This is a genomic window from Geminocystis sp. M7585_C2015_104, assembly GCA_015295805.1.
Classification (GTDB): domain Bacteria; phylum Cyanobacteriota; class Cyanobacteriia; order Cyanobacteriales; family Cyanobacteriaceae; genus DVEF01.
Genome location: DVEF01000041.1, coordinates 1 through 112735, shown reverse-complemented (window position 1 = coordinate 112735; position 112735 = coordinate 1). Strand labels below are relative to the sequence as shown.

The window sequence follows — 112735 nt, the reverse complement described above, 5'->3', positions numbered from 1 at the left end:
ACACTTATACTTTAACAATTATTGGAGGGGGAAAATCAGGTGAGAAGAAGGGCAAACAAGCCGCAGAGGGCAATACCATCGAATACGCCCGCCCCGCCGATACTGAGGACACCGGGAGTCATACGTTCTATTTCAGGCAGGTGTAACAAATCAGCACCGATAAGAGTGCCCAAGACGCCCCCGGCAAAGGCAATGGGGGGTGCCCCCTCGCCACCAGTTAACAGGAGGGATACCATAGCGGCGGTGAGAGGTGCTACCAATGCATTCATTTGTATCCCTATCCCAGGCACTATTTGAGCGGAATAATAGCTGACAAAGGTGACGATAGCAGTGGTAAAAAGGATGAATAGGGGGTTGGCACGGGTAAACTGGTAGATAGCCAGCAGGGTAGGGATTAGGCCGCCGCCTACATTGAGGGCTACAATGGTTTTTTGTTCAATCTGCCTCAGGGGAATACCCCAAAACCGGGCTAGCCAGAGGTCGATAAAATCGGGCATTAGGGCTATCTGGGATACCCTTTCATAGAGGGGTATATTGATTGTGCTACCCAGAATTACAGACATAAAAAGAAAAAAAGCCACCGCGGGGGAAAAGCCCAGTTTGGCCACTGCTATCTCCACTACATCCAGGGCAATAGCTATCCAGAAGAAGGGCAAAAGGAGGATAAAAATCAGAAACAGTAAGACAGTGACGGGAAGATAAATCATTTTTAACGAAGTTAACGGCTCTAGAAAATAATAACTGGGGGGCTCAGAGGCTTATGTTGACTATGTTTTGACGGGGATCGAAGTTTTGGAATTTTTGTAGTTTTTCGTAGTATTCCCTTTCCATGGGGGAGAGGTTTTTGGGGGTGACGATTTTCACCCTAACCAGTAGGTCGGTGCGATCGCCCTTAGGATTCCGCCAACCCTTACCACGGAGACGCAACAGTTGTCCGGAGTCGACGCCGGCTGGGATAGTCATTTTCACCTTGCCGTCGGGGGTGGGCACGTCGATGGTGGCGCCAAGCACCGCCTCTGTTGGGGTTATAGGGATTTCACAGGTGAGGTTATCACCGTCGAATTTGAAGAAGGGGTGAGGCTGTAATTCGATGGTAAGGTATAAATCTCCCCTTTCGCCAGTGAAGGGATTGAGTCGTCCTTTACCTCTGAGGCGGATACGACTACCAGGTTTAGCGCCAGGTGGAATTCTGACGGTGACGGTTTCCGAACCTATTTGTAAACGTTTTTGAGTACCCCTAAAAGCCTCGGAGAAGCTTAGGGAGATGCTAGCCTCTGCATCTTGGGGGGTAGTTTCAGTGAAGGTAGAGAAAGGATCACCGCCACCGAATTCTACATATTCTCGAAAGCCTCCTGGGCCACTGGTACGATAGGTATATACTCGCCTTCCCCTACCGCCGGCGAAACGACCCAGTAACTCGTTGATGAAGTCATCAAAACTGGTATAGCCACTGAAGTCGAAGTCGAAGTTGCCAAATCCTACCCCCTGACCTCTTTCCGCCTGTTGCCAATACTGGCCAAACTGGTCGTATTTGCGACGTTTTTCCGGATCAGACAAAACCTCATGGGCTTCGTTGATCTCCTTGAATTTTCTTTCTGCCTCCTTGTCTCCCGGATTGAGGTCAGGATGGTACTTCCGGGCTAGACGACGGTATGCCTTTTTGATTTCCTCCGTGGTGGCGTTTTTACTTACACCTAGAATTTCATAATAGTCTTTGAAGTCAGTACCCATGCCCATTGTCACTACCTCCAATCGCCAAACAATCCCCCTTGAGGGCAAAGGCCCCTAGCAATATGGTCACCCCTACTGCCATGGATTGACAAGTACGCCTTTCTTCACCCCATTACCGGGAATTGACTAATGCCCCCAAAACCCCCCACCACTGACTAATCAGACTTACGTTTGGAATAAGTCCCATTCTCGTCCCGCTCAAAAAGGCTTTTTATCCTTTCCCAAGCCTTAAATAGGGCCTTGGTGATGTCATTGGACTGTTGGAGGGACTGGTTGTAGGTCTGGAGGAATTCACTCTGAGCCTCTTCAGAGAGGTCTGCCCTCATTTCTGGGGAAATCTGTTCATTGCTAGTGAGGGTCCCCTCTGGTTGACGGGGTATTTGCATGTCGGTGACGGCCACTTCCTCGCCACCGGCAGCTTGTAGTAAGAGGAAGATTTCACCGTATTTCTCCGCTGGCACCTCTACCACCAAGAGGAACTCTCCTGCTTGAACACGGGTTTGATAGATGGCCGCCTTATCCTGAGGCATGCCCAGGGAGATTAAGGCCGAGCCCAAGCCTGCGCCTAGGGCCCCATATAGAGCGCCACTGGTAGCCCCCAGTAAGGCTGCTGCCAATGGTCCTGCGGCCACCACAGCACCGATGAAGGGGATAAACAGTACTCCCACCCCCGTCAACAGACTTAAAAGGGAGCCGAAGAGGGAGCCGTAGATGGCGCCGCTGGTAAGGCCATCCAGGATAACGTCTTTTTTGGTCAAAAAGCCAGTAATACGGGACTGGGATTGGAAATTACGACCAATAATGGAGATATTCTCCTTGGGCACTCCTCGATTCAAGAGGCGCCTGATGGCATCTTCTAGCTTTTTCTCCTCCTTAAAGGTGGCAGAGACGCATTTTTCTGGCGGTTTAGCGTAGGGGGATGTCATAGTTTATTACTCCTAATTAGCTACATAAATAGAGGTGGGAATAGGGGGGGAATTTTTCATCCTCTCTCCTACCACCTCCAGGGATTATTCAAACAAGAGGATGTACCTCGTCTAGGAATCAAACCACGTTAATTTTGACTACTTTGTGTTTTTCTTCCTCCGCTTTGGGGAGAGTTAATTTGAGGATACCATTCTTGTACTCTGCTTGTACTTTGTCAGTTTGAATGCGAGTGGAGAGAGGAATTACTCTTTGGAATTTGCCATAACGGAATTCAGTGCGAGTTACACCTTTTTCTTCACTTCTGGTTTCCTCTCTTCTTTCCCCACTAATGCTTACGGAGTCTGCGGACACTTCTACATTCAAGTCTTTGGGATCAATGCCGGGAATTTCTAATTTCAGGTGGAAAGCATCCCCAGTTTCTTCCAATTCCGCGGCGGGAACAAAGGACATTCTGTCCACTGGTTCTCTTAGAGTGGGCATTAGTTCATCAAATAAACGGTCCATTTGACGTCTTACCATTTCAATTTCCCGGAAAGGGTCCCAACGTACCAATGCCATATGGTTACCTCCTCTTCTTAATCTTTTTTTCATCTTATAAAAATGGTCAAACTTGTGAAAATCAGGTAACTGGAGAAAACCCCAAATCTTGGCGTTCTCCTCTTACCTGACACCTTCATTGTACAATTGTTTCTGGGAGTGTGAAGTTCGGTATTCGAGAAATTTAAAGTTCGTATATCCGTATTTTTCTATTTCCTTTTAACTGAAATTGCGGGGGGATCGCCAAGTGATGCCCCCCGATAAGCATAAATTAAAAAATATAAAGGGAGGATGCCACCGGGAAGGAGGATGATATAATAGTAGAAAAAAAAATAGTTAGGGAGTGAATGACTGAAGGGAGACTAGAACTAGAAAAACGCCCAAAAGTAGATAGCAAGGAATTGGCTTTGGCTATTGCCGCTGCAGGAGACGAGCGCAAGGCAGAAGATATTGTCCTGTTGAATGTGGAAAAACTATCTTATGTGACGGACTATTTCGTGATAATGACGGGTTTTTCCCAACCGCAGTTGAAGGCAATATCTAACTCCATTGAAACAAAAATAGAGGAAAAATTCCGGCTAACACCACTGCGGATTGAGGGGAAAAATGAGGGTAACTGGATTCTCCATGACTATGGGGATGTAATTGTCCATATTTTCCTGCCGGAAGTAAGAAGATACTACAACCTGGAAGCCTTTTGGGGAGGGGCAGAAAGGGTTATATATACTCCTCAGTTCCAGTTGACTTAAATGTGGCCGTATAGATAGGGGATTTATGAGTGAACAACCCACCAGGACTTGTCCGGTGCCCCAGGAACAATTGCCTATTAATGAATACCAGGAGTTGAAACAGTCTTGGTTTTTCAGTTGGGCGAGTTTGCCATGGGGGCCATTTATAAGGAAACTATTATGGGTATGGGGAGGTAGTCTATTAATTTGTGCCCCCATTGCCGCCGCCAGTTTTACTCCCTCTCGGCAAACCCTGAGTTTTCTGGTGGCAAGTAGCCTAGGGGGTTGTCTATTTGTGGCCTTTGTCTTGATTCGTCTATACCTGGGATGGCGTTATGTAGGAGATCGCCTAGTAAAAAGCTTCATAGTCTACGAGGAATCTAGCTGGTATGACGGCCAGGTGTGGGAAAAGCCCGTAGAATTGCACTACCGGGATAAACTAGTATTCCAGCACCAGGTGTTGCCCTTGCTGAAAAAACTTGAAAGGGCAGGAATAGCCCTTTCCTCACTGATGCTTTTACTGGCAGTTACCCTGGTTCCATTTATTTGTTTACACAAATAATACAGAGAGAATGGCAAATCGGGGAAAATTGAGATAGGATGTTAATACCCCTGGGCACCAACTGGTGGAGGACAACAGTCGACTGGGGAGTCTGGAAGACGAGTGGTGTCGGGGAAAGAGGAGCACACTATAATTAAGAGGCGTCAGCGCAGCTATGGCAACAAGTACAGTTACTCACAATCCCGAAAGGGAAAAGGCACTAAATTTGGTACTAAGCCAAATAGAGAGGAATTTTGGCAAGGGCTCTATTATGCGTTTGGGGGATGCCACAAAAATGAAGGTGGAAACCATCCCCAGTGGCGCCCTGACTCTAGATTTGGCCATGGGTGGCGGCTATCCTAAGGGCAGGATTATCGAAATCTATGGCCCAGAAAGTTCCGGGAAAACTACCCTTGCCCTACATGCCATCGCCGAAGTGCAGAAAAGTGGAGGCGTTGCCGCTTTCGTGGATGCAGAACATGCATTAGATCCGGCCTATGCTGCTGCCTTGGGGGTAGATGTGGACAATTTGCTGGTGGCACAACCAGATCATGGGGAAGCCGCCCTAGAAATCGTAGACCAGCTAGTTCGTAGTGCAGCTGTAGACATAGTTGTAGTAGATTCAGTAGCGGCCCTGGTGCCTCGGGCAGAAATTGAGGGGGAAATGAGTGACAATCAGGTTGGATTACAGGCCCGTTTGATGAGTAAAGCGTTGCGGAAAATTGCCGGCAACATAGGTAAATCCGGGGCAACGGTCATCTTCCTCAACCAATTACGTCAAAAAATTGGTGTCAGCTATGGTAACCCAGAAGTAACTACAGGGGGCACTGCCCTGAAATTCTACGCTTCTGTAAGACTAGATATTCGTCGTGTTCAAACCCTTAAAAGGGGCACTGACGGAGAATACGGGATAAGGGCCAAGGTAAAGGTTGCTAAAAATAAGGTAGCCCCCCCTTTCCGGGTGGCAGAATTTGATATTATCTTCGGTTCGGGTATATCCAGGGTGGGTTGTCTTTTGGACCTGGCAGAAAAAACTGGTATAATCACTCGCAGGGGAACATGGTATAGCTACGAAGGGGAAAACATCGCTCAGGGCAGAGACAATGCTGTTAAGTACCTAGAAGACAATCCCGACATCGCAGAGGCTATTGAAAAAAAAGTCAAAGCCGAGTTGGAAATCAAAAACGTCAGTCTCACCAGCACCACCTCCACTGAGGAAGAAGTAGAAATGGCCGATGGCATCTTCCCTATGGAGGAATAAGCAGGGGCTAATATAAATCACAAGTCCCTTGCCCCTTGAGGGTTTCTGATTGATGGGTGTTTGTAGTCATAAACTCCTACACCCCGCCTCCTCTTCCCTTTTTCTCATCCTATTTATTAGTAAATTTTCTCAAGTAAATGGAAGGCGGGCGCACCCCTGGTAGTCTCTTCATCTACCCCCGCCCCCACATGCCTAACCCCCTCAGAGAAGGAAGGATTGTACTAACTCTACATCTTTAGGGCTACCCAGAATAACAGGAGTCCGCTGGTGCAGACTTTTTGGTACTATGTCTAGTATATTCTCTCGCCCATTGGTGGCCTTGCCCCCAGCCTGTTCAATTATAAAAGCAAGAGGGGCTACTTCGTACAAGAGTCTGAGTTTCCCCTCTGGTTTATCTGTGCTGCCGGGGTACAAAAATACGCCCCCTTGGGTGAGAATGCGATGGACATCTGCCACCAAAGCACCAGTGTAACGCCCTGTATAGCCTTCGTGACGGTGGACATAACGGATATAATTACGGTATCCCTCATCCCAGTGCCAGAAATTCCCCTCGTTAACACTGTACACTGAACCATGTTCGGGGATACGGATATTTTCCTCTGCCAGAATAAACTCCCCTAAACTAGGATCTAAAAGGAAGGAGTGTACCCCTCTGCCCATGGTATATACCAACACAGTAGCCGGGCCATAGAGGATATACCCCGCTGCTACCTGTTTCCTCCCATCCTGTAACAAGTCTTCTGCCTTGCCGTCTAAGTCTTCCCCTTCTTGTTGTCTGATGGAGAAAATTGAGCCTACATTTAGATTTATATCCACGTTGGAAGAGCCGTCAATGGGGTCGTACAATAGGGTGTAACGTCCAATGGGGCAATTTTCCGGTATATAAAACGGTTTTTCCATCTCCTCTGAGGCTAGTCTACATACTAGACCACTATGTTTGAAAACAGATATAAACACTTCGTTGGCATAAACGTCCATTTTCTTCACCAACTCCCCTTGGATGTTACTCTCCCCCGTAAACCCCAAGACATTGTCCATCAAGCCGGCACGACTAAGACGACGGGCGATTAGTTTTCCCGCTAAGCCTATCCGGCCCATTATAGCACTCAGGTCCTGGGCTTCACCGGAATAGTTGTTTAATTGTTGGAGAATGTGACGGGACAGGGTGGTACAATCCCTGTCGAGGGAGTACTTGGGAATTACAATAGTGTCCATGGGGCATTCTTGTCCGTAACTACTTTTTCATTTTAGCGAGCCCCCTGGCAAAATTGCCCTTTCATTAGTTAACCTTTTAAACCGGGGGTATAATTACTCTTAGCTGTAATTGTTTGTTTTCCCCCACTCAATGGATTCTGTTTTTGAGCCTGAAATTATTAACACCGCCAAAGTTCTTAAATTTGAGCGTCTCTTGGGGTTGAAATTCAAATACAACAATTTCTCTTTTCACTCCCCCCAAGACGTTAAAAGTTCCACCACTGTTGAGGTCTTTTTTCACTACACTTCTGCCAAAGAAATTGGAGGCATTGAAACAAATTTTTCTTACCATATATCTGAGTCGTTTTTGACTTTCTATGGTTGGCAAAAAGCTCCTGATATTGTTAAAATATGTAGTAAAAAAGAGCTAGAATCCCTAGAGGGATTAAACCAGGAAAAGGAATTAAAAGAGATTTTCGATTATAACTGGCTAAAGTCACTTCTGATCTGCCCTATCTTTAACGCAAGAAACCCCGAAATTTCCAGGCCTATTACTCTGGGTTTATTGGTGGTAGAAAATAAGCATAACAGACGTTGGCAAGCAGCAGAAACAGAAGTAGTTAAGTGGATGGCAAAACAAATTGCCACTGCCATGATTAATCAACAAACTTTGGCGAAGGTACAGTCTTTGGTACAGGAAAGAACATCCCAACTACAGGTGAGTCTAGAGGTGCAGGCCAAGTTAGGACAAAAACTGCGCAAATATGTGGAGGAATTAAGGAAAGCTAATCAGATGAAGGAGCAATTTATTGCCAGTCTAAGTGATGCTTTAAAGACGCCCCTGGCCAATATGAAGATGGGCATTAAGATGCTAAAACTGATAAACAAAGAGGAAAGAATAGCTAATTATTTAGAAATTTTGGCCAAAGAATGCGATAAAGAAATTGCCCTAGTGGAAAATCTACTTAACCTTCAAAATCTGCGGGAGAATAAACTTACGATTTATGCCCAAAAAATATCCTGGGAGGAGTTACTGCAAAATCTGGCCAATAACTTCAGGGAAAATTTGCAGGAAAAGCAGCTGGAATTAGTGCAAATTATAAGGCAAAAGCATATATATAGTGATTTTAATATTCTGGAATCAATCCTCAAGGAATTGTTACAAAATGCTATTAAATTTTCTGAGGAGAAAACAAAGATATTCTTAGAAATATTACCAGAAGAATCGTCAACAGTTATTAGGATAACCAACTGTGGTAGTGAAATATCTCAGAAGGAACAAGAGCGATTATTTACGCCCTTTTACCAGGGGGAAAGGGTCGCAAATGTAACCAATAGTGGTACAGGGCTGGGACTAGCATTAGTGAAGTTGTGGGTGGATAATTTAAATGGGGCTATTACAGTTTCCAGTGTGCCGAAAGTGGAAAGTGGTTGCTATCAGAACACCTTTACCATTACTCTTCCCAATGTAGGAAAGGAATGAGAGGATTTAGTCACAAAAATAACCAAAGGGATGAATATTCTCTCTTGGGGCGACAGTGGGAGGTTGCCAAGGCTGTTTTGCAGTTCATATTGCTACTGTCATGGGATTTTATAAGGGGAAAAAATGGCAAGTTGCAGAGGCGGATAAGGGCAAGATGGTTGGTGGCAAAACTGGTGGAATTAGGACCCACCTTTATCAAAATTGGACAGGTTTTATCCACCAGGCCAGATTTAATACCCCTAGAATACGTGGAGGAATTGGCTAATCTACAGGATAGGGTACCACCATTTTTGTCAGAAGAAGCCATAAGAATTATTGAGGAAGAATTAGGCAAGAAAATAGAGGAAATTTTTGAATTCTTTGAAAGGGTGCCCCTAGCGGCAGCTAGTTTGGGACAGGTGCATCGTGCTAAGTTAAAAAATGGGAAACTAGTGGTGGTGAAAGTCCAAAGAAGAAACCTGGATAAACTGTTTGAGGTAGACTTTAAGGCCTTAGAGAATATTATATGGATTGCCAACCTCATTATACCCGGTTTTAGGAGATACGAAATAGACCTAATTGCCAAGGATTTTTTTGAAATTCTTAGCCGGGAGATAGACTACATAAAAGAGGGAGAAAATGCGGAAAGATTTAGTTACAATTTTCGGGACAATCCGAGGGTGGTAGTGCCAAAAGTGTATTGGGAATACACCACAAAGAGAGTCATAACTATGGAGTATTTGCCGGGGATAAAAATAGATGACAGGGAGGCATTAATAGAAAAAAATATACCAATAAAACCACTGATAGAGTTGGGGGTTTGCACCTACCTGAAACAACTATTAGAAGATGGCTTTTTTCAGTCAGATCCCCATCCTGGTAACATGGCTGTAAGAGAAGATGGTGCAATCATATTTTATGATTTTGGGGCGATGGCAGAGGTGAATGTCTTAGCAAAGGAACAGATGGTACAAACATTTTTTGCTATTTTACAAAAAGACACAGACAGGGTGTTAGAGGCCCTAATCCAGATGGGGTTAATTAAACCGGTGGGTGACATGACGGCGGTGAGGCGACTGATTAGTTTTTTGTTGAATCGGTTTTTAGACAAGCCATTGGATGTGAATGCCTTTAAGGAAATTAGTGCAGAAATATATCAAATGTTTGAAAAACAACCCTTTCGTCTGCCACCCCAGTTGACGTTTGTTATCAAAGCCTTAACCACACTAGATGGCATTGCCCGTACTTTAGATTCCAATTATAGCCTACTGGCGGCCAGTCAACCCTTTGTAAGGAATCTAACTCGCTCTAACAGTTCTGGTAATATTCTAGTAGTGTTTGCTAGGGAGGGCAAGAAGCTATTACAACAACAATTGCAAAAACCCCCTCGTTGGGAGAGAGCGTTTAATGAATTCCAGAAGCGTTTAGGGGAGGGGGAATTACAAATCCGGTGTCGCTCGTTAGAGGAGGAGAGAATTGCTAAAAGTATATATTTGGCGGTGAAAACTCTAATCTATGCCTGTATTACGGGGTTTTCCTTCCTCAACGGGATTCTCCTAGCCTCTACAACACACCAAAGCTGGAGTTTAGTTTTTTTTTGCCTGGGGGGATTATTTGCCTTTTTGTTGATAAATTCTCTGGTGAAGATGAGTATGATGGAAAGATTTTTCTAACAGCCTCTGGTAATAGCCTCTGGGGGTAAGGAGGCGAGATGGAAGTAGATAACACAAAAAAACACAAAGGCGGAGAAATACCTTTGTGTGTGGTGAATCATTCAAGTATAGAGATTATTTTCTAAACATTTGAAGCATCCTCTGGGTAACGAGGAAGCCGCCGGAGATATTAATAGTGCCCACAAAGACGGCAATGGCGCCGAGGATGGTGGTGGGGGAGGTGACATTTCCAGAAAGTTGTAACATGCCGCCGATAATAATAATCCCACTGATGGCGTTAGTGACACTCATCAAGGGAGTATGGAGTGCGGGAGTAACATTCCAAATCACTTGCCAACCGAGGAAGATGGACAAGACGAAGACGGTAAGATGAGACATGAAAGATTCTGGGGCAGTTAAACCGACACCCAGCAGGGCCAAACCCGCCAAAATCATCCAAACCAGGCTATTGCTGCGTTTTTTCTCCTGGTGTTTTTCCAGGGAGACTACTTTAGGAGTTGTGGAGGATGTGGTGATGGGGGTTGGTTGAGGTACTTTTGGCGGTGGGAAGGTGATTTCCCCCTGATAGACTACCAAGGCGCCGCGGATTACCTCATCCTCCATGTCAATATGGAAGTTGTCGTTGCCTCCCATATCTTTTAGAAGATGCCAGAGGTTAGTGCCATATAGCTGACTGGCTTGACTTGCCATGCGGCTGGGCAAATCGGTGAGGCCTATAATAGTTACACCATTGTACTGATATATTTCACCGGGTTTTGTAACCTCGCAGTTACCCCCTTGTTCAGCAGCCAAGTCTACAATTACCGAGCCTGGGCGCATACTACGCACCATTTCTTCAGTGATGAGTCGGGGGGCTGGCTTGCCAGGGATGAGAGCGGTGGTGATAATAATATCAACCTCTTTAGCTTGTTGGGCGAATAGGGCCATTTCTGCGCGGATAAACTCCTCACTCATGGGTTTGGCATAACCGCCCTCGCCGCTGCCGTCTTCTGGGAAGTCCAATTCCAAAAATTCCCCCCCTAGACTTTCTACCTCTTCTTTTACCACCTTTCTGGTATCAAAGGCGCGAACAATAGCGCCCAAGCCTTTAGCGGTGGCGATAGCGGCCAAACCAGCTACTCCTGCCCCAATTACCAAAACCTTAGCAGGAGGTACTTTTCCAGCAGCGGTGATTTGGCCAGTGAAGAATCTACCGAAGTGGTTTGCCGCCTCGATAACTGCGCGATAACCGGCGATATTAGCCATGCTAGAGAGGGCATCCATTTTTTGTGCCCTACTGATGCGGGGAATGGTGTCCATGGCTAATACGGTGACCTGCTTTTCTTTCAACCGTTGTAGTAATTCCGGGTTTTGGGAGGGGTAGATAAAGCCGATGAGGGTTTTACCAGGGCTTAACAGGTTTACTTCTTCCGGTTGTGGCGGACGCACTTTTAGGATTATATCTGCTTCTTGCCACAATTGTTCCCTACTGTGGACAATCTTACATCCCACTTCCTCGTAGAGACGGTCGTCAAAATCAGCGTTTTCCCCGGCTTTTGTCTCCACCAAGACGGTAAAGCCCAGTTTTTGCAACTTGGCTGCGGTATCCGGGGTAGCGGCTACCCTACGCTCATTGGGGTATATTTCCTTGGGGATGCCTATTTTGAGGGATTTGCTGACGGTTTTTGTTTCTGCTTTTTCCGTTACAGTAGCAGTCATTTTTTGTTAACAGTCCTCACCTATTTTTTTTCATTCTATTGTGCATAATAGAATTCCTGTTGCCTGTGGGGTTTGGATTTAAACTTCTCTTAGTATTTCCCCCTGCTTTTTTTACATTTCTTAAAAACTGATAGTTTTACTGGCAAATAGATGGTGTTTTCTGATACTAATTGGGGAAGGAAAATGTCAAAGAATTTATAATCGTAGCCAAGAGAGAGGGTAAAGAGAAAATGTTACCGGTATTCGTGTATGGCACCCTGAAACCAGGTGGGGTGTATTATAGAGTATACTGTCAGGGGAGAACTAAAGCTGAACATAAATCCTGGACAAAGGGGAAACTGTATCATCTGCCTTTTGGTTATCCGGCCATGACGATGGAGGAAGGGGGAGGGGGTAAGGTATATGGTTATTTGTTGTACTTTGTCCATGGGGAGAGGGAGTTAAAAAATCTGGACTTGTTGGAGGGGTATACAGGCATAAAAAATTCTCCCCTCAACGAGTATGAAAGGGAGAAGGTGATGGCCTATGATGAGGAAATTCAAGAGTGGCAGTTAGCCTGGTGTTATGTAATGAAACCGGAAAAGGTGCTGTCTTTAAAGGGAGTATTTATCCCGTCTGGCTGGTGGTAGCATGTGGGTCAAACAGTTGTCTTAAGGCGGGTTTAATCACTTTACCCATGGGATTGCGGGGGAAGTGGGAGACAACCACCATCCGGGTGGGAATTTTGTATACGGCTAGTCTTTCTTTTGCCCAAACCCTAAGTTTTTCCAGGGTGAGCTGTTTATCCTCTGTTATAATTGCCACACAGACTCTTTCGCCCCACTCGGCGTCTGGCACAGCTACAACGGCACAGTCTACAATAGAGGGATGGGTGCGCAAAACTTCTTCGATTTCTAGGGCGGATACCTTGTAACCCCCGGTTTTGATGATGTCTGTGGAGATTCTGCCGAGGATACGATAATTGCCATTTTCCCTAACAGCCAAATCTCCCGTGCGAAACCAGCCATCTTGGAAGGCTTGGCGGGTGGCCTCTGGATTTGCCCAATACTGGGAAAAAACGGTGTCACCCCTCACTTGTATTTCGCCAGCGACGTTATCTTCTTGGATTACCACCCCATTTTCATCCACCAATCGCACTTCTACTCCCGGCAAAGCAGTGCCCACATAACCAGCTAGACGTTTGCCATGGAGGGGATTAGATAAAGCCATGCCTATTTCCGTCATGCCGTAACGCTCGAGGAGAAAATGGCCGGAGATTTCCTGCCACTTTTGTAGTACAGAGACCGGCAAGGGTGCTGAGCCCGACACCATCAGACGCATGGATTTGCAACCGTCTGACAGTCTGCCGCGGGTTGAGGCGTCTGCCTGTTGCCAGTAGTTTATCAGTTTGACATAAATAGTGGGCACTGCCATGAAGAGGGTATAATTTTTCTGGGCTATCAGATGCCAAACGGTTTCCGCCTCAAATTTGGGCAACAGATGACATGTGGCACCACTGTATAGGGCACAGGTGAGGGCGTTTACTATCCCATGGATATGGTGCAGTGGTAGTACATGTAAAATACGGTCACTACTAGTCCACTCCCAGGCGGTGACAAGACTGTTTACCTGGGCGAGAAGACTTTTGAAGGTATGTAAAACGCCCTTGGGTTTGCCAGTAGTGCCGCTGGTATACAGGATAAGGGCGCCTCTATTGTCGTCAAGGAGGGGGAGAGGAGAGGGGGTAATGACTTGGGATATTTCCGTGGTGGAGAGGAAACGTAACCCCTTACGGCTAGCTAAATCTCGACAGGGGCTTTCAAAGGGGGGGGAGGAGACGAGGATTGACACCTGGGCGTTATCGATGACGTATTCCCATTCTGGCAGGGGATGGGATGGACAAAGGGGCACTGCGATACCGCCACTGCGCCATATGCCCCATTGTACTGCCACGTGGGTAAAACCGGAGGGGACAACATAGGCCACCCGTTGGCAGTTTAAATCCTTTTCCCCCTGTAACAGAAGGGTTGCTACCTGGTGGGAGGCGTCTAGCAAGTCTCGGTAGCTAAAAACCCCCTCTTGGGCAATGATGGCGGTTTTATCACCATAGGTTTGGGCGTTGGTTATTAGGGAGAGACTCATGGCAACCTCCTTCGGTGGGGGGCCGGGGGAGGAGTGATTAGAATAGATTTAAGTCGGTGACGGCGCCTAGACTACTAGAGGATACTAGTTTGGCGTATTTTGCTAAGACTCCACGGCGATAACGGGGTTGTGGTGGCTTCCAGTTTTGCCGACGACGGTTTAACTCCTCCTCGGAAACGTTTAACTGTAATAAGCGACGGTAGGCATCGATGGTAATACTATCACCTTCTTGTACTAGGGCGATAGTGCCACCCACAGCAGCTTCTGGTGCCACGTGTCCTACTACCATCCCATAAGTCCCACCGGAGAAACGACCGTCGGTGATCAATCCTACCTTGTCTCCCAAACCGGCACCAATGATGGCAGAAGTGGGAGCTAACATTTCCCTCATGCCGGGACCTCCCACTGGTCCTTCGTATCGTATTACAATCACATCTCCAGCTTGGATTTTGCCGGCCAGGATGGCCGCCAAACACTCCTCCTCGGAGTCAAATACTCTTGCGGGGCCAGTGATTACGGGATTTTTGACACCACTGATTTTGGCCACAGCCCCTTCCGTGGCAAGATTTCCCTTGAGGATAGCTATGTGTCCCTCCTTGTATACAGGATTATCCCACGGACGGATGACATCCTGATTTGCTGGGGGGGAGGGAGGCACATCCTCCAACACCTCGGCAATGGTTTTCCCGGTGATGGTAAGGGCATCCCCGTGAATTAGACCCTGTTGTAGTAGTATTTTCATCACCTGGGGTATACCACCGGCTTTGTGTAAGTCCACTGTAACATAGCGTCCTGAGGGCTTAAGGTCACACAACACGGGCACCTTTTGTCTAATGGTTTCAAAGTCGTCTATGGTGAGGGGTACTCCCATTGTATTAGCAATAGCTAACAGGTGTAACACAGCGTTAGTGGAGCCGCCGACGGCCATGATGACAGCAATGGCATTCTCAAAAGCCTTACGGGTGAGGATGTCACTGGGGCGAATTTGTTTGCGGATGGCTTCTACTAGAACACGAGCGGATTCAGCTGTACTATCGATTTTTTCCTGATCTTCTGCAGCCATAGTGGAGGAATAGGGCAAACTCATGCCCATGGCTTCAAAGGCGGAGGACATGGTATTAGCAGTATACATGCCACCACAAGAGCCAGCACCAGGACAAGCGTGTTTTTCGATCTCCCGCAGTTCGGTTTCGTCGATTTTACCGGCACTGTACTCTCCTACCGCTTCAAAGGCACTTACAATGGTTAAATCCCTTCCCTTGTAGTGGCCAGGTTTGATGGTGCCTCCATAGACAAAGATGGCGGGGATATTCATTCGGGCGATGGCAATCATGGCGCCAGGCATATTCTTGTCACAGCCGCCAATGGCAATTACCCCATCCATACTTTGGGCGTTACAGGCAGTTTCTATGGCATCAGCAATCACCTCTCTTGATACCAGGGAGTATTTCATCCCCTCCGTGCCCATGGAGATACCATCGCTTACAGTTATAGTTCCGAACATTTGTGGCATTGCCCCGGCTTCCCGCAATACGGATTCTGCCGTCTTGGCCAAGTCATTCAACCCCATGTTACAGGGAGTAATGGTGCTGTAGCCGTTGGCTATACCGACGATGGGCTTTTGAAAGTCCTCATCCCCAAAACCCACCGCCCTCAACATAGCACGATTGGGAGTCCTTTCTACCCCCTGGGTTATGACTTTGCTTCTCCAATTGTCGCTCATTTTTTCCTTTCTTCCTTCTGTTGGGGTTTACAATTACAGGCTCGTATTGGCGCGATATAAGTCTATTTTCTCATGTCGTTTTGCAAATATAAAATATTGTGGACTGTAAATAGGGGAGAGGGGGATGAGGCGAAAAGGGCGGGACTATGAGCACAAGTACTTTTTAAGTCCAGATTACCAGAGAATCAGGCGGGAATTGATTGGCAGTGTAGTTATCCTCGCCGGGTTGTTTATTACTGGTACCATTTGGTTTTGGTTGGTGGACAAGTGGCCCTTTTTGGATGCCGCCTACATGACCATGATCACCTTGTCTACAGTGGGTTTCGGGGAAATTCGTCCTCTCAAACCCCATTCCCGCCTGTTTACCATGGTATTAATTGTAGCCGGTGTAGTTACCATTGGCTACATGGTAAACCGATTTACGGAGGCAATTATTCAGGGTTATTTTCAGGAAGGTATACGTCTGAGACAAAAAAGGAAAGTGATAGACAAACTGAGTGGACATTATATTGTCTGTGGTTTTGGCAGAATGGGGACAGTAGTAGCCCAGGAATTTGCCGCTGAGGGTATTCCCTTCATCGTCATCGATTCTGAGAAAGAAGAGGTGGAGAGGGCCACTCAAATGGGCTATCTTGCCATTCAGGGGGATGCCACCCTGGATGAATATCTCCTGTTGGCCAGGATTGACACTGCTGCCTGTATTATTGCTGCCCTCTCCTCTGATGCCGATAACCTGTACACTGTTATTTCTGCTAAAACCCTTAATCCTAATATTAGGGCAATAGCCCGTGCCAGTACCGAGGAGGCGGTTAAGAAACTCCAAAGGGCTGGAGCCGATGCAGTCGTATCTCCTTATATTACAGGGGGAAAGAGACTGGCTGCTGCCGCCCTACGCCCCCAGGTGATGGATTTTGTGGATGGGATTATAAGTGGCACAGAAAAATCCTTTTACCTGGAGGAATTCCGTCTGCAGGAGGACGATTGTCCTTTTATAGGTCAAAGCCTCATGGAGGCGGGGCTGAGGGCTAAAACCGGGGCTTTAGTGGTGGCCATTCGTCGCCGCAATGGCATCTTGATTGCTGGCCCTACTGGTGGTACCATTCTAGAAGCCGGGGATACCCTTATTTGTATGGGCACTGCCGAACAACTGAGGGCTCTCAATCAACTTTTGAGTACTGGTGTATCCATCTATACTCCGGCTTTCCCCAGGATACCCAGGAAAAAAGACATACCGGCGTCGGAAAGTTAATCATCCATTTGCCAGGGTTGGGTGAGATTGTCTTCATCAAGGATTTTTCTTGGTTTGACTATCACCACCACCTGTCCATGAATTTTCTGGCTGGGGGAAGACAGCCATTGTAACTGTAAGTCTCCTTCTTTTCCCTCTACTAGGAAATAACGATTAATATCCCACTGGGTGACAGCCAAGTCTACCACCACCAACAACTCTTCTGATTCGTTTTTTACACTTCCGGGCAAGTCTTTTCCCCGACAGAATATGACCACTGGTTTTTCTGCCTTTAGTATTGCCTGCCAACTGGGGATTGTTACCACCCGGCTGTTGGTTTCCACTTCTACTACCCCAAAGGGCCCTTTTGGTTTTAAATGGGTTATATTTTTGAGTACCTCGGCTTGTAGGGGGAGTCTTCCCACTACTGGTAAAATACAGGGCAACTCTTCATCACTCTCAAGACGATATATGGGCAACAGTGGCGGCGAAGGGGTTTTAGGGGTGACTACATTCAATTCCGTTAGAAGAGTTTCGATTTTCTGTCTAGCAGCTTCGGTGTGGGCAAATTTCAACCCCTCGGCAATCAGACGCGCCTTTTCCCCCACCTCTTTCTTCTGACGCGCCATTTTCCAGTATTGGTAGGCCACTGCGTCGCCGGGATGGAAACTAAAACCCGCCGGTGGTTGGCTGAGACGGGAGAATTCTTTTACCGCCTTGGCTACCTCCTTGGCGGCATCTACATCCAGTTTTTTCTCGTAAATCAAACGGGCAGCGGCTAATCGCTCTTGTAGATTTAAAATCCTTAGTTCATAAAGTATATCACTGCGGGGGCCCCGATAATACTCCAGCAATGTCTCTTCTGCCTCTGCCTTTACCAGACTGTCGTATACCTTGCTGGCAACCATCACCAGATTTTGATGGCTGCTTTGGAATCCTGTCTTCTCAAAAATCTCTTCTTCTGTCATGCCATTGTCTTGTAGGGTTTGGCAGGCTTTCCCCCAATCTACCCAACATCCTTCTTTGTGTTTGAGCGTCTCAATTATTTTTTGTTTTTCTTCTTCTGTTAAATTCTTTTCCTGCTTGCCCTTTTCCTGCTTGATATCTGCCATGGTTTATCGTCTAATTCCCCTTCTACTCTGCCCTCCATTTTACCAGAATGTTCATCCAAAGTTAAAAAGCCAATTTAGCCACAGGGGCATTATTTGCTATCATTTTTTATCAGAGAAGCTATTATACGTAAAAAAAAACATAATGAGGCCTGGGCGCAGGTTTTTGGCGTGTTTGCAATGGAAGGAAAAGCCATTTTAAGGGAACAACAAAAAGATTTTATTTCTCGTCTCAAGAGGGGTAACCTTTTGCCCTACAAGGAAAAGTATGTTTTCGGCGAATATGTAACCATTTCTCGGGATGCCATTGCCTCCATTGTGGATTCCCTGGAAATTTTGAAAGCCGATGATGATTCATTTTCTTCATCCACTGTAGCTCAAAATATCTTCAAAAATCGCATTGCCAGACACGCAATTTCTCTTGTTTATGGAGACTTGCTTGTAGAGGTAAATCCCGATAAAAACATAGTCAATGATTATCTTGTTTTAGCCTTGAGGGAGAGTCGTCGTTTTCGCATCATTGTCAAGATATGTACTGGGAATATTTCGGATACAAAGTGGGTTTTTTATGCTGATGATTTAGGTCAAAACCAAATGGTTTTCTGTTTATATTCGCCCGACAATATTTCCCTAGATGCCCAGCATATTACTGTTGTTTTTGCAGGGTTTAACTGTTCCGAATACCTGCTATATGGCAGGGAGACATTTCCCCTGTCCTTGTCCGTGAATGACCTTTTGTACGCAGGGGGATTGAGACCCTATTTATCATCAATGTTGCTGGAGACTAATGACTATCTAGAGAGGGCAAACTTTTGTAACTCGAAAGGAGATTACAGGGGAGCGGTTTACTGTTACAATAAGATTCTGGAAAGCCACAGTCGGGACTATAAAACCTATTTGCTAAGGGCTATTGCCTATTGGCGACTGGGGGAGGAGAAGAAGGCTTTAGAGGATTTGGACAGGGCAATTGAACTAAATCCTAACTATGAATTAGCATATCACTGGCGAGGATTTGTAAAGTACAATCTCAAGGATTATCAGGGGGCTATAGTTGATTTCTCCGAAGAAATAAGGGTAAATCCCATGTCGGCGTATGCCTATTATAGGAGGGCTTTGGCCTATGAAAAAGCCAAGAATTTGTTAAAAGCTTTTGAGGATTATCTCCAAGTAATAAGACTGAATAGAAATCTTTATCAGGCTTTTTATAACTGTGGCAATGTCCGCTACGAATTGGGAGATAAAGAAGGGGCATTGGCAGACTACCAACAGGCATTGAAACTGAACCCTTCCTTGGCAAAGGCTTATTACAATATCGGAAAAGTTTACAGGGATTTAGGAGACAATGAAAGGGCAGTAGCCAACTATCAAAAAGCCATAGAATTGCTGCCTTCCTATGCAAAAGCTCACTACAATTTGGCACTAATTTATATGGAAAGGGGAGAATATAGAATGGCATTACACTACTACGAAAAAGCCTGCGAATTCGCCCCTGATTTAGTCCAAGCAAAACACAACAAAAAACTATTATTAGAATACCTGGAAGCAGGAGAAAAAAATAATGTTATCCCCCTCCGAGAATACAAAGTGAGAAAGGAAAAAGAGGAAAAAGTGGCAGAAAAAGGGGAAAAAGTGGAAGAAAAAGAGAAAAAACCCAAGGAGCAGGACTTCCCCACGGATCCATGGGACACCAGAAACTAAACCCTATAAACTGACCCCTAATAGGAAGATTGTTTTCTCTTTTCCGGATAAAGACTAAAAATTCCCTCGGTAGTGGCTTGACAAATACCCCTTTCGGTGATAAAACCCGTAATCAAACGAGCAGGGGTAACATCAAAACCATAGTTGGCGGCTGGGGAGAAGGGGGGTGTAATTAAAACTTCTCGGATTATACCATCATCACATAAACCCCTTACGTACTTTACCTCTCGCGGGTCCCGCTGTTCAATGGGTATTTGGGTAATACCGTCAGCAATATCCCAATCGAAGGCGGAATAGGGAAGGGCCACATAAAAGGGGATATTATTGTCCTTGGCGGCAAGGGCCTTTAGATAAGTGCCTATTTTGTTTGCCACATCCCCTGTGTATGTAGCCCTATCACACCCTGTAATTACTAGATCTACCATGCCATGTTGCATCAGGTGGCCGCCGGTATTATCGGGTATTACGGTATGAGGAACCCCCTGTTGCCCTAACTCCCAGGCGGTGAGGCTAGCGCCCTGGTTTCTGGGACGGGTTTCATCCACCCAAACATGCACTTTTATGCCCTGGTTGTGGGCTTGGTAGATGGGGGCGGTGGCTGTACCATAGTCCACACACCCTAACCAGCCAGCATTACAGTGGGTTAGGATATTAACCGTGTCACCTCCCTTTCTCTGGCTAATTCCCTCAATGAGTTTAACACCGTGTTGCCCTATACGACGACAACAGTCCACATCCTCTTCCGCTATGTCTTTGGCCACCATCAGGGTGGTTTCCCTTATAGCCTCTATGTTATTGCCTAAAGGAGCGATAGCTTGTAACTGCCGATTTACCGCCCAAGACAGGGTAACGGCGGTAGGGCGAGTGGCCTTCAGGAGGGTAGCCGCTTCTTGCAAGAAAGACTGTACTTGGGTAATCCCCTTCTTCTGTGCCTCTACACTGGCAATATACATGCCAAAGGCTGCCGTAGCCCCTATCACCCCCGCACCCCTCACATGCATTTCCTGGATAGCTACACACACCTCTTCTAGGGTGGTCAAGTCTTCAATGACAAACTGATGGGGTAGATACCGTTGGTCTATTACTTGTATTGTAGTGTCGTCCTCGGGTTTCAGCCAGATGGTGCGGTAGTGTTCCCCATAAACTAACATTCTACCTCTCCCCCCATAAAAAAAAATGGGCGTAGCCCGGCTCGAACGGGCGACCTCATCGATGTCAACGATGCACTCTAACCAGCTGAGCTATACGCCCCTGCACCCTTCTATTATATCACCCGGGAGGGGAAAAGGCAATACCGGGGGTAAAAATGGAGGGAAAGTTGGCTGGGTGGGAGCTACTATCTGTTAGAATATCAAGAAAAAACTAAGGTTCAGTGGACGGTCTTTGAGTCAATCACTAGAGATTCCCAAAATCGACACCTTGGCACAGGAGTTGGCGGCTATTCAACAGACTGGCGGGAAGAAAATAGCTATTCTCGGTTCCCGTCATGTGCCAATCACTCATCAGTACTTGATCGAGATGATGAGTTATGCTCTTGTATTACAGGGTAACAGGATCATCACTTCTGGCGCCTCTGGCACGAATGCTGCCGCCATCCGAGGAGCCATGCGCGCCGACCCCAACATGCTTACTGTTATTTTACCTCAGAGTCTGTCTCGCCAGCCAAGGGAATCCCAAGAGCAACTAAAACAGGTAATTCACCTAGTGGAAAACCCGCAAAACGATCATCTTTCCCTTGGCGAGGCTAGTGCTATTTGTAATCGAGAGATTATTTCCCGTTGTCAGCAGCTGATTTGTTTTGCCTTTCATGACAGTCATACCCTCTTGCAGACTTGTAAAGAAGCTGACGAACAACGGAAAGTAGTCACTCGATTTTTTTTCGATTAGGGGGATTTTTGAATAATAATAAACTGGGGTTTTTCATCCCCCTATCAACCACAACAACTCCTCCTCGTTTATGATTTTTATTCCCATTTTTTTCGCTTTTTCCAACTTTGAACCTGGTTTTTCTCCTACTACTAAAAAATCTACCTTACTGCTAATACTGCTATTGACTTTGCCCCCGTGTTTTTCTATAATAGTCCTGGCTTCTTCCCTCGTCATGCTCGGGAGAGTGCCGGTGATGACGAACACTTTCCCCGCCAATTTTTGCTCTTTTGCCTCCACTTTTTCCTCCAGTTGAAGTCTAAGGCCAATATTTTTCAGTTCGTCGATTAGCCGTCTGTTTTGTTCTATTCTAAACCAAGACACCAGGGAGGAGGCTATCTCTTCGCCGATGCCGTCAATGGCCATTAAATCTTCAGTGGATGCCTTCATTAAACTGTCAATATCCTTAAAGGTTTCGGCTATAATTTTGGCATTTACTGCCCCTATATGACGAATTCCTAAACCGTATAATACCCTAGGAAAAGGTTGCTTTTTACTGTTATTAATTGCCCGAATAAGGTTATCTGCGGATTTCTTGCCCATTTTGTCCAGAGGCAATAATTTTGCGGGGGTAAGATAGTACAAATCGGGAATAGACTTTACTAACCCAGTTTCCATCAAGGCAACAACAGTCTTCTCCCCCAATCCGGTTATGTCCATGGCATCCCTACTGGCCCAATGTATCAGACTCCCTCTGAGGATTGCTGGACAAGAATTGTTGAGGCAACGGGTTATGGCGTCGCTTTCTCGGTGGAGGGGAGAGTTACATTCCGGACATTTTTCTGGTGTTAAGAAGGGTTGGGTGTGGCTAGGGCGTAATTCTTTGATTACCCTTACTACTTCTGGTATTATTTCCCCAGCCTTGCGAATGACAACAGTATCCCCCATTCTAACATCTAATTCTTGCACATGTTGGGCATTATGTAAAGTGGCTTTTTGGACAGTGGTGCCTGCCAGGAAAACCGGTTCCATGATGGCTATGGGGGTGACTACGCCAGTGCGTCCCACACTTAGGACAATATCTTTTATTTTGGTTACAGCCTCTTCTGCCGGAAACTTATAGGCAATGGCGCCACGGGGGAATTTTTGGGTAAAACCCAGTTGTTTTTGTAGGTTTAATGAGTTAATTTTTATTACCACTCCGTCGGTGGTGTAGGGAAGTTCATTACGTCTTTTTTCCCAGGATTCTAGATAGGATTTTACTGCCTCCAAATTGGGGCAAACTTGGTAATTTTCATTTACTAGGAATCCTATCTGTTTGAGGTATTCTAAAGTCTCTGATTGGGTAGCTAGTATATTATTTTCTTCCGGTAAAATGTGGGCGGCATAGGCAAAAAATTTTAGTCTCCTTTGGCTTACTATTTTTGGGTCGAGTTGCCGAATTGTGCCGGCGGCAGCATTGCGAGGGTTGGCGAAGGGAGATTCACCCTTTTCTTTTTTTTCTTGGTTAATTCTTTCAAATTCTTCTAGGGGTAAAAATACTTCTCCTCTTACTTCTAAAACCGGTGGTGGGGATTCGGTGTGGAGTCGCAGGGGGATGGTTTTAATTGTTTTTATGTTGGCAGTTATATCCTCTCCTGTTATTCCGTCTCCTCTGGTTAATCCTCTTACCAAAACTCCATTTTCGTAGGTGAGGGCTACAGCCACACCGTCAATTTTCAACTCACATACGTACTCGAATTCCGGTATGGTGTCTAACTGTCTTTGCCAGCGGGTTTCCCACTGTTTTAACTGTTGGAAATTAAAGGCATTTTCTAGGCTATACATGGGGATTCTGTGGGGGATGGGAGTAAATTGACTACTAGGCTTCTCTCCCACCCTTTGAGTAGGGCTATCAGAGGTTATTAAGGAGGGATATTGTGTTTCCAGTTCCTGTAATTCCCGGTATAATTGGTCGTATACTGCATCCTCCATTATTGGCTTGTCTAAGACATAATATGCGTAACTGGCCTCTTGAATTTTTTTCCTCAGATTTTTTACCCTTTCAACAACTTCTTCAGGGATTGAATTTAAGGTGTTCATAGTAGACACTATGGTTGCAATTTCTCACTGGGCAGAGAAGAATCGCCTTGCTGTACTTTTCTGGAGCCTCTTCTCACTAGGGATAGGTTAAATTCTAGCTTAGTTGTGTCATTATTTGAAGTACTAGTGGCTGCAATTGCTCTAACGGATTCTAATAAAACTGGTGCATCTCCCGGTAAATTTTCGAGTATATGAGGGTTGATTTTGGAAAGCAAATGACGAGTTTTTTCCAAGTCTAGATAAAAGTAACCGTAGTTATTCTTGGTGAGGGATTGTGTTGTTATCTTAAAGTTAGAATCCTGCATAATAGAATTATTATTTCTGGAGGGAATGTTTGAGGAATCTAACCCTCTGCCAAGGGAGAATAGCAAACTGTTATTATCCAACCAGGTGTGGGAAAGAATAGTCCTTTTAGACAAATTCCAATCGGTTATATTGAGATTTTTTTCTTTTCGGTTTTCCAGGAGGATAAAGGGATTAAGTTTTGCCCTCTCCTCTAGGAGAGCAAGGGTATTCTCTGCTTGTGGTTTATTGGAGGTTTTTATTAACAACAATCCCTGCAAATTGTCTAGGAGAGAATTTTTACTGTTGTCATAAGCTATTGCCAGGGCAAATTCTCCATCCAGCCAACTAAAAATGTCTTTGTTTAAATCCAGATTGTACTCCTGATTAGCTAACAATTCTAGTTGGACAAGCAACTCATCTAAGTCGGGGATGGTTTCCCTTTTTTTCTGGAAAAAGTCCCATGAGTTTTTTAAGTTTCCCCCAGTTATAACGAGTATAGCAGAATTAGGTATGTTAGCTAACACATCTGGCGAGACTGGTTTGGGGTAGAAGTCATTGTAAATTCCTCTATCATGTTGAACAGTTAATGTGGCCTTTATGCCATGATTTTCGACTTTTAAATCGGCAGCTACTGTCTTAATTCTGAGTAGAATATCCTGAAGAGATGTATCAAGTTGCTGTTGGTTTGGTTGAAGTTTTTGAAGAGTATCAACCAAAGTACTGCCATATTGGGGAAAGTAGACGTGAACCAGTGATTGACTATAGTCTTGGGGAGATTTATCTGAATATTTTTTGGCGAGATTATTGCCGTTTTGATAGGCTGATATAACTGATTCTACAGTTTTTTGTTCATCTCCCAAGACAAGATAGTTGTCAAAAGTTGCCACATAGACATCTCTCCCCTCTCTTAGTTTTAGACGGCATATGTCGATTTTATCATACCTATTGCAGGGGGGTTTTTCGGGCATTTGTTTCTGGTAGTTGCGGAAGAAAAGATAGGCGCGCAACTTGTTTTTGATACCACCAATTACGGCAATGTCGATATTATCTTTTGTATTAGGAGAGGGGAAAACGGCAAGGGAGACTCCCCCCAGCCAAGGGAGAATATCTTTTCTTAAATCTAGGTTATTTTGTGGGTTTCCGAGACTGTCTTTGAGTAGGTTATCAATGGCGTTAGTGAAGACAGTGCTAAGGGAAACAGAGGCATTGCCGAATTGGGATAATTTTTGCCACCCCCTGGATGAGGTGGAAATAAAGACGGTAGTATAGGCTGATTCAGGCACTAGTTTAGCACTGGAGAGAGGGGTTAATTGCTCTCCCATTATAAATTTACGTCCAAAATAATAAGTAACACCAGAGACTACAATCCCCAGGGAGAAGAAAGTAAAAAAAACAAGGAGACTGTTGGCTTTACGGGGGGGTGAGGGGGAAGACTTCATAATGAAATGAATGGACATTCACCTCAGACTCTATTTTATTTTAGCTAACCTGTATTGACTGCAACTATTTGATTCATTCTGGGTGTGATTGAATTTTCCTTCTCTAACACCTGATAGTAGGGAGAATATTGGGTATTGTTTATTTTGAGTTATTTCGGGAGGTTTGCCGACTTTATCACGAGATTCTGCCTTGTTATATACTAGATTAGTGCCGAAGAATATTGGGATAATAAAGATGGTTGATAATCATAAAAATTGGTGGCAAAAAATAACAGACGCCACCCGGAGGGCAGTGGAGTTAAAGGCTATCAATTCCATTCCATGTAACCGGAGAATTATAGAAGAAAATGGCATTGCTTTTGTGGTGAGGGTGGTAGATAATTTGGCCAAAAAGGAGGAGGCTAAGAAAAAACAAAAGGAGGAGGAGAAGAAAAATCCCAATTTCAATCCCTTTTTGCCCTATGATAAGAATTTATATGTGGGGGATGTGGGGGAAAGACATGTGGCTATATTAAACAAGTTTAATGTGGTGAATCATCATGTTTTGATTGTAACTAGGGAGTTTGAATCTCAGTGGGAATTATTGACAGAGTCGGATTTTGTGGCCCTCTGGACAATTTTAGGGGAGGTTAGAGGGTTAGGGTTTTATAACGGTGGCAGACTGTCCGGGGCGTCTCAACCTCATAAACACCTGCAGTTCATACCGGAATTTTCTGATGAAAATTTAAGCAACATACCCATTGACAGGCTGGTGCTATCTTACCAAGGAAAACGGGGTTTATTTACCATTGATGAACTAAGTTTTGTACATAAAATTGCCTTTTTTCCCCAAGAAGAGCTCAACAATTCGCCGGGGGTAATGGGAAGGATTAGTTATGAATATTATCGCAGCATGTTGGAGGATTTGTCAATAGAAGTAAGAGGCAAGGTGCCGAGAAAAGACTACAATTTGTTAGTGACTCAGGATTGGATGATGTTAGTGCCAAGGAGAAAGGAGAAATTTAAGTCAATATCCGTTAACTCTTTGGGATTTGCCGGGAATTTGTTAGTAAAAAATGAAGAACAATTGGCAACGGTGGAGAAACATAAGCCTTTGAAAATATTGGCGAAGGTGGGGGTAGAAAAAGAGGAGTGGAAGGAGGAAATACAAGAGAGGGACTAGACCTTAGTAGCCCTATTTTTGCTCATTTTTTCGCCTTCTCTTTGACTTTTACCACGCCAAATTAATCGAATAGGAGTGCCATGGAAACCAAGATTTTCACGGAATTGGCCCTCAAGATAGCGACGGTAATTCTCATCAAAACGGTCAGGGTCGTTTACAAATAGGGCAATAGTGGGGGGTTGGGTAGCCACCTGGGTGCCATAGTAGATTTTACCCTGCTTGCCTTGTCGATTAGTGGGGGGTGTACGCCATCGGACTGCTTCTTGAATAACATCATTAATTACAGAGGTGCTAGCCCGTTGTTTATGCCCTTCGGCGGCGGCGTCTACCAAGTCCAAAATTTTCTCGACGCGTTTGCCGGTGAGGGCGGAGACGAAAATGCGATGGGCCCAATCCATGAAGTAGAGACGGGTGGCAATGGCCTGGTCATACTGATATATGGTATAAGAGTCCTTATTGGGCACGGCATCCCACTTGTTGACTACGATGACACAGGCTTTCCCCTCGTCAATGATTCTACCGGCCAGTTTCTGATCCTGGTCTGTAACACCTTCTAACACATCGATAACCAGCAGTACCACATCAGCGCGACGGATGGCTTTGAAGGCGCGGTTGATGCCAAAAAACTCTGCGCCATATTCTACGTTTTTCTTGCGACGGATGCCGGCGGTGTCGATTATACGGTACACCTTGCCGTTTCTCTCTACTAGGGTGTCAATAGCGTCTCTGGTGGTGCCAGGAATGGGGCTGACAATGGCCCTTTTCTCACCGGTTAGGGCATTTAACAGACTGGACTTACCGACATTGGGACGTCCTATAATAGCCACCTTGGTTTCTTCTACCTCTGGTAACTCATCTACGGGGGGGAGATACTTGACTACAGCGTCTAAAAGTTCCCCAGTGCCGTTACCATGGATAGCAGAGATAGGTATTGGTTCACCCAGGCCCAAATTCCAGAATTCTGCCGCCTGGAGGGCTCCCTGTCTCTCTGACTCACATTTGTTTACAGCAACAACTACAGGAACGGGCTGATGACGCAACCAGTCGGCGATTTCCATGTCACCGGGGGTAAGCCCCATTTGTCCATCTACCACAAAAATTGCCACACTTGCTTCCCTTAGTGCCAAGAAGGCTTGTTCTCGAATTAGGGGTAAAAATTCGGTATCATCGTCAAATACGAGTCCACCGGTGTCTACTACTTGGAATTCTCGATCTTGCCAAAAGGCACGTCTATAGGTACGATCTCTAGTAATGCCAGGCTCATCGAAAACGATGGACTCCCTTTCCCCACAGAGACGATTAACAAGGGCAGACTTTCCCACATTGGGCCTGCCGATTACAGCTACTACTGGAAGCATAGGGGTGACAAGGAATATGACTAAGAGCAGGTATAATATTATACCCCAACACCCCCTTTGGGGGCTGTAACAAGTGTGATATTTAAGCTACAAGATTAGGACCTAAGGGGAAAATTTGAGAAGATTACGCCAGCCTCTTATATGATTGCCTTCGCGGAAGATAATAGACTTGCCCAATCCCAGTGTTTCTAGGGCTGTCATTAGGATGGGGGTATTTTCCTTTACCCTCTCTAATTCTAGGGGACAGTGTTGGAAGTCCAGACAGACAGCAGTGTTGTTATTCCAGGTTTCCCGATAAACTTTACAGCTGGGAGGTATAATGGGGGCAAGAAGCCGAAAACGTCTCAACGCCTCCTGCTCCAAGTCTCTACTGCTGCTTCTGGAGACGGCATCTGATGCGGACATGGTTTTGACATACCCTGAGGCTTCTACCTCTAGGCTAACACTATTTTCTCGGACTGGACTTTTAATTTTTATTACTGCCTCTTAGAAACCCCTTTGTTTTCAAATAGGCTTATTTTCTTATACACTAGATCCTGAAAGGAGTGTAGTAGATTTACAAGAGGTGTAGGAAGTTGGAAAACCGCAAGGAGAAAATCTTAGTAGTAGATGACGAGGCTAGCATCCGTCGGATTCTAGAAACCCGTCTTTCCATGATTGGTTATGACGTGGTAACTGCTGCCGACGGAGAGGAGGCGTTAGAGGTTTTCCGCAAAACCCAACCGGATTTGGTGGTGCTGGATGTGATGATGCCCAAACTGGATGGTTATGGGGTATGTCAGGAGTTGCGGAAGGAGTCTGACATTCCCATAATCATGCTGACCGCCTTGGGGGATGTAGCTGATCGTATTACAGGCCTGGAACTGGGTGCCGACGACTATGTGGTTAAGCCCTTCTCCCCCAAGGAATTAGAGGCTCGGATTCGTTCGGTTTTGCGGCGGGTGGACAAGTCTAACAATGCTGGCATCCCTAGTTCTGGTGTTATCTGTATTAATTCTATTAAAATTGACACTAACAAAAGACAGGTTTATAAAGGAGATCAACGTATCCGCCTTACCGGCATGGAGTTTAGCCTCCTGGAGTTGCTGGTAAGTCGCTCTGGTGAGCCTTTCTCCCGGGCTGAAATACTACAAGAGGTATGGGGTTATACTCCAGAAAGACATGTGGATACGCGGGTAGTGGATGTGCATATATCCCGTCTGCGGGCAAAACTGGAGGATGATCCTAGTAACCCGGAATTGATCCTCACCGCAAGGGGCACCGGTTATCTCTTCCAACGTATTACAGAACCGGGGGAGAAGAAAAATAAGGAGAAATAGGCTGTATTATAATGTTTTATAAGAGCTCGGACCACCCCTGTCACTAAGGGGAAACGGCTTGTTGGCTATGGGCTATGGCAGGAAAAAAAGATAATCAGTGGGTTGGAAATTTTCCCCTAGTGGCGGGAGTAGTGGGGGGAGTCGCCCTTTTGCTCAATCGTCTGACTACTCCCTATGTATCTGACTCTCAGGCGCGCTCAGATGCGTTAGGGATTATACTGTCTGCGGCTTTGCTGGTTACCGCGATTTTGCTGCGTCAAATCAACCCGACTCCCCCCGAAAGTGTTGTCTTGGAAGGAGAGGAGGGGTTTTTCTTAGCACCGGATTTGCCAGGGGCAGTAAAAACTGATTTGGCGTGGGCCAGTCATCTTATCCTCAGCAATACTGTTACCAAGTCCGTGGTAGTATACTATCGGGGGAGGACTCTTCTAAGACGGGGGATTCTGGGAAAGGCAGAAACCGTCAAGGAGGGGAGTATCCTCAAACGGGTGATGGAAAGCCAAAAGCCAGTTTATCTGGTAGACTTGAAACACTACCCAGGGAAAATTGAGTTTGACTATCTTCCCCCTAACATCCAGGGTTTAATATGTCTTCCCCTGACAAAGGAAGGGGTTTTTATCGTGGCTACCAATATCCCCCGCAGTTACACCAAACAAGATGAAAGGTGGATTGAAGGCATTTGTGAAAGGGTAGCACTGACCTTACAGTCTGCTTTGTCTCAGTCTTGATTTTGTCCGGCTGTTGATTATTTTCTGTCTAGGCATATGATAGGGTTTGGCATATAATGTCATTGCTGCCTCCTCATAACCAAGTCATGTTTAGGTTTTTTCGTGTTTCTGTAGGTTACACACTCCTTTCTGGCATTGCCGGTGGCTTCCTGTTGGCCCTGTTTTGGCAACCCCTTGTCTTCTCCAAAGCTGCTACTGGAGTTGGCGAGGGGGCAGTCAAAGATAATATGAACGTATTTCAGGCTTTCTCCCTGGGAATGGTGCAGGGGTTGACAGAATTCATACCTATTAGCAGCACTGCCCATCTGAAGGTTATTCCGGTAGCGTTAGGCTGGGGTGACCCTGGTGTCACCTTTAGTGCTATTATCCAACTAGGTAGTATCGTAGCCGTCCTTTGGTATTTTTGGGAAGATTTAACTGGAGTAGTAGAAGGTGTTATAAGTTCTGTAAGACGAAGAGATTACGGGTCCCTGGAGTTTAAAATGGGTGTGGGGATTGTGGTGGGGACCGTCCCTATTATAATAGGGGGCTTGCTGCTGAAGTTGTTTGTAAAGGACTTAGACAATTCTGTATTCCGCAGCATGACTACCATTGCCCTTGCCTCCCTCCTGATGGCTAGTCTTTTGGCTTTGGCAGAAAAATTCGCCCGCCCTAAACGCACTTGGGAAAGTTTATCGGTGTGGGATGGGATTCTAATCGGCTTGGCGCAAACTCTTGCTTTAATCCCCGGTGTCTCTCGCTCTGGAGCCACAATTACGGCTGCACTATTTCTGAATCTACAAAGAAGCACTGCCGCCCGTTTTTCCTTCCTCCTGGGCATCCCCGCCATCACCTTGGCCGGAGTGGTGGAATTGAAGGAGGTTTTTAGTACGAGTTTCCCCACCCATCAGATTTTCCCCCTATCGGTTGCCCTTCTCTCCTCTGCCATATTTTCCTATCTTTCTATTGCTTGGTTAATCCGTTACCTCCAAAGGCAAAGCACCTGGATTTTTGTCTGGTATCGTTTCGCCTTCGGTATTGCTATCCTGGTGGCTATTGCCCTTAAACGGGTTTAGACAGGTAAAAACACAAACAAATTTAAACTTTTTTAAACTTTTTTAAGCTCTCCCCTAGGCTTATGATTATAAACCCCTACTGCCTCCAGCCGAAATTAAACATAATTCAATGGTACACTAAGTGCTAGTATTTGTTCTCAGGTGAGACCCAATCATAGCGAAACTCACACTGATTTGATTATAAAAAAATTCTATGACTAGTTCTGCTTCTGATTTTAACAACCAACTACATCCCCTCATAGGGCAACTGGCTAATATCATTGTCAAAACCTGGAAGGAATATCTGTCTCTGTCTCCCTATGAGTTGCCAGAGGGACTGGGTTATGTGGAAGGAAAATTAGAAGGGGAAAAGTTAACCATCCAAAATCGCTGTTACCATACCCCCCAATTCCGTAAAATGCACCTGGAATTGGCCAAAGTGGGCAAGAGTCTGGATATTCTCCACTGTGTGATGTTTCCCCGGGCTGATTATCCCCTTCCCATGTTTGGTTGTGATATAGTGGCAGGGAAGGCGGGGATTAGTGCGGCAATAGTGGATTTGTCTCCCACAACCCCCGATAAAAGCCTCCCCATTGAATATCAACGAGAATTATCCCAGTTGACACCTCTCCAATTTAGGGATGTCAGACAATTGCCCCCCTGGGGTGATATTTTCTCCCCCTATTGTCTGTTTGTCCGCCCCAGTTGTCCAGAAGAAGAAGAATCATTCCTCCATCGAGTTCAAGATTTTCTGACAATCCACTGTCGAATTGCCATTAAGTCTACCCCTGTCTCCTCCTCGGAAAGACTTATATATCTGGAGGGGCAAAAAAATTATTGTCTCCAACAACAACAAAATGATAAAACCCGTCGTGTCTTGGAAAAAGCCTTTGGTGCGGAATGGGCCGAAAAATATATGACTAATGTCTTATTCGATGTTCCAGTAGCGGCTAATGAATGATTAGTTATGATCTTAAACTGAACCAATAAAACCCCTTCATGGCCATTTATGCCCCTATCGACACTCATTCTGGCTGCTCTGGGTCTCGGCATTGTAGTAGGATATATTCTAAACAGCTACTTTCCCAGTCAAATCCCCGGGATAGAGAAATACTTCCTTCAACCGGCAGGGGATTCCTTTCTGCGTTTGATCCAATTCTTGGTAGTGCCCCTGGTTTTCTCTTCCTTGATTGTAGGCTTCTCTAAAGTCCAAAATGCCTCCCAGCTGGCGCGTTATACCCTCAAACTGTTAATAAGTTATGCCGTCACCACCATCATTGCCCTGACTATTGGTATAGTAACCGCTTTGGTGTTACAACCGGGTAAGGGGATAACGGATTTAGATTTACCCCATCCCCAGGCAATCACCTCCTCTCAACCTTCTATCATCGACTGGCTACTCAAGATTATCCCCACTAATCCTCTGGCGGCATTGACGGAGGGGAATCTTTTACAAGTCATATTCTCCGCGGCAGTGTTTGCCATTGCTATCCCCCTGGCTGGAGAAAAGTCTCGTCCCTTTGTAGACCTAATGGATAGTCTGTATGCCCTCAGCGAAAGGGCTCTCTTTTTGATCCTGTATTACGCCCCCGTTGGAGTTTTTGCCCTAATCGCCTCGGTGATTGCTACCCAGGGCATTGACATCCTCTTCCAACTGCTGCTTTATGTTTTTGGGCTACTTTTGGCCAGTCTTCTGATGGTGGGGGTGTATATACTGATCCTACTGGCAATGGGAGAAAAACCCCTCAAACTATTACACGCCATGACACAGTCTCTTATTCTAGCCTTTAGTACCGCCAGCTCCAATGCTGTTTTGCCTGTCTTGATGGACAACATACAAAAAAAATACGGAATACCCCAAGAAATAGCCTCTTTTGCCATTCCCCTGGGCACTGCCTTAAAACGAGATGGCTCTGCTATTTTACAGGGCTTCAATGCCCTCTTCATCGCCCAAATCTATCATATCCCCATCACCTTCCCCCTCCTCACTTCTATTGCCGTCAGTAGCTTTTTTGTATCCTTTAGTACCCCGGGAGTACCGGGTTCGGCACTAATCACTATGGCTACTGTATTGTCGGCGGCAGGTTTACCAGTAGAGGGAATTGCTATTGTAGCCGGAGTTGACCGTCTTACAGATGGGTTTAAAACCGTCATCAATGTCATTGGTAATGCCGCCAACGCCCTTATCCTCTCTCGTTGGGAGACAAAAAAATACTCCCCCGGAGGGGAATAAGGAGGGCCATGGAAAAAATCTACACCTTATAAATGGGCAAACCAGCTGATTAACCCCTGTTTGGTGATTAACTCAAAGCCAATCAGGGAGACAAACCCAATCATCGCTAAACGGCCATTCAACAATTCGGCATACTTGTTAAAACCAAACTGCTGGGTGGAATCTACATACATCCTCGGTTCGATGGCGTAGTTATTCAAACGGCCCTTGTCTTCGGTTACGTAACTATTCCTATTCATGATTGCTTTTATTTCCTCTATGAGTCCTCTATGTTAACAATTATAACAATAAGTTAAGATTTTTAACAAGGGATTGACAAAAAATAATCGGAAAAGATAAGACGCGGCTGTATAAAATAATACAATAATGTTATTGTGTCCAGCTCCAGGTCAAAAGACAGAGAAATTTTAGAAAGATGTTTCCGTAGCCTCCGGCGAAAAAGCAGGGAGTGGGAGGTGGAGGAAAATCTAGTAATACCCCTGTTGCGGGAAATTTTGGGGTACAATGAACGGGACTGGCAAAAACAGTTTAGGGTCGGACAAACACGTACAGATTTTTATGTACATCCCAGAAGTGCCTTCAGTGTCCATCCCCCCTATTTGATTATAGAGGTGAAGGCCACCAGTGAGAAAATCAGCAGCTTCTCTTGGCAGTTACAGCAATACCTGAAAACCAGTGGGGCACTTTTTGGCCTACTCACCAACGGCTATGATTTCCAAATTTTTTTCAACTATTCTGGCAATGTTGTCCCCATCTTAGAATGTTCTCAGACGCAACTGTTGCAACGGGATTGCCTTCATCAATTCAAAACGCTTCTCTGGAAAAGGAGTGCTATAAAGGTTATAAATGCTCTTTCCCAGGGAAAACTAACAGTTGGCCAGCTGGTGGGGGCAATATCTAGGATTATAGGGCGGGATGTTTCGTTATTACTACAAGAACCAGCTTCTCTCGTCAAAGAAAATGAGAATGGGAGGAAGTCCATGATTATTACGGTATTTAACCACAAGGGTGGTGTGGGGAAAACCACTCTCACCATCAATTTGGGGGCAGCCTTGAGTCAACTTGGCTACAGGGTGTTACTTATTGACATTGATGCCCAAGCCAATCTTACTATGGGTTTGGGCCTAGATCCTCTGGAAGACGTGGAGGAAAAGGGATACAAGGATATTGTCGATTTACTGCTCAATCCCAAAGTCACCCTCTCCCAGGTGATTATTCATAAGAAGTGGCATAATACCAGTTTAGACTTAGTGCCTTCTCATATCCGTCTTAGTGACAAGGAGCCCGACTTAATCAGAACATTTGATATTGATAGAGTGCTACAGAAAAAAATAGGGAATAACCACGACTACGATTTTATTTTCATAGATGCCCCGCCCTCCTTCGGCAAAGTCAACAGTATTGCCCTCATGGCAGCTGATGGGGTTTTGATTCCCACCCAGCTTTCCCCCTACCCCATTAGGGCTATTGAATATGTTATTAACAGAATCAAGGAAGTACAAAGTTATAGGGGGGATGATTTAGTTTTTTTAGGGGTTGCCGTTAGCATGTATGACCAACGTTCCACCGTTTTTAATACAAACATGAAAAATAGAGTACTAGATGTGCTAAAAAAGTCTGAATTCAGAGAGCCAAATAACTTATTGTTTCCAGAGGACACATGGATTCCCCGACTAAATGTGGTGTCTCTTTCTGCCGAAAAGGGATGTCCTATTTTTGAATATAAACCTACGGCGGGCGAAGAGTCTTCCTTAGAGTCGGCCATGGGAGGATATTTGGCTTTAGCTAAACATGTCCGGAAAATTTCACAAGGTATTAGGGGATAATTATGGATGAAAGGGAAGCAAGAATCAGAGAAATATTGGCCATTAAACCTATAAATTACGGGGAAGTATTCACCTGTCATATTGCCATACCGGATAGAGTGGATATAACTGGAGAAAGAAGGGCAATTTTAGAGAAGAGTTTGAAACAACACGGCAGCAACTTGTTGCCTCTAATTTTGCGGCGCACTGACAAGTATGGCCAAGACTTTGAATATGAAATATTATATGGTGAGGACATAGCCTTTGTAGCTAAAAAACTAGAAATTGAAAGACTTTGGGCCTGGGTTTTTGATTTGAATGACCAGCAAGCTAATGCGGTAAGAGAGGAGTTTTTACAACTAGTTTCTCATCAAACTACCACCGAGGAGAACAGAAAGATACCCCCTGAATCTCCAGAATTAGATGAGAGGGAAGTCCCAGATGAGCCTACTAATTTACCAGAGTCTTTTGCCAAATTTAAGGGTAATATAAGAGCAGAGATGAAACAATTCAGAACAGAGTTAAGAAGTTGGCTGACACAATTAGTTTCCGAGATAAAGTACTCTTTGAGAGATTTGAAACAGGAAATATTATCGGAAATAAAAGCAGAAATCAGAGGTCAATTAGGGCGCGTCCCAACCCAACCACAGCCATCTCCAATTCCTACTACACAACCGACACTACAAGAAGAAGAAGAAGAATTTACACAGAAAAGTCTAGAAAGAAAAACAGTAGAACAGTTGAGAAAATTAGCAGAGAAACTGAAAATAAAAGGACGTTCCCAGATGAGAAAACCACAATTAATTGAAGCAATATTGTCAAAGTCAAAAGGAATTTAGGGTTTTATGATTACAAAGCCCCATGGGAATGGGGGAGTAGGATATGGAGTAGGGGGAGGTATTAGTCTTCGATAACCCTTCTACCTTCTAAGGCTTTGGCGAGGGTGATTTCATCTGCATATTCCAAATCGCCGCCTATGGGTAAACCAAAGGCAATCCTGGTGACTTTGGTGAAGGGTTTAAGGAGTTTGGCAATATACAGGGTGGTGGTTTCCCCTTCCACTGTGGGGTTGATTGCCAAAATCACCTCGGCGGTTTTCTCCTGGTTGACTCGTTGTATTAGTTGTTTTATGTGTAGTTGTTCCGGCCCTATCCCATCCATGGGGGATATTACCCCACCCAATACATGATACAACCCCTGGTACTCTCTGGTTTTCTCTATGGCTATAACATCCTTGGAATCTGCCACAACACAAATAGTGGTCTGATCTCTGTTAGGATTACGACAAATTTCACAGATAGTATCAGAAGTAAGATGAAAACAGCGTTGACAGAAGCCGATTTTTCGTTTGGCATTGAGGATAGCCTCTGCTAGACTTTCTACCTCTTTTTCTGGACGTTTGATGATATGCAATGCCAGTCTTTGGGCATTTTTAGGGCCAATGCCTGGTAACCTTTGCAATTGTTCGATTAGTCTTGCCAGCGGTGGTGTGTAAATGGCTTTTCTCCTTTACTACTCTACTACAGACAATTGTCCAATTAAGATCCTAACACTGTTTTTATTTCCCGGGGACAAGTCTGACTTTCAGCCTGGTTATGCCATGCCTGCTATTGCTTAAGGGTTTCAGGGATATTTTCTAGGAAGAAACACTCCCACACCAAACGAGGTTGTACATATCTAAACAGGAGTTTTTTCACCTTCTCTAGACTGTGAATTATCTCTGGTTTTCTCTCTTTTTCCCAATAGACAGACTGTAAATAATCTGCTAGCCATATTTGTGTGTCTAATTCTAGCTCATTGCTAATCCGTTTTGCTATCAGAAATGCATCGACAACTTTATCGGGTAACTTAAGAATTTTAGATATTAAATCCTGAGGGATATTCCTTAGCTTTTGCCAGTCAGAAATGGCTTTACCTGGGGCCCCTTCCGCCAGTTGAATCAGGTGGGGATATTCCAAAATTTCCGGATAATGGGCTCGGCATAACACGTATTTTAAATCCTCCTCACTGAGGCGAAAAAAAGGCACAATTTGACAGCGGGAAACTAGGGTGGGAAGTAGAGAATTAGTGTTGTTAGCAATTAGAATTAAAGTAGCATTTCCGGGCTCCTCCAAGGTTTTTAAAAGGGCATTGCCAGCAGCCTCGGCCATATAATCTGCCCCCTCAATTACCACCACACTTCTCTCACTTTCCAAAGGCGGACGACTCAAAAAATCAACAATACTACGTATTTGTTCAATACGGATTTGTGGTGTTGTTTTTCTCTTTAAACCCCTTTCTTCTGCCTGTTTGGCCGTCAGTAACTCCCCTTTGTCGTTGTAAGTTGGTTCAACCCATAAAAAATCGGGATGGTTGCCATTATATAGCCTTTGACAGGCTCGTTGATAGTCTTGTTGGGGGGAAATTAATAACATCTCTGCAAAACACCTAGCCGCCAAAGCCTTCCCTACCCCTGAAGGGCCCACAAATAAATAAGCAGGGGCAATACGATTTGTGGCTACTGCCCTTTCTAGCAACTCCACCGCTAGGCTTTGGCCCACTAACTTAGCCAAGGGTCTCATAATATCATATTCCAGGACAACAAAACAATCTCCCTATGATAAGGTGATAGTGGGAACAGAACAACTGTTGGAGAGTATACTAATCATGTCTAGTGGAACTAAATTATATGAGGGCAAGGCGAAAATTGTCTATGCCACGGATAGAGAAAATGAATACCTAACCTACTACAAAGACGATGCCACGGCTTTCAATGCTCAAAAACGGGGCACCATTTTAGGCAAAGGGGAGGTAAACTGTACCATTTGTTCGGCTTTGATGCAATGGTTGGAAACTAAGGGCATTCCCACTCATTTTATCGCTCAGGTTTCTCCAAGAGAAATGCTGGTAAAGGGGGTGAGAATAATACCCCTAGAGGTGGTAGTCAGAAATATTGCCGCCGGGAGTCTGTGTAAACAAACCGGCTTGCCTTGGGGGTATCAGTTGCCTTTCCCCCTAGTGGAATTCTACCTGAAAAATGATGATTTGGGAGACCCCCTCTTGACAGAGGAGAGATTACAAGTACTTAACATAGTATCGCCATCACAGCTGCGGCAAATTAAAGAATACGCCTTGAAGATAAATAAGCATTTACAAGAGTTTTTCCGGGGTTGTAACATAATCCTAGTGGACTTTAAATTAGAGTTTGGCCTAGATTCTAACAGCCAGCTCATTCTGGCAGATGAAATAAGTCCAGATACTTGTCGTCTATGGGATGCCTTGGAACAAGATACCCAAAAAAGAGTCCTAGATAAGGATCGTTTTCGTCAAGACTTGGGAGACATTGAAGCCGCCTATCAACGAGTGCGGGAAAGAGTCTTGGCCCAAATTGAAAAACTGAAGAACAGCTAGTATATTTAGGAACACTAATGAGAATTGGGTGTGTGGCAGTGAATCGGGAAAAGAATCCATTTTTGTCCGCTTTTGCGCTTATTAAAGGTGAAAAAGCCAACAGAAAGACACTAATTGGCGGTTTATCTTGGCAAAAATCTCTGAACCTTACTGTGATACCCCTGTACGTGGGATTGACTACCCCTCCCCCCGTTTTGGCTAATCCCCCAGTAAATTCATTTAAGTTAAATACTGATAGGGTAATGGCTCAAACCACTCCCGGAGGGCCAGAGAATACGCAGGAGACTACGCAACCCCCTGGTGAGGAAGCAAGAGTCCTAGTGGCGGAAGTGGTGGTGGAGGGGGTAGAAGGAGAATTACAGGACTTGGTGTATAATACAATACAAACCCGGCCTGGCCGCCCTACCACCCGTTCTCGACTACAGGAAGATGTGAACGCTATTTTTGCCACCGGTTTCTTTCGTAATGTAAAAGTAACACCGGAGGACACACCCTTGGGGGTGAGAATAACCTACCAAGTACAGCCTAATCCGGTATTGAGTAGGGTGGAAATCAAGACGCTGCCGGAGAAACCCCAACCTCGTGCCCCCCTTTTGCCCTCAGAAGTAGTACAGCGGGCGTTTCGGGAGCAATACGGGAAGATCATAAATTTCAAGGAATTACAAAACGCCATCACCGAGTTGAACAAGTGGTATACCGATAACGGATATGACCTGGCCCAGGTGATAGGGGCGCCTCAGGTGCAGGAAGACGGGGTGGTAACTCTGATGGTGGCGGAAGGGGAAATTGCCCAGATAAAAGTCCGTTTCTTCAATGCTGACCAGGAGGAGGTAAAGGGCAAAACCAGGGATTTTATTGTCACTAGAGAGATGAGGTTAAAACCTGGGGACATTTTCAACAGACGCACAGCACAGGAGGACTTACAACGAATTTACGGCTTAGGGATTTTTAAGGATGTCAGAATCTCCTTCGATGTGGCGCCGGATCCCTCCCAGGTAATTATGAATGTAGACATAGTGGAGACAGGTACTGGCTCTTTGGCGGCTGGTGCCGGGATTAGCTCGGTGAGTGGTTTTTTTGGCACCATTAGCTATCAGGAGCGAAACTTAGGGGGCAACAATCAAACCCTGGGTGCCGAGTTTCAGGTAGGGGAAAGGGAGTTGCTATTCGACTTGAGTTTTGAAAACCCCTGGATTGCGGGCGATCCCTATCGGACTTCCCTTACAGCCAATCTCTTCCGTCGTCGCACCATTTCCCTAGTGTTTGACGGCACGGAAACAGAATCCATCCGCACAGAGTTACAAGAAGACAGGCCCCGGGTAGTACGCACTGGCGGCGGCTTTTCCATCTCTCGCCCTCTTTCTGACGACCCCCTCTCTAGGCCAGAATGGGTGCTTTCTGCTGGTTTACAATATCAACAGGTGGAAATACAAGATGCGGATGGCAATCGTGCCCCCCGCTCCAGTCCTAAGTTTGGCAGAGGCAAGTTGGCTTTTAATGACAACGGTATTGACGAGTTGTTGACCTTCCGTTTTACTGCCTCTCAAGACAGACGAAACGATGCCCTTAACCCTACTAGTGGTAGTTTGTTACTGTTGGGGATGGAACAGACTCTGCCCGTCACCAATGTGGTGTTTAATAGACTAAGGGCCAGTTATAGTTACTATATCCCGGTGAAGTTCGTTGATTTTACCAATGGGGAGGGCCCTCAGGCACTGGCTTTTAACATTCAGGGGGGCACGGTTTTGGGAGATTTACCTCCCTATGAAGCCTTTGTCATTGGTGGTAGCAATTCGGTTAGGGGTTATGGGGAGGGAGATTTGGGCAATGGACGCTCTTACCTCCAGGCTACTGCCGAGTATCGTTTTCCCATTCTTCCTTTCTTGGGGGGAGTATTATTTTTCGACTATGCTACCACCCTGGGCTCCCAGAAGGCGGTTATAGGACAGCCAGCCAAGGTAAGAGGTTTAAAAGGTGATGGTTTTGGTTATGGTTTGGGTGTAAGGGTACAATCCCCTCTTGGCCCTATTAGGATTGACTATGGGGTTAATGATAGGGGGGATAGCCGCATCCACTTTGGGGTTGGTGAAAGGTTTTAAGGAGAAAAGCCATGATTAGTATTCTCAAATCCCGGAAAACGCTCAATTGGGCGGGGATATTGGTTTATCTTTGGAATTTGTCTCTGGGATTGGTTGCCCTTGCCATTGCCCTGCCAGTATTGGCCGTGGCTAGCAGTATTTTGGCTGACAAGAGGGAGGTTTGGCAACACCTGACGGAAACGGTTTTAAAGGACTATATCCTTAACACTCTCTGGTTGATGTTGGGGGTGGGTATTGGCGTGACTGTCATTGGTGTGGGGTGTGCCTGGCTGGTTACTATGTGTGACTTTTGGGGGGTGAACTGGTGGCAGTGGTTGTTGTTGATGCCTTTGGCAGCCCCCGCCTACCTCCTAGCCTATAGTTATACCGACATGTTGGAATATTACGGCCCAATCCAGACTTGGCTACGGGCCATTTTCGGCTGGGAGAGTGCCCGAGACTACTGGTTTCCCTCTATTCGTAACCTGGGGGGGGCTATAGTCATGTTAACCCTGGTGTTATACCCCTATGTCTATATGTTGGCCAGGGTTGCCTTTTTGGAGCAATCTGTTTGTAGTATAGAAGCTAGTAGGTCCTTGGGATGTAACCCCTGGAAGAGTTTTTTCTCTGTGGCTTTGCCCCTAGCCCGCCCCTCCATTGTCGCTGGCTTGGCACTTGCCCTCATGGAGACTCTCAATGATTTTGGTACTGTTCAATACTTCGGAGTTGATACATTTACCACGGGCATTTATCGCACCTGGATAAATATGAGAGAGAGGGTGGCGGCTGCCCAGTTGGCTTTCTGTTTAATGGTATTTGTTTTAATTCTGATTGTGTTGGAGAGAATATCTCGGCTTCAGGCCCGTTATTATCAGATGGGGGGGGTAATTAAAGCCTATTCTCGTTATCATCTCAATTGGTGGCGTGGTAGTCTAGCATTTATAGCTTGTGCCCTTCCTGTTGCCCTTGGTTTTTTCATCCCCCTGGTTTATCTTATCTATCTCACCATTACTTGGGAGGAAACCTGGAGTGAGAATTTTTGGTTTATTGCCCAAAATAGTCTTTTCTTGGCCCTTGTCACAGGTTTTGTTGCTGTGGTTTTGAGTTTGATTATGGCCTATGGTAAACGTCTTTTTGCTAACCCCTTCATCAACACCTCTACCCTCATTGCCTCCATGGGTTATGCTATTCCCGGTTCAGTTATTGCCGTAGGTATTTTAATCCCTCTGGGGGCCGTTGACAATGCCATTTCTGACTGGCTGGAGGAAAATTTTAATGTTTCTGTGGGGTTAATATTCAGTGGCACGGTTATAGCTTTGATTTATGGCTATTTAGTAAGATTTTTTGCCGTTTCTCTTAATACCGTAGAATCCAGTCTCAGTAAAATTAAACCCCATTTGGACGAAGCCTCTCGCAGTTTAGGCCATAATCCCCTGGCTACCCTATTAAAGATACACTTGCCTCTGATGAGAGGTGGTGTATTGACAGCCTTTCTCCTGGTGTTTGTAGACGTGATGAAGGAATTGCCTGCTACCCTTGTGTTGCGCCCCTTTAATTTTGACACTCTGGCGGTGAGGGTGTTTCAGTATGCCTCCGACGAAAGACTGGCAGACGCCGCCGCGCCCGCTATAGTCATTATCCTAGTGGGCCTAATTCCAGTTTGTTTTCTCAGTTATCGTATTGCCAAAGGCAGAGAAGACTATCAGCAACTTTGACAACACTCAAATCCAATCATCCGGTGGCACATCACTACATACGGTCAGTTCCCTTGGCTTACAACCCATAGCCCTCACGGTGATGCCAGTGGTTTTTTCTTCCTTTAAGTCTTCCAGATAACCTTCTTGGTGGGAAATGGCCTCCTGTTGGGTGAGAAAAGGGCCAAAATAGTAAGTACACTGGGGCTTGTCTGTGACTATTTCTAGCCAAACTGCCCATCCCAGGGAATCCAACAAGTCAAGCAGTAATTCTTTCACTTCCATCATCCCCCCCTCGCTAAATGGGTCTTTGCTACTAGTGTGACTCTGTTATCAGATTTTGACAAGGGGGAGCTGACTTACACTTGCCCTTCTTACCCTTTCATGCAGATGGGAAGGCCAGGAGTTGTTGACGACGGATTTCATAAAGACAAATGGCTGTGGCAACGGAGGCATTGAGACTGGGAGTTTTCCCTGCCATGGGTATAGACAGAAGGAAATCACATGCTTTTAACACAGACTGGCTTATGCCCTTGTCTTCCGCCCCTATCACTAAACCGATGGCCCCCTCTAGTTTAGCCTGGTGTAACCATTGGCCCCCCTGTGCTATAGTACCATAAATCCAGAAACCCTCTTCCTTCAACCGGGAGATGGCCTGATTTATATTCACCACTCTGGCTACTGGGAAATAAGACAAGGCACCAGCCGCCACTTTCATCACCGTAGAGGTGACTGCCACCGCGCGTCTTTGGGGTATTACCAAACCCTGCATCCCTAGTGCCTCTGCCGTGCGAATTATAGCCCCCAAATTGTGGGGATCATTTATCCCATCTGCGATTAGAATTACCGGGTGGGCTGTTTTTTCCTTCGCTTGTGCTATCAATTCATGCAAATCAATATACTCATAGGGGGCAACTTTAGCGGCGACGCCTTGGTGGTTAGCAAAATTGGTTAATTGATTCAGTCTTTGACTGTCTACTATGTCTACTACTGTGCCTCTGGCTTTTAACAGGGGTATTAAAGGCTCAAAACGTTTATCCTGAGAGAGTTTTGGGGTGATGTAAAGACGGTTAAGCTGTTGATTAGCAGATATAGCCGCCAATACGGGATGGCAACCGTAAATTAAATCATCAGGCTGGTTGGCAACAGAAGGGGTAACCGCTGACTGTTTCCTTATTGGCTTGTCTTGAAAACTATGCTTAGGCATTCTGGTTGAAATGAGGAGGGCATGTCCCGCTACATACTACCTGTAAAATAGGTAAAAAATACGTCGAGTGAGAAATTACTAAAACAAAAAACTTCTTATCAAAAGGCCTTGCGTAGTACAGGTAATATATTAATACCAAATTCCTACGCAGGGAGGCACCCAAAATGAACATAATTAGATTTTACCACAAAATCCTCTCTGAAATCGAAACTTTCCACAAACTCATCTACAAAGACCCTAAAGCAGGTAGAAAACCTAAAATCTCTGACCAGCAAATCATGGCTCTCCTCATCCTCTCCTACTACCTACATTCTCCTCTACTAACACTGGCAAAAAACCTCATAGACCCTTCCATAAACTCATACCACATCTTCAGAAAGTCAAGAATGCAAAAAAGAATTCACTCAAAACTTAGACAATACATGCTACACAGCTCAGTTATGCTAATGTTTGTTAAAACACTACTTGGGAAAAAGATAAAACTAATAGTGGACGGTATTATACTTCCGGTGGCCAATGTCAATAGGGCAAGGACTCAGAGGATAAGAAGGGGGCAGAAAGTTTTGGGTAAGAAGACGAAGGAATTTATACAGTGTTCACTATGGAAGGCAGGTAGAATTTGAAGAGGTGTACTACGGAGTGCTGGTTATGGTGTTATGTGATGAGGATGGTGGTGTGTATGATGTGTGGTTTACGTATGGTAGTATGCATGAGAGTAAGGCATATAGGTTGAGGAAGAGTAAGAGTAGATGGTTTAGGGAGTTGGTAGGATACAATGAAGTATATGGAGACAGAGCTTATAGGTATGTTGAGGGTGTGAAGGTGTGCAGGAGAAAGGAGAAAAGGGGTATGAGGCAGGTAGTGGAAAGTGTTATTGGGAGGATAAAGAGTTTCAATACTATAGTTAGGTGGCGCAGAGGTATTACGCTTTTGAGTTATCTGTATGCTTACTCTATAGCTTGTAGTTTATTCAGGAATAAAAATGTGGTTTAATTTCTCACCCAACGTATAGGTAAAAAATGGCACGCCCCGTCATATCTTCAATTATAACCGGGGAGAAGGACGAATGCCACGCCGGTACCCCAGGTAGTCACGTAAAATAAGTTCGTGGTCAAAACATAGGGGTGATGGTAGTTGGTTTAAGGGGAAAATAGCAGCATTGATGGCATCATCGGCAGCTTGTAATCTACCCTTACCGCTGGCAATAAAAACGATACTCACAGTGTGTTGACGGGGATCCCGTTTGGGGTCAGAATAGACATACAATAGGTCTTTTAGGGTTACATCTAAGCCGGTTTCCTCCTTTGCCTCACGGATTGCAGCCGCTTCCACTGTCTCCCCATAGTCTACAAAACCTCCTGGGATTGCCCACCCTATGGGGGGATTTTTTCTTTCGATGAGGACAATTCCCTCTTCTCCTTTATCTCCCATTTCGATAATAATATCCACTGTTGGCACGGGATTTTTATAATTGCTCATAGTTTCACTTCTCTATTGTTTATAGAATCCATTCTGACGCTCTTTCGCCCAACGATAAGGGGATACTCACTGCTTTGCCCAGACGAGGTTTACTTTTTGTTTCCCTTATTCCTTCAATTACTTGACTGACTACTCCCCAGTGGTTTAGATATTGGGCTATTTGTTCTAGATTTTCTAGATACTCTGCTTCAGTATAATGAAAAGAGGCCTGTTCTAAATATTTCCACATCACTTGAAAATAGATTTTATCCCGAATCCTTAGTATTTGCACGTCGTAAGAATAGCCCCATTTGTCCTGTATTAGTTTTCGTAATTGTTCCCCTGTAATCATTTTCTTATATTCCCCGTCCACGCTTACAGTCAATTATATATTTGTTTTCCTTGACATTATTTGCCAATAAAAATAAAAAAGGCCCATGGGGGCCCTTTCCCTGTCTGGGCTGGACTTCAGAGAAAAAGGACAATTCCCACACGGGCCGAATGTGTTTCTGCCTCTAGACAACAGCTAGGGAATCGGGGGTAGAGATACTTTCTTCTTCCTGTCGGGGAAAGAGTTGACGACAGTCGAGCTCACAGGAGTTATTGGGACTCTCTATCAGTTTTACCTTGGTTAATTCTACTCCTAACTTGGCAATGGGATCTCGTAGTACCTTGGCTATATAGACAGCTATATTTTCGGCGGTGGGAACCACTTGGGCAAAATGGGGTATATCTTTGTTTAGGAAGGTGTGATCTAGAGGCTCAACCACATATTCTTCCACTACTTTATGTAATGTGACCAAATCCACAACCATGCCGGTGCGGGGGTGAATCTGGCCGGTTACGGACACTTCTAGATGATAATTGTGCCCATGACCATTAGGACGAGCACATTTGCCATAGATTCTAGTATTTTCTTCCAAGGTCAATTCTGGTAACGCCAAACGGTGTGCAGCACTGAAATGTGTTCCAATGGTGAGTGTAGCTTCCATGTCTTTCCCTTGATAGTTAGCCCACAGTTGCGGATGTTCGTATAGTTGTATGTCTACCAAAGGCAAATAGGGTGCTAAACGTTGCCAGATGGCTTTAGCTATGTATTCGGTGGTGGGGAGGGTTTGTTGGAATTCTGGCCAGGTGTCGTTAAGATGGCTATAGTCCAATTGACTGATTACCTCCCGGTGAATGATTTTTTTCACATCGGAAAGGTTTGTCACCATGCCATATTCGTCTAATTCCCCCACCAGGGAGACATATAGCACATAATTGTGGCCATGCCCTGGAAAACGACTGTTAGCGCCAAAAAGCCTCTCATTCTCCTCCTCACTCAATTCCGGCAACCAGTACCGGTGAGAAGCGCTAAACTGGGCTCTGCGCTTTACAATACATCTCATGATGGCTCTTGTTTTTAGTTTCCTACCAATGTACCATTTTTTTCTTAATTTTACTTAAACTAACTTTAAAGAACTTAAAGTTCCCTTTAGTGGGGATATTCACCGCCAATGCCAATGGGAGTTTCCACAATAACAGCTCCCTCGATATTCCTGTAGCTTATAGTAGCACCGTCTACCAGGGCATCGACGATAATGGCATAACTTAGGTCTACATCTGTTAGGTTAGCATTATTGAGGGTGGCATTAGTGAGAAAGGCTCCACTCAGGTTTGCCCCCTGTAAGTTTGCACCGTCTAAGTCTGCCCCTTCTAAAATAGCACCTCTCAGATTAGCACCCCTAAGATCAGCACCTCTCAAGTCTGCCCCAATAAGATGGACTTCTTCCAAATTGGCTCCTCTTAAGTCACATCCCTGACATTGATTTGTCTTTAGTAGTTGCTTGACGGCGTCGACGTTTTCTGCTTTACTGGTTGCCACCAATGTATTAAGGGACAACAGGGCAATTACACTAGCCAGAATTAGTTTTTTCATGGCACCCGGCCCCCCTTACTTCCTGGTACTATTGTAACACGGCTTTCGGGGGGGGAGTAACCTCGAGACGGTAGGGATTTAACGGTAAATTGGTAGGGTGAAACGAAAACAACTGCCCTGACTGCCATTGTCATCTACCCAGATTTGTCCGTAGTGGGCGTGGATAATGCGACGACAGAAACTCAAGCCTATACCAAAGCCTTCCTTTTTTCCATCCCTTGGCAGTCTGTAGTTTTCCTCGAAAATTTGTTCTTTTTGACTGTCGGGTATACCAGGACCCAGGTCCATTATACTCACCTCTACTTTTTGGCTGGTTTTGTGTAGCATAGAAATAGTAATAGGGGTTCCCTCTGGGCTGTATTTTATGGCATTATCTAAGATATTTATCAGCACCTGTCTAATTAATTTTGGGTCACTGTAAACAGGGGGCAAGTCATGGGGAATGTCTTTGAGGATATATTGTTTTTTTTCTGCTAGTTTGGGTTGCACCGTATTGATAGCATCCTCAGTGAGAATAATTAAATCCGTTTTCACTGGATTTATTTTGAATTTTCCACTATTTTCTCTTGTTATTTGTATTAACTCTCCTATCATTTTATTCATGGCAAAAAACTGGTTCTTTGCCTGTTGAAAAAGCCTTCTTATTGTCCCCTTATTTTTGTCGTTATCCCCGTCTTGTTGACTGTTGTAGTAGATTTCCAAGGTCTCCAGAGCAATGGAGGCGGCTGTGAGGGGAGTGCGTAAATCGTGAGCCAGCATGGCCAACATTTGATCTTTAAATTTTATCTGTTCCCTCAAATCCTCCACTTCTTTTTTCAGATAGAAAAGCTCATCCTGGAGACGGATTAATTCTGAAGAGGGCACACAAGTATGCCAGCTAGAGGGGGGCTTATCGGCATGATTTTTTTTGTACTCCTGAAGAGAAGTTTGCCACTGATACCAATACTTACGTAGTTTGGCAGTGAGATTTGTGCCGGCCAAGATCTGCTGAGGGGGAGGATTAACTTTCACCAAGGCGGGGGTAACCACTAACTTAAAATGTTCTACTAGATGAGGGTGTTTACTTATTTCTAATACTTGTAAATCGAATTCATAATCCTGACTTAGAGTCTTTAAGTATTCGGTAATTTGTTCTATATTCTTCTCTGAACTGTAAGGATTATCCACAAACAATATGAGTTTAAGGGTGTCCTCGTGGTAGTGGATAGTGGGGGGATTAGCGGTATTCTCTGACAGACTCATATTTTCCAGGATGTAGACGGCTGTGGCAATCCACCAATGAAACAATGAAAAACTGTCGTCGGCTTTTTATATTAAAAAATTCTAAAATGCCTCCTTCTACTATCTTACACCAGCGGTAGTGGGAATTTTGGGGTAAAATGGGGGGCAAAAATGGGAGGAGTCTGCGGGAAAGATGGAATTCTCATTGGATTTTGCTCAGTATAGTCTGTGGTGCTTTTATGGTACTATAAGTGTTTTATTTTTGACCCTGTTGGCATTTATATTCAAATGGGGATTTCGTTTTCGCCTGGTGGGGGTGACGGCCTTTATGGCAGTGTTGACAGGTGGTTTGTTTGCTCTGAGTTTAGGTCTATTTCAGCGGGTGGAAATCCCCAATGCGGCCAAATACAGTCTTGTTTATGACAATGGCGCTACACAAGCAGTAATAGCGGTGAGTACGGATATTACACCGCCAGTATTAGAAGCCACTTTAAAACAGGCCGCCATGGATTTGTTCTCCTATGGGAGGATGGCTATTGACGGGGAAGACTCACTCACCATTAGGGCGAGAGTTCAAGTCCACCAGGACAAGAAAACAATACCCATATATCTTGGTCAGATTCGACGCTCCCTGGCCAAAAGAGAAGACCCGAATGCGGAAATTACTATCTTCCAAGATGCCTTCGCCAAACTGGAGTCTCTTTTGTCGGAAGGTTAACTGTCTGCCAGGGAGTAGACTTTGCCATCCATGAGAAGGCAACTAATGCCCTTTGCCAGCAGATAGGATGAGGTCTTTTGTAGGATTCTGCCGTCGGGGACTTTTATAACCTTCCCCTTGTCTTGGCAGAATCGCCTGGCCGCCCTATGATTGTCAAAAACTGGTAATGTCAGTTGGGACACCTTCGCCTCTGGTATTTCTCCAAGATGGGCAAAATCTTTCAATGGCCTAGCAATCAGTTCAGAGGATTGGTCGATCACCAGATAACAGGTTTTGGGGAAAACTGCCGCCTTTAATGGTAGAATTCTGACCTGTTCCTCCTCTGAAGCCCCCGGGGTTGACTCGAGGCCAAAATCAATATCCCAGTCGAGCTCAAAGATATAGTCGTGTTCCCCGTAGTGGTAGTGCTCCCGGTGCTCTAAGTTTATTCCCTCCTCGTCCCCCTTGTCTTCTGTCTCCTCTTCTTCCTCTTCTTCTTCTTCCGGGGAGAGGATTTCTTCTTGGTAAAGGGTATCCCAGATTTGCTCTATTGGCTGGTCAGTTTCTTCTGCCCTTTCATAGGGATGTTGGGACTGGATGTCTTGTGGGACGGGGGCATTGTCCGAGGTATCTTGCGGCCCCAGAAGAAATAACTGTTCGCCTGTGTTACTGGTTGCCTGGGAGGGTTGGCCATGACGAAGGAGACGTTTTTCCCTAATTAGACTCTCGTATTCTTCTGCCGGAAGGCTTTTTTTGAGAATACGACTAATAGTGGCCGGTGTGACACCAAAACGCTCTGCCAAGGTAGAGGAGGTGTCCGGTCCTTGGCGGTATAATTGAATTATCTCCTTCCGCTCTTGTTCAGATAGTCTTCTGGGACTCATGATTTTTACCCTATCCACTAGCCATTGAGCCTATATCATGTGAAAGGCATCTGGGTTTTTGCCTTTGTACAGTGTCCGCTCTTGTAAAGTTTCCGTTTTCCTATGGTAGCAGAATTAGCGGTCCGAACCAAGGGCGCTTTTTGTCAAGGATAGCTCAAATTATGGGGGCACAATTATCCCATTATTAGCCTATATTGTATCTTAGAATAGGACCTTTTTCACGGTCAAAGCCACAGAGGGTAAGGATGTAATTGTATTGTGGCATTTCTCTTTCCTGGAAACCTTTAGAACTATAACAGACCATGCAACTTTTCGATTATAAACCGGCTATATTGGTGCTGGCGGATGGTAGTGTGTATAGGGGTTTTTCCTGTGGAGCCAATGGCACTACCATGGGAGAGGTGGTATTTAATACTGGCATGACGGGCTATCAGGAGGTTTTGACTGATCCTAGCTATTGTGGACAAATTGTGACTTTCACCTATCCTGAACTGGGCAACACTGGTGTCAATGGGGAGGACGAGGAGTCAGATAGGCCCCAGGTAAGAGGTATTGTGGCCCGTAATATCTGTTTCCGTCCCAGTAACTGGCGCGCCACTCAATCTTTGCCGGAGTATCTCAAACAACACAACATTGTGGGTATTTTTGGCATAGATACCCGGGATTTAACCCGTCGGATTCGCATTTATGGCGCCATGAATGGGGCCATTTCTACGGAAATATTGGATGGGGAGGAACTGTTGCGCAAACTACAAGATGTTCCTCCCATGGCTGGTTTAAATCTAGTGGGGCACGTCACTACTAAGGAAGTATACGAGTGGACAGAACCTACTAGTCCACAATGGGAGTTTAATCCTAAGGCTGCCCTTGCTGAAAAGGAGCAATATACCGTCGTAGCCATCGACTTCGGTATTAAACGGAATATTCTGCGGCGTCTCGCTAGTTACGGTTGTAAGGTCATAGTAGTACCTGCGGATACCCCTCCGGAAGAGATTTTGGCATACGCTCCAGATGGGATTTTTCTGTCCAATGGCCCTGGAGATCCGGCGGCGGTAAAGGAGGGAATTGCCACGGTGAGAGCCCTGCTAGAGGCCAAAAAGCCTATTTTTGGTATTTGCATGGGACATCAGCTTCTAAGTTTATCTTTGGGCGCCGAGACTTTTAAGCTGAAATTCGGCCATCGGGGTTTAAATCATCCTGCTGGTTTGCGACAGAAAGTGGAAATCACGAGTCAGAATCATGGATTTGCCGTTTCTCAAGAGTCCCTTCCCGAGGATGTGGAGATTACCCACTTTAACCTAAACGACCTCACAGTGGCCGGTATCAGACACAAGAAACTCCCCTTCTTCTCTGTACAATACCATCCCGAGGCGAGTCCTGGGCCCCATGATGCCGATTACCTTTTTGAACAGTTTGTGAGGATGATGCGGGAGTATCGCCAACAACGTCTACAATCAACACCGACAGTACATCATTCCGGGTAGTTGACTGATTAAACCCGCCAATTCCAGTTGGAGGAGGATACTCGACACCTCTTTTGCCTCCAATCCCGACAGGTGTACAATCAAGTCTAGGGGGAGGGGGTCCTTTTGTATTACGCCATACACCTGCTCCTCCTTGGGGCTAAGGGGGGAAAGGGGGGTTGGCGGGGTGTTAGGTTGGGGGTTGCTGTCTTTTGGGGAGAAGAGAGACAACTGTTGTGGTTGTAGTTGTTCTATTTGGGGTATTGCCCCTAGATTTGTCAATAATTCCTCCTCACTGATTATTACTTGGGCGCCGTTGTGGATTAGTCTGAGACAGCCTCTTGCCTTTGGTTCATCTGGACTGTTGGGAAGAATGTACACATCCCGGTTGAATTCATTGGCATAGTATGCCGTAATGAGGGCTCCTGATTTTTCTGGCGCCTCCATTATTAACACTGCCCTACACATGCCTGCGATTATGCGATTGCGGGCGGGGAAATTTCCTCTCTCTGGATTCATTCCGTATTCATATTCTGTTAAGATCAGCCCCTTGGCGGCTATTTCTTCCATTAGGCTTTGATTGCAGCGGGGATATGCCCTATCTAACCCATTGCCCAACACTGCCACTGTTTTTCCCCCGCCATCCAGGCAACCGCGGTGGGCATAACTGTCGATGCCCTCTGCCAATCCTGAAACTATAGTAAACCCTTTTTGAGCTAGTGCCTTGCTTACATTGTAGGTCCAACGCCTTCCATGTTCTGTGGGGCTTCTTGTGCCCACTATGGCTATTGCTGGGATTATCCCTTTGCTTTCTTGTATGTTGATTGTCCCTTTGTAATACAGCACTGGTGGTGGACTTGGGATTTCTAATAACAATTGGGGGTATTGTTCGTCTGTGGGGGTTAAAAATTTGGGGTTTTTTTTGAGGTGTTCTTTATATAGATTTTCCGGATTTATCTTAGGTTTTCCCCCAATAATGGCATTTAGGATTTTCTGGTTTATGCCCGGTATGGCCCCAAATTCTTTTGGGCTTGCCCTCCATGCTGCCTCAACACTGCCGAAGTGGTCGTAGATTTTCTTGAGGGAAGAGGCGCCAACGCCCTTAATTTTTGACCAAGCCAACCAGTAGATTTTTTCGTTGTTATTCATGATTCAATTTCCCGCCAAACTTTTGAGAATCCAGCCTATGACTATGCCCAATCCCAGAAAACGCACTGCCTGCCAGAAGGGTTCACTCAAACTACTCCACTTGAACAGCTGACTTTCTAGACGCACCTCAATTTCTTCTAATTCCTTTTGCAGGTAATATAACTCACTTTTTAGGGATTCCCGACGATTTTCTTTTATTTGGCTTTCTATCTCTTTCTTTCTAGCAAGGAGTTCTTCTTTTCTCTCTTGGGCTGTGATAACCTGTTGATAACGTTGTTTTAGTCTTTCCAGTTGTGTTTCTATCTGGGCAATAGCCTCGGTTAAATCTGGCTGCGGGGGGTGAGAGTTTTTTTCTTCTGGGCGGGACATTCTACAATAGTTGGAATACAACGAATATAAAAATATAATTGATGGTCAGAAATGACATCAAGGGGAATTATAGGACATGAATTGGCCTTTGGAAACTAAAACTAAAGATGCCCTGGAGAACATGAGTAATCTGGAGATTGCTCGGATTCTGGCACAGCGAACTGCTATTAGTCCTAGGGATTGGCATCGGCTGAAAAATGATAGACAGGCTCAAGCCTTGCAACAATTGACGGCGGCGTTGATATACCTGCTAAAGGGGGAGACACAAGAGGCCCTAGAGAGGATCAGCCAGGCACAGGGATGGTTAAATAAAACTATCCATCCCCTACCCTGTCCTACTCATGGACACAAAAAAAACTCAGATAAACCTGAGTAGGGATGAAAAGGGAACATACTTAGACAGTTTAACCCGACGACCTTGTCTATCCCAGTGGACTTTGTCAAAAATCTGATGGAGGATGCATAAACCCCGTCCGTTTTCTGCCTCTTCTGGGGGCAAGTCGGGCTGGTTTAGCGGACAACTACGGGATTGCGAAAAACCCTCCCCCTGATCGCACACTATCCAAGAGTATTCCCCCCTTTTATAACAAAACTTGACCACCACTGGTTTACTGGGGTCAAGTTTGTTGCCGTGTTTAGCAGCATTGACTAGGGCTTCTTGTAGTCCTAGCCTAATCTCTGCACGTAGGGGTTTAGGGACTTTATTTAGTAGAATATCCAGCACGGGAGAAAGGTAGAGGGTGGAGGGGAAACTTACGGTTTTCCAGTTGCCTATTTTTATGGGCAGCGAGATGGAAATCACTTGAGTCACTCCCGATATGCACAACTACAGACCAGGAAAAGAGGATGAAAATGACGAAAAACCGCCGCGAAGTCGGCTTTTGGCCGTTGGTTTAGTGGAACTTATACTTGAACCGGACTACTCTATTTCCCATTATAGCATAGAGCCTACCTGGGGATTTTACTCAAAAAACCGGGTATCTTTATCCAATCTTTATATTTCCCCGAGAATGACAAAAAAATACCCCCCTTGGGAGGTTGGGGGATATGGGTGACAATGGCAGTGATGGAGAATTAGGCTACATAGCCCTCTTGGTGTTTAACTTCGATGGGTTTCATGAGATAAAGACGAATGAACTGGACTACATTGGATATATACAGAGGCAACTTGCGGAGGAATTTAATGGGGGCAATGGCATTACTGGCATCAATAGCCCTCAATTGCTCACCGTTGGCAACACAAATGTCCAGAAGTTGGTAGAATTTGGGATTGTCTACATTTAGGATGACAGGGAAGACCTTAGCAGCGGTGTTGTTGGTCTTCTTTATAACATGTTTGTCGTACTCCTTGGCGTCCAAACCAATAGCCTTGTAGAAACCTGCCCTTTGTTGATCATTTAGATACATAGTGGCAAATACGGACAGGAGGAAGAAACGACACCACAGTTTAGCTTTCCAGTCATTTAAGAATTGGGGTTGGGCGCGGAGGATAGCGTCGAAGAAGTCTCCGTGACGATTTTCATCCTGACACCAGTTTTCAAAAAACTTGAATATGGGGTAGATGCAGTGTTCGGGGTGTTGCTCCAGATGACGGTATATGGTAATATAGCGCCAGTAGCCGATTTTCTCGGACAAGTAGGTGGCGTAGAAGATAAATTTAGGTTTAAAAAAGGTATACTTACGGGTTTTTGTTAAAAAGCCTAAATCCAGGGTTAAATTGAAATCAGACATGGCCTTGTTTAAAAAGCCGGCATGACGCGCCTCATCCCGTGACATTAGGGTGAAACACTCTGCCAGGATGGGGTTTTTATCTTTTAAACGTCTTCCCAATTCTTTGTATAACAGGAAACCGGAAAACTCGGCAGTGCAGGATCTTTCTAGAAATTCTATGAAAAGACGACGGGTTTCACCATCAATGTGATCCCACGACTGGTTGAATTCTTCTGTTCTTACAAAGTGATTACGATTATAGTCCTCCCTAAATTCGGCGAGAATAGCTTTTAACTCCTCCTCGTTGGCACTGATGTCCATTTTCTCCATTTCTTCAAAGTCGGTGGTGTAGAAACGAGGAGTGAGGAGGGTTTCCTTGGCTGGCGCTTTCACCCCCGGCCGAATTTCCTCGAATTCTGGGGTTTTTACGGTTGTTACCATTTTCTCCTGCCTGTGGTTTAAGTTTTTTTTACCCTAATTTCAATTAGATCTCAGTTTAACAAAATCCTCCGCCTCTTTTCGACTAATTTTGTTAAGACTTGTAAACTGAGCCCCCTCAACTGTCGAAAAATATTGCCAGTAACGTCACGGATACAATTGCCAGAAGAAACCCCTCCAACAGAAACAGACAAATAACACCCGTTTTGAGATACCGGATGGTTTTATCTTGTTGTTGAAGTTTAGCGGCGAGCTGCATATCCATTTGCACAATTTTATTCTCTATATGTTGACATTGTTGAGTAAGCCTTGTCAGGCTTAGCTCTTTGGAACTGGCCAATAGCTGGGTATTTTTTTCTGCAGTTTCCCTATATTCTCTGAGCTTTTGCTCCAGCTCCTCATTAGTTTTGTTAAGTTTTTCCGTAAAATAAGATTTATATTCTATTACCCGGTCGATTACTTGGGTTAAACTTTCCTTTATTTTTTTTATTTCGGCATTAATATTTTTATCTTCGCTGTTGTATTTACTTATATTTTGTATATTTTCTAAGAGAGAATTGAAAGAATCGGGGATTTTCCCTTGGGAATCTCGCAAATTTTCTATTTCCGATAGTATTTTTTGGGCGGGGGAAACTTTACCGGAGATGATATATCCTTTTTCTACTAGTTGCCAAGAGGTACCACCTGGTAAAATACGGAGTTGAGCGGGTTTCTCAAGGTTGAAGTTGGTGTTAAGATAATGGCTGTCTCCCTGAAGGTCAAACAACAATTCTATGCGACTTCTAAGACGGTTGAAATCAATTCTCCTGCCACCATGGGGTAAAAGCCAGTAGGATTTGCCTGCCTCCGTTTCCGTTAAAACAACCCAATAATGGCCACTAGGACTATACTCTAGGGTAACCTGGTGGGGGTCTTGTTGTGTATAGGTGTGGGCAGTGACGGCAACAGGGGTAACATAGGCAAGGAGGATTTGTGGGGCATAATTGTAAATGTTAACCAATTCTTCTTGGGTAATCCTCAGGGGTTGGGGTTGTATATTGGGCTTTCCCCCCGATATAATTACTGTTTGATTCCTTTGTTCTAATTGACTAAGTCTCTGCTGGAGGTCTTGTATCTTTTCGTATATAGATTGTAAATCGGATTCGCTGAGAAAATCAGGCATAAAGCCAAGAAGTTAAAAAGACTTGTTTTCTTATTACATAATACATAATGGACCTGTGCCCTTTTCAGGCTATTTTTTTGTGACAAGACTATGTTATTTGCCACTGTGTTGAAGGCGCCTCTAGCCAGTTTTACTATCCTGCTATTACTGATTCTGGTATTTCCCCCCATTTTTGAGAAAATCAGACTGCCGGGTTTAGTGGGATTATTGTTTGCCGGGGTGATTTTTGGAGAAGATGGATTGGGATTGCTGGACAAAAATAGTGAGGCGGTGAAGCTGCTGGCCGATATAGGGAAAATCTATTTGATGTTTGTGGCGGGTTTAGAAATCGACGTGGAGGACTTCCGCAAAGCCAGGAACAAGTCACTCCTCTTCGGTTTTACCACTTTCATTGTCCCCTTGTCAATGGGCACATTATTGGGCCTAGCCTTCCAGATGGGGTGGAATGCCTCGATATTGTTGGGCTCACTTCTAGCTTCTCATACCCTTTTGGCTTATCCCATTGTCACCCGTTTGGGGGTAGTCAATAATGAGGCGGTAATAGCTACCATTGGGGCTACTATTTTTACTGACATTGGAGCCTTAGTAGTGTTAGCCATTTGTGTGGCGGTAGGAAGTGGCCAATTCACCTTGGCGACCTTGATTGGTTTGTTATTCAATTTAGCTATTTACTGTGTGATAGTCTTGTTTGGGTTTGCCTACGCTGGCAGGGAGTATTTCCGTCGCACGGGGGAGGAAGAAAGCAATCAGTTTCTCTTCGTGTTGTTAGCTGTTTTCTTGGCTTCCGTTGGCGCGCAACTAATTCATGTTGACCAGATTGTGGGGGCATTTTTAGCGGGGTTGGCGGTAAATAGGGTAGTAGGCCAGGGTGTGGTCAAGGAGAAAATAGAATTTGTGGGTAGCACCCTGTTTATCCCCTGTTTCTTCGTTTATATAGGCTTACTGCTGAAGGTATCGGAATTTTTGACTATTTTCGGCGAAAACTCTCTGCTTACTATAGGGATTGTCAGCACACTAATTCTTAGCAAGTTTATTGCCAGTTGGATCCCCAAATTGGTATTCAACTACAGCTGGGATCAGTGTTTGACCATGTGGTCACTTTCTCTACCGCAGGTGGCGGCAACTTTGGCAGCTACGGTGGTGGGGATTGAGGCGGGAATTCTGCCTAAGGCCGTATTCAATTCTGTAATCGTGATGATGTTGGTAACCTCCGTAGGGGGGCCAATCTTAACCAGTAGGTTTGCTCCTAAATTGCTCCAGCCAGAGATAGATTCACGGCTGGCTGAAAGAAGGGAGTCGGGGGCGGCCTTTGAGGATGAGGGTGTTTTCCCTTTGAAGCTTGGAACCATTGTACTCCCATTATCCAGTCCGAAAAATCAAAGAGGGCTGATGGAACTAGCCGCCATTTTGTCTTCTTTTCAAAGGGGAAAGGTGATTGCCCTGTCAGTGGTGAGGGCAAGGGCTCATCTGGATGACCCTATGCTACAGGACGAATTACAGGAAAGTGAACGTTTAATCAAAAGGGCTTTGAAGTATGGTAAAGAATACGGGGTGGTGATGGAACCAGTTATTCGTATTGATGATGACTTTGCTGAGGCCATTTGTCGTGTAGCGAGGGAAAAAGAGGGGGATTTGATTATCCTTGGATGGAGCCCCAGCTCAACCAGTGTCCAGGCTAGGATTTTTGGCAATATCGTGGATAAGGTGTTATGGTCTTCTCACTGTCCAGTGGCGGTGGTAAAATTATTGAATTCTCCTAGCAGTCTTAAGAAAATTCTGGTGCCCGTAGAAAACCTGGAACAAAAGACACTGAAAATGATTGCCTTAGGTAGTCTGCTTGCGCAAAACAACGGCGGCACAGTTACAGTACTGTATATTCAGGAAGGGGGTAAAGGTCACACAGAGGCACTGGAAAATGTGCTGAGGACGACTTTAGGAGGTTTTGGCTATCACGGGGAGGCACAGATAAAAATAAAAGCCACTGCATCGCCGGCGGATACCATCATTCGCACGGCTGTTGAGGAGGAGGTGGAGCTTGTATTGCTTGAGTATACACAATATCGTACAGCAGGGGGACTAGCAGTGAGCGATGTTACCACTGAGGTGATAGGAAAACTAGACAGTTCTGTGATAATTTTTGGGTAGGCGCAATAGGACTATTTTACGCGGCTGACTACGTAGTGGGTCAACTCGTGGAGGGAGTCTCTTGCGGGGGAGGGGGGAAGACATTTAAGATTTTCTGCTGCCAATTGACTGTAATGGTGGGCCAACTGTCTGGCTTTTTCGATGCCATTACTTTCATGGACTAACTGGAGGGCCTTTTCCAAGTCTCCCTCTTGGCCGAATTCCCTTTCAATGAGGACTTTTAGCTGGGGTTTTTCCTCCATAGCGAATAAAACTGGCGCTGTGAGATTGCCACTAGCCAAGTCACTGCCGGCGGGTTTCCCTAATACTTCCGTGGGGGAGGTGAAGTCTAGAATGTCATCTACAATCTGAAAGGCCAATCCCAGATTTTTCCCGTAGTTGTACACCTGGTTGGCTATTTCTTCTTCCACGTTGCTGAGGATTGCAGCGGCTTTACCACTGTTGGCAATGAGAGAGGCGGTTTTATAGTAACTTTTCTGAAGATACCTTTCCAGAGTTATGCTGGTGTCGAAGCAACTCAATCCCTGTTGTATTTCCCCTTCGGCAAAGTCTCTAATCACCTCCGATAAAAGTTTTACTACCTCCAGGTTATCTAAATTGGCTAAATACCATGATGACTGGGCAAAAAGGAAATCCCCTGCCAAAACTGCTACCTTGTTGCCAAAGAGACTGTTGACGGTGGCCACCTGACGACGTATTTGTGCTTCATCTACTACATCATCGTGGACGAGACTAGCAGTGTGGATCATTTCAGTGATTTCTGCCAAACGACGGTGACGGGGAGTTAATTCTTCTCCTTTTAGTGTCGCTTTGGACAATAGTAATACAATGGCCGGGCGGATTCTCTTACCACCAGCACTAAACAAATGCTCCGCCGCCGCCCCCAAAATTGGATGTTGAGCCTGAATCAGACTGGTGAGATTGGCCACTAGGATTGACAAGTCCTTTTCCACGGGGGCGAATATTGAGGTTGTTGTCGTCATTGACGGGTCTAATCCCTAATGATAGTTTACGAAAGTTTACATATCTTATTGTTATTTTAAGCTATGGTTTGTCTTGTGGCCAGATTTTTTGTTGACAACCGTTGCCAGGTTGGCTCCTAAGTGTGTTATGGTATTAATTGGGGGTAAGGTCTACACCTGGAGACTGCCCCTCACTCTGGACTGGCAGGGTGCTGGTTATTATCTAAGTGTTTTCCTTTAGGCCTCAACCAGGGAGCTAGGTCGGGGCTACCGGGGGTGCTGTTTTTGTCCTTGCCGTTGGTGGCAGAAGACCAGTGCCGGGGGGTGGTCCTTTTGGCACAATGCCGCCCTCGAGGGGTGGCCTTGGATTACTAGCACATCAGACTGACGGCGGGTCGGACCGCATGGGTGTGGGGAGGTTTTGACCTGAAGACTGGGTGTTTTTTGTATCAGACGGGGGGGAACATGTTAGTGCCTTTGGTTGCTACTATTTACATAATACTTGTGTATATAATACTTTTTACTCTGGCCAATTGGACAAAAAAAGATAATCCTGGCTCACTGTAGGGAGGGGGGACTGGCAATTTTGTTCTTTTTTCTTCTTTCCCCTCCCCCTTACGTGTTTCTAAGGATATGCTCCTCCACAAAGTTAGTATATACATTGCCAGTAATGAATTCTGGGTGGTTGAGTACCTTTTGGTGAAACTTGATTGTAGTGGGTACGCCGGTAATGGCACATTCTCTTAAGGCCCTTCGCATTCGTCTTATGGCCATATCTCGGTTTTCTCCCCAGACGATAAGTTTGCCTATCAGGGAGTCGTAGTAGGGGGGTATTTCATATTCCGGATATATGTGAGAATCCATCCGCACTCCTGGGCCACCGGGGGGTAAATAGGCTATAATCTTCCCTGGATGTGGTCTAAAGTCATGGTCGGGATCCTCTGCATTGATACGACATTCTATCGCATGTCCCCTCAGTTGTATATCCTCTTGTCGGAAAGATAATTTTTCCCCCTGGGCTATTGCTATTTGTTCTTTTACTATATCTATTCCTGTAATCATCTCGGTTACGGGATGTTCTACCTGGATGCGGGTGTTCATCTCCATGAAGTAGAAGTTGCCGTGTTTGTCCACCAGGAATTCTACAGTGCCGGCCCCTACGTAATTGATGGACTTAGCAGCCTTGACGGCGGCTTCTCCCATTTTTTGTCGCAGTTGGGGGGTGAGGAAGGGAGAAGGGGCCTCTTCTAGTAGTTTCTGGTGTCGTCGTTGAATGGAGCATTCTCTTTCCCCTAGGTGTACTACATTGCCATAGCTATCGGCCAGGATTTGAAATTCAATATGACGGGGAAGTTCTATATATTTTTCTATGTACACCCCTGGATTACCGAAGGCTGCCTCTGCCTCCCCTTGGGCAGCTTTCAAAAGGCTGGGCAATTCACTCTCATGGCGCACTAGACGCATTCCCCTACCGCCTCCCCCTGCCGTAGCCTTGATAATGACGGGGTAGCCTATTTCGGCGGCTATGGCGGCGGCTTCTGCCTCGTCGGTTACCAATCCTTTACTGCCGGGTATGGTGGGCACTCCTGCTTGTTGCATAGTTTTTTTGGCGGTGGCTTTATCCCCCATAGCCATTATGGCCTCCGGCGATGGCCCGATGAAGTGTATTTTATGATCGGCACAGATTTGGGCAAAACGGGCATTTTCCGCCAAAAATCCGTATCCCGGGTGGATTGCTTCCGCTCCTCTCGTCAAAGCCGCCGCTATGATGTTGGGTATGTTCAAATAGCTTTTATTGCTCGGTGGTGGTCCTATACAAACGCTCTCGTCCGCCAGTTTTACGTGGAGGGAATTGCGATCGATAGTAGAATGTACTGCCACCGTTGCTATCCCCATCTCTTCGCAACTATGAATAATTCTCAGGGCAATTTCTCCTCGGTTGGCGATTAATATTTTGCTAAAGGGCATCTTAGCGCTGAAATACTATTACCAGTGGTATGATATTTTGTTTTGGTACTTTTGACAATTATGTCTTGTTTCCATTTCTCTTGTCATCCCCTTTCCCCTTCTTTTTGGCTTTTTCTTTTTCAACTGTTCTTCCTTTTTTTGGTTTTTGCTTCTATTTTTTACTATGTTTTTTCTCTTTATTTCTCCTATTTATTCTTTCAAAAGTTTATATACATTGATGAAGATTTCTTGCCCCCTGTCTCTATTATAAAGCCCCTGTGCGGCTTGGAAGAAAATTTGGAGGCAAATCTTATCTCTTTTATTCAACAGGAATACCCCCAATACCAGCTTATTTTTTGTGTTCAAGAAGCAACAGACGCTGTTATTAACCTCCTGGAAGAGTTGAGGGCTAAATTTCCGGACAAGGATTTACGTCTAGTGGTAAGTGATAGGACAATTGGCCACAACTACAAAGTTAGTAATATGGACAATGGTTTAGCCTTTTGTGATTATGATTTTATTTTAATAGCGGATAGTGATATAGAGGTAAAGCCTGACTATTTGAAGACTATTGTGCAACCCTTTAAGGATGAAAAAGTGGGAGTAGTTACCTGTTTGTATCAACCAGTTGCCGCCAATTGGCTAGGAATAATAGAGTCTTTGAATGTTATTGGGGATTTTATTCCGAAAGTTCTAACGGCGGTGCAAACAAGGGATGTTAATTTCGCTTTCGGTTCTACAATCTTAATCAGAAGAGAAGTGTTGGAAGCTATTGGATGTTTTAAGGCTATTGCTAATAATTTGGCTGATGATTTTCTTTTAGGTTTTCTTCCCCATAAACTCGGCTATCGCGTGGAATTGGTTAATTATTTTGTAAGACATCACCAGGGTAAGGAAAATTTTAGGGATTACATCGACAGACAAATTCGCTGGCAAAAATGCATTCTCTCCCAAGGATTGCTCAGCTACCTGGGCATGATTTTCACCCAGGGGGCAGTTACTAGTATTATTTTTGTCTTGATTTCTAACTGGCATATTTTCAGTGTTTGCCTGATGATTTTTACAATCTTGTTGAGGATAACCCTGGCCTATCTGGTGGGAATTATCTATCTGAAAACCCGGGAATTGTCAGGATACATGGGGCTAGTGATAGTGGGCGATTTCTTGAATTTTTATACCTGGGTATTGGCGCTGTTTAAGAAGGAAATTGTGTGGAGGGGGCGAAGATTTAGAGTGAAAAAACATGGCTATCTTGAGCCAATTTATGGCACGAAAACCTGAAGGGCGTTGGGAATGACTCTAAACTTGGCAGGGGTGATGGTGGTGATTTCACCGTCAGTGTTGACTTTATAGGCTTTATTGGTGTGGATTTCGATTTCCCTACCCTCTACAGTCCTCACCCATTTTAACAAGTGTTGCTGACCTCGGGGTAAGTGCCAGATAAGGGGAAAGATTTGCCACCAACGTTCTAATTCGATACTATATAGGTCCAAACGCTGGTCGTCAATGGCGGCATCATGGGCGATAGGCATCCCCCCCCCATAATATCTACCATTGCCTACAGCTATTTGAATAGTCTTGACGGAGAGGATTTTACCATCTACAACGATGGTAGCAGGGAAACGACGAGCCTTGCCAATCACCTGTATGGCAGTAATGGCATAGGCAAAAACCCCCCAACGCCGTTTTAAACCCCGAGACAGTTGCTTAGTGATTTCCACACTCAAACCAATACTAGCTACATTGAAGAAGTGTTTGCCGTTTACCCACCCTAAATCGATGGTTTTGAGATTTCCCCTGGCAATGACTTCACAGGCTTCCTTGATACCAAAGGGAATATTGAGAGTGCGGGCTAAATCGTTGGCAGTTCCAAGTGGTAGAATACCTAAGGGCAGTTTGGTTTCTACTAGACTATCCACTACTCCATTCAGAGTACCATCTCCACCACCTACTATAACACAGTCTACTTGTTTGTGGTACTCGCGCACTACCGAACCCAGTTCCCGGGGGTGTTTTAGGGGTTTAACAATCAACTCGAAGTCATGGGAGTAGAAGTATTCCACTGCCTGAGGCAGGAATTTTTCCCCCTTGCGGGAATAACGGTTGATAAGCAGTAATGCCTTTTTAGTCATAAGGGTCTAAATGGGACAATAATAGTCCATGATAATCAAAATGCCCCTAGGTGGGGGCAACCGAGAAAGAGCATATTATATTACTATGGGACTACCAAAACAGGACAAGGAGATAGGTTAATAACCCGATTGGTAACACTTTCCTCGGCGCCTTCTTGAGTTAAGCCTAAGCCGCGACAACCCATAATAATGAGGTTAGCTTCAATTTCCTCGGCAACATCGCAAATCACAAACGGAGGTAAGCCTTCCCTTTCAATAGTCTCAGCCGAGATTCCCTGAGAGGCAAATACTTGTCGGGCGTTTTCTAGTAGTTTTCTTACTGCCTCTGCATCACTCATTACCGAATTTCCATTGTTGGTTTCTACCACGGAGAGGATATATAGCTCACTGTTGTATGTTTTAACTACGTTAGCCACCAGGGATACTGCTTCTCTGGATTCTCGACTTTGATTGATAGGGAATAGGATCTTTTTAAACATAATACTTACCTCCCGTGACAAGAGTCGGGTAAAATCGGCAAAGGGTAATTAGTTTTGCTCTTTCTATTTTTTATTTTCTGATAAGTATCCGAAAATATCACTATGGCTAAAAAAACTGTTGCAAATCTAACTAAAGCCGATTTGGAAGGGAAAAGGGTATTAGTGCGGGTGGATTTCAACGTGCCCATGGAAAACGGTAAAATTACTGATGACACCCGCATCCGTGCTGCCTTGCCCACTATCAATGATTTAATTTCTAAGGGGGCAAAGGTGATATTATGTAGTCACATGGGGCGCCCCAATGGCCAAGTTAAGGAGGAACTTCGTCTCACTCCTGTCGCTGAGCGTCTTTCGGAATTGTTGGGCAAAAAGGTAATTAAGTGTAATGACTGTATTGGGGATGAGGTTACCCAGGCAGTTAATGCTATGGCAAATGGGGATGTGTTATTGTTAGAAAATCTCCGTTTCCACAAGGAAGAGGAAGAAAATGACCCAGAATTTGCTAAAAAACTGGCCAGTAATGCTGATTTGTATGTAAATGACGCTTTTGGCACCGCCCACCGCGCCCATGCTTCCACTGAGGGGGTAACCCATTATCTCTCTCCCTGTGTAGCCGGTTACCTGATTGAGAAGGAGTTAAAATTCCTACAAAGTGCCATTGAATCACCCAGACGTCCACTAGTAGCTATTATAGGTGGCTCAAAGGTTTCAAGTAAAATCGGTGTTATTGAGGCTTTGTTGGAAAAATGCGATAAACTCCTCCTTGGTGGGGGGATGATTTTTACATTTTTTAAAGCCCGTGGGTTAAATGTGGGCAATTCTCTAGTAGAAGATGATAAACTGGACCTGGCACGCTCTCTGGAGGCTAAGGCCAAGGAGAAAGGGGTGGAGTTGCTGCTGCCTACAGACGTGGTGGTGGCAGATAAATTCGCCCCAGATGCAAATTCCCAGGTAGTGGACGTCAATAGCATACCCGATGGGTGGATGGGGTTGGACATAGGGCCAGAGTCTGTAAAATTATTCCAGGAGGCCCTACAAGGCTGTCAGACGGTGGTTTGGAATGGCCCGATGGGGGTGTTTGAATTTGATCAGTTTGCCAAAGGCACAGAAGCCATTGCCCGCACTCTAGCCGAATTGACGGAAAAAGGTGCCACTACTATTATTGGTGGCGGCGACTCGGTGGCGGCAGTGGAAAAAGTGGGGGTAGCCGACAAGATGAGTCACATTTCTACTGGTGGTGGTGCTAGTTTAGAATTGTTAGAAGGGAAGGTTTTGCCTGGCATTGCCGCCCTTGATGACGCCTAATTTCTAGTATTTAAAATCGGTATTACTAAATAACTTTAATGTGTTCGGGGGGCCAAAAGGTAAAAACGGCTTTCCCGATTATGTTTTCTTCTGGTAAAAAGCCCCAAACATGGGAGTCATTGCTGTTGTTGCGGTTATCTCCCATGACAAACACACAGCCAGGGGGCACTGTTACTGGCTCGAATTCATATTGGGGTGGTTCTAAGATATAATCCTCTTGGAGGGGCTTGCCATTAACATACACTTTGCCGTCTTTGACTGCTACTGTGTCTCCTTCTTGGGCTATAATCCTCTTGATTAAGACTTGATTCCTTTTATACCCCAGTTGTTGTAGTTGTGGTGGGGGAGTGAAGACTACAATTTCCCCGGCTTTGGGTTTAGTAAAATGATAGGACACCTTTTCCACTACTAGACGATCTCCCACTGCCAGGGTTGGTAACATGGACTCTGAGGGGATAAAACGAGGTTCTGCTATAAATATTCTAATGAACAGGGCCACTAACAGGCCTATAACTATTACGGGGAGATTCTCACCAATGATGCTTCTTAGGGATTTTAGGGGAGAAACTGCCTGAGATTTGCTCATGAATGGGAAAACTAGCCAAATCGGCAACTACTACCGGGAAACCATTATATACAGATAAGAGTATCTCTGTTATTTTCGTAGGGTATAGACAAAGCCACAAAAAAACATCGAAAATTAAAAAGGGAACTCTTTGATAATATGGGCAATAGTCCCTAGTGGACATGTTGGCACAAGGAGAGAGTTTATATGGAGTCTAAACCACAAGTGGAAACAAAATCTGAGCAGACGGAAAAACTGGAGAAGATTAGTAGTGAAAAGCCGGGTATGATTACCCCTGTCACTGCCCAATCCCAAAGTGAGGGGGATTGGCAGGAGTATGTAGAGTTGGTAATTGACTATGTTGCTCAATTGCCCGAATTGGTTACTAATTTCTTCTCCAGTTACCAGAAACCCCTGACTACTACTGGTTTGATTATTGTGGCGGCTATTACCGTATATATCACTATAGCCGTCTTAGACGCCATTGAGCATATCCCCCTGCTATCCCCCATTTTAGAATTGGTGGGATTGGGATATAGCGTTTGGTTTGTCTGGCGTTATCTGTTAAAAGCCTCCACCCGTCAGGAGTTGTGGGCGGAGATTGAGAGTTTCAAAAAACAGGTAGTTGGGGATAAGAATGACTAGATAACAGTTGGCATTGTGGGTATGCCTCTCAGTAGGCATACTTGCTTATGCCGCTGCCTTGTATGACAGTTGACAGTTGACACCCGACGCTTATGTTTGACTTCCATATCCAGACTGATGGCCCTATCCCCCCCTCCCAGCAGTTAATTGAGCAAATCCAGTTTGCTATCGCCACTGGCAAATATCCTCCCGGCGCCCGTTTGCCCAGCACAAGACAACTTGCATCCCTTACTCGACTGCATCGTAATACAATCAGCAAGGTCTATAAAACCCTGAAAAAGTTGGGTTTGGTGGAGGCTATCCCGGGCTCCGGTATCTACGTTAAAAAACAAGAGTGTGATAAACGGGGGATATCTGACTCTCCTAGGGCACTAGTGAGAGAAACTATAGACAGAATAATTCAAAAAGGGCACAGAGTGGAGGAAGTCCAACAGTGGTTTTTAGAGGAAATACAGTGGCGTCTGGCTTGTAGGGAGGTGCTGGTAGTCTCCCTGCCCCAATCGGACCTGGGCACTGGTAAACTGATTGTAACGGAATTAGAGCCCCTATTGGCACGCCCCATCCACCTGATTGCCATTGAGGGATTGGCAAATTTTCTCTGGCATAAAAAATATGCCACCGTCATTACTAGTCGTTACTTTTTCCCCCTAGTAAGAGACACTATTCCCCCCCATTCTGCCCTTGTTATTCCCATTGATATATATGACTACCAGAGAGAATTGGATATAATCCGACAGCTGCCTCCGGATTCTTATCTAGGGATAGTAAGTGTAGGAGAGGGAATTTTACGGGCAGCGCATATTCTCATTCACAGTCTCCGGGGCGATGATATTTCTGTTATCACTGCCACAGCGGACAATCCCAGTCAGTTGGAATATATTGTCCGTTATTGTGATCTTATCATTTGTGATCCCCCCAGTTACTTGCCAGTTAGGGAGATTTACCACCGTGTATCTCCCCAATTGCTTCGTCCCTCCCGTATTCTCAAAAGTAACTGCTATATTAGTAAGGAATCTATTGAACTGCTCAAACGGGAATTGGGGCTTTAGGGTATTTGCTAATCTGTTGATTTTTATTCCTATTAACTCCAAAGCAGTCCTTCTTTTGCCCCTCATCCTTCCCTCTTCTTTATCCCTGTCTAATCGCTAAAATGTTTTAATAACAAAATACGCTGGCCGAACGTCTCGGCAGTCCCTTCGCCTGCCACCCCTTCTACTTCTCCCCCTATCCTAGCACGAGGGAGGGGGAATTGTCAAGGGGTGTGGGCAGGTGATAGAGGGGCTATTGCAAGCCAAAGGAGGTAGAGGCGGCGGCCTTTGCGGCTAGATTGGCCAATAGTAGGCAGAAAAGGGCATTAACTAGGAGGAATAGCCGCGACAACCAGCCATAGCCTAAACCCCATACCCAGGGATTGGTGAAGGCAGATACCAGTAAACAGGAGGCAACCCCGAGACTACAACCAATGGCTAGCCATTTAAGGGTGGGGTGTTGTAGGAAAATGAGAATATTAAGGGTGGGAATTAATGCACTGGCAAACAGGGGATTGAGAATAGAACTGCCCCATAGTATATTACCTAATTCTGGGATGGAACTGCCCATCAGACGAAAAGGCCATTGTGGTAAATCGAAGATATAAAACCCCTGTAGGAAGAATAAACCGCTACTGCCGACTATCAATCCCGCCTGGAGGCTGAGGTTGAAGGGGAGATAGTTGCGTAAAAACCAGGCAAATAAGTAGGAACCTAATACCATTAGTATCTTAGGTAAAAGGGCTACTGCCCCACCGTCTATCCAAAAACCGGGGTTGAGATAGCCATTGTCTCTTAGCCAACGGAGGAAGTCTCTAAGGGTAATTTTGCCTTTCAAGGCTAGTTTGACTGCTCTTGCTGCATCCAACTGTCCTGCGCCATAATGGTTTAAGGGGTCTTTTTCTGGTTTCCTGGCTGACTGGAGTAAAATTGCCCTTACCTCGTCGGGATTGTCAACCCCTGTAGCCTTGATTAAGGCGGCAACACCGGCTACATGGGGGGAAGCCATACTGGTGCCCATATAGCCGATGAATTCTGGCTGTTTGCTTTCCCCGTTGATGGTTTCTTGGACTATTTTGCCAGTTTCACTGCCACCGGGTGCTGATATATCCACCCCCGCCCCAAAATTAGAATAGGGCGCCTTGTTACCAGCGGCATCGGTAGCAGAAACGGCAATTACCTCGGGGTAACGCGCTGGGTAGGTGGCAGCATTGCGGTTTTCATTCCCCGCCGCTGCTACCATTACCACTCCCTTCTGATGGGCATATTTAATCGCCTCTCTTAAAAATCGACTGTCTCCCCCCCCACCAAAACTCATATTTATCACACCGGCGCCCCTGTCAGCAGCAAATTTAATCGCCTCCGCTATGTCGGCAACTGTGCCTCCATTTTTGCCTAATACCTTTAATGGCATTATTTTGGCTCTGTAGGCTATCCCCGCTACCCCATAATTGTTATTGGTAGACTGGGCTATTGTACCTGCCACGTGTGTTCCATGTCCTACATCATCTCTTGTATCCTTATTGTCGTCTATGAAGTTATAGCCCTCCACGAATTCTGTTTTTCCTAAGTCGGGTACCTGAGTTACTCCTGTATCTATGACGGCTACAATTACTCCCTCCCCTTTACTGTCGTCCCATGCTTGTTCTATATTGATACTACGGAGATTCCATTGTTGACTGTAGCCGGGATCATTGGGGACTTCTAGGCTATGATAAACATAGTTGGGCTCGATGTATTCTACTTGCTGTTTGAGGGGTAATTTTTTCAGTTGTTTCCAGGTGTTTTTATCTCCCTTAACCACATAGACTCTTTCTTCTTCGGAGAAAATACTATTCAACACCGGTATGGATTTTATTTGGGAGGCGATTAGCTGTAAACTAGACTCTAACTCATTTTTGGGAATATCCTCCCGGAAGTTGATAATTAAAGAGTCATATTCCCCTTTAAGGGCCAAACCGCGAAAATTAAATAAAGCTAACGCTACCCCTAAAATGCAAAGACAAACGAGAAGGAATTTTCTCATACTCCCCTCCGCCAATGAGAGAATTGCCCCGCCAATGACTGATGACTATAGTATATACTCGAATCCTTGGCGGGTTATTATTTCTTGTGGTTGATTTTAATGTTAATAGTTTTAATGTTAATCACGTCAATAAGCAGGAAACAATGTGGAAAATTCTGACTCTTGCTATCCCTTTTTACCAGCCGGATGTCAACGGTTGGGGTTTTGAGGCTAGAATACTGCGCTGGCTGACATTTTTATGGATTTTTATTGGCTTAGTTACTCTTTTTTCTGCTTCCTATGCCGTGGGAATACAAGAAAGTGGAGATGGCTGGTATTACTGGAAACGTCAAGTGTTTTGGCTGCTAATAGGCCTAATTTTCTTTAAAATACTGCCACAACTACCTCTTTCTCTGGTATTCAAATATTCTGGCTGGTTTTATCTGTTTTTCCTGGTTTGTATCTTGCTAACAGCATTGGGGTTAGGGGAAAATATTAATGGTGCCGAAAGATGGTTAAATATAGGTCCCATTCAAATTCAACCCTCTGAATTACTAAAGCCTTTTCTAGTTATACAGGGTGCTATTGTATTTGGCAAGTGGAAAAAACTCTCCTGGCAAATCAAGGGCACCTGGCTAGGTATTTTTGCCTTCACCCTTGCTTGTATTCTCAAACAACCTAACTTGAGTACAACTGCATTATGTGGGATGACATTGTGGCTTATGGCATTAGCCGGGGGAATACCCTACAATCAACTGGCTATGACTGCCATGGCGGGAATTGTTACTGCCGCGGTGAGTGTGTCTATTAACACCTATCAGTTAAAACGTATCACATCCTTTCTCAATCCTTGGGAGGATGCTAGGGGAGATGGTTATCAGTTGATTCAAAGTTTACTAGCCATTGGCTCTGGTGGTATAATGGGGGTTGGGTTTGGGATGTCACAACAGAAACTCTTCTATTTGCCTTTCCAGCATACTGACTTCATCTTTGCCGTCTTTGCCGAGGAGTTTGGCTTGTTGGGCTGTCTGTTTCTCTTACTGTTGTTGCTCAGTTACGCTACTATTGCCTTCTTGGTGTCTTTAAAGTGTCACCATCCCGTTAAACGACTGTTGGGAATTGGTGTTGTGGTTATTCTTGTGGGACAATCTCTTCTTAACATCGGCGTTAATACAGGTGTACTTCCCACCACCGGTTTGCCTTTTCCCTTTCTCAGTTATGGTGGCAGTTCAGTAATTAGTAGTTTAATTTTAGCAGGTTTATTGATTCGTCTTGCCATCGAAGAGAGTCCAACTCCACAGACTGCTGATAGTTAGCAATTCTATTTTTTTTTAGTAAATTAGCTTCTATTGTTGGGTGAGTGTCAATGAACAAACAAGGATTGGCCTTGCAAACTTCTACTGGAGATTTGGGTTTAGCTTTTGTAGATTGCCAGGGGAAATTTTACTGCAATTATTGGGATTTGGGAAGAGAATTAGCAGATAGGTTACAAGAAATTTTGGCGGGCTTTGTCAAGGAGGTAACTTCCTGGAATAAACTGGATTTTTTAGCGGTCAGCCTAGGCCCTGGCAGTTATACTAGTACCAGAATAGGGGTAGTCACGGCCAGAATTTTGGCACAACAATTAAACCTGCCAGTGGTGGGGATCTCTAATACCGAACTTCTGGCATGGGAAGAGGCAAAAAGACAACAAAAACAGGCGGTAATAGCAGTGGAAATGCCGGCAAGTAACGGGGAAGTTTACGGGGCAATTTATAGGAGAAACAACGAGTATTTGCTGTTAGAAGAAGTGGAGAAGTGCCGCGCCATGATGCCAAAAAAGTGGCAGGAAATCTCGGAGGAATACAAACAAAGGTATCCGGAGGGGATAGTGGCAGTGAAATCGCCACCAAAATTAGGGTATACAGCCAAGTATTTACTAGAAATATCCCAGCTGAAAATAGATGCTCTTTTGGAAAAAACTACCTATAACTGGAAAAATCTATTGCCTTTATACTAGACCTCATATTATAAAATGGGTAGATGTCTCACTGGCAACAATAGGGGAAGGCAATATGACTTACACCACGGAAGACTTGATTAAATTCCTGGAAATGGAATTACAGGCTACCTGGAGTGGGAAAAGACTGATTTTCAATGCGGAAGAGAAACTAAACAATCCTATTGTGGCTAAGGCTGTAGACATGGATAAAATGAGTAGGGTGTTTGCCTTTCGGGATTTCCGACAACAAATCCATGAGTATCAGAAAAAACACGGCGTATCTGGCATTGTTTGGCGTACAATCAACTTTAAGGGACGTTCCTTCCGTTTTCCAGAAGTCCATAATCAACTAATACCCATCGAAGGTGACAAGGAGATTTTAATGAAGGCCAAGGATTCTGTGTTGGAATTCTGGCAAGAGGTAACCAAAGGCTATAAATACTATCTTTCCGAGGAACGCACTTCCCCTCTCAGTGGTGATAAAATTGAACAATTGTATAAAAAGGCAGAATGGGCGGAATTAGATGCCGGCAGGGAGGAAATCTATTTAGGATTGTGTTGGGGCAATCCACAAGAGTATATCTACAAATGGGCCTTTCCTGAATCCGGGTGTCATCGTCTTATTGCCACAGAAAACACCCCTAGTAGCATTAACATCTGATAGTGCTATCACGGTGATAAGAAGGTAGTGCTCAAAACTACTACACTCCCCTAAAATTACTCCTATGATGGGGAAATGTCACCACAGTAGGGAGTAACAAGGTAAATGAATGCGGCAGACAAAGCTAAAGACTTGGAGATAACCAGCAAAATTGCTACTATTGTTAATCTGTTTAAACAATATTTCCCCTCTGCCAAGGCTGACTTGAAACCATGGCACAATGACCCTTATACTCTTCAACTAGTGGATCCGGATTCTATTGACATAGGCTTTCACTTCCCCGGCTGGAGTCCAAAATTACAGAGTAGGAGTATCTTAGTACAAATTCGCTTCCATCGGGGGCAAGAAGACAATCAACATCATTTTATCGGCATCGACACCGCCGGCTTCAACCATAACGGTGAGGCTTGGCGGCTTTCCACCGTCGACAATTGGCAGATAGAGGGGAGATTTATTCCTGCCACTGACACCCATGAGAAACTCAAACTATTCTGTCTTGGTGTTTTCCAACTGTTTCACCCCTCTTTTCCCTCTCAATGTTAAGATTTATTATTTTTGTCAACAATTTGTAACAAAGAGAGAGTCAAAGAAAAAGACCAAATTAGGTTAAACTAATCATAGAAAATCTGTAAAACCTGTTAATAAAATGAGTGTAGTTAGTAAGGTAATTCTGAAAGCGGACGATGAGTTGCGTTATCCCAGTAGCGGTGAGTTACAGGGGATAAAGGAGTTTTTAGATACGGGATTATTCAGAATAAAAATAGCCGAAACCCTAGCAGAAAATGAGAAAAAAATTGTGGAGCAAGCCAGTCGAGAATTATTCCGAAAAAGGCCTGATTTCCGTGCCCCTGGTGGCAACGCTGCTGGGCAAAAACAGTATAATCAGTGCTTGAGGGACTTTGGCTGGTATCTACGCCTGGTTACTTATGGAGTGCTAGCGGGGGACAAGGAGCCTATTGAACAAATTGGCCTTATTGGGGTCAAAGAGATGTATAATTCCCTTGGAGTGCCAATGGCCGGTATGGTGGAGGCTATTCGCTGTCTGAAGGAGGCGGCGTTAGCCTTGTTATCTAAGGAGGAGGCGGAGGAGACTGCTCCTTATTTCGACTATATTATCCAATACATGTCCTAATTGTGTTGACTATTTGTGGATTGTTTTGATGGTTTTTGGTTGATTTTCTTTTTCTTTTATTTTCTTTCTCCTCCTTCTTTTTTTCCTCTTTTTGTTTCCTTTTGGGATTGTAATTGGCAGAGTGGCCAAAAACAAAATCTCCCCTAGGGATTCTTGGCTTTATGGCAACTTACTGATTTCCCTAGTCCTCTTTGTTGCCACTTATATTGTACTGGGGTGGGTGATTGCCAGCACGACACCTTTTTGGCAAAAGTTGTTTTCAGCCGAGAGTATTACTATTGCTTATTTGATATATTTGAGGGCTTTCCCCTTATTATTTAAACTTATTTTGCTGTTTCTAATTATTGGCTTTTCGTTGTTCATAACTAGTCCCTTTACTTTCATTGCCCTTTTTCTGGAAAAAAGCATCAACTCGGATGTAAAAATATTTTTATCCATCCTGTTTTGGTCAGTAGTTTTGGTGTTTGTTTTTTGTTCCTTTGATTATTTTGCTGACTTGTTGGTTATAACCTCGGCAAATCTGCTTCTGCGCATGGATTTACAAAAACTGGGATATCCTTCTTGGCTGGTGGTGTGTATTATCGTATTGATTGCCATTATCTCCTTTATGATTGGGGTTTTCTGTTTTGAATTTTTTGGGGTTGCCGTCGACTACTAGTTGTTTATCCTCCCTTTGGGATACAATATCTACACTTGTTTTTGTGTTGCTGAGTAGATGAAGTTAAAGTATCTAATCAGGTCCAAGAATTTTATTCAATACCTGGACAAATCTCAGTTAATAGTTTGTACTTTTTGTCTGATTTGTTTCAGCATCATATCCACTTTTGTTGTCACTGGGGCAGCTAGTAGTTTGGATGAGAATTTACTAGTATTAATTAGGCAGGAGTTACCCGATTGGTTTGTTTATGTTGCCAGAATATCTTATTTTTTGGGGGAGGCGGAGGTGGCAGGGGTATTTGTCTTCATATCCCTAGTGGTTCTGGTAAAGAAAAGATGCTGGGAGGAGGCGAAGGTTACAGCATTTTCCACTCTAGCAATTCTAATATTAATAGACAGGATTTTGAAGCCATTTTTTGCAATTCCTCGTCCCAGTGAGCGTTTGGTAGCTAATGCTTTTGGCAAGAGTTTTCCCAGTGGTCACGCGGCCGGTAACTTGCTATTATACTTCCTCTGGTGTTATTTTATTTCCCAGAAATACCCTAGACTGAAACCATTTTTATATTCCCTGGCTACGTTTTTAATCATACTTATGGGGATAAGTAGTGCCTATTTAAGGGTTCACTGGGTGAGTGATATTCTGGCTTCTTATTGTTTGGGTTATGGGATATTTTCCCTGGCTATTGCTATATTAAAGATTGCGAAGAATAATGGGAGTATGCTATCATAAAATGGCAAATATTTGATTAAAAAACAAGTTTTAGATGAAGGAAAATGTGGAGGATATAAGAAAATTTGTGGTGAAAGAAGGAAGAGAAAGGATTGATGTCTGGCTAGCAAAAAACATAGCAGAATTATCTCGTTCTCGGATACAAAAACTAATAGCAGAAGGACGTGTCACCCTTAACCAATATCCCTGTCTGGATAAAAAAACTATAGTGAAACCGGGGGATGTTATTAATGTTACCATTCCGCCGCCAGTAGCCTCAGACATAATACCTCAATCTATCCCCCTGGAAATCCTATATGAAGATGAATACATCCTGGTGATAAACAAACCGGCGGATTTTGTAGTACACCCAGCCCCAGGACATCCCCATAGTACACTGGTAAATGCCCTACTTGCCCATTGTCCTAACCTGGAAGGCATCGGTGGTGTCCAAAGGCCGGGGATAGTACATAGACTTGACAAAGACACTACGGGATTAATGGTGATTGCTAAGACGGAGATGGCATTAAAAGAATTACAAAGACAAATCAAGGAGAGGGAGGCAAAAAGGGAATATCTTGGGATAGTCCATGGCTGTTTTCCAGGGGAAAGTGGTACAATCAACCTGCCCATTGGACGACATCCAAAGAATCGGAAAAAAATGACTGTGTTGGAGGGAGGTAAGGAGGCCGTCACCCACTGGCGTCTAGTAGAAAAATTGGGCAATTACTCCCTGCTACATTTTCGTCTTGAAACCGGACGCACTCATCAAATCCGTGTCCATTGTAGCCATTTTGGACATCCCCTGGTGGGGGACCCCCTGTACTCTTCCTGTAAAAACATAGGTTTCAAATTAAAGGGACAGGCGTTACATGCCTTCAGACTGACTCTCACTCACCCGGAAAACAGAGAGCTTATGGAGTTTGTGGCACCGATACCTACAGAGATGCAAAGACTAATTGAGTTTCTTAGGAAGAAGAAGAGGTAGGGGTTTACGGTAATTGTAGTAATTGTTACAAAAACCTGGTCTGTTGAGGTGTTAGAAAAGAACAGGAAAATTGTATAACCTATATAAGAGACAGTAAGCAAAAAAGGAGAGAGGAATTTGAAAAAGATAGAGGCTATTATCCGCCCTTTCAAACTGGACGAGGTAAAAATTGCCCTGGTGAATGCCGGCATAGTGGGCATGACTGTTTCCGAAGTCAGAGGTTTTGGCCGTCAAAAGGGTCAAACCGAACGTTACCGGGGCTCAGAATACACCGTAGAATTTTTACAAAAGCTCAAGTTGGAAATTGTAGTGGATGATGAACAGGTGGATATGGTAGTGGAAAAAATCATCCAGGCGGCCCGCACCGGTGAGATCGGTGATGGTAAAATCTTTATAACCCCCGTAGAAGAAACCATCCGCATCCGCACTGGTGAAAAAAATCAGGAGGCCATCTGAAGTCTGCAGAGGGGGGGTTTTCCTCTTTTTTACTCCTTCCCTCCCCTTTTATCCTTTCCTCCTTTGTCAGTGTGTCACTGGTAAGAGGGCCTCTGCCGTAAGACTAAATGCCCTTGCCTCCGTTATCCTAACGGGCACTATCTTCCCCTTTAATTCCTTCAAATTCCCCTTAAAGAAGGTTAAACGGTTTGTTCTTGTCCTCCCCATTACCTGGGTGGCATCTTTAGGATTGACATCCTCTACCAGAATCTCCTCTATTCTTCCCAGGTATCTTTGTGATCTTTCTGCAGCTTTTTGTGCTACCAAACGATTCAAACGCTGCAGTCTCTCGCTTTTTACCTCCTCTGGTACCTGATTAGGCCAGGTGGCAGCGGGAGTATTAGGACGAGGGGAATAGGCGGCGGTGTTCAACTGGTCGAAGCCAATCTCTTCTACCAATTTTAGAGTATTCTGGAACTGTTCCTCAGTCTCTCCGGGGAAACCGACAATGGCATCGGCACTAATGGCGGCATCTGGCATATACTCCCGGATTTTGTCTATTATCTCCTTATAACGCTCTCTGGTATAACCTCTCCTCATGGCCTTGAGGATTTCGTTATCCCCTGATTGGAAGGGTATATGGAAGTGCTCGCACACTTTGGGTAATTCGGCACAAGCCTTGATAAGACGTTCGGTAAAATAACGGGGATGGGAGGTAGCAAAACGGATTCTCTCTATTCCCTCTACCTCGTGGATGTAATACAACAGGTCGGTAAACGTATATTTATGTCTGCCAGTTTCTGTACTACCAGGCAAGTCTCTGCCATAGGCGTCTATGTTTTGGCCTAGAAGTGTCACTTCCTTGTATCCCTGACGTGCTAATTCCTCTATCTCCCTTTTGATGGCTTCGGGGTGTCTAGATTGTTCTACTCCTCTTACACTTGGTACTACACAGTATGTACACCTCTCGTTACAACCGTAAATGACATTAACCCAGGCAGTGACATCGCTTTCCCGACGGGGTTTAGTAATATCCTCGTATATATATGCCGGTTCTGTAGCTACCACCTGATTACCGGCAAATACCTGTTCTAGGAGACTATCTAAACGGTTAGCATATTGGGGGCCCATCACTAAATCTATTTCTGGTACTCTCCTTAACAGTTTTTCCCCCTCTTGTTGTGCTACACAACCCGCTACAACTATAGTCAAATCAGGCTCAGAGTGTTTTCGTTTTGCTTGTTTACCAAGATAGGAATAGACTTTTTGTTCAGCGTTGTCTCTAATGGTACAGGTGTTGTAGATAAGGATTTTGGCCTCATCGGGGTTATCGGTGTATTCAAACCCCATTGAAGAGAGGATTCCTGCCATCCTTTCCGAGTCGGCTTTATTCATCTGACAGCCAAAGGTGATGATACTATATTTACGTTTTTCCATTCTTCTCCACGGTTACTCCTGCTAATCCCTATTGACAAGATCCCATTGTAGCTAACTTAGTGTTTCAACAGGGGGTAGGATGGGCAGAGGTGATTTAGGGCACATTTTTCACAATTGGGTTTACGGGCTTTGCAAACTGCCCTACCGTGGTAGATAAGGCGGATAGAGAAGTTTTCCCATTCTGGTTTTGGCAACAGTTGCATTAAGTCTTTTTCTATTTCCAGGGGATTGGAGGAGGTTGTTAATCCCAGACGGTTGCTGAGACGTTTGACATGGGTATCTACAGTTAACCCCTCGATGATACCAAAACCGTGGGCCAAAACCACGTTAGCAGTTTTTCTTGCCACGCCGGGGAGGGTTAACAATTCACTCATGGTTTGGGGCACTTGTCCCTGGAAGTCCCTTATAATCCTAATGGCCGCTTGTTGTATATTTTTGGCCTTATTGCGGTAAAAACCGGTGGGGCGAATGATGGTTTCTATTTCCTTTCTATCTGCGGTGGCAAGACTTTCTGGGGTGGGGAAGCGGGAAAACAAGACGGGGGTTACCTGATTTACCCTTTCATCGGTGCATTGGGCGGATAATATGGTAGCTACTAGCAGTTGAAAGGGGTTGTCGTAATTCAGACTGCAGGTGGCATTGGGGTATAGTTGTTTAAGTATCCTTAGAATTTCCTCTGCTTCTTTTTGTTTGTTGATTGCCGACAATACAGTCATCTTCTTTTGTTATTCCTGATGGGAGGGGGTATCTTGCCACGGCTGAGGCAACGGTTAATACTAAGATATTTCAGACACATCTGCAAGGGTAGCCTCTGCTTCTTCCTCATCGATTATATTCAAGGCGAAGCCCGCGTGTACAATTACATAGTCTCCCACTTTAGCTTCTGGGGTGTATGCCAGGGATACTTCCCTTATAACACCGCCGAAACTCACTTTGGCCATAGTCATTTCCGGAGTATCGCCGTATTCTATTGAGACTATCCTACCAGGCACTGCTAAACACATAGGCTGTTATGATGTAGCTGGAAGGGTTGAGTTACCGTGGTGGGGGTATCCTGGGGATACGGGGATTTGGATTCTCCCCGCGATACCAACAAAAGACTTGATTTGACTGCCACTTAGCCAACCATTTAGCCAACCATTTGGAAGACGGCTCCCAACAGTTGGGGGATTAGTTGTAAGATGAAGATAGCTAGGATTGGTGATAAATCTAGGCCTCCTACTGGTGGGATAATGGAGCGGAATATATTAAGATAGGGGTCAGTAATGGGTGCCAGGAAGGATATAATATTGGCTGCCCAGTCGACGGTTTGAAACCAGCTGAGGAGGATGCGGACTATAATTAGCAAAAGATAAAGTTGGACGAAATTGTAGACGGTGTTGACGATTAGGTAGGAGACACTGCTCATTTTGGCCTCATGGTTCCAAGGGTAGATGATTTGATTATAGAGTACTCTTAGGGGCATTGGAGAGGGTCGGGGAGATGTTTTAGGGTATAAATGGGGCGATTCAGCCAGAAACTTTGGATTCCCACCTCCTTTGCAGCCTGGTAGTCTTCTTTTTCGCTGTCGCCTATATGCCAAGCCTCTTCTGGTTTGCAGTTGTTTTTTGCCAAGGCTGTGAGGAAGATTTTGGGGTGAGGTTTAGCGTATCCTGTCAGAGAGGATATGGTTATGCTGTCAAAATAGTCCCTTAGTTTTAGACTTTCTAATACCGGGAAAATCCGGCTATCAAAATTGGAAATAATTCCCAGGCTTATTCCTTGATTTTTCCACCGATTTAAGGAGGGTACTACATCCTCATATACCTCCCAAGGTTCTGCTGTTTTGAAATACTGATATAACTCTTCAAAAAACAGATCGAAATCGGAAAATTGTTGCAGAGATTCTGCCATCTTAAAAGTATTAAAAGCAATGTTTTTCCACCAGTTATATTCCTTTTTTTCCACCTCGTCTGCCTCGGAAAAGGCTAGGGGAGGAGATTGGCTAAAGGCCCGGTAGAAGCAACTATCTATTATTTTCCCGTCGGCCTGCACGCCGTATTTACTTGCAATTTTCGCGTAGGCGCATCCCACACTGTTTTTTACACCAAAAAGAGTGCCCACTGCATCTAAAAAAATAACCTTTGGCCGTCTCATATTGTAGGCAGATTGGGAGAATCGGGATGACTAGGATAGGGATAAAAAAGGGCGGGCGAGGAAGTAACTGGAAATAGTCTTAGCGTCAAATATACTATGAGTGAAAACAAGGCGCTCAAACTCGGCGGGAGTCATCAATACCACTTCAATATCCTCATCGGCTTCCGGGGAGGGAGGTTGAGGTAATTTTTCCAAATCTTGGGCGAGGAAGGCATAAATAAACTCGTCGGAGTAACCAGGCGCGAGGGGAAATTTGCCAAGAGTGCGCCAAGTTTTGGCAGTATATCCAGTTTCCTCTTCTAATTCCCGTTGAATAGTTACCAGAGGTGCTTCGTGGGATTCTACGGTGCCAGCCGGAAATTCTAGGAGTCTGGTTTTTACTGTAAAACGATACTGACGCACCAACACTAGTTTACCATCATTGGTAACCGGGACAGCAAGGGCGCCACCGGGATGACGGATACATTCCCATTCCCCCTCGGCACCATTGGGGAGTCGGAGTCTGTTTACCTCAAATTGAAACTTCCTACCCTGGAAGAATAATTTGGCGCCTAACAGCTGTGGCAATTCTGGTATTCCCGACATGGTAGTTGCTCTTATTACATGGCATAAACCTTGTCAATTATACCGGAAGGGGCGGTAAGCTAGTATGTCTTAATAATGCCTTAGTTTTTGGCTCACGGCCACGGGATTGTTTAAATATCTCCATGGCTGGCAGAAACATCTACCCACCCTTGCAATGGCTTCTTCATCGTCTAACCCGACTTCCTCAAAGGTGGCAAAGGCATCGGCCTTTAAAACTTCTGCCCATTTGTAGCTATAATAACCGGCGGCATAGCCCTTAGAAAAAACATGGGAGAAACTACACAAAAACCTGTCTTCTGGTAAAAAGGTGATGACGCACATGGTGAAGGGTTTCTTTGCCACTGGTTTGGTAACGGGATTGTAATTCCAAATCCGGGAGACTGAAGTGGACTTGTAGTGACATGGCCGAAACACTCACACTAATTTATTTTTGTAGTTTTTGGCCATGGCAAGGAGGGTATGTTTCTCTAGACACCAGTTTTCTATGAATTGACTGGGCGACTCCACTGCATCCCATTGGACATCGTTAATACCAGCGACTTGAGGAGGGTCAATGGGCCTTGTAATACTTGTATAAGGAGAAAATGAGGGCGTAATTCTTCTTCTGTGAGGTTAAAGAGACTTTCTCTTAGTTTTCCTTTCTGCCCAATAGCCGATATCCCAGGATTGTAAGTCATATACCCCGGCAAGGGCCTTTAATTTTTCTAATTCCTTTTGTTTTGGGCATATCTATAACTCTTCTAACCCTTATAATAGTTTCCCCACAGCACCCACTAAGGAAGCCATTTTCTTGGCTAAACTCACTTGGGCACAGTTTTCGTAGCCCAAAAGGTGGGCTAATTCTTGACGAAGGGCGAGGACGCGTTTTACAATGGGGACACTATCGTATTCTCCTCCTGCGGCTTTATTGAAGAGGGCGCGGTGTGCCTTTTGCGTACTTGATTAAGGGGTAGCCCAAGTGCGCCCCTCATTCCCGGCAGTTTGGGCTGCTAAACTCAATAAACTGGGGAACAATCTCACCATGTCCTCCTTGGTGGTAGGTAATAGTTTAAGGGCTTTAGTGGCGGCTAGGAGTTTGTTAGAGGATTTTGTTCCCAGTTGGGCCAGTTTTAATTGTATCTGACTGAAACCCCCTCTTTCCCCTACCTACCCACTCCAGACAATTTGGCGAAAAGGAGGAGGGGGGAGACAATTTTTTTTCTAGGCGTTGTCAAGTTTTTCTCACCCCCCGCCTTTTCTTAAAGCTAATAGTCTTTGATAAACTGGTTTACCTTCACTAACCCTATTGGCAAATTGTACTAGTTTTGGTTCCACTTTATCATAGGCCTTTTTCAATTCTGCAGGGTTTAATATTGGCCTGTAGTTATACTAATTCTGCTTCCCATTGGGGCACTACGTGCTTGGGCTTGATTTCCGGAAAAGGGGCGAAGAAACCGCCTCTCAAAAGGTGGCATGTGGTTGACCCATTGGCGATATGATGCCACATTTCTCTCTCCCCCGAGGATTATTGCTATTCTTTCTCATTTAATTCCCAAAAGATTAATAAATGTAAAATTTTGTCACAACACCTCCGGGAAAGTATCTCATATAACCACCACGGTAGGTAAAAAATGCTAACCTCTAAGGTGGGAGGGGTAAGAATTATAACCCTATGGTTATTTAGTTTAGGGGTGAGGAGGGGATGACCATAATGGGCTCATACCATGATGGGAAGCAGGCGAAAGGGATGAGGTGAGTGACGATGGTGATGACTTCGTTTATGGTGCTGTTGTTGTTGACAACTGTTCTCAGTTCGGTAGCCTACTATAACACCGCTCAGGAGGTACATCTGGTGTTGGCAGTAGTCAGCGGCATAGTATTGCTAGTATGTGCCTTGGTAGTAGCCCACTGGTTAATACATGCTTTGGTACTGGTGGCCTTGTTGTCCATTAGGATACCTGCCCTAAGTCCAAAGCCGGTAAAACTTTACGAGAAGTGACAAGAGGAAACACATGAATCTTTGGTTCCGTCGATGGACAAGGGGGGGACTATTGCTGGCGGTGGTTTTTTTGGCCATGTGTTATCCGGAACTGTGGCGGGTGGGAATGGCAGGGGTTATGGGTTTTTTCTTTGCCTATTTGTTGGCCAAAGGTGTTAGGGTTTAGGGTATAGGGGGTAGGGTGTAGAGGGTGGGGATTAGGGTTGGGTTTGATTTACTGGCATTCCGTCTGGCAAATCCGGTTCAATAAAGGGCCCTAAGTCCACCACTTCTATGTCCCACTGACCTCTTCTGGCGGTTTCAAAGACAAGATAACGACCGTCTGGACTAATACGAGGGTTACGCAACCAACTGCGATATCCCTGGGTTATCATCCTGTTTTCTTTTGCAACCCTGTCGTATATAAAAATATCGGGGCGTCCTTGGACACTGGAGATATAGGCCAGATAACGGCCTGTGCGACTGAGACTGGGACTGTCATACACCGCATTGGGCATGTTTAAAGGGAGGGGGCTCAAGGTTTTTTGTTGTAGGTCATACAATAGTATCTCCTGGCGGCCATGACGGTTAGAAACAAAGGCCAGCCATCGTCCGTCGCCACTGATAGCTGGTTTCTCCTCGTTATAACGGGTATTGAAAGAGGTGGAGAGGTAACTGCCTCTGTCTGTGCCACAACCCCCCACCACTACAGTGAAAAAGACTAGCAGTAAAAGACCCTTCTGCTTCAAGTCCCTTTCAACTGGCCCTAGTAGTCAGTATTGTCGGCTTTGTTGTCTTCTGGGGTTGGGGGAGGTGTTTCCCTGTCCTCATCGCCAGGAACCGGCTGAACCGGTTCATAGTCCACATATTCGCTGCCCACACGGGAAAGGAGTTCCTCCGTAGACTTGGGACGACGTCTTGGACTAACAGTCCTGTTATATGTTTCTTCTGTGCTTCTGCTACTGCCACGCCGGGAAGGACGAGGTGGGGTGTCTTCTTCCCAGTATTCTTCCGTGTCCTCTCGTGGGCTACGACGGGTTACAGGGGCTGAGGGGGGGACATCATAGTCTCTGCTGGGGCTAGGAGTACGACGACGGGAGGGAGGGGGTGGTGTTTCTTCTTCATAATCTGTATCTGCCTGTGTTCTCCCCGTAGTCCCCCGTAGGCGTCGCCGGTAGACTCTTTCTTCCTCTTCCTCCTCGGGGTAGTAGTCGTCATAGACTTCTCTTTTGGCTAGGGAGGCGCGGTAGACGGGGCGTCTTTTGGGGTTCCTCTCTTCCTCGTCTATATAGCTAGTACGGGATTTGACTTTTTCCTGGGCAACCCCCCTTAGGCGGATACTCTCCGCCGCAAAGAAGATAGCTGTGCCGGACAGCAAGAGTTGGCTAAACTGAAGAATGGGATCTAAACGCCAACCATGCCACAACAGGATACCACCACACAGTAATCCCACCGCGGCAAAAAAAATGTCATGATCCCTTGAAACCTCCGGCCTTATAGAGCGTAGCAGATACAAGCCTGCCCCTGCCAAAGCCAGAAATATCCCAAGCACACTAGCGGAGTTGAAGCCAAAGTTAACCATTATTTATACCTGCAGCTTGATGTCTGGGGTGGGCGCCTCCAGAGTACGCCCTTATCTTTCTATGTTAACTATTCTGTCCCCCGATGAAGGTGGACATATGCCCACCACCGACGATTCTTTATTCCTATGAATGAAATATGAAAGGTTTTTATTGGGACTTACTATCGAACACGACGGATTTTATCAGTTTGGCTTACGAAGATCAGGGCAGCAGTAGTGGGAATAACTACAATTACTGCACCCCAGAAAAGACTCCACAAAAAGCTGGCTAAGGATTCAGTCATAGGCCTTTACACCCTAATGTAGACTCATTACTAGTATAATTTTAGCCTACAATGGATATCAGTCTTGGCTGAATCTTCTGGGAGTATGAATATTGCTATCATCGCTTCGGTTTTTCTGGGGGTTGTTTTGCTTATAATGACTGTATTGTTCCTTTTTAGGATTGTACTTACCTGGTATCCTCAGATAGACCTACGCCAATTCCCCTATAATATTGCCTATATCCCTACAGAGCCTTTCTTAGCTCCCACCCGCAAGATTGTACCGCCCTTGGGGGGTATTGATATTAGTCCAGTAATCTGGTTAGGCATTGTCACTTTGCTGCGGGAGATTCTCTTAGGGCAACAGGGGATTATTACTCTTGCCCTCCGACAGTATTACTAGTTGTTACTATTTACGAAAGGCCAATATTAAGTTTTTTTCCCAAATGTTTCTTGTTCCGGGGCGGGGGTCTTATAAAGGAATTAGAGATGGTGATTTTTTTAAGGACTTGACCGTTTATGGACTGCATTGAGGTCAGGGGTATTCGCGCTTATGGTTATACAGGACTCTTGCCAGAAGAAAGGGTATTAGGACAATGGTTTGAGGTGGATTTGACCATCTGGTTGGACTTGTCTAAGGCGGCTAAGAGTGATGACATAGAGCATACAGTAGACTACCGCCAGGCTATCAATATTGTCAAACACGTGGTAAAAAACGCCAAATTTGCCCTGGTAGAAAGACTAGCGGAGGTCATTGCCCAGGATATTCTCAATATAGGGGGGGTTAATCAGGTAAGGGTGAGATTATCGAAAGTTTCTCCCCCCATCCCGGACTTTGAAGGCTCCATTACTATTGACATCACTCGTACTAAACCCGTCCTGTAGTCAGTTAGTAATTTTACGAATGGTTAATAGGCCTGTTAAGGAGGCAGACCAATGGGGCACACTGGTATTAGGGGGTGTTCGATTCCACTGGCGAGGAGGTTGTTATTATGCTTTATAGGCTACGCACCATTGCCCATGCTGTCTGGAGTTATCTTAACCAGTCCTTAACCAACGATGAGGACAACTATTCAGTATGGCGTCCAGGGCAGTTTTGGTATATCTATAGGATCAGACATCTAGAAAATTGTTGGTTGCGGGAGGCAGTAACCCCAGCTCATGAAAGCGGACAGGATGAATATCGAACAGGAAATTAGTCGCCTACAGGAATTGATGCCCGCCTCTGGACGTATGTTTTGTAAAATTTTCCCTAAGTCCCAAAAAGAGGTGATCTCTACCATTTTCCCACTACCCTGGCAGACTGGCCGTCGTCCTATTTATATCAATTTTGAATTGTGGCGACAGTTGTCCACCCCCCAACGGGATTTGCTGTTTTTGAGGACTGTGGCCCTGTGTTTGGGGGTAAAATGGTTCAAGTGGGATATAGAAAGGGCAGTTGCCTTAGTGGCCTTGTTGGGGTTTGTTTTCCAACTGTCTCAGCAGGACGTAGTGGGCATTGTAGTTTCTGGCATCCTCTTCACCTTCGCCGCTAAACAGATTTGGCAACAAAACCGTAGTTTGGCCAGGGAAATAGAAGCAGATGCAGAGGGAGTTAAAATCGCCCTCAGAAGGGGCTACAATGAGCGGGAAGCCACGTCTTTTCTCGTTCAAGCCATAGAAAAGGCTGCAGAGCTGGAGGGGCGCTTTGGCCTAAGTTTCGTGGAACTTATGCGAATACAGAATCTGAAAAAGGCTGCCCAGGCCTTGGAAACCACTGTCTGACCTGGAGGCTGTGTGCTCCATGGACTTGAACCCTTGACAGTTCCAGGGGAGTTGGGGCAGTTGGTCGTCAACCCCGTCTCGCTATTTTTGAATTATTTTTTTGTTACCGTTGTTTCCCTTCAACCCCTTTATGTATCTTAACCCCCGAGCCTCACAGACATTAGGGGGGCTAGTTGCGGTTGACCTGGGAGAGAATTTCTGCCAGAATCTCAGCCGCACCCTGTTGTTTTAATTTCTCCGCCAACGAGGCACCTATTTCTTCTGGGTTGTCACGAGGGCCTGTTATACTGTCCCTAACCAGTTTCTTGCCGTCCAGACTTGCTACCATACCCGTGAGGGTTAGCTGAGAGCCGGAGACACTACTGTTGACGCCAATGGGGATTTGACAGCCTCCCTCTAATACCCTCAAAAAGGAGCGCTCCGCTAGACAACAGTCTCGGGTGTCGGGATCTTCTAGGGCCTTAACAATTTGTAAAACTTCTTTATCTCCTACCCGACACTCTATGCCTAAGGCGCCTTGGCCGACGGCGTGAAGGGAGATGGAAGGTGGTATTATTTGCTGTATTCTGTCTGTCATCCCCAATCTTTCCAAACCAGCTACCGCCAGGACAATGGCATCGTACTCGCCGGCGTCTAGTTTGGCCAGACGAGTGTTGACGTTGCCACGCACGTCTTTGAATACCAGATGGGGGAAATGGTGACGCAGTTGTGCCAAACGACGGAGGGATGAGGTTCCTACCACGCTCCCAGAAGGTAGGGTCTCCAGTTGTTTGTCTTTGTGTTTCTCTGCTACTACTAGGGCATCAGCGGGGTTTACCCTCTTGGTGATACACCCCAATATAAGTCCTTCTGGCAGTTTTGTAGGTAAGTCCTTGAGGGAGTGGACGGCAAAATCGATCTCTCCCCTCAACATGGCCACTTCTAACTCTTTGGTGAATAGTCCTTTGTCTCCTATTTTGGCCAAAGCTACATCTAGAATTTTATCTCCCTGGGTGCTGATTTTTTCTACCTCAAACTCCACTTGGGGGAAGCGATTTTCCAGTTCTTTTTTCACCCAATATGTTTGTACCAATGCCAGTTGACTCTTCCTGGTGCCGATTACTATAGTACGTTCATTATCTGTTGTTATTGTCATATAATGCCTTTTTTTATTTACTGTTTTCTTCTTTTATCTAGGCTATCAGAAAAACGGCTAAAATGTGCCCTGATTTTTTGACAACATTGCTTAATATTAATTTTTATTAACTTCCCTTGACATTATCTGGTCTAACTGGGAGAAGAGTTGTTGGGGGCTGCCATTGTTGTCGATGACGATGTGAGCCAATTTTATTTTTTCCTCTAGGGGCATTTGACTGTTAATACGAGAAATTGCCTGTTTTTCCGAAAGATTATCCCGTTGTTGCAGTCTTTTGAGTTGATTTTCAAAACTACAGGCAACTACCCAGATTTCTGAAACCAAATCGGTCATTTTGGCTTCAAACAAGAGGGGAATGACGAATACATTAAGGGGATGAGTAAGTTGGGGAATTAGAGATAGAAAACGTTGATAGACGAAGGGGTGTATCTGAGATTCTAGCCATTTTTTCTCCTCTGGGTTGTTAAAAATTATTTCTGCCAGTAAAGTCCTATTCAACTGGCCATTATCCAGAGTAATTCCCGAGCCATAACGTTTTAAAATCTGCCGGTATATGGGGGAGTTGACAACAACGGCTTCCCTAGCAAAAACATCAGCGTCAAAAACGGGAATGCCATATTTTTGATTTAAATAGTTGGCTACTGATGACTTTCCTGTAGCAATCCCCCCTGTCAAACCTACAATTTTTTTTTTCATTATCCTGCCAATTCTACCTAGAACAAAAACCCTATCTTTAGGGGTTATATTTTTGCCAAGTTTCAATTCCAGCCTTCAAGCCAACCCACAGACTATGCCCTTTTTTTCTTACCTTTTCTACCTGTCTTTTCACAGTTAATAGGCTATTATCTATTTGTTTAACGGCGCCGGCGGCACTTTTAACCCCCTCTCTCATTTCCTCGCTCAATTCTGTCAATTCCATGTTTGTAGTTCTAATTGCTTCAAGGGTATGAGGAAATTCCCGATTTAGAGTATCAAATAACCTCTCCGCACTACGAGCAGCCCTGCTTATCTCCTGGATGACAGGAATGAGAGTAATCAACACAGCAGTAAGGCTGGTAGCCACTAGACAGAGGGATAAACCTAGCCAAAAAAGGGGCTCATTCATGGGAATTTGGTGGTTGCTGAGGGTTTTCTGCATTCTTACTGGCTTGGATTGCCGCGGCAACGGCGACTTGTAATCGCGTCATTGTCTTTTGCCATTTGGTTTTGGCTTGTTGTTGAATACGACTGGCATTCTCTTGCATGGTGGAGAGGAAATCTCCTGCCATTTCAGGCAAGGCTTCTGCTGTTTTCTGAATTATCTTTTTATTTTGTTCCTCTTTAGACCAGGTTAGTAAAAAAGTGGTAATGGCGGCAATCCCCCCTCCCATGAGAAAACCGATAAGGAAAGAGTTGTTGTGTTTGTCTTCAGTTACTCCTTTACTCATCTCCTCCCCGCTTACCTAGCAGCACCTATAATTTTACCAGCGCCTCTTGTAAAACTGTGGGTAGTTTTCTCATTATTTTACCTTTTTCTCTGTCTATTCCCACCAGGGTTACCCTGCCACTGACGTATAAGATACTAGACTCCCAGTCGGTAATTTGATAATCCCAGTGAATTTTTACCCCGTCTAAATCCTGGACTTTAGTTTTTACCAATGCTCTATCCCCCATTCTCAGAGGGCGATGGTAACGCAAATTTACTTCAATAACGGGTAGTTCATATCCTAATGCCACCAGCTGGGCATAGTCAATCCCTAGCTGTCTTAAACATTCTATTCTCGCTTCCTCCATCCAGGTGAGATATACCCCATGCCACACTACCCCGGCATAATCTGTATGATGGGGATGGACCACTATGGGGTATTCAAACCATTTTTCTGTGACTTCGGTGTATTGTTTTTCTTTTCCAATTCCCTGGGAGGGGGATAATTGTGGTTTTTCTGTCATTTTCCCTGTGGTTTTTGTTACTGCCTTTCACAAACTTTCATTCCCACTCTTATTCTGAAACCACAGTTTAAGGATTGTCAAATCCTTCTCATTTTAGGACATGGTATATAACCCAGATAGCCATAGCCCGCAAATAATGACTGGCGCGAAAAGTATGGGAAGCAGTAATAGCCTCGGGGGTGCGGAATTGGAGCCCGTTTTCGTAAATCTGTCTTACTACTGTTTCTGCTACTTTCAATCCCTCTTCTTTCATGCCGTTGAGAATCATAAAGGCAGCTATGGCAAAGTTGATACCTGTCCAGATTTCCAACGGGTGGGTGTCATTTTCTCTTTCCGGTTTGCCGTCTGGCTTTACCCCGTTGACAATGCCGTATTTGCCATCATGGAATTTGAGAAAACAGGCATCATATATTTTTGCCAGCGCTTTTTTCACATATTCTCTCCCTACTACATCTGGTATTCCGAGTAATTGGGCATAAAATTGACCACAGAGTTGGTCTGCCATGACCACATCTGAGTTACTCTTACTGTCTAGACGGTAGTATTCTCCATTCCAGAGGGTGTCGTGGTAGATACTTCTAGCTTGATGTAACCACTGTTGGAAAGTGTCCATTTCCCTTTGAATCCCCACGGGATAGTCTGGGGGTTGGAGATTGGGATTCATAGGGGGGTTGGCTATAAGAATTCTAGCAATGGCTACAGCAGCTTCCAAGGCGGCAATCCATAAGCCTCCACAATAGGCGCTAATCCCCTGTAAACACCAGTCGTCAAAGGTCTGATCTGGTGCACCCCCATTTTCTGGTATGCCGTCATTGTCCTCATCGAATTTTTTAAGGTATTTTAGGGTTTCTACGATACTTGGCCAACATTCCCACAAGAAGTCATAGTCTTTACTGCCGGTGAAGACAAAGTCTCGGTACACTTGTAGCACAAAGTCACAGGGCAAATCCTTCCAGAGGTTACAGTCTTGATAGCTGGTATAGTTGGTTTTTTCCCAGGGGTGTTCGTTGGGTGCGCCCAAGTCGTGGGGGGTGGCGCCTTTTACCTTGCGCACTGCTGTTGTCCCATTGTACCCTATTACCCTGGGGGTTAAGTCTTCTGTTTTGATGGCCCTACTGAAGGCTTCTAACACTGACTTGTCCAAACGGGGCCATAGTAGAATTAGTGGGAACGAGCCATACAAACGTACATCCAGACTCTCATACCAGCGGTAATCTATGCACTCTAACACTGCAAATTGTCCCACTGGATCGTTTTCTGTGGCGGCCGTCCAAATTGTGCCCCCTTGTGTTAGCAGGTATAATTCGTTAAAAAGTGCCATTTTCAGCCAGTCTGGAAAATCTGGCCTATTTAGTACTGGTTTTTGCCACTCTTCTATTCTCTCTCGCCAGGTTTCGTAGTATTTTAATGCGGCTCGCACCATTGACCAGGCATTGCGGCCGTTTCTGCCGAAAAAGTCTGTATAACGACGATAATAGGTAATGCCCTGGGCAAATTCGGTAACGGGAAAGTCCCATGTAAGAATAAAGGGAATTTTACGGGTTTTTCCTGCTTTTAGGCGGAATCTGACTGCTATTGCCCCAGCAATTTGTTCACCTGGGGAGGCTGGGGTTTCATCTTGACGATCAGGTAGACTGCCATCCGTGGCAAAACTCTCCCATATTTCTCGGCCATCACCCCTAGGATTCCAACGAGTGTGATAGAATACCTCCACAGTGGGGTTACTAGTGGTGGCTATGGCCCATTGTCCTTCCCCCTCCTGAGGTTGTTCTTCTGTCATCCTAACACGATCAAAAAGACATCCCACCCTAAAGGTGTCCTGTATCCACTGGTTAAGATTCCCTGTACTATCCCCCCATTTTGGCTGATACTCGTAGACTGGACTGCCATCATCTCTGATTTTCACCTGGGGGGATTTGATGGCATTGGTAAACCACCCCACAGTATTTTGCCAGGTAAACATAATACTAACGGTAATATCCTTGTCCGTGGGGTTTTGAACTGTCCATTCAAAAATGGCAATGGGATAGCTGCTTTCTTGGTAGTTTCCCGCCCAAATGGGAGAGAATTGTTCACATATAAAACGACATTGGAATACTCCCTCATATTCGAACCAACTACGGGGAAACAAGGCGTAATAATTCCCTTTTCCCCGAGGATACCACTGCCAAGCGGATAAACTCCCATCTTCCGGCTGATTTGTACTCAAAGCGTATGCTTTTGGGGCTTCAGCTTCTGCCTGTTCAAAAATACTAAACTGACAGGCAGGCAAGGGTTTATAAATATGTTCACCCCCGTCTATATGCCAGAGATTAAATTCCCCGTTTACCCCCCTGCCGATACAACCACCACCAAATCCCCCCAGAGGCATGCCGTGGTTGGGGCCATCGTCCAGGTTACTAGCGTAGCGCACCCGGTAAGGATTTTCCCATTGTTTCCCAATTTCACATCGCCATGCACTGGGGGGTATCTGGGGCAATTCTACTTTTAGCATAATCTCCTTATTTGTAAAGCCATCCGTCCTACTAGTTCTTTCATATTACCAGAGGGCTGAGCCTTCCTATGGATATCCCCCGTCTATTTTTCTAACCAAATCTCCACGAATGCCTGTAAATCCTTTCTATTTTTGGGATAAAATGTCCCTTATAAATTCTCCACTAATTTCCCCCATATTCCTGTTAGCATTCTGCCCTACTTGGCAATTTTCATTGCTGAAATAACTATGGTTAACGCCAGTATTGATAATGCTCTCCTAGCCAAAATTAACTATTCGTAAAAGAAAAACCGGTTTCGTCTACCTATTTTTTTAGCCATCCCTTGCCATTTACTCCCCAATACCTCGTATTATCATTTTGCCATTGGCTGGATTTAAAACAAAAAAATACATTTTACCAGAGTTTTTAAAATAAAAATGGGATATTTGGCATTCCCTATTCTTCCCAAGTGGCAAGGCCTCCCTCTGCCAAAAAAATAACTAGTTCTTTCTCCGAGGAAAGAAAAATATGAAGGGTATGGGTTTAATATCGCCTGTTTTTGAGATGTCGGAAAACTTGTAAGGTAATTTTTGTATGGAAATAAAAATTGACCCTAAGACTGGGCTCCATCACCGTTTGACATTTTATATTTTCCCGACAGCATTCCTTGCAAACAACTCTATTTTTTTGTCAATTTCCACTCCCTGCCTTGTTATGGTTGTTGTCTGCCCCAACCAATCTGTATTAAACGCTATCCTCGGCGTCCACGTCTAAACGCATTTTTATTACCCCTCCAGCCTTTTTCTTTCCCCATGGTTATTTTACAACTTCACACTATTTGCTTATAACATTTTTCCCTCCGCCAAAACTTAAGAAATCGTAAATCTTTTTTCAAAAAATCCCCACCCCCTTTACATCCCACCCCCGGACGATAACCATTGCCAAAAGGTTTTTATAGCCAAGGCGATGACTACGGTTATAAAAAGTTTTTTGAGGAAAATTTCGTTCATTTTAATGGCAAATTTACCCCCTAGATATGCGCCACAAAACATGGTGATGCTCAGGACAATTGCTAGAGGGTAGTCTATCAAACCTTTCACCATAAAAACAACAGTGGCAATGAGGGAAGAAAAGACATTTAATAGTTTAGTTACCGCCACCGCCTCCACAAATGTCATGCCCAAAAAACCAACATAACAGGCAGTCAGAGTGGTAACATAGCCGCCACTGTAAAAACCTCCGTATATCCCCAGAAGGAAGGTTAATAAATAGGCAATGTTTTTGGATACTGCAGAAACTGTTTTGGGGTATGTTTTGTGGTTTTTGCCAGAAGAGTTGAAAATGGAAAAAACAGTAATGGCAATAAGGAATAGAGAAATTAAAAAGGGAAATTGCTTCGGAGGAACAATTAATACTAAAATAGCACCTAATAGTGAACCAAACAGGGTTAAAGTCGTTAATAAAGGGATATCCTTTCTCCTCATGAAACCAGTCTTGAGGAAAGGGATAACACCGCCAATACTCAGGAAAATTAAACCAAACATGTTGGTAGCAATAGCTACAGCTGGTTCAATACCAAACTGTAACATTACCGGTACAGTAATAAGAGAGTTGCTACCAGTTACTACCCCAACAAATGCAGTAATAAAAAAAATTGTTACTAGGATGATTAACTGAATAAAGGTCAAGGTTTTTTCTCCTTAATATTGTTTCCCGGTAGGATTTTTTATTTAATAGGATTGGGACCATAGGTATGATTGTCACAACGGTGTAATTATCATGATGGCAGTCTGACACCAACTAATTCTAATTGGATTGAGTTATTGCCTTGCCACTCGTCTTCTTTAATTCTATAGGCAATGTCTACCTCTGGCGGGAGGGGAAAGTAGGGATGCCAACGCCAGGCTATTGCTTTTTTTTCTCCAGTTTCATCGGCTACGATAAGTTGTAGATGTTGGCCATCTTTAGTAATTCTTTGCTGTTTAATTTTTACTTTTTTGCTACAGAAAATTGGATGTTTGTTTTCCACCCCCCAGGGATAGAGACTTTCTATTTCCCTCAAGAGTTGTAAATTGGCCTGGTACAAACTAATTTGGGCGTCAATTTTTATTAGGGGCTTGGTATGTTCTGGTTTTATATTGGCAAGAGAGAATTCTATCAAACGCTGATGAAAAAGTTCTAATTTTTTGCTAGAAAAAGTGAACCCGCCCGCCGCTTTGTGTCCCCCATATTTTTCCAATAAATCATCACAGTATTGGAGGGCGGAAAAGACATTGTATTCTTCTATACCTCGGGCTGATCCTCTTATATAATCACCCTTTTCGTCTTCGTAGGTAGCCAAAAATACGGGCACCCCATAACGTTCCACTAAACGGGAAGCCACAATCCCAATTACTCCATGATGCCATTTTTTATTAACCAAAAATATCACCCTGTTTTCTTGCCACAGAAACGGTTTTCTTTCGATAATAGCCACTGCTTCCTCTTCAATTACATTGCACATTTCTTGGCGCCTTCTATTAGTGTACTCGCATTTTTTAGCCATTTCCATCGCTACTTCTTCCTCTTCGGTGGTGAGTAATTCTATGACAATTTGAGGATCATCCAAACGGCCAATGGCGTTTATCCTAGGGCCCAAAATGAAGCCGATATCATCAGTGTTTAGTAGAGTTTTACTCTCATTAATACCGGCACATTTACTAAGAGCACGAATTCCTAAAATATCGGGATTTGCTAATAATTTAAGTCCTCTTTTTAACCAGCGACGATTGACACCATTAAGGGGTACAAGGTCAGCAATGGTGCCGATGGTATATAATTCTAAAAGCCCCTTAGTCAGACCGTTAAGTGGTCCAAAGGACTGGGCCAAGGAGATGGCAAAAATATAGGCTACTCCCACTCCCGCCAAACAATGATAGGGGGAAGTTTCAGGTAACAACTTGGGGTTAAGGATGGCATCGGCGGGGGGTAGAGTGGGTGGCAAGTCGTGATGATCTGTAATAATAACCTTTAGGCCTAACTCCTTTGCCCTTTCAATGGCAGGATGGGCTGAAATACCATTGTCAACAGTTATAATTAGACTAAAGCCCTGCTGGTGAAACTCGTTGACAAGACGCTCGTTAATACCATAACCGTCTTTCATGCGACTGGGGATAGCATAGTCTACAATACCCCCTAAATGTCTTAGAGTTCTAATAAGTAAGGCTGTACTTGTCATACCATCGGCATCATAGTCGCCACAGATGCCAATTTTTTCCCCCTTGGCGATGGCTTGTTTAACAATGTCGATACAGTGGGATAGATGGGGGAATTCTTGCAAAGGATGGGGGAGTTGAGCCTGTTCCGGGTTAATATAATAATGGGCGGATGAAAGGTCAGTAACTCCCCGATTGACGATTACCTGTGCCATTATGGGGGAGATACCGCAGTTGCGGCTAATTTCCCTCACCAGTTGGGGATTGGGTTGGGGGAAATGCCATCTTTGTCTAGGCAAACGAGAAGACATCTAGTCCAACAACGTTACTACACAAGCCCTTCATAATATGAATATGATAAGGGCATATGTTCTGGTTAGTGGGTTGGTGTTGTCATAGCGGTAGAAAGAATAGGAGGGATGAATAAGAGATTTAATGTGGTAGTGGTGGGGGGAGGCGCGGCTGGTTTTTTTGCAGCCATCAATTGTGCAACTCACCATAGGGAATTATCCATTGCCATCCTAGAGGCAGCTAAACAACCCCTTGGGAAAGTAAAAATCTCTGGTGGTGGCAGATGCAATGTTACCCATTACTGTTTTAATCCTCGGGAATTGGCAGGTTATTATCCTAGAGGTGGCAAGGAGTTAATAGGTGCTTTTTCTCGTTTCCAACCCAGGGATACCATCCAGTGGTTTGAGTCAAGGGGGGTGCAATTGAAAACGGAGGCGGATGGGAGGGTGTTTCCGGTTACAGACGATTCCCAAACCATTATTGACTGTTTGGTAACGACGGCGAGGCAGTTAGGCGTTAAAATTTACACTCAAACTCCTGTGGTTGACATTCGCAGGGGAGGAGGGGGATTTGAGATAGTGACGAAGGGGGAAACTATTTTTGCGGAGAGGGTGTTAATTGCCACTGGCAGTAGTCCGTTAGGTTACAAGTGGGCTAGTAATTTGGGGCATAGGATTGAGAAGCCAATCCCTTCTCTTTTCACCTTTAGGATTTCAGACAGGCGTTTGGCTGACTTGGCGGGTATTACCTGCGAAAATGTAACTCTCACATTAAGGGTGAGGGAGGGGAGACACAAAAAACTGGAGACTAGTGGTGCCCTTTTGATTACCCACTGGGGCATTAGTGGGCCTGCCACCTTGAAATTGTCTGCCTGGGGGGCTAGAATTCTCCATGATGCCAATTATTGTCTCCCCCTGACTATTAACTGGTTGCCTTCTTGGGATGAAGAGGGAGTAAGAAGAAGGTTGTATGAGTGTAAACAGACAATACCACGCCAGAAGGTAACTAACTATCATGGCTTCCCCTTGGCAAGGAGGCTTTGGCAGAGTTTGGCCCTTCACATTCTCACCAAGGAGGATAAGACTTGGGCGGAAATTACCAGGAGGGAAATGGAGTTACTTACAAAGGAATTGCTTAGAGGCGAGTATCATATTGAGGGGAGGGGAGTTTTTAAGGAGGAATTTGTCACCTGTGGCGGCGTTAGTCTCAAAGAGGTGGATTTTCGCACTATGATGAGCAAAATCTGTCCTAATTTGTTTTTTGCCGGTGAAATCTTGGACATTGATGGCCTAACTGGCGGATTTAATCTTCAAAATGCTTGGACTACCGGCTGGATTGCTGGTTTGGGGTTGGCGGCTAGGCGTTTGTTATAATCAGGGAGGTTTTATTTCCCCTTTATTTTTCTTAACATCTCCACTTTTGTCGGGGCTGCCCTGTTACGATGGAGACAGGGACTGCAGGTTAAGAGACTGCAAGGGGTGGGGCTGGAAAAATATTTATTGAAATTTAATATCATTAAAATTCCCAAATTATAAATTGAGGAACTACTGCAAAGAGGTATATGTTAGGCTCTTAATAGAGGTAAATTAAAATTTAATGGCAATTAAGAAAGTGAGCAAGCCAAGGGTCTAAGCAATAATTAGGCCTGCCGCCAACCTGAGATAGCACAAGGGAGGGGAAAGTGTGAGAGGGGATAGGAAAAGGGGAAAAGACTGGGGAGTAGAGGTTAGACTATTCGAGAATGACGGTGCCAGTGCCCTGAAACATCAACCAGGAGAGGAAAAAATTGGCGATGAAGATAGCAAGGAGGGAAATAACAACTGCGGCGGTGGTGGACTGTCCTACTCCTTTGGCGCCACCAGTGGTGGTAAGTCCCCAATTGCAGCCGATAACAGCAATGAGTGCCCCAAAAACGGCAGATTTGATAAGGGCGGCAATTAAATCCCAGGGTTGTAAAAAGTTTTTAATGGATTCTAGGAAAAGGGTACGGGAAATGTCATAAATAGTACTGGCAATGAAGAGGCCCCCCGCCATTCCCATCAGTAGGGCAAAAATGGTCAATATGGGCAACATTAGGCTACAAGCCACCACCCTTGGTGTCACTAGATAGTCTACTGGATCTGTCTTTAACATCTGAAGAGCGTCTATTTGTTCTGTTACTCGCATAGTACCAATTTCCGCGGCAAAGGCACTACCAACCCTTCCCGCCACTACCACCGCTGTCAACACAGGGGCCAATTCTCTGGATAAGGCTATAGCCAAGACTCCTCCCACTGCTGTGGTGGCGCCAAAATAAATAAACTCCCTTGCCACCTGAATCGTGAAGACCATTCCTACAAAGGCAGCCGTAATCAAAGATATTATAAGAGAGGAGGGTCCCACAAAGGCCATTTGTTCAAAGAGGTTGTGGCGGTGAATCTTGCCTTGAAGAATATGAACCAGAATCTGTCCGGCCAAAAATAAGCCATTAACCAAACGTGCCGCTAATTGACTCATGAAAACCGTTATAGAGAATTGTTATACTAGTCGACCTTGAAACGTTCTACGGAGGCAATCAAATCCCGGGCAATACCCACCAGATTCTGCAAAGAGACGGCAACCCGTTGTGATTCTTGGGAGGTGGCTTGGGCAGTCAATTCTACTGCTTGCATTACCTTGGCTACCCCTCTAGAATTCTCTCTCTGTTCGTCGGTGTCAGCGGTAATGGAGCGCACTAAAGCATCAATACGGTTGGAAACTTGAATAATATCCTCCAGGGCTCTTTTGGCCTGTTCAGCCCGTTCGGTAACGTCTTTTACCTGTTGGAGACTCTCCTCCATGGCCGTCATTACCGCACCGGTTTCTGTCTGGATTTGTAATACGATTTGCTCAATTTCTTGCAGGGATTTGGCTGAACGGTCCGCCAACTGTCTTACCTCGTCGGCTACAATAGCAAAACCCCTACCAGCTTCTCCTGCCCTAGCGGCTTGGATAGAGGCGTTTAGAGCCAACAGGTTAGTACGGGAAGCGATTTGGGAAATTACCGCTACAATAGTAGAAATCTGTTGGGAGGCCTCTGCCAACCGTTTTACCTTGCGGGTGGTTTCTGACACTGTTTCCCGAATCTGTAATATTCCGGCTACCGTGCGCTCTACTGCATCCCCTCCCTTCAAGGCTGTAACACTGGATGACCTGGCCACTTCCTCCGCCTCGCGGGCATTTTCCGCCACCCGTTCGATGGAGTCCGTCATCATCTGTACGGAGTTGAGGGTTACAGCCAACTCTTCCGCCATGCGTAGGGCGTCACTGGATTGGTTGCGGGCAAACAACTCACTGTCGGCACTAGCCTTGTGTACTTGTATTGCTGCTTGTTTTACTTGTTTTACAATCTTCCTCAAGTTGGAGATGGTAACGTTAAAGGCGTCCGCCACGGCTCCCAATACGTCTGCAGTCACCTCCGCCTGTACTGTCAAATCCCCACGGGAGGCTCCTTCTACGTCATCCAACAGCCTAATAACCTGTCTTTGCAAGTCCTCTCTTGCCTTTTCCATCTCTTCTGCCCGTTTTCTCGCCTCGGCAGTGGTTGCTTGAATCATCTTTGTCATCTGGTTGAATGCCGCCGCCAGAGTGCCAAATTCGTCTCGGGAGTATATCTTCGCCCTCACGTCGTAATTTCCTTGATATATGGATTCAAAGTTATTCTGTAATTCAATCGTGTATCGACGAAGGTGTTGTGCCAGGAGGTACCCCATGGCTACTGTAGCTGAGCCACTGGCGACGGCGGCTATCAAGGAGAAGAGGATTTTAGAAGGCAGACTGTTGGGTCGGGGGGCATTGGTTTTTTGGCTCCCCTGCTGAGGTAGATTGGGTTTCTGGCTTTTATTGGGTTGAACCTTTTGCGGGGTGGGGGGTTTCTGATTTACCTGGGTTTTATTTTCCTCTGGTCTCGGGGCAGTAATTATACTCATTGCTAAAACTACAACAAAGGTTGCAAATGCAGCTACAGCCCCGTGTAGTAGTTGTTTCCTGAACAGTGGCAGGTCATAGTACTTGGACAGGAACCCTTGAGGTATCTCCACTTCGGGGGTTAAAAAGGTGGAGGAGGGGATTGAAGAAACACCACCTAGGGTGGGGGAGGAGAAACTCATTTCCCCCTCTGTTTCTAGTTTAATTCTGTCCGTGTCGAAGGTGAAACTGCCAGTTATCTCATTGTCAAACTCACTGGCGAAGAAACTATCCTCGGGGGAGGTTCCTTTTCCGGTTTTTTCCTCGGCCTGGCTTTTGTGTTCCTTTGTGAAGATGCTAGAGACGGGCAACTCTTCGGGGGAAATATCAGGAATGTCATCCAAATCCGCCCCGAAAAAGAGTTCTTCTCCCTCATTAGCTATAGGTATTCCCCCTTCCTCACTTTCGCTTAATTTTATGGGGGTTTCTCTGTCATCGTCTTTGGCAGCCAGTTTAGGGGAACTAAGGGGTTCCAGTTGTGAACTGTAGTCTCCCATATCGTCTTGGAAAAGGTGTTCCCCGGCGGTGAGCATTTTTTCCAGTTCTGACAGTCCTGTCTCTTCTTCTTCCTCCCCGTGGGCCGCCGATACTACAAAGGTTGGCTCACTATTGTCACGGGTCTTGTCTGCCTCAAAATCCTCGCTAGTTTCTTGCAAATCAGTGTAGTCAATGTCCTGGGCAGAGAAGTCAAAATCCAGCAGGTCATTATCCTGTTCATCTTCGGGGATAATAGATGGCGCCGACTGGGGGGCGGTGTCTTCTTCTCCGGGCTGTTGGTCTTCTGTGGGAGGGGGGGTTGTGGCGGCTTCTGTGAGATTTGGTTCATTATCAGTGTGGATGGGGATAGGGAGATTCTGTTGTAAGGTGGGGTCTTCTATGTCTTCTTCTTCTAGGTCCTTTATGTCCCAGTCTATGCTATCAAACTGGATACTTTTTGTCCAACTGTCGTCTGGTTGTTCGTCCTCCCCTATTTCTTCTATGTCCTCTTCAAAGTCGGGAACTTCCACCTGGGGAGGGTATAATGATTCTGAGTCCGGGTCAAAAATCTCTTCTATCTCTGCCAAGCCCTGTTCTGCCAGGTCTCTTAATTCCCTATCCTTGGTCAATTCTAACACCTTGCGGTAGTTGTTTTTTGCCAAATCGTACTGCTGCTGCCGTAAACAAATGTGTCCCTTTAGCAAAAAAGCACTGGGGTCGTCAGGGTATTGTCTTAGAATTGAGTCTGTAAGGCGGGACGCTCTTTCCAGATCCCCCTCCAGATAAGCAGTACGTGCTTGGTTAAATTTTTCCTGATATTCCAACTCTTCTGCCATTTCCCCTCTCTCCTCCCTTGCCATTATTTTATTGAATGCTTCTTATTCCCATCTTAATCATAAACCTAACTAAACCCTTTTCAGGCGGCCCAGCGGGCAGAATGAATCATGGCTGCTGGGTCCAAAATTAAAATCCTCTTGCCATTTTCATCTTGCCATTGTCCCGTCACAAAAGGCATCACGTGGTCGGGTATATTACCAGACAAGAATACCTGTCCCGGGTCAATCCATGCTAGTCCCCCTAGTCCTTCCACTGCCAAACCGATGGTTATTTCTTGCTCCTCGATGGCAACTACAGGGATTTCCCCCCTATCAGTGTTCAACATTTGGCTATATCCCAGGAACTGTCCTAAATCTGCCACCCATATGATCTCTCCTCTGAGATTTATAGTACCCAGAAGTAGGTGGGAGGCATTGGGGATGGGTGTTATTTTGCCTACCTCTTGTTGTATCACCTCGCGTATACCCACTGCCGGCAGAGCGAATTCTTCTCCCGAGGGTATTACCAGGCGGAGATGCAAATCCCCTTCTGGGATTGGTACTTCCTCCACCCCCTGTGGGACTTCTCCCACAATTTCATTTCTCTCTTCGTAGTATTTGTTATCTGTCATATAGACACGTAGCCCTTTTGTATTTTTAAATGTCTCGAGCCAGAGGGGGAGAACAAAGGCCGGGCATTTCTATGAGGTTGATTTTTTTTTTCGCCCTTTCATTGGCCCACTTTCTATTGTATTTTACTTTTTTTCCTTTGGACGAATGGGGACTAGGGGAGAGAGTGGGTTTTTTGCGGTTTTTCCGTTGATAAACCGGCTCAAAAAAAGGGGCAATTTCTGTAGCCTGTATTAGGCTCACTTCCTTATGAATTGTTTGATGGTGGCTATTAGTTCTTTTTCTCGGAATGGTTTAGCAATATAGGCGTCGGCTCCCTGTTTTAGGCCCCAGTAACGGTCAAATTCTTCTCCCTTGGAGGAACAAATAATTACTGGCAAATGCTTTGTTTTGGGGTTAGATTTGATTTGACGACAGACCTCATAGCCGTTCATTTTGGGCATTATTATATCCAAAAGAACTATGTCTGGACTTACGGTGGGGAGGATTTCCAATGCCTGAACTCCATCCTCTGCTATTTCCACCTTAAGTCCCTGTTTAGTTAGCAGATCGGCGATCATTTTTCTGGTGGGGATGCTATCCTCAACAAGGAGTACTGTTGTCATAAAACTCATCCAAGCTGGTTGGCAGTGTGTAACTTGCTTGCGTAATAAAAGGGACAAGCTTTATCAAATCTTTATCAAGTTCATTATACCCAACAGTTTTGGCCCCTGTCCCCATTATGTACAAACACTGAGTAGTTTACAAAAACTTTAACCGAATAGACTTGTAATAGCCCTCCCGGTATTTTCTATGTTGAGTGCATCCATGGCAGCCGTTGGTTCATAGCCGCAGTGTACCATGCAATCGGCACACTTGGGGTTGCCGCTCCTAGGTCCGTATTTTCCCCAGTCAGTGTTTTCCAGTAGTTCCCTAAAGGTGCGATAATAGCCCTCCCCCAACAAATAACAGGGTTTTTGCCAGCCCAGGACACTATAACAGGGGCTTCCCCAGGGGGTACAGTCGTAGTCTTTTTCTCCCATCAAAAAGTCTAGAAAAAGGGGGTTATGGTTGAAATTCCAGCGCTTTTTGCCATTTTTCCATGGTTCTAGAATTTTTCTGAACAGATCCTTGATTTGTTCTCTTTTTAGGAATAATTCCTGGGCGGGAGCCTTCTCATAGCTGTAGCCCGGGGAGATCATAATCCCGTCCACCTTCAGGTTTTCCAGGAAGTCGAAAAAGGAGTGCATCTCTTTGGGATCTGTTCCCTGAAATACTGTTGTATTAACTGTTACTCTAAAACCGAGGGACTTGGCTTTTTTGATGGCTTTGACGGCGATGTCAAAGACTCCCTCTCTATTAACACACTTGTCATGGGTAGATTTTAGGCCGTCCAAGTGGATACTGAAGGTGAGGTAGACAGAGGGCTCAAAAAGGTGTAGTTTCTCCTCTAGCAGAATGCCATTGGTACACAGGTATACAAATTTCTTCCTGGCTACCAAACCCCTTACAATTTCGTCAATTTGGGGGTGTAAAAGGGGCTCACCGCCGGGGATAGACACAATAGGGGCGCCACATTCTTCTGCCGCGGCAAAGCATTCTTCGGGAGTCAAGTGTTTTTTTAGGATTTCCACTGGGTGTTGGATTTTCCCACAACCGGGACAGGCCAAATTACAACGGAATAGGGGTTCTAACATCAAAACCAGGGGAAAGCGTTTTTTGCCTTGTAGTCTTTGTTTTAATATGTAGGTTCCGACGGCGATAGCCTGCTGTAACTGAATTGCCATAATTTGTCCCCACACCGGATTTTCTATATTAGCTTACAGGTTACAACAGAAGGAGTCATTAGGATCACGAGAGTGTCAAAAGGGCAAAAACGGGGGGTGAAAAGTCCCAGACCCGTTGTGTTGTTTTTTCTTAAAATACAAAGGTATTAACAGTAGGGGATTCTACGGATTTGTGCTCCCAACTGTTGGAATTTTAGTTCCAGATTCTCATAACCCCGATCCAGATGTTGCAGTCCTTGTACAATGGTAGTTCCATCGGCGGCCAAGCCGGCTAACACCAGGGCGGCGGAGGCTCTCAAATCAGTGGCCATTACTGGCGCACCGGACAAACGTGGCACCCCTGAGATGAGGGCAGAATTGCCTTTTACTCTTATATTGGCTCCCATCCTCTTTAGTTCCGCCACGTGTCGCAGACGGTTTTCAAATACGGTTTCTGTTACCATACTATTGCCCTCACTAATGGTTAATAGTGCCATGAATTGTGCCTGCATATCTGTGGGGAAGCCGGGATAGGGTAGTGTTTCGATGTCAGTGCCTCTAAGGGTGCCAGGGATGGTGCGTAGGGTTTTCTCGTCCTCCTGTTGGACTAGACAGCCGATTTCTTTTAGTTTAGCTGTCACCGCTCCCAAGTGCTCGGGGTTGAGGTTAGTTACCACTATTTCCGACTGGGTGATGGCACCAGCTACCAAAAAGGTGCCCGCTTCTATGCGATCGGGGATAATTGTATGTTCGGCACTGTGTAGTTTTTTTACTCCTTGAACAACAATACAGTCAGTGCCTGCACCGGTTATTTTCGCCCCCATAGAATTGCAGAAGTTGGCCAAATCCACTATTTCTGGCTCTTTGGCCGCATTTTCAATGGTTGTCTCTCCTTCTGCTAGGGTGGCGGCCATCATTATGGTTTCTGTAGCCCCCACACTGGGGTAGTCCAGAAATATTTTTGCCCCCTTTAGTCTTCCCTTGACAGTGGCGTTCACCATCCCGTGTTCTATTGTAACATGAGCGCCCATCGCCTGTAGTCCGCGTACGTGTAGGTCTACTGGACGTGAGCCGATGGCACAGCCTCCCGGCAGGGGTATTTGTGCTTGTCCCAGGCGGGCTAGAATTGGTCCTATTACGAAGAAACTAGCCCTTAGTTGGGACACCAATTCATAGGGGGCTTTTGTGGTGGTGAGGTGTCTGGGGTCAAATTCCCAGGTAGGGCCATTTTTTTTGATTTTGACGCCAAAGGAGGACAATACTTGTCCCATAGTCTTGACGTCTACTAGGGTAGGGATATTGTGGAGACGACACTCTTGCTCACACAAAAGAGTGCCCGCCATTAGTGCCAGGGCGGAGTTTTTTGCCCCACTGACTTTCACTTCCCCTTTGAGGGTTTTGCCGCCAACTATTTCCAGGACGGTTTGTGGGGTTGTCTCCTGGCAGTTTTCTTTGAGTGCCGGGTTGAATGTGGTTGTATTTATAGTCCTCTCCTCCGTTTTTCTAATAGGGTTTGATTTCGGTTTTGATTCTAACCGATTATTCCCCTTTTATTCAATTTTTTCGGATTTTTTGCCGTATTCTCTTTTACCATTGCTCCAAATCCCCATTCCCCTCTTTCTCTTTTGTTTCTCTCCTCCTTCTGTTGTCCAACCATTCTTGAAGGATAATGGCAGCGGCCTTTTTGTCAATTAGTTCTTTTTTGAAAATGGAATATTTCTTACTGTTTTTTAGTTGCTCTTCTGCTTCCACTGATGTGAGTCTTTCGTCTACAAATTCGAGGGGCAAATTCAGGGCCTTACTCAGTCTTCTGGCGTATTTCATCACTTGTTTTGCTTGTGTGCCTATTTCGCCACTCATGGTTAGAGGAATGCCCACTACTAATAGAGTGACCCCTCTTTGTTTAACAATTTCCCTAATTTTTTCCACGTCTTCCATAAAGGAGGCCCGTTTAATTGTAGTCAATTCCGTTGCCAATAATCCTAGGCCGTCACAGCCGGCCACCCCAATTCTTTTCAGGCCTATATCTAGACCCAAAACAGAAATTTTCTCCATAGTTTTTCTTTTCTTATTCCCCTACTGTTGTGGATTGTGGTAACAGATATAAGATGCCAGAAACCACGGTAAAGGCCACTGATATCCAAAAAAATATTAACCCCGTCCAATGTAGTTCTGCCAAGGGCGCCAACAACAAACTAATGGCCACTATCTGGCTAACGGTTTTTATTTTGCCCCACGAGGATGCCCCACTAATCTGCTGTTGATTCTTTAACTGGGGATTCACCCTCCAACCTGCAATAATCATCTCTCTAAGAACTATGATAAACACTCCCCAAGCTGGTATTTGTCTGCGTTCAACTAGTACCAGAAGGGGGGCTATTACCAGTATTTTATCGGAGAGGGGGTCTAAAAATTTTCCCACTTCTGTGACTTGATTCCATTTTCTTGCTATATAACCGTCCAACCAGTCTGTAGCCGCAGCCAACAAAAAAATTCCTAACGCCCACCATTGACATGTTTTACTGGACTGCTGGTACAATAACAACACCAGTGGCAGTACCAAAGTTATTCTGATTGTAGTGATTAAATTTGGTAAGTTAATCATGTTTTTAGCCCACCCTTTTCCTGGAAAATCATCTCGGCTACAAATGACATAGCCCACATAATATCAACATAAAAGGCTATGATATAAACTACCAAAATCAAAAATTTAACTTAGCATTTTTATTTTTAAAAATAATGTGGCTATAAAATTCTTCCTAAATTAGTAAAATTTATCAGAAATAAAAGAGAGCAAAAAAGGAGAGAAACAGGAAAAAGGGGAGGAATAAGGGATTTAATAAGGAGAGAGTTTTGTAGGTCTACTTTTCGGTGGCCCATTGTTTAGCCCAATGGAGATTTTCTTCTACAACCCCCCTACTGCTTCCCTCTGAGTAGATACGCAATAGAGGCTCTGTACCACTAAAACGAAAGAGTATCCAACTGTTGTCCTCAAGACGATACTTATAACCGTCCAGGGTTTGGAGGTTTATCACTTTCTTGCCAGCAATTTCTGTTAGAGGATTGTCTGTAAGAAGTTGCTGAAGGCGGTTTTTCTCTTCTAGGCTTTCTAGGGGTAAATCAATGCGATCGTACTCGGAAAAGAAATTCACCCGTTGTCTCAAATTGTCGTACAACTGTCTGATGTCCTGGCCTGATTCTGCCATAGCTTCTAACAGGTAAAGGGCGGAAAGGAGTGCGTCTCTTTCTGGGATGTGGTGCCCATAACCCACACCGCCGGATTCCTCTCCCCCTAGTAACACCTTATGACTTAACATCCTCTCCGCAATATATTTGTACCCTATTGCTGTTTCGGTGACTGGCAGATTAAACAGTTGGGCTACCTTGGGTATTAAATCTGAGCCACTGACGGTTTTTACCACCTCGCCACTGCCTTTTTTCCTCACTGCTAAGTGTTCCATGAGGATAGGTATTAGTAACTGTGTACTACAAAAGTTCCCCTCCCCATCTACCACGGCAATGCGATCGCTATCCCCGTCAAATACAAACCCTACCCTCATACTATGGGGGTATGACTGGGCCAATTGCTTCATAGTATTAAATAATTCAGTTATATAGCGGGGAAGTGGCTCAGGTGCGCCACCACCAAACAGAGGGTCTCGATTACTATTGATTTCAATAATATCTTTACCAAGAAGACGGCCTAAACCGCTGGCAGCAGCACCATGCATTACATCTGCAGCGATTTTGATTTTTCCAGAGTCAATAGCCTCGGTAATGAGATCAATATTTACCTGTTGCCGCAACTGTTGACAATAACTGTCCCAGGGGTCAAAGATATTTAGACTGCCCCCAGAAGCCGACTGTACCTGTGGTGACTGGTGTAAAAGATTCTCTATTTTTCTTGTAACCTCCTCTCCTACAGAACCCCCAAAACTACCTTTGACCTTCAGGCCTAAATATTTAGGGGGATTATGGCTGGCAGTTATAACCAATGCCCCCAACGCCTTTTTTTCTTTGGCGGCCCAGGAGAAGGCCGGCGTGGGGGCATAATCTCGAGATAGTAATACATCAAATCCGGCTTCTTGTAAACTTTCTGCCACCACCCTGGCAAACTCTTCTGCCAGGAAGCGCCTGTCATAACCCACCACTACTAGGTTACTATTTGGATTGTACTCCCTTAACACCAGGGCGCACAACGGTGCAACCTGAGCCACCCTTTCAAAGGTGAAATCGGCGGCTATCACCCCCCGCCAACCGTCAGTGCCGAATTTTATCGGGTTCGCCTTAAAAACCATAAGCCTAGGCCACTTTCATTTTTTTCTTGTCATTGTTATCCATTTTATGCCCCCAACGCTGGGAATGCTTTTCTTTTTGAGCAGGAGGGGAGGGCTGGTTGACACGAGGTTGATAATGTGGTACAATCCGGTGGCAGTGGCTGTGTTTTTGGCGGGAAGCCACATCCTCTGACAGTTTCCCCGTTAGTAAGCCAACAGTCAGCGACAATTATGGAATTATCTGAACTGAAAAGAGAATTTTCCCTTGTAAGCGAGCGACTGGGGAAAACCCAGGACTGTCTTTGACTTGGCCACTGTAAAGGCACAAATAGCCGACTTAGAGTATCAGGCCAGTAGATCCGATTTCTGGGATAGAGAGGATGCACAAAAGCTCCTACAACAGTTAAATGAGCTGAAGTCCGTTGTGGAACAGGTCAATGGGTGGCAAACCGTCCTAGAGGACACTAGGGCTATTATAGAGCTGCTGGAAACAGAGAGGGATGATGATTTGCTGGCAGAGGCCTTTGCCAATCTGAAACAGCTGTCTGCCTCCCTCGACAGATGGGAGTTGGAAAGATTGCTCAGTGGCCCCCATGATGCCAAGGATGCCATCCTAACTATAAATGCCGGTGCTGGTGGCACTGATGCCCAGGATTGGGCGGAAATGCTGCTGAGGATGTACACCCGCTGGGCGGAGAGACACAATTTCCGTGTTTCCCTCACCGATATATCTGAGGGCGATGGTGCTGGAATTAAGTCAGCTACAATTGAAATAAAAGGTAAATACGCTTACGGCTATTTGAAGGGGGAAAAAGGCACCCATCGTCTTGTGCGGATTTCACCCTTTAACGCCAATGGCAAGAGACAAACTAGCTTCGCCGGTGTGGAAGTGATGCCGGATTTAGGGGATAATGTAATACATTTGGAGATACCAGAAAAGGACCTAGAAATAACCACCTCTCGCGCCGGTGGCAAGGGGGGACAAAATGTCAATAAGGTGGAGACGGCTGTTAGAGTTGTGCATATTCCAACGGGTATTTCCGTTAGATGTGCACAAGAGCGCTCTCAAGCCCAAAACAAGGAAAGGGCCTTGGCTATCTTGAAGGCAAAACTATTAGTTATTCTGGAGGAGCAAAGGGCTAAAGAGCTTGCGGAAATCAGGGGGGATATAGTAGAGGCAGCCTGGGGGAATCAGATCAGAAACTATGTATTTCACCCCTACCAGCTGGTGAAAGATTTGCGCACGGGGGTGGAAACCTCCGCCGTTTACGATGTTTTGGATGGGGATTTGGACATGTTTATTTCTGCCTATTTACGCAGTCAGACTCAGCTGCCTGTTACCTCCTCGCCTGTTGAACAAAAGGCAGTTAAATAGTACGGCTGCTTCACGGGCAGCCCTCTCCCCGACCAGTTAAGCGGCATGGACATCTCACCTTGGTTGCTTTCTCGGCCGTTCATTTTCTTAGCCTGCTCCCCTATCGACTAGTCGGGCATGGGCGGGCGTTTCCTCTTTCTTTGTCTTTGAGCCAATCGGCTCAGTCCTTATTCCGTCCTGAGGCATGAAGTTTGCCAACTGAGGAATGGGGAGAGAATTAATTTGGTTAACCCGATTCGGGTCAATACTGCTAAACTTACGGGGGATTAGCCTTGTCAATAACTTCGTTTCTCCTTCTTTCCCATCCTCCAAGGGGCCTTCCTGTCTGTCCCCTTAGTAAATGCCGTGGCTTGTCCAGTGTAAACATCCTCTCTATCTCCTCTCTGCTCGACCCCGGAAAGCACAATAAAATCGTCTCCACGAACTCCAGCATGACCTCCACTCCTATTTCATCCACTGCCGCCATCGCTTCTTCCCCTGGACGGGTAATCAACCGCAACATCCCAAAGGCGAGGAGACCTTTGGTAACTGGTCCAGATAAATCTGCACTAGTCTGCCACTATCAACCATTTCTTAGGGGAAGGGAGCAAGATTTTTAACATCCACTGCCCTACTGGGAAAAATTGCTACTGCTACCCAATCCTGTACTGGCTTCTGCTGTTTCAAATAAAAGTAAATTTGGCCGATGAACTCATGGTAGAAGTTAGGTTTATTGGAGCATCCATGACACTGTCAGGTGGAACAAAAATGCCATCAAAACGGCCAGATACGACAGGGCGAGCCAAAAACTAAAACACCAAGCTGGGGAAAATCTGAAATATCTTGTACAACAGCGTGTCAGTTTTCACAAAACCAAGGGGCTCGAGTTTTGGACAGTTTAGGCAGTAAGGGCATACTAGAACCAATTACATTTAAACAAATCTTTACTTCTCTTCGGGGGTAGAGATTGCTGGAACTCGGCAGGGATTGTTTGTGTCAATGCCATTTGATAAGATACCATTATCAGTCTGAATAGTTTGGGTCAATGGCACACATTAAAGTTCTATATTACTCTGTTGGCCGTCCGGTACTGCGCACTTGTCTGGTGGGGGCAATTTTCATGGGCGGGGGGATAGACAATTGGGCAATGGCAAGAGACCTGCGGGACGGGTTTGTCGGCACTTGGCAACAACAAGGTAAGTGCAAGGTTACCAGTAATCAGCCCATGGAAGATAATTCCACCTCTACTGTGGCTATTCAAAAGGTTCCCAATAACCCCAAAGCTATCACCCTCTTGGTGCGATCGCGCGGTAGGTCGGAAGGTCCTGGGGCTTCTGTCGAGGCTAGTTTTGAATATCTGGTGAGGGCAGAAGTGATTTCCAATTCAGAGTTCAGGATTCCTAGACAATCAATACAGAACATGCCAGAGTTGTCTATTGAGGGAGTAGGTAATCTGCGTGGTGGAAAGCTATACCTACAGACGGGAAGCCAGATTAAATCTTCAAATTTCAATCAAGAAACGAAGAGTGAGTGTCTGTATACACTCTCAAAACCCACTCCCAACCGCTCCAGAAATTAGACCTCTATACTAAGAATTCTTGTGTTACTACCATCTTGATAATTTGTCTATGCCTAGCCCAATACTAGTGTAGTCGCCTTTGATATGTGCCTGTAAGTAACTCAAAAGTCCAGAGGAACATGCACTTCGATTAACCAGTTCCCAATGGTTTCATCCACTGAAATTGAGGGCATGGGGTGAAAAAACTATAGATTTATAACTTGTTTTCTTTAATTATTCCTTAAGATTTTACAAAAGATTCTGTGACACAATACCAGTATCGTGTATCTGAGTCAATTGAGTTTAGAGCAACACGAATGGGAGCGGCATATCAGTTTGCATAACAGCCGGATTGTTTTTGTCTACTGCCATTGGCACTGCTTGGGCGCAATTTTAATTCTCTCGGGTGGTGGAGGCGACCAAGTTTCTAGTACCAACCCCCAATAAGTATGGCAGACCGGTAGACCCATCAACAATGAGAATGATTCTGAGTAATTTAAGAATCAGGAAAGGCACGTTGTCATGGGACCACAGAGAAGAAGTCTGTGTGGTGCGAAATATGCCATTACTAGCAGAATGATGAGCGCTAAGAAGCTCCTGATGTCAAGGATATGGGACTTGTTGGTTTCTATGATACCTCGATTCTGACAGTCATCTTGGCAGCCCTAGCCAATGGTGAGCCTAAGTTGGTGACTATGCATGGCCGATTGAAAGAACTAGACCAAGTGCAGGGGGATCCTGCCAAAAATGTCCCTGAAGAAGTTAAGCAGCTTTCTTGGTTTTACCGAATTGTCAAAAAAGCACAGGCTCAAGCTAGTAAAGACCCAGCCAACCAGACAGTTTTCCCCCTTTACTTTCCAGAAGTAGTTGCTAGTTTTAATCAAGACATCCCTACAAGTACGCAACAAAGGACAGCTGTGAGAGTGCTACAAATTTTTTTGGCACTGCCTATCGCCGTTGGCAACCAGGAGAAGGGGTTCTCGCTTGGACCAACGAGGCTATTGTCGGTGAAATAAAGAAGGGCTAGATTTTGCTGGTTGCTTACCGCCGTTATAGTTACAATACTTCCAAGGGAACACCTCAGAAGAAGCTTGAACCGAATATTGGCCACAAGGTCGTTTTTAGTGGATTCAGGGTAGGAAACTATGACTATCCTTTGCTCATTAATGATGTGGGCAATGGTAGCCAATATTGGGCACGACTAAGGCAAGTGAGCCCCAGTGAAAAACCTGCCAACGCCAACCCTGTGGTTCTAGAGTATGATGGTGTTGCTTACAAAGGTACTTCTGAAGAACCCTTCCAGTTTGTGGAACACATAGATGCCCTGGGGTTGTCAACTGAGTAGTCTACTTGCACCCATACCCCTTTGAATCATTCCAGTTTTCCAGTGGCTATAGTTGCCAGCTTCAGCAGGGTCTTGCGACTTTAGTGAGTATAGCCGTCCTGAAAGCAGAAGCGCAGCAGTGGGTGGTAGCATATTCTCTATTGTTCGGCTTGCACTTGTGTCCGAGATTGAATCTGTCCTGCACCAAAAAACTCTGTTTGCTCCACCTGCCCGGTTCAGCCAACAGGCTTACATTTCTTCCTTGGCACAGTGTCGGGGACCTTATGAGAAGTCCTTAAATTACCCAGAAGCTTTTTGGGGGAATTGGCTAACTTAGAGATGGTTTGGTGCCGTGTCAAAAGGTATTGAAATGGCAACCACCCTTTGCCCAATGGTTCATCGGGGGGCAAAATTAACGTTTCCTATAACTGTCTAGACCGCCATTTGACCCGTCATAGAAAAAATAAGGCGGCTATTATCTGGGAAGGTGAACCAGGAGATACGCCTACTCTTACCTATGCTCAGCTACATCAAGAAGTTTGTCTTTTTGCTAATGTCTTCAAACAGTTGGAGGTCAGGCAGGGCGATGGCGTGGGTATTTAGGGGGCCACTGATTGGGTGGTATTTGGTGGGTTTATTCAGGAAAAGGCTAAGTTATGCTACGGCGGGGGTAGTGGTTACTGCTGATGGCGGTTGGCGCAAAGACAATATCGTGCCTCTCAAAGACCAAGTAGATATTACCCTCGCAGATGATCAAGTGTCCTCGGCACGGCTATTGGTGGTAAAACGGACAAGACGTAGGATTAACATGTGTATTGCTATGGACCACCACCTTCTCTCTCTAGATAGGTTTATGATTATAAAGCCCTACATCTCACCCCTTTAGCCTACCCCCTAAACCCCAAAATACCAACTCCAGGGCGTATAATATGACTTCAACCCCCTAACTGCTGAGTTGGAAATGATATTATGTGGTATATTCCCTTCCAAATGGAGATTAATAATGCCCTTTTTGCCGGTAGTTGTCTTTGGTGTCTTGCTTTATATGTTGCCTTTGCTAGTTTTCGGGAATTTGTCATTAACACCCTAGAAAGGTGGTTTAATTTTGCCGAGGGTTTCCTATACACCTCTAAAACGGAATTTGAGCGCACTCGTAGGGCTAGGGAGTCACAAAATGCTTTTTTGGCGTCTCTTATGAGTGTAATTCCCTTTCTGATTGTTGGAATTTTTTGTAATTGGCTAGTGGCTGTTGGTTTGGGAGAAAATTGGTGTATAAGTCTAGGCCTTCTTGCCGTTGTATGTTGTGCTGTTTATGATTTGGGGAGGAGGGATGCTAGCCAGTAAATTATGCTAGTTCTTTGGCCGAGTCTGGCCGTCGCCTAAAGGGTTTTACATGGGTTAATTAGCTGCAAAAGAAGCCCGATTTTTTACCCTTTATATTGTCTCGGAAAGGGCAGGGAATAGTGTTTTCTTAGCCCCGAAAATTTCTGTTGCTTCTGCGGAGATTGGGATTTCCGTGGCTACAATTGTCCGGAGGAGGGGACAAAAAACACTAAGAAGATTGTCCCTTTCTCCTCTCAGGGGATTAAACTATTTTCTTGGTATTTTTATACCCTGTGCTTTTAAACACTACATGCTAGCCCCTACATTCTAACCGGCACTGTCTCAAACTTCGTGCTGTGTATACTGGCATTTATAATAGTTCAAAACCTAGAAATTTTATTTAACCATGGAATTATAATCCTGTTTTTAAGTACAATGGAAACTGTGGTATTAGCCATTGTAATAATAAGCAATTTGGCAAAAAAGAACTAAACATGTGAATGCACACGTGAATGCGGTTTTGGCTACTTTTAGTGCAACCCTGTGGGGCAATTTTCCCCTAGTTTTATCTTCTCCAAAAAAAAATACTGGCTATCGCTAGGTTTAATGTTATTTTCTACCTGAATGAGGCTCTGGTAAACTGCTGAAAAAGGCTTTAGTTTTTGCTGTTGTCTGCCCTAATTGTAACTGTGTAACCATATTGGGCAGGTGGTCTTGCGGAAAAATGATACAATCAGAAACAAGGTTGTGAACTGCCCCCTCCTGGTAGTATGCGGATTTTGCTCAGCAACGATGATGGTATTTTCTCCCCAGGAATTCGCACTCTTGCCAATGCTCTGGCTGAAGCAGGACACGAGGTTACAGTTGTAGCACCAGATGGGGAAAGGTCGGCAACGGGACATGGTTTAACCCTACACCATCCCATTCGGGCGGACGTGATAG

At 45.2% G+C, this 112735-nt stretch carries 120 protein-coding genes, 1 tRNA gene and 3 pseudogenes; 53 read left to right on the top strand and 71 right to left on the bottom strand.

What is annotated here, in order from left to right; all coding sequences use genetic code 11:
• Positions 1–35: 35 nt before the first annotated feature.
• The 4 genes from IGQ44_05130 to IGQ44_05115 form a co-directional block, all read right to left on the bottom strand.
• The gene (locus IGQ44_05130; protein HIK37356.1) at positions 36–707 is read right to left on the bottom strand and encodes a DUF1614 domain-containing protein; all 672 of its coding nucleotides are present in this window, start codon (positions 705–707) and stop codon (positions 36–38) included.
• 43 nt (positions 708–750) lie between these two features.
• Positions 751–1737 carry a J domain-containing protein gene (locus IGQ44_05125; GenBank protein HIK37355.1) on the bottom strand — a complete coding sequence of 329 codons (987 nt, stop codon included), beginning with the start codon at positions 1735–1737 and terminating at the stop codon, positions 751–753.
• 149 nt (positions 1738–1886) lie between these two features.
• Positions 1887–2657: a ChaB family protein gene (locus IGQ44_05120; protein ID HIK37354.1), complete on the bottom strand. Its 771-nt coding sequence runs from the start codon at positions 2655–2657 to the stop codon at positions 1887–1889.
• A 118-nt stretch (positions 2658–2775) separates the two neighbouring features.
• Positions 2776–3216, bottom strand: coding sequence for an Hsp20/alpha crystallin family protein (locus IGQ44_05115; protein HIK37353.1), 441 nt, complete (start codon positions 3214–3216; stop codon positions 2776–2778).
• Between the two features lie 326 nt (positions 3217–3542).
• Between IGQ44_05115 and rsfS the strand changes: the two genes are divergently transcribed.
• The 3 genes from rsfS (at position 3543) to recA (ending at position 5725) form a co-directional block, all read left to right on the top strand.
• Positions 3543–3944, top strand: a complete 402-nt coding sequence (gene rsfS, locus IGQ44_05110) for a ribosome silencing factor (protein ID HIK37352.1) — start codon at positions 3543–3545, stop codon at positions 3942–3944.
• Positions 3945–3969: 25 nt separating this feature from the next.
• On the top strand, positions 3970–4485 hold the full coding sequence (locus tag IGQ44_05105; protein ID HIK37351.1) for a CGLD27 family protein: 516 nt from the start codon (positions 3970–3972) through the stop codon (positions 4483–4485).
• Between the two features lie 154 nt (positions 4486–4639).
• A complete protein-coding gene (gene recA, locus IGQ44_05100; protein ID HIK37350.1) occupies positions 4640–5725 on the top strand; it encodes a recombinase RecA in 1086 nt (361 codons plus the stop codon).
• A gap of 201 nt (positions 5726–5926) precedes the next feature.
• On the opposite strand, the gene fbp is transcribed toward recA, so the two are convergent.
• On the bottom strand, positions 5927–6940 hold the full coding sequence (gene fbp, locus IGQ44_05095; protein HIK37349.1) for a class 1 fructose-bisphosphatase: 1014 nt from the start codon (positions 6938–6940) through the stop codon (positions 5927–5929).
• 130 nt (positions 6941–7070) lie between these two features.
• Between fbp and IGQ44_05090 the strand changes: the two genes are divergently transcribed.
• Both IGQ44_05090 and IGQ44_05085 read left to right on the top strand, forming a co-directional pair.
• Positions 7071–8402 carry a HAMP domain-containing histidine kinase gene (locus tag IGQ44_05090; GenBank protein HIK37348.1) on the top strand — a complete coding sequence of 444 codons (1332 nt, stop codon included), beginning with the start codon at positions 7071–7073 and terminating at the stop codon, positions 8400–8402.
• Positions 8399–10054: an AarF/ABC1/UbiB kinase family protein gene (locus IGQ44_05085; protein HIK37347.1), complete on the top strand. Its 1656-nt coding sequence runs from the start codon at positions 8399–8401 to the stop codon at positions 10052–10054. The genes IGQ44_05090 and IGQ44_05085 overlap by 4 nt, the downstream gene beginning before the upstream one ends.
• Positions 10055–10168: 114 nt before the next feature.
• Here IGQ44_05085 and pntA read toward each other — a convergent pair whose 3' ends face one another.
• The gene (gene pntA / locus IGQ44_05080) at positions 10169–11752 is read right to left on the bottom strand and encodes a Re/Si-specific NAD(P)(+) transhydrogenase subunit alpha (protein HIK37346.1); all 1584 of its coding nucleotides are present in this window, start codon (positions 11750–11752) and stop codon (positions 10169–10171) included.
• Positions 11753–11982: 230 nt separating this feature from the next.
• Here pntA and IGQ44_05075 point away from each other — a divergent pair, with 230 nt between their 5' ends.
• Positions 11983–12381: a gamma-glutamylcyclotransferase gene (locus tag IGQ44_05075; GenBank protein ID HIK37345.1), complete on the top strand. Its 399-nt coding sequence runs from the start codon at positions 11983–11985 to the stop codon at positions 12379–12381.
• On the opposite strand, the gene IGQ44_05070 is transcribed toward IGQ44_05075, so the two are convergent.
• Entirely contained in the window at positions 12359–13873 is a 1515-nt protein-coding gene (locus tag IGQ44_05070; GenBank protein ID HIK37344.1) for an acyl-CoA synthetase, read from the bottom strand. The two genes, IGQ44_05075 and IGQ44_05070, sit on opposite strands and share 23 nt — an antisense overlap.
• A 37-nt stretch (positions 13874–13910) precedes the next feature.
• A complete protein-coding gene (ilvD, locus tag IGQ44_05065; GenBank protein HIK37343.1) occupies positions 13911–15596 on the bottom strand; it encodes a dihydroxy-acid dehydratase in 1686 nt (561 codons plus the stop codon).
• Between the two features lie 124 nt (positions 15597–15720).
• Between ilvD and IGQ44_05060 the strand changes: the two genes are divergently transcribed.
• Positions 15721–16845: a potassium channel protein gene (locus IGQ44_05060; protein HIK37342.1), complete on the top strand. Its 1125-nt coding sequence runs from the start codon at positions 15721–15723 to the stop codon at positions 16843–16845.
• Here the strand turns inward: IGQ44_05060 and IGQ44_05055 are convergent.
• Positions 16842–17936, bottom strand: a complete 1095-nt coding sequence (locus IGQ44_05055; GenBank protein ID HIK37341.1) for a hypothetical protein — start codon at positions 17934–17936, stop codon at positions 16842–16844. The genes IGQ44_05060 and IGQ44_05055 overlap by 4 nt on opposite strands.
• Before the next feature lie 177 nt (positions 17937–18113).
• Here IGQ44_05055 and IGQ44_05050 point away from each other — a divergent pair, with 177 nt between their 5' ends.
• Positions 18114–19631, top strand: coding sequence for a tetratricopeptide repeat protein (locus IGQ44_05050; protein ID HIK37340.1), 1518 nt, complete (start codon positions 18114–18116; stop codon positions 19629–19631).
• A gap of 17 nt (positions 19632–19648) precedes the next feature.
• Here the strand turns inward: IGQ44_05050 and mtnA are convergent, their stop codons facing one another.
• A complete protein-coding gene (gene mtnA / locus IGQ44_05045; protein HIK37339.1) occupies positions 19649–20782 on the bottom strand; it encodes an S-methyl-5-thioribose-1-phosphate isomerase in 1134 nt (377 codons plus the stop codon).
• A gap of 26 nt (positions 20783–20808) precedes the next feature.
• Positions 20809–20882: transfer RNA gene (locus tag IGQ44_05040), tRNA-Val, on the bottom strand.
• 132 nt (positions 20883–21014) lie between these two features.
• Between IGQ44_05040 and IGQ44_05035 the strand changes: the two genes are divergently transcribed.
• On the top strand, positions 21015–21518 hold the full coding sequence (locus tag IGQ44_05035) for a DNA-processing protein DprA (GenBank protein HIK37338.1): 504 nt from the start codon (positions 21015–21017) through the stop codon (positions 21516–21518).
• 33 nt (positions 21519–21551) lie between these two features.
• Here IGQ44_05035 and ligA read toward each other — a convergent pair whose 3' ends face one another.
• A complete protein-coding gene (ligA, locus tag IGQ44_05030; protein HIK37337.1) occupies positions 21552–23579 on the bottom strand; it encodes an NAD-dependent DNA ligase LigA in 2028 nt (675 codons plus the stop codon).
• An 8-nt stretch (positions 23580–23587) separates the two neighbouring features.
• A complete protein-coding gene (locus IGQ44_05025) occupies positions 23588–25321 on the bottom strand; it encodes a DUF3352 domain-containing protein (protein ID HIK37336.1) in 1734 nt (577 codons plus the stop codon).
• A gap of 217 nt (positions 25322–25538) precedes the next feature.
• Between IGQ44_05025 and IGQ44_05020 the strand changes: the two genes are divergently transcribed.
• Positions 25539–26465: a phosphorylase gene (locus IGQ44_05020; protein HIK37335.1), complete on the top strand. Its 927-nt coding sequence runs from the start codon at positions 25539–25541 to the stop codon at positions 26463–26465.
• Here the strand turns inward: IGQ44_05020 and der are convergent.
• Positions 26462–27823, bottom strand: coding sequence for a ribosome biogenesis GTPase Der (gene der, locus IGQ44_05015; protein HIK37334.1), 1362 nt, complete (start codon positions 27821–27823; stop codon positions 26462–26464). The two genes, IGQ44_05020 and der, sit on opposite strands and share 4 nt — an antisense overlap.
• A gap of 102 nt (positions 27824–27925) precedes the next feature.
• Complete coding sequence (locus IGQ44_05010; protein ID HIK37333.1) at positions 27926–28228, bottom strand: hypothetical protein; 303 nt, start codon at positions 28226–28228, stop codon at positions 27926–27928.
• A gap of 170 nt (positions 28229–28398) precedes the next feature.
• Between IGQ44_05010 and IGQ44_05005 the strand changes: the two genes are divergently transcribed.
• The 5 genes from IGQ44_05005 to IGQ44_04985 all read left to right on the top strand — a co-directional run bounded on the left by IGQ44_05005 (position 28399) and on the right by IGQ44_04985 (position 33137).
• Positions 28399–29142, top strand: a complete 744-nt coding sequence (locus IGQ44_05005) for a response regulator transcription factor (GenBank protein HIK37332.1) — start codon at positions 28399–28401, stop codon at positions 29140–29142.
• Positions 29143–29216: 74 nt separating this feature from the next.
• Entirely contained in the window at positions 29217–29870 is a 654-nt protein-coding gene (locus tag IGQ44_05000; GenBank protein ID HIK37331.1) for a cofactor assembly of complex C subunit B, read from the top strand.
• A gap of 86 nt (positions 29871–29956) precedes the next feature.
• The gene (locus IGQ44_04995) at positions 29957–30925 is read left to right on the top strand and encodes an undecaprenyl-diphosphate phosphatase (protein ID HIK37330.1); all 969 of its coding nucleotides are present in this window, start codon (positions 29957–29959) and stop codon (positions 30923–30925) included.
• Positions 30926–31118: 193 nt separating this feature from the next.
• Positions 31119–31865 (top strand): phycocyanobilin:ferredoxin oxidoreductase, encoded by a 747-nt coding sequence (locus IGQ44_04990; GenBank protein ID HIK37329.1) that lies wholly within the window; start codon positions 31119–31121, stop codon positions 31863–31865.
• Between the two features lie 48 nt (positions 31866–31913).
• On the top strand, positions 31914–33137 hold the full coding sequence (locus tag IGQ44_04985; protein HIK37328.1) for a dicarboxylate/amino acid:cation symporter: 1224 nt from the start codon (positions 31914–31916) through the stop codon (positions 33135–33137).
• A 26-nt stretch (positions 33138–33163) separates the two neighbouring features.
• Here IGQ44_04985 and IGQ44_04980 read toward each other — a convergent pair whose 3' ends face one another.
• On the bottom strand, positions 33164–33376 hold the full coding sequence (locus tag IGQ44_04980) for a high light inducible protein (GenBank protein HIK37327.1): 213 nt from the start codon (positions 33374–33376) through the stop codon (positions 33164–33166).
• 135 nt (positions 33377–33511) lie between these two features.
• Between IGQ44_04980 and IGQ44_04975 the strand changes: the two genes are divergently transcribed.
• The gene (locus tag IGQ44_04975; GenBank protein HIK37326.1) at positions 33512–34963 is read left to right on the top strand and encodes an AAA family ATPase; all 1452 of its coding nucleotides are present in this window, start codon (positions 33512–33514) and stop codon (positions 34961–34963) included.
• A gap of 479 nt (positions 34964–35442) precedes the next feature.
• Entirely contained in the window at positions 35443–35781 is a 339-nt protein-coding gene (locus tag IGQ44_04970) for a Rho termination factor N-terminal domain-containing protein (protein ID HIK37325.1), read from the top strand.
• Between the two features lie 61 nt (positions 35782–35842).
• Here IGQ44_04970 and recR read toward each other — a convergent pair whose 3' ends face one another.
• Together recR and IGQ44_04960 are read right to left on the bottom strand one after the other, a co-directional pair.
• The gene (gene recR, locus IGQ44_04965) at positions 35843–36439 is read right to left on the bottom strand and encodes a recombination protein RecR (protein HIK37324.1); all 597 of its coding nucleotides are present in this window, start codon (positions 36437–36439) and stop codon (positions 35843–35845) included.
• A 110-nt stretch (positions 36440–36549) separates the two neighbouring features.
• Positions 36550–37503, bottom strand: a complete 954-nt coding sequence (locus IGQ44_04960) for an AAA family ATPase (GenBank protein HIK37323.1) — start codon at positions 37501–37503, stop codon at positions 36550–36552.
• 85 nt (positions 37504–37588) lie between these two features.
• Between IGQ44_04960 and IGQ44_04955 the strand changes: the two genes are divergently transcribed.
• From IGQ44_04955 to IGQ44_04945, 3 genes are read left to right on the top strand one after another with little or no spacing between them, the layout of a single operon-like run.
• Positions 37589–38332, top strand: a complete 744-nt coding sequence (locus tag IGQ44_04955; protein ID HIK37322.1) for a phosphoribosylaminoimidazolesuccinocarboxamide synthase — start codon at positions 37589–37591, stop codon at positions 38330–38332.
• A 17-nt stretch (positions 38333–38349) separates the two neighbouring features.
• Entirely contained in the window at positions 38350–40431 is a 2082-nt protein-coding gene (locus IGQ44_04950; protein ID HIK37321.1) for a BamA/TamA family outer membrane protein, read from the top strand.
• An 11-nt stretch (positions 40432–40442) separates the two neighbouring features.
• Positions 40443–42125: an iron ABC transporter permease gene (locus IGQ44_04945; GenBank protein ID HIK37320.1), complete on the top strand. Its 1683-nt coding sequence runs from the start codon at positions 40443–40445 to the stop codon at positions 42123–42125.
• Between the two features lie 6 nt (positions 42126–42131).
• Here IGQ44_04945 and IGQ44_04940 read toward each other — a convergent pair whose 3' ends face one another.
• Both IGQ44_04940 and rlmB read right to left on the bottom strand, forming a co-directional pair.
• The gene (locus IGQ44_04940; protein ID HIK37319.1) at positions 42132–42383 is read right to left on the bottom strand and encodes a DUF1816 domain-containing protein; all 252 of its coding nucleotides are present in this window, start codon (positions 42381–42383) and stop codon (positions 42132–42134) included.
• Positions 42384–42486: 103 nt separating this feature from the next.
• On the bottom strand, positions 42487–43311 hold the full coding sequence (rlmB, locus tag IGQ44_04935; GenBank protein ID HIK37318.1) for a 23S rRNA (guanosine(2251)-2'-O)-methyltransferase RlmB: 825 nt from the start codon (positions 43309–43311) through the stop codon (positions 42487–42489).
• Positions 43312–43475: 164 nt separating this feature from the next.
• On the opposite strand from rlmB, the pseudogene IGQ44_04930 reads away from it, so the two are divergent.
• Positions 43476–44304: pseudogene (locus IGQ44_04930) on the top strand (hypothetical protein).
• Between the two features lie 51 nt (positions 44305–44355).
• Here IGQ44_04930 and IGQ44_04925 read toward each other — a convergent pair.
• From IGQ44_04925 to IGQ44_04905, 5 genes are all read right to left on the bottom strand, one after another.
• A complete protein-coding gene (locus IGQ44_04925) occupies positions 44356–44790 on the bottom strand; it encodes an NUDIX hydrolase (protein ID HIK37317.1) in 435 nt (144 codons plus the stop codon).
• 19 nt (positions 44791–44809) lie between these two features.
• Positions 44810–45118 carry a DUF3067 family protein gene (locus tag IGQ44_04920; GenBank protein ID HIK37316.1) on the bottom strand — a complete coding sequence of 103 codons (309 nt, stop codon included), beginning with the start codon at positions 45116–45118 and terminating at the stop codon, positions 44810–44812.
• Positions 45119–45284: 166 nt separating this feature from the next.
• Entirely contained in the window at positions 45285–46160 is an 876-nt protein-coding gene (locus tag IGQ44_04915) for a 6-carboxytetrahydropterin synthase (GenBank protein ID HIK37315.1), read from the bottom strand.
• A gap of 86 nt (positions 46161–46246) precedes the next feature.
• A complete protein-coding gene (locus tag IGQ44_04910) occupies positions 46247–46690 on the bottom strand; it encodes a pentapeptide repeat-containing protein (protein ID HIK37314.1) in 444 nt (147 codons plus the stop codon).
• 78 nt (positions 46691–46768) lie between these two features.
• Positions 46769–47932, bottom strand: a complete 1164-nt coding sequence (locus IGQ44_04905; protein HIK37313.1) for a histidine kinase — start codon at positions 47930–47932, stop codon at positions 46769–46771.
• A gap of 172 nt (positions 47933–48104) precedes the next feature.
• Here IGQ44_04905 and IGQ44_04900 point away from each other — a divergent pair, with 172 nt between their 5' ends.
• Positions 48105–48629 carry a Ycf51 family protein gene (locus IGQ44_04900; protein HIK37312.1) on the top strand — a complete coding sequence of 175 codons (525 nt, stop codon included), beginning with the start codon at positions 48105–48107 and terminating at the stop codon, positions 48627–48629.
• On the opposite strand, the gene IGQ44_04895 is transcribed toward IGQ44_04900, so the two are convergent.
• Complete coding sequence (locus IGQ44_04895; GenBank protein ID HIK37311.1) at positions 48626–49492, bottom strand: helix-turn-helix domain-containing protein; 867 nt, start codon at positions 49490–49492, stop codon at positions 48626–48628. The genes IGQ44_04900 and IGQ44_04895 overlap by 4 nt on opposite strands.
• Positions 49493–49794: 302 nt before the next feature.
• Here IGQ44_04895 and carA point away from each other — a divergent pair, with 302 nt between their 5' ends.
• Positions 49795–50976 (top strand): glutamine-hydrolyzing carbamoyl-phosphate synthase small subunit, encoded by a 1182-nt coding sequence (carA, locus tag IGQ44_04890; protein HIK37310.1) that lies wholly within the window; start codon positions 49795–49797, stop codon positions 50974–50976.
• On the opposite strand, the gene dprA is transcribed toward carA, so the two are convergent.
• Both dprA and IGQ44_04880 read right to left on the bottom strand, forming a co-directional pair.
• Positions 50947–52104, bottom strand: coding sequence for a DNA-protecting protein DprA (gene dprA / locus IGQ44_04885; GenBank protein ID HIK37309.1), 1158 nt, complete (start codon positions 52102–52104; stop codon positions 50947–50949). The two genes, carA and dprA, sit on opposite strands and share 30 nt — an antisense overlap.
• A gap of 3 nt (positions 52105–52107) precedes the next feature.
• A complete protein-coding gene (locus IGQ44_04880) occupies positions 52108–52473 on the bottom strand; it encodes a hypothetical protein (GenBank protein ID HIK37308.1) in 366 nt (121 codons plus the stop codon).
• Between the two features lie 76 nt (positions 52474–52549).
• Between IGQ44_04880 and IGQ44_04875 the strand changes: the two genes are divergently transcribed.
• Positions 52550–52849 (top strand): hypothetical protein, encoded by a 300-nt coding sequence (locus IGQ44_04875; protein HIK37307.1) that lies wholly within the window; start codon positions 52550–52552, stop codon positions 52847–52849.
• Here IGQ44_04875 and IGQ44_04870 read toward each other — a convergent pair.
• The 3 genes from IGQ44_04870 to IGQ44_04860 all read right to left on the bottom strand — a co-directional run bounded on the left by IGQ44_04870 (position 52832) and on the right by IGQ44_04860 (position 55783).
• Complete coding sequence (locus tag IGQ44_04870; GenBank protein ID HIK37306.1) at positions 52832–53275, bottom strand: anti-sigma regulatory factor; 444 nt, start codon at positions 53273–53275, stop codon at positions 52832–52834. The two genes, IGQ44_04875 and IGQ44_04870, sit on opposite strands and share 18 nt — an antisense overlap.
• 272 nt (positions 53276–53547) lie before the next feature.
• Positions 53548–54624, bottom strand: coding sequence for a magnesium-protoporphyrin IX monomethyl ester (oxidative) cyclase (gene acsF / locus IGQ44_04865; protein ID HIK37305.1), 1077 nt, complete (start codon positions 54622–54624; stop codon positions 53548–53550).
• A gap of 115 nt (positions 54625–54739) precedes the next feature.
• A complete protein-coding gene (locus IGQ44_04860; protein HIK37304.1) occupies positions 54740–55783 on the bottom strand; it encodes a hypothetical protein in 1044 nt (347 codons plus the stop codon).
• A 90-nt stretch (positions 55784–55873) separates the two neighbouring features.
• Here IGQ44_04860 and IGQ44_04855 point away from each other — a divergent pair, with 90 nt between their 5' ends.
• The gene (locus tag IGQ44_04855) at positions 55874–57928 is read left to right on the top strand and encodes a cation:proton antiporter (protein ID HIK37303.1); all 2055 of its coding nucleotides are present in this window, start codon (positions 55874–55876) and stop codon (positions 57926–57928) included.
• An 11-nt stretch (positions 57929–57939) separates the two neighbouring features.
• Here IGQ44_04855 and sds read toward each other — a convergent pair whose 3' ends face one another.
• Together sds and accC are read right to left on the bottom strand one after the other, a co-directional pair.
• Positions 57940–58911: a solanesyl diphosphate synthase gene (sds, locus tag IGQ44_04850; GenBank protein HIK37302.1), complete on the bottom strand. Its 972-nt coding sequence runs from the start codon at positions 58909–58911 to the stop codon at positions 57940–57942.
• A 594-nt stretch (positions 58912–59505) separates the two neighbouring features.
• The gene (accC, locus tag IGQ44_04845) at positions 59506–60858 is read right to left on the bottom strand and encodes an acetyl-CoA carboxylase biotin carboxylase subunit (GenBank protein ID HIK37301.1); all 1353 of its coding nucleotides are present in this window, start codon (positions 60856–60858) and stop codon (positions 59506–59508) included.
• 60 nt (positions 60859–60918) lie between these two features.
• Between accC and hpnI the strand changes: the two genes are divergently transcribed.
• Complete coding sequence (gene hpnI / locus IGQ44_04840; GenBank protein HIK37300.1) at positions 60919–62118, top strand: bacteriohopanetetrol glucosamine biosynthesis glycosyltransferase HpnI; 1200 nt, start codon at positions 60919–60921, stop codon at positions 62116–62118.
• Here the strand turns inward: hpnI and IGQ44_04835 are convergent.
• Together IGQ44_04835 and IGQ44_04830 are read right to left on the bottom strand one after the other, a co-directional pair.
• Positions 62100–62969, bottom strand: coding sequence for a lipid kinase (locus IGQ44_04835; GenBank protein HIK37299.1), 870 nt, complete (start codon positions 62967–62969; stop codon positions 62100–62102). The genes hpnI and IGQ44_04835 overlap by 19 nt on opposite strands.
• Positions 62970–63052: 83 nt before the next feature.
• Positions 63053–63448, bottom strand: coding sequence for a universal stress protein (locus IGQ44_04830; protein ID HIK37298.1), 396 nt, complete (start codon positions 63446–63448; stop codon positions 63053–63055).
• A gap of 102 nt (positions 63449–63550) precedes the next feature.
• On the opposite strand from IGQ44_04830, the gene IGQ44_04825 reads away from it, so the two are divergent.
• Complete coding sequence (locus tag IGQ44_04825) at positions 63551–64753, top strand: phosphoglycerate kinase (GenBank protein HIK37297.1); 1203 nt, start codon at positions 63551–63553, stop codon at positions 64751–64753.
• Between the two features lie 25 nt (positions 64754–64778).
• On the opposite strand, the gene lepB is transcribed toward IGQ44_04825, so the two are convergent.
• Positions 64779–65339 carry a signal peptidase I gene (gene lepB / locus IGQ44_04820; protein HIK37296.1) on the bottom strand — a complete coding sequence of 187 codons (561 nt, stop codon included), beginning with the start codon at positions 65337–65339 and terminating at the stop codon, positions 64779–64781.
• Between the two features lie 186 nt (positions 65340–65525).
• Here lepB and IGQ44_04815 point away from each other — a divergent pair, with 186 nt between their 5' ends.
• Together IGQ44_04815 and IGQ44_04810 are read left to right on the top strand one after the other, a co-directional pair.
• Positions 65526–65963 (top strand): hypothetical protein, encoded by a 438-nt coding sequence (locus tag IGQ44_04815; protein HIK37295.1) that lies wholly within the window; start codon positions 65526–65528, stop codon positions 65961–65963.
• 92 nt (positions 65964–66055) lie between these two features.
• Positions 66056–67012 carry a GntR family transcriptional regulator gene (locus IGQ44_04810; protein ID HIK37294.1) on the top strand — a complete coding sequence of 319 codons (957 nt, stop codon included), beginning with the start codon at positions 66056–66058 and terminating at the stop codon, positions 67010–67012.
• Positions 67013–67244: 232 nt separating this feature from the next.
• Here the strand turns inward: IGQ44_04810 and IGQ44_04805 are convergent, their stop codons facing one another.
• Positions 67245–69017: a peptidase S8 gene (locus IGQ44_04805; protein HIK37293.1), complete on the bottom strand. Its 1773-nt coding sequence runs from the start codon at positions 69015–69017 to the stop codon at positions 67245–67247.
• Positions 69018–69160: 143 nt separating this feature from the next.
• Between IGQ44_04805 and IGQ44_04800 the strand changes: the two genes are divergently transcribed.
• The 9 genes from IGQ44_04800 to IGQ44_04760 all read left to right on the top strand — a co-directional run bounded on the left by IGQ44_04800 (position 69161) and on the right by IGQ44_04760 (position 75580).
• Positions 69161–70312 carry an FtsW/RodA/SpoVE family cell cycle protein gene (locus IGQ44_04800; GenBank protein ID HIK37292.1) on the top strand — a complete coding sequence of 384 codons (1152 nt, stop codon included), beginning with the start codon at positions 69161–69163 and terminating at the stop codon, positions 70310–70312.
• Between the two features lie 50 nt (positions 70313–70362).
• The gene (gene tsaB, locus IGQ44_04795) at positions 70363–70995 is read left to right on the top strand and encodes a tRNA (adenosine(37)-N6)-threonylcarbamoyltransferase complex dimerization subunit type 1 TsaB (GenBank protein HIK37291.1); all 633 of its coding nucleotides are present in this window, start codon (positions 70363–70365) and stop codon (positions 70993–70995) included.
• Between the two features lie 55 nt (positions 70996–71050).
• Positions 71051–71638 carry a hypothetical protein gene (locus IGQ44_04790; GenBank protein ID HIK37290.1) on the top strand — a complete coding sequence of 196 codons (588 nt, stop codon included), beginning with the start codon at positions 71051–71053 and terminating at the stop codon, positions 71636–71638.
• A 105-nt stretch (positions 71639–71743) separates the two neighbouring features.
• Positions 71744–72181 carry a hypothetical protein gene (locus IGQ44_04785; protein HIK37289.1) on the top strand — a complete coding sequence of 146 codons (438 nt, stop codon included), beginning with the start codon at positions 71744–71746 and terminating at the stop codon, positions 72179–72181.
• A gap of 103 nt (positions 72182–72284) precedes the next feature.
• On the top strand, positions 72285–72770 hold the full coding sequence (locus tag IGQ44_04780) for an allophycocyanin (protein HIK37288.1): 486 nt from the start codon (positions 72285–72287) through the stop codon (positions 72768–72770).
• Between the two features lie 112 nt (positions 72771–72882).
• Entirely contained in the window at positions 72883–73428 is a 546-nt protein-coding gene (locus IGQ44_04775) for a hypothetical protein (protein ID HIK37287.1), read from the top strand.
• Between the two features lie 57 nt (positions 73429–73485).
• Entirely contained in the window at positions 73486–74157 is a 672-nt protein-coding gene (locus IGQ44_04770; protein HIK37286.1) for a phosphatase PAP2 family protein, read from the top strand.
• Positions 74158–74191: 34 nt separating this feature from the next.
• Complete coding sequence (locus IGQ44_04765; protein HIK37285.1) at positions 74192–75124, top strand: RluA family pseudouridine synthase; 933 nt, start codon at positions 74192–74194, stop codon at positions 75122–75124.
• A gap of 117 nt (positions 75125–75241) precedes the next feature.
• A complete protein-coding gene (locus IGQ44_04760; GenBank protein HIK37284.1) occupies positions 75242–75580 on the top strand; it encodes a P-II family nitrogen regulator in 339 nt (112 codons plus the stop codon).
• Positions 75581–75646: 66 nt separating this feature from the next.
• Here IGQ44_04760 and miaB read toward each other — a convergent pair whose 3' ends face one another.
• The 11 genes and pseudogenes from miaB to IGQ44_04705 form a co-directional block, all read right to left on the bottom strand.
• On the bottom strand, positions 75647–76996 hold the full coding sequence (miaB, locus tag IGQ44_04755) for a tRNA (N6-isopentenyl adenosine(37)-C2)-methylthiotransferase MiaB (protein ID HIK37283.1): 1350 nt from the start codon (positions 76994–76996) through the stop codon (positions 75647–75649).
• 56 nt (positions 76997–77052) lie between these two features.
• A complete protein-coding gene (nth, locus tag IGQ44_04750; GenBank protein ID HIK37282.1) occupies positions 77053–77712 on the bottom strand; it encodes an endonuclease III in 660 nt (219 codons plus the stop codon).
• 60 nt (positions 77713–77772) lie between these two features.
• Complete coding sequence (locus tag IGQ44_04745) at positions 77773–78000, bottom strand: HypC/HybG/HupF family hydrogenase formation chaperone (GenBank protein HIK37281.1); 228 nt, start codon at positions 77998–78000, stop codon at positions 77773–77775.
• 125 nt (positions 78001–78125) lie between these two features.
• On the bottom strand, positions 78126–78404 hold the full coding sequence (locus IGQ44_04740; GenBank protein HIK37280.1) for a YggT family protein: 279 nt from the start codon (positions 78402–78404) through the stop codon (positions 78126–78128).
• Between the two features lie 47 nt (positions 78405–78451).
• Positions 78452–79132, bottom strand: a complete 681-nt coding sequence (locus IGQ44_04735; GenBank protein HIK37279.1) for an HAD-IA family hydrolase — start codon at positions 79130–79132, stop codon at positions 78452–78454.
• Positions 79133–79162: 30 nt separating this feature from the next.
• Positions 79163–79717, bottom strand: a complete 555-nt coding sequence (locus IGQ44_04730) for an NUDIX hydrolase (GenBank protein ID HIK37278.1) — start codon at positions 79715–79717, stop codon at positions 79163–79165.
• Positions 79718–79754: 37 nt separating this feature from the next.
• Positions 79755–80038: pseudogene (locus IGQ44_04725) on the bottom strand (hypothetical protein).
• Entirely contained in the window at positions 79995–80135 is a 141-nt protein-coding gene (locus tag IGQ44_04720) for a hypothetical protein (protein HIK37277.1), read from the bottom strand. Before IGQ44_04720 ends, IGQ44_04725 begins: the two are co-directional and overlap by 44 nt.
• The gene (locus IGQ44_04715; GenBank protein HIK37276.1) at positions 80132–80224 is read right to left on the bottom strand and encodes a hypothetical protein; all 93 of its coding nucleotides are present in this window, start codon (positions 80222–80224) and stop codon (positions 80132–80134) included. Before IGQ44_04715 ends, IGQ44_04720 begins: the two co-directional genes overlap by 4 nt.
• Positions 80200–80394, bottom strand: coding sequence for a hypothetical protein (locus IGQ44_04710; protein HIK37275.1), 195 nt, complete (start codon positions 80392–80394; stop codon positions 80200–80202). Before IGQ44_04710 ends, IGQ44_04715 begins: the two co-directional genes overlap by 25 nt.
• Positions 80395–80464: 70 nt before the next feature.
• Positions 80465–80647 (bottom strand): annotated as a pseudogene (locus IGQ44_04705) (hypothetical protein).
• Positions 80648–81458: 811 nt separating this feature from the next.
• Here IGQ44_04705 and IGQ44_04700 point away from each other — a divergent pair.
• Together IGQ44_04700 and IGQ44_04695 are read left to right on the top strand one after the other, a co-directional pair.
• Positions 81459–81695: a hypothetical protein gene (locus tag IGQ44_04700; GenBank protein ID HIK37274.1), complete on the top strand. Its 237-nt coding sequence runs from the start codon at positions 81459–81461 to the stop codon at positions 81693–81695.
• A gap of 13 nt (positions 81696–81708) precedes the next feature.
• Positions 81709–81861, top strand: a complete 153-nt coding sequence (locus IGQ44_04695; GenBank protein ID HIK37273.1) for a hypothetical protein — start codon at positions 81709–81711, stop codon at positions 81859–81861.
• A 31-nt stretch (positions 81862–81892) separates the two neighbouring features.
• On the opposite strand, the gene IGQ44_04690 is transcribed toward IGQ44_04695, so the two are convergent.
• The 3 genes from IGQ44_04690 to IGQ44_04680 form a co-directional block, all read right to left on the bottom strand.
• Entirely contained in the window at positions 81893–82423 is a 531-nt protein-coding gene (locus tag IGQ44_04690) for a TolB family protein (protein ID HIK37272.1), read from the bottom strand.
• 17 nt (positions 82424–82440) lie between these two features.
• Entirely contained in the window at positions 82441–83256 is an 816-nt protein-coding gene (locus IGQ44_04685; GenBank protein HIK37271.1) for a Ycf66 family protein, read from the bottom strand.
• A 161-nt stretch (positions 83257–83417) separates the two neighbouring features.
• A complete protein-coding gene (locus tag IGQ44_04680) occupies positions 83418–83540 on the bottom strand; it encodes a photosystem II reaction center X protein (protein ID HIK37270.1) in 123 nt (40 codons plus the stop codon).
• A gap of 85 nt (positions 83541–83625) precedes the next feature.
• Between IGQ44_04680 and IGQ44_04675 the strand changes: the two genes are divergently transcribed.
• The 4 genes from IGQ44_04675 (at position 83626) to IGQ44_04660 (ending at position 85283) form a co-directional block, all read left to right on the top strand.
• Complete coding sequence (locus tag IGQ44_04675; protein HIK37269.1) at positions 83626–83922, top strand: YggT family protein; 297 nt, start codon at positions 83626–83628, stop codon at positions 83920–83922.
• A gap of 116 nt (positions 83923–84038) precedes the next feature.
• Positions 84039–84404, top strand: coding sequence for a dihydroneopterin aldolase (gene folB, locus IGQ44_04670; GenBank protein ID HIK37268.1), 366 nt, complete (start codon positions 84039–84041; stop codon positions 84402–84404).
• A 107-nt stretch (positions 84405–84511) separates the two neighbouring features.
• Positions 84512–84718 carry a hypothetical protein gene (locus IGQ44_04665; GenBank protein ID HIK37267.1) on the top strand — a complete coding sequence of 69 codons (207 nt, stop codon included), beginning with the start codon at positions 84512–84514 and terminating at the stop codon, positions 84716–84718.
• The gene (locus tag IGQ44_04660) at positions 84696–85283 is read left to right on the top strand and encodes a DUF3318 domain-containing protein (GenBank protein ID HIK37266.1); all 588 of its coding nucleotides are present in this window, start codon (positions 84696–84698) and stop codon (positions 85281–85283) included. Before IGQ44_04665 ends, IGQ44_04660 begins: the two co-directional genes overlap by 23 nt.
• 169 nt (positions 85284–85452) lie before the next feature.
• Here IGQ44_04660 and hemC read toward each other — a convergent pair whose 3' ends face one another.
• From hemC to recJ, 8 genes are all read right to left on the bottom strand, one after another.
• Positions 85453–86418 (bottom strand): hydroxymethylbilane synthase, encoded by a 966-nt coding sequence (gene hemC, locus IGQ44_04655; protein HIK37265.1) that lies wholly within the window; start codon positions 86416–86418, stop codon positions 85453–85455.
• Between the two features lie 96 nt (positions 86419–86514).
• A complete protein-coding gene (locus tag IGQ44_04650) occupies positions 86515–87114 on the bottom strand; it encodes a dephospho-CoA kinase (protein ID HIK37264.1) in 600 nt (199 codons plus the stop codon).
• 37 nt (positions 87115–87151) lie between these two features.
• On the bottom strand, positions 87152–87523 hold the full coding sequence (locus IGQ44_04645) for a DUF948 domain-containing protein (GenBank protein ID HIK37263.1): 372 nt from the start codon (positions 87521–87523) through the stop codon (positions 87152–87154).
• Positions 87516–87845, bottom strand: a complete 330-nt coding sequence (locus tag IGQ44_04640; protein HIK37262.1) for a YtxH domain-containing protein — start codon at positions 87843–87845, stop codon at positions 87516–87518. The genes IGQ44_04645 and IGQ44_04640 overlap by 8 nt, the downstream gene beginning before the upstream one ends.
• 25 nt (positions 87846–87870) lie before the next feature.
• Positions 87871–88347: an acyl-CoA thioesterase gene (locus IGQ44_04635; GenBank protein HIK37261.1), complete on the bottom strand. Its 477-nt coding sequence runs from the start codon at positions 88345–88347 to the stop codon at positions 87871–87873.
• Positions 88348–88435: 88 nt separating this feature from the next.
• On the bottom strand, positions 88436–90841 hold the full coding sequence (locus tag IGQ44_04630; GenBank protein HIK37260.1) for a bile acid beta-glucosidase: 2406 nt from the start codon (positions 90839–90841) through the stop codon (positions 88436–88438).
• A gap of 891 nt (positions 90842–91732) precedes the next feature.
• Entirely contained in the window at positions 91733–92509 is a 777-nt protein-coding gene (locus IGQ44_04625) for a sulfite exporter TauE/SafE family protein (GenBank protein ID HIK37259.1), read from the bottom strand.
• Between the two features lie 89 nt (positions 92510–92598).
• Entirely contained in the window at positions 92599–94326 is a 1728-nt protein-coding gene (recJ, locus tag IGQ44_04620; GenBank protein HIK37258.1) for a single-stranded-DNA-specific exonuclease RecJ, read from the bottom strand.
• Positions 94327–94434: 108 nt separating this feature from the next.
• Here recJ and IGQ44_04615 point away from each other — a divergent pair, with 108 nt between their 5' ends.
• Positions 94435–95679: an NAD(P)/FAD-dependent oxidoreductase gene (locus tag IGQ44_04615; GenBank protein HIK37257.1), complete on the top strand. Its 1245-nt coding sequence runs from the start codon at positions 94435–94437 to the stop codon at positions 95677–95679.
• Positions 95680–96037: 358 nt separating this feature from the next.
• On the opposite strand, the gene IGQ44_04610 is transcribed toward IGQ44_04615, so the two are convergent.
• The 9 genes from IGQ44_04610 to IGQ44_04570 form a co-directional block, all read right to left on the bottom strand.
• A complete protein-coding gene (locus IGQ44_04610) occupies positions 96038–96802 on the bottom strand; it encodes an MlaE family lipid ABC transporter permease subunit (GenBank protein HIK37256.1) in 765 nt (254 codons plus the stop codon).
• Between the two features lie 26 nt (positions 96803–96828).
• A complete protein-coding gene (locus IGQ44_04605) occupies positions 96829–99603 on the bottom strand; it encodes a HAMP domain-containing protein (GenBank protein ID HIK37255.1) in 2775 nt (924 codons plus the stop codon).
• A gap of 80 nt (positions 99604–99683) precedes the next feature.
• Positions 99684–100214: a CheW domain-containing protein gene (locus IGQ44_04600; protein HIK37254.1), complete on the bottom strand. Its 531-nt coding sequence runs from the start codon at positions 100212–100214 to the stop codon at positions 99684–99686.
• Between the two features lie 237 nt (positions 100215–100451).
• Entirely contained in the window at positions 100452–100817 is a 366-nt protein-coding gene (locus tag IGQ44_04595; protein HIK37253.1) for a response regulator, read from the bottom strand.
• Positions 100818–100964: 147 nt separating this feature from the next.
• Positions 100965–101978: an adenosyl-hopene transferase HpnH gene (gene hpnH, locus IGQ44_04590; protein ID HIK37252.1), complete on the bottom strand. Its 1014-nt coding sequence runs from the start codon at positions 101976–101978 to the stop codon at positions 100965–100967.
• A gap of 146 nt (positions 101979–102124) precedes the next feature.
• On the bottom strand, positions 102125–103375 hold the full coding sequence (murA, locus tag IGQ44_04585) for a UDP-N-acetylglucosamine 1-carboxyvinyltransferase (protein ID HIK37251.1): 1251 nt from the start codon (positions 103373–103375) through the stop codon (positions 102125–102127).
• A 169-nt stretch (positions 103376–103544) separates the two neighbouring features.
• On the bottom strand, positions 103545–104012 hold the full coding sequence (ruvX, locus tag IGQ44_04580) for a Holliday junction resolvase RuvX (GenBank protein ID HIK37250.1): 468 nt from the start codon (positions 104010–104012) through the stop codon (positions 103545–103547).
• Positions 104013–104025: 13 nt separating this feature from the next.
• A complete protein-coding gene (gene pgsA, locus IGQ44_04575) occupies positions 104026–104559 on the bottom strand; it encodes a CDP-diacylglycerol--glycerol-3-phosphate 3-phosphatidyltransferase (protein ID HIK37249.1) in 534 nt (177 codons plus the stop codon).
• 259 nt (positions 104560–104818) lie between these two features.
• Positions 104819–106255 (bottom strand): phosphoglucomutase/phosphomannomutase family protein, encoded by a 1437-nt coding sequence (locus IGQ44_04570; protein HIK37248.1) that lies wholly within the window; start codon positions 106253–106255, stop codon positions 104819–104821.
• A gap of 210 nt (positions 106256–106465) precedes the next feature.
• On the opposite strand from IGQ44_04570, the gene prfB reads away from it, so the two are divergent.
• A protein-coding gene (gene prfB / locus IGQ44_04565) for a peptide chain release factor 2 (protein ID HIK37247.1) occupies positions 106466–107609 on the top strand; the annotation gives its coding sequence in 2 pieces (ribosomal slippage) (positions 106466–106537 and positions 106539–107609; 1143 coding nt in all).
• Positions 107610–107696: 87 nt separating this feature from the next.
• Here prfB and IGQ44_04560 read toward each other — a convergent pair.
• The 3 genes from IGQ44_04560 to IGQ44_04550 form a co-directional block, all read right to left on the bottom strand.
• Entirely contained in the window at positions 107697–107888 is a 192-nt protein-coding gene (locus tag IGQ44_04560) for a hypothetical protein (GenBank protein ID HIK37246.1), read from the bottom strand.
• A complete protein-coding gene (locus tag IGQ44_04555; protein ID HIK37245.1) occupies positions 107866–108102 on the bottom strand; it encodes a hypothetical protein in 237 nt (78 codons plus the stop codon). Before IGQ44_04555 ends, IGQ44_04560 begins: the two co-directional genes overlap by 23 nt.
• Positions 108103–108182: 80 nt before the next feature.
• Complete coding sequence (locus IGQ44_04550; GenBank protein HIK37244.1) at positions 108183–108296, bottom strand: DUF2887 domain-containing protein; 114 nt, start codon at positions 108294–108296, stop codon at positions 108183–108185.
• Positions 108297–108735: 439 nt separating this feature from the next.
• On the opposite strand from IGQ44_04550, the gene IGQ44_04545 reads away from it, so the two are divergent.
• The 7 genes from IGQ44_04545 to IGQ44_04515 all read left to right on the top strand — a co-directional run.
• The gene (locus IGQ44_04545) at positions 108736–109167 is read left to right on the top strand and encodes a hypothetical protein (GenBank protein ID HIK37243.1); all 432 of its coding nucleotides are present in this window, start codon (positions 108736–108738) and stop codon (positions 109165–109167) included.
• A gap of 590 nt (positions 109168–109757) precedes the next feature.
• Positions 109758–110162 carry a hypothetical protein gene (locus IGQ44_04540; protein ID HIK37242.1) on the top strand — a complete coding sequence of 135 codons (405 nt, stop codon included), beginning with the start codon at positions 109758–109760 and terminating at the stop codon, positions 110160–110162.
• Positions 110163–110176: 14 nt separating this feature from the next.
• Positions 110177–110491: a hypothetical protein gene (locus IGQ44_04535; GenBank protein ID HIK37241.1), complete on the top strand. Its 315-nt coding sequence runs from the start codon at positions 110177–110179 to the stop codon at positions 110489–110491.
• Between the two features lie 363 nt (positions 110492–110854).
• Positions 110855–111073: a hypothetical protein gene (locus IGQ44_04530; protein ID HIK37240.1), complete on the top strand. Its 219-nt coding sequence runs from the start codon at positions 110855–110857 to the stop codon at positions 111071–111073.
• Positions 111057–111356: a hypothetical protein gene (locus IGQ44_04525; GenBank protein ID HIK37239.1), complete on the top strand. Its 300-nt coding sequence runs from the start codon at positions 111057–111059 to the stop codon at positions 111354–111356. The genes IGQ44_04530 and IGQ44_04525 overlap by 17 nt, the downstream gene beginning before the upstream one ends.
• A gap of 83 nt (positions 111357–111439) precedes the next feature.
• On the top strand, positions 111440–111814 hold the full coding sequence (locus IGQ44_04520; protein HIK37238.1) for a hypothetical protein: 375 nt from the start codon (positions 111440–111442) through the stop codon (positions 111812–111814).
• A gap of 749 nt (positions 111815–112563) precedes the next feature.
• Positions 112564–112735: 5'/3'-nucleotidase SurE (locus IGQ44_04515; protein ID HIK37237.1), on the top strand; the 172-nt coding region annotated here is incomplete at its 3' end.

Excerpts from the sequence above, each read along its gene's own strand:
- IGQ44_05130 (HIK37356.1), bottom strand. The coding sequence starts at position 707 with ATGATTTATCTTCCCGTCACTGTCTTACTGTTTCTGATTTTTATCCTC.
- IGQ44_05125 (HIK37355.1), bottom strand. The coding sequence starts at position 1,737 with ATGGGCATGGGTACTGACTTCAAAGACTATTATGAAATTCTAGGTGTA.
- IGQ44_05120 (HIK37354.1), bottom strand. The coding sequence starts at position 2,657 with ATGACATCCCCCTACGCTAAACCGCCAGAAAAATGCGTCTCTGCCACC.
- IGQ44_05115 (HIK37353.1), bottom strand. The coding sequence starts at position 3,216 with ATGGCATTGGTACGTTGGGACCCTTTCCGGGAAATTGAAATGGTAAGA.
- rsfS (HIK37352.1), top strand. The coding sequence starts at position 3,543 with ATGACTGAAGGGAGACTAGAACTAGAAAAACGCCCAAAAGTAGATAGC.
- IGQ44_05105 (HIK37351.1), top strand. The coding sequence starts at position 3,970 with ATGAGTGAACAACCCACCAGGACTTGTCCGGTGCCCCAGGAACAATTG.
- recA (HIK37350.1), top strand. The coding sequence starts at position 4,640 with ATGGCAACAAGTACAGTTACTCACAATCCCGAAAGGGAAAAGGCACTA.
- fbp (HIK37349.1), bottom strand. The coding sequence starts at position 6,940 with ATGGACACTATTGTAATTCCCAAGTACTCCCTCGACAGGGATTGTACC.
- IGQ44_05090 (HIK37348.1), top strand. The coding sequence starts at position 7,071 with ATGGATTCTGTTTTTGAGCCTGAAATTATTAACACCGCCAAAGTTCTT.
- IGQ44_05085 (HIK37347.1), top strand. The coding sequence starts at position 8,399 with ATGAGAGGATTTAGTCACAAAAATAACCAAAGGGATGAATATTCTCTC.
- pntA (HIK37346.1), bottom strand. The coding sequence starts at position 11,752 with ATGACTGCTACTGTAACGGAAAAAGCAGAAACAAAAACCGTCAGCAAA.
- IGQ44_05075 (HIK37345.1), top strand. The coding sequence starts at position 11,983 with ATGTTACCGGTATTCGTGTATGGCACCCTGAAACCAGGTGGGGTGTAT.
- IGQ44_05070 (HIK37344.1), bottom strand. The coding sequence starts at position 13,873 with ATGAGTCTCTCCCTAATAACCAACGCCCAAACCTATGGTGATAAAACC.
- ilvD (HIK37343.1), bottom strand. The coding sequence starts at position 15,596 with ATGAGCGACAATTGGAGAAGCAAAGTCATAACCCAGGGGGTAGAAAGG.
- IGQ44_05060 (HIK37342.1), top strand. The coding sequence starts at position 15,721 with ATGAGGCGAAAAGGGCGGGACTATGAGCACAAGTACTTTTTAAGTCCA.
- IGQ44_05055 (HIK37341.1), bottom strand. The coding sequence starts at position 17,936 with ATGGCAGATATCAAGCAGGAAAAGGGCAAGCAGGAAAAGAATTTAACA.
- IGQ44_05050 (HIK37340.1), top strand. The coding sequence starts at position 18,114 with ATGGAAGGAAAAGCCATTTTAAGGGAACAACAAAAAGATTTTATTTCT.
- mtnA (HIK37339.1), bottom strand. The coding sequence starts at position 20,782 with ATGTTAGTTTATGGGGAACACTACCGCACCATCTGGCTGAAACCCGAG.
- ligA (HIK37337.1), bottom strand. The coding sequence starts at position 23,579 with ATGAACACCTTAAATTCAATCCCTGAAGAAGTTGTTGAAAGGGTAAAA.
- IGQ44_05025 (HIK37336.1), bottom strand. The coding sequence starts at position 25,321 with ATGTCCATTCATTTCATTATGAAGTCTTCCCCCTCACCCCCCCGTAAA.
- IGQ44_05020 (HIK37335.1), top strand. The coding sequence starts at position 25,539 with ATGGTTGATAATCATAAAAATTGGTGGCAAAAAATAACAGACGCCACC.
- der (HIK37334.1), bottom strand. The coding sequence starts at position 27,823 with ATGCTTCCAGTAGTAGCTGTAATCGGCAGGCCCAATGTGGGAAAGTCT.
- IGQ44_05010 (HIK37333.1), bottom strand. The coding sequence starts at position 28,228 with ATGTCCGCATCAGATGCCGTCTCCAGAAGCAGCAGTAGAGACTTGGAG.
- IGQ44_05000 (HIK37331.1), top strand. The coding sequence starts at position 29,217 with ATGGCAGGAAAAAAAGATAATCAGTGGGTTGGAAATTTTCCCCTAGTG.
- IGQ44_04995 (HIK37330.1), top strand. The coding sequence starts at position 29,957 with ATGTTTAGGTTTTTTCGTGTTTCTGTAGGTTACACACTCCTTTCTGGC.
- IGQ44_04990 (HIK37329.1), top strand. The coding sequence starts at position 31,119 with ATGACTAGTTCTGCTTCTGATTTTAACAACCAACTACATCCCCTCATA.
- IGQ44_04985 (HIK37328.1), top strand. The coding sequence starts at position 31,914 with ATGCCCCTATCGACACTCATTCTGGCTGCTCTGGGTCTCGGCATTGTA.
- IGQ44_04980 (HIK37327.1), bottom strand. The coding sequence starts at position 33,376 with ATGAATAGGAATAGTTACGTAACCGAAGACAAGGGCCGTTTGAATAAC.
- IGQ44_04970 (HIK37325.1), top strand. The coding sequence starts at position 35,443 with ATGAAACAATTCAGAACAGAGTTAAGAAGTTGGCTGACACAATTAGTT.
- IGQ44_04960 (HIK37323.1), bottom strand. The coding sequence starts at position 37,503 with ATGAGACCCTTGGCTAAGTTAGTGGGCCAAAGCCTAGCGGTGGAGTTG.
- IGQ44_04955 (HIK37322.1), top strand. The coding sequence starts at position 37,589 with ATGTCTAGTGGAACTAAATTATATGAGGGCAAGGCGAAAATTGTCTAT.
- IGQ44_04950 (HIK37321.1), top strand. The coding sequence starts at position 38,350 with ATGAGAATTGGGTGTGTGGCAGTGAATCGGGAAAAGAATCCATTTTTG.
- IGQ44_04945 (HIK37320.1), top strand. The coding sequence starts at position 40,443 with ATGATTAGTATTCTCAAATCCCGGAAAACGCTCAATTGGGCGGGGATA.
- rlmB (HIK37318.1), bottom strand. The coding sequence starts at position 43,311 with ATGCCTAAGCATAGTTTTCAAGACAAGCCAATAAGGAAACAGTCAGCG.
- IGQ44_04925 (HIK37317.1), bottom strand. The coding sequence starts at position 44,790 with ATGAGCAATTATAAAAATCCCGTGCCAACAGTGGATATTATTATCGAA.
- IGQ44_04915 (HIK37315.1), bottom strand. The coding sequence starts at position 46,160 with ATGAGATGTATTGTAAAGCGCAGAGCCCAGTTTAGCGCTTCTCACCGG.
- IGQ44_04910 (HIK37314.1), bottom strand. The coding sequence starts at position 46,690 with ATGAAAAAACTAATTCTGGCTAGTGTAATTGCCCTGTTGTCCCTTAAT.
- IGQ44_04905 (HIK37313.1), bottom strand. The coding sequence starts at position 47,932 with ATGAGTCTGTCAGAGAATACCGCTAATCCCCCCACTATCCACTACCAC.
- IGQ44_04900 (HIK37312.1), top strand. The coding sequence starts at position 48,105 with ATGGAATTCTCATTGGATTTTGCTCAGTATAGTCTGTGGTGCTTTTAT.
- IGQ44_04895 (HIK37311.1), bottom strand. The coding sequence starts at position 49,492 with ATGAGTCCCAGAAGACTATCTGAACAAGAGCGGAAGGAGATAATTCAA.
- carA (HIK37310.1), top strand. The coding sequence starts at position 49,795 with ATGCAACTTTTCGATTATAAACCGGCTATATTGGTGCTGGCGGATGGT.
- dprA (HIK37309.1), bottom strand. The coding sequence starts at position 52,104 with ATGAATAACAACGAAAAAATCTACTGGTTGGCTTGGTCAAAAATTAAG.
- IGQ44_04880 (HIK37308.1), bottom strand. The coding sequence starts at position 52,473 with ATGTCCCGCCCAGAAGAAAAAAACTCTCACCCCCCGCAGCCAGATTTA.
- IGQ44_04875 (HIK37307.1), top strand. The coding sequence starts at position 52,550 with ATGAATTGGCCTTTGGAAACTAAAACTAAAGATGCCCTGGAGAACATG.
- acsF (HIK37305.1), bottom strand. The coding sequence starts at position 54,624 with ATGGTAACAACCGTAAAAACCCCAGAATTCGAGGAAATTCGGCCGGGG.
- IGQ44_04860 (HIK37304.1), bottom strand. The coding sequence starts at position 55,783 with ATGCCTGATTTTCTCAGCGAATCCGATTTACAATCTATATACGAAAAG.
- IGQ44_04855 (HIK37303.1), top strand. The coding sequence starts at position 55,874 with ATGTTATTTGCCACTGTGTTGAAGGCGCCTCTAGCCAGTTTTACTATC.
- sds (HIK37302.1), bottom strand. The coding sequence starts at position 58,911 with ATGACGACAACAACCTCAATATTCGCCCCCGTGGAAAAGGACTTGTCA.
- accC (HIK37301.1), bottom strand. The coding sequence starts at position 60,858 with ATGCCCTTTAGCAAAATATTAATCGCCAACCGAGGAGAAATTGCCCTG.
- hpnI (HIK37300.1), top strand. The coding sequence starts at position 60,919 with ATGTCTTGTTTCCATTTCTCTTGTCATCCCCTTTCCCCTTCTTTTTGG.
- IGQ44_04835 (HIK37299.1), bottom strand. The coding sequence starts at position 62,969 with ATGACTAAAAAGGCATTACTGCTTATCAACCGTTATTCCCGCAAGGGG.
- IGQ44_04830 (HIK37298.1), bottom strand. The coding sequence starts at position 63,448 with ATGTTTAAAAAGATCCTATTCCCTATCAATCAAAGTCGAGAATCCAGA.
- IGQ44_04825 (HIK37297.1), top strand. The coding sequence starts at position 63,551 with ATGGCTAAAAAAACTGTTGCAAATCTAACTAAAGCCGATTTGGAAGGG.
- lepB (HIK37296.1), bottom strand. The coding sequence starts at position 65,339 with ATGAGCAAATCTCAGGCAGTTTCTCCCCTAAAATCCCTAAGAAGCATC.
- IGQ44_04815 (HIK37295.1), top strand. The coding sequence starts at position 65,526 with ATGGAGTCTAAACCACAAGTGGAAACAAAATCTGAGCAGACGGAAAAA.
- IGQ44_04810 (HIK37294.1), top strand. The coding sequence starts at position 66,056 with ATGTTTGACTTCCATATCCAGACTGATGGCCCTATCCCCCCCTCCCAG.
- IGQ44_04805 (HIK37293.1), bottom strand. The coding sequence starts at position 69,017 with ATGAGAAAATTCCTTCTCGTTTGTCTTTGCATTTTAGGGGTAGCGTTA.
- IGQ44_04800 (HIK37292.1), top strand. The coding sequence starts at position 69,161 with ATGTGGAAAATTCTGACTCTTGCTATCCCTTTTTACCAGCCGGATGTC.
- tsaB (HIK37291.1), top strand. The coding sequence starts at position 70,363 with ATGAACAAACAAGGATTGGCCTTGCAAACTTCTACTGGAGATTTGGGT.
- IGQ44_04790 (HIK37290.1), top strand. The coding sequence starts at position 71,051 with ATGACTTACACCACGGAAGACTTGATTAAATTCCTGGAAATGGAATTA.
- IGQ44_04785 (HIK37289.1), top strand. The coding sequence starts at position 71,744 with ATGAATGCGGCAGACAAAGCTAAAGACTTGGAGATAACCAGCAAAATT.
- IGQ44_04780 (HIK37288.1), top strand. The coding sequence starts at position 72,285 with ATGAGTGTAGTTAGTAAGGTAATTCTGAAAGCGGACGATGAGTTGCGT.
- IGQ44_04770 (HIK37286.1), top strand. The coding sequence starts at position 73,486 with ATGAAGTTAAAGTATCTAATCAGGTCCAAGAATTTTATTCAATACCTG.
- IGQ44_04765 (HIK37285.1), top strand. The coding sequence starts at position 74,192 with ATGAAGGAAAATGTGGAGGATATAAGAAAATTTGTGGTGAAAGAAGGA.
- miaB (HIK37283.1), bottom strand. The coding sequence starts at position 76,996 with ATGGAAAAACGTAAATATAGTATCATCACCTTTGGCTGTCAGATGAAT.
- nth (HIK37282.1), bottom strand. The coding sequence starts at position 77,712 with ATGACTGTATTGTCGGCAATCAACAAACAAAAAGAAGCAGAGGAAATT.
- IGQ44_04745 (HIK37281.1), bottom strand. The coding sequence starts at position 78,000 with ATGTGTTTAGCAGTGCCTGGTAGGATAGTCTCAATAGAATACGGCGAT.
- IGQ44_04740 (HIK37280.1), bottom strand. The coding sequence starts at position 78,404 with ATGAGCAGTGTCTCCTACCTAATCGTCAACACCGTCTACAATTTCGTC.
- IGQ44_04735 (HIK37279.1), bottom strand. The coding sequence starts at position 79,132 with ATGAGACGGCCAAAGGTTATTTTTTTAGATGCAGTGGGCACTCTTTTT.
- IGQ44_04730 (HIK37278.1), bottom strand. The coding sequence starts at position 79,717 with ATGTCGGGAATACCAGAATTGCCACAGCTGTTAGGCGCCAAATTATTC.
- IGQ44_04710 (HIK37275.1), bottom strand. The coding sequence starts at position 80,394 with ATGACTTACAATCCTGGGATATCGGCTATTGGGCAGAAAGGAAAACTA.
- IGQ44_04700 (HIK37274.1), top strand. The coding sequence starts at position 81,459 with ATGGTGATGACTTCGTTTATGGTGCTGTTGTTGTTGACAACTGTTCTC.
- IGQ44_04695 (HIK37273.1), top strand. The coding sequence starts at position 81,709 with ATGAATCTTTGGTTCCGTCGATGGACAAGGGGGGGACTATTGCTGGCG.
- IGQ44_04685 (HIK37271.1), bottom strand. The coding sequence starts at position 83,256 with ATGGTTAACTTTGGCTTCAACTCCGCTAGTGTGCTTGGGATATTTCTG.
- IGQ44_04680 (HIK37270.1), bottom strand. The coding sequence starts at position 83,540 with ATGACTGAATCCTTAGCCAGCTTTTTGTGGAGTCTTTTCTGGGGTGCA.
- IGQ44_04675 (HIK37269.1), top strand. The coding sequence starts at position 83,626 with ATGAATATTGCTATCATCGCTTCGGTTTTTCTGGGGGTTGTTTTGCTT.
- folB (HIK37268.1), top strand. The coding sequence starts at position 84,039 with ATGGACTGCATTGAGGTCAGGGGTATTCGCGCTTATGGTTATACAGGA.
- IGQ44_04665 (HIK37267.1), top strand. The coding sequence starts at position 84,512 with ATGCTTTATAGGCTACGCACCATTGCCCATGCTGTCTGGAGTTATCTT.
- IGQ44_04660 (HIK37266.1), top strand. The coding sequence starts at position 84,696 with ATGAATATCGAACAGGAAATTAGTCGCCTACAGGAATTGATGCCCGCC.
- hemC (HIK37265.1), bottom strand. The coding sequence starts at position 86,418 with ATGACAATAACAACAGATAATGAACGTACTATAGTAATCGGCACCAGG.
- IGQ44_04650 (HIK37264.1), bottom strand. The coding sequence starts at position 87,114 with ATGAAAAAAAAAATTGTAGGTTTGACAGGGGGGATTGCTACAGGAAAG.
- IGQ44_04645 (HIK37263.1), bottom strand. The coding sequence starts at position 87,523 with ATGAATGAGCCCCTTTTTTGGCTAGGTTTATCCCTCTGTCTAGTGGCT.
- IGQ44_04640 (HIK37262.1), bottom strand. The coding sequence starts at position 87,845 with ATGAGTAAAGGAGTAACTGAAGACAAACACAACAACTCTTTCCTTATC.
- IGQ44_04635 (HIK37261.1), bottom strand. The coding sequence starts at position 88,347 with ATGACAGAAAAACCACAATTATCCCCCTCCCAGGGAATTGGAAAAGAA.
- IGQ44_04630 (HIK37260.1), bottom strand. The coding sequence starts at position 90,841 with ATGCTAAAAGTAGAATTGCCCCAGATACCCCCCAGTGCATGGCGATGT.
- recJ (HIK37258.1), bottom strand. The coding sequence starts at position 94,326 with ATGTCTTCTCGTTTGCCTAGACAAAGATGGCATTTCCCCCAACCCAAT.
- IGQ44_04615 (HIK37257.1), top strand. The coding sequence starts at position 94,435 with ATGAATAAGAGATTTAATGTGGTAGTGGTGGGGGGAGGCGCGGCTGGT.
- IGQ44_04610 (HIK37256.1), bottom strand. The coding sequence starts at position 96,802 with ATGAGTCAATTAGCGGCACGTTTGGTTAATGGCTTATTTTTGGCCGGA.
- IGQ44_04605 (HIK37255.1), bottom strand. The coding sequence starts at position 99,603 with ATGGCAGAAGAGTTGGAATATCAGGAAAAATTTAACCAAGCACGTACT.
- IGQ44_04600 (HIK37254.1), bottom strand. The coding sequence starts at position 100,214 with ATGACAGATAACAAATACTACGAAGAGAGAAATGAAATTGTGGGAGAA.
- IGQ44_04595 (HIK37253.1), bottom strand. The coding sequence starts at position 100,817 with ATGACAACAGTACTCCTTGTTGAGGATAGCATCCCCACCAGAAAAATG.
- hpnH (HIK37252.1), bottom strand. The coding sequence starts at position 101,978 with ATGGCAATTCAGTTACAGCAGGCTATCGCCGTCGGAACCTACATATTA.
- ruvX (HIK37250.1), bottom strand. The coding sequence starts at position 104,012 with ATGGAGAAAATTTCTGTTTTGGGTCTAGATATAGGCCTGAAAAGAATT.
- IGQ44_04570 (HIK37248.1), bottom strand. The coding sequence starts at position 106,255 with ATGGTTTTTAAGGCGAACCCGATAAAATTCGGCACTGACGGTTGGCGG.
- IGQ44_04545 (HIK37243.1), top strand. The coding sequence starts at position 108,736 with ATGGCAAGAGACCTGCGGGACGGGTTTGTCGGCACTTGGCAACAACAA.
- IGQ44_04540 (HIK37242.1), top strand. The coding sequence starts at position 109,758 with ATGGGACTTGTTGGTTTCTATGATACCTCGATTCTGACAGTCATCTTG.
- IGQ44_04525 (HIK37239.1), top strand. The coding sequence starts at position 111,057 with ATGGCGTGGGTATTTAGGGGGCCACTGATTGGGTGGTATTTGGTGGGT.
- IGQ44_04520 (HIK37238.1), top strand. The coding sequence starts at position 111,440 with ATGTGGTATATTCCCTTCCAAATGGAGATTAATAATGCCCTTTTTGCC.